This window comes from Clostridium sp. D33t1_170424_F3 (assembly GCF_015667585.1).
Taxonomy (GTDB): Bacteria; Bacillota; Clostridia; order Oscillospirales; family Acutalibacteraceae; genus Anaeromassilibacillus.
Map to the genome: position 1 here is coordinate 1 of NZ_JADPEG010000012.1, position 115,343 is coordinate 115,343.

Here is a 115,343-nt window from a genome sequence, read left to right on the forward strand (position 1 = left end):
GCTTGTGCGCCGCCTCCTTCTGTTAACTCTGCTAAATGTTTTTTCTCGGTATATTAAGAAATCTTGAAAACAGTATTTTATGTGCGTCTCCCCGCGCGATTTACATACCATAAAACGCCGGGAATCCGCATGAACACTAGGTTTGCGGACTCCCATTTCGTTTCCGGCGGCTAGTGTAAAATCCGAATTGGTGACAAAATGGTGACCGAACTCCACGGGGAGATATCAGAAGCGGAAACAGGCTATACAAAAATTCAGAACAAATCGCTATGAGAGCCAGTGCGGGTTAGCGTCAAGACTAGAATGTCATTTTCCACTTTGTAGATGAGCACCCAATCGGGGGTAACGTGACATTCCCTGTAGTTGATCCAGTTTCCTGTAAGAGCATGGTCTTTGTACTTTTCCGCCAATGGCGTGCCAGCGCATAGTAGATCAATGACTGTTTGAAGCAATGCCATATTATATCCACGCTTTATTGCCAGTTTCAAATCCCTTTTAAAGCGTCCGGTTGTCTCAAGTGCATACTTCATTCTCAACCTCCTCTAAGAGTTCAGAGAAGTTGCTATAGCGTTTTGTAGAGGGGTCGCGGCTGATGCGGTCTGCTTCTTCCATTGCAGCTATTGTTTCAGCATTGGGTACGGGCTGGACAACATCAAAGGGTAAGCCGTTTCGCTTAATCGCCTGTTTCAAAAAGATACGGATAGCTGTTGGAGTATCAAAGCCCAGATCGGAAAATAAAGCGTCAGCGTCTTTTTTTATGGAATCGTCGACACGCACCTGAATAAGCGCATTTTGAGCCATTACTAAGCCTCCTTGCATTTGATTGTAATATAATTATATTACAATCAAATGCATTTGTCAACAAAAAGCAATAAGACGATTTGTTTCAGTGATAAACACAAATGCCAGACAGGCTGATCCCTCCCATTCAATGATGACCAAGAGCAAAAACAAAGGTGTCACTGTACTAAAAGGGATTATTGTGTCTATTTTACTTATCTAATAATAAAGGAAATACCCTTACATCCGCTTTTGCAACTACTTTACCACTATCATTTAATTGCATCAGACTTTAATAAAGAGGATTAAAAAAATGAAGCATTTTTCCCTGCGTATTGAGGAGGAGCCATTAAAAAAGCTGCGCTGTATTGCCAAATACAATAAGCGGTCTGCAACACAAGAACTGCAATGGCTTATTAACATGTACATAAAACAATTTGAAAAAGAGCATGGCGCGATTGAAGCTAAAAACGCTTAATCAGGAAAAGGGCGCCGCCCCTTTCCTGTTCCCATTTAATTGGCCGCCGGAGCCATAGCGCGCTCCGTGATACGGTTCCCGGCGTGCGCGCGGCGCACCTCGGCCCGGCACTTTTTGAGCAGGCCGGCAAGCCCCTCCCAATTGGCGTCCTTCGCATTCTGGCAGAGCTTCTCTTCCAGCAGATAGGTCTGGATCACCAGACTGTAATAGATCTGCGGGTCCGCGTTTTCCTGCCGGCAAACCTCAGTGAGCAGTTCCGTTGTGCGGGCGTATTTGGTCCAGAGCTGGCGCGTGGCAAGCCTGCGGCTAAACGGAAAGACCAGGCAGTTGAAGACCATGGCCACGACAACGCCGAGCAGGATATAGCCCAGCCGAACGGCAAGCATGGACCCAACCTCCGCCCAGCCAAAGCTGTTCATCAGAACCGCGCCGCCCAGCGCGCCGACAGTGGAACAGGCGTAGGTACCCGTGTAGTCCGAAAAATAGAAGGACAGGTATCCGGAAAGCATCATGACCGCCGTCCGGCCCGCCATGGAGGGGATCAGCGCATAGAGCGCCACAGACGCAACGCCGCCAACCGCCGTCGCGATCAATCGCTTTTTTGCCTTCCGCCCCACGTCGTCCGCATAGGGCAGGGAAACGGAAGCGATGGTGAACAGCAGCCACTTGCCGTGCGGAAGGGAAAACGCCTGCACCAACAGGGTTGCCGCCGCCAGAAGGACCGCCACGCGCAGCGCATAGATCAGACGCACCGGGCTGACGTCCAGCGCGGCCTTGATCCGCACGGAAAGGGAAAGGGCGGTCGGGCGGTAAAAAGTCCTTTTCTCCGGGTCCGTCATGTGCAGCAGGCGGGAACGGATATATTCCACGCTGTCGCAGAGTCCGTCCGCCGCCGGATCGTCTTCCGGGATTGCAAACGGCTCCAGCGCCTTTTGCTTCTTCTGCACAAACGCTTCAAACGCGTTTAATTGTTCCAGAACCCAGTGCAACAGCTTCGCGCGCTCCGGCGTGACGGGTCCTTCCAGATCGTAGAGCTGTAAAATCAGATATTCCAGGCCGCGCCCGGAATCGATCATTGCAAAGCTCGCGTCCGAGACGCAGAGCGGCTTTCTCCGGCGCTCGTATACCATGCGGCTGAGCTTGTAGAGGTTTTCACGCACCGTCTGCGGATCGTCGGGGTTTCCCTTCCCGTCCAACAGACATTCGATACATTGCCTGGCCTCCGCAAGGATGGCGGAAAGTGCGTCCCGTGTGGTCTCCACCACCCGCTTCCGGCCCATCACAAATTGGTACAGAATGATGCAGACCGCGCCAACCAGCATGCCCAGCACGCGTTTGGGAAGCTGTTCCGGCGTGATGGGAGAAATAAATACCAGGAACAGATAGGACAGGATATACGGGAAATACATATGGCTGGCATGTTCATAGGTAAATACATACAGGATCACAAAGACGGCGGCAAAATTAACCAGCAATGCGGGAACCGGGCTGAGCGTCGCCACAAAACAGGCCGCCACCGCCATCAGCACCAACACCAGCGCCTGCATGCACAGATGCCGCAGCGGCGCCGCCGTCATGTCGCGCACCATGGAAGACGCCATCATAATGGTAAAAATCACGCCGACAATGGAGTTCTCCGCGCCGAATACGGCCTGAAACACATTGACAAACGCAATAATAAAAAGAAAGTCCAAGGTAGCAAAGCGGAAGTTCTTTTTCACGCTCGCCCGGACTTTTTCAAAGAGGCTGTTAACTTTTTCCATGAACCGATTGCTCCTTTCTGGATCTATCATACCACTTTGCCGGACATCGGTTCAATAACGTCTCTGCCGCACAGATTTTGTAAACTTTTTATGAACAGCCGGATTTCATAGAAAATGCTTTCAGCGCTGGTAAAAGAACCGGAATGATAATTGGCAGAATAAAAGAGATTCCCTCACCGCAGACGGGGGAATCTCTTTTATTCTGCTATCCTTAAAAATGCGTCGTGACACAGGTTCCTGATTTCCGGTCAATAGGGAATTGCAAAGCTGTCAAACCGCCAGCCGTTTTCCGTTTTCACCATTTTGACGGCAAACGGCACTGTGGTATCGTTAGCCGGGTCGCCGCTGCTTTTCGGCAGGGCGTCGTTATAATGGCCGATCAGATTGAATTCAATCTCGTTTTCATTCTGTTTGACAAGCTCAAACGTCGTTCCCTTATAGGTGATGTTTGCGCCGCGGTCGCCGGGTGCGGTCAGCAGGCCGCCTGTCCCGTCGTCAATGTAGCATTCCGATTCATTCAGAAAATCGGTGTACTCCACCGTAAAAACGCTTTCCATCGCTTTGCGGTAATCGGCATAACTGTCAAAGCCCCGGTCCGGATAATAGGTTCGACCGTTTCCGTCCTCTATGCCCTCGACCTCCATATCCGGCTCAAAACCGCTGGTCATGGAGAAGTGGCAATACATGCGGTACGCCGCCTTGTACAGAAGCTGCTGGTCGCCGTTCAAAAAATCCGGCAAGGTCAGGCCCTCGCTGAGCTCCGGTTCGGGAATCAGCCGGTCGGCGGCGGCGCCCTCCGCGGCGGCCTCCTCCGGAGAAGAAGACGTTTCCTCCGGGACGGCGCTTTCTTCTGAAGAAGCGGGCGCTTCTTCAGAGCTGGAGCTCTCCACATCCTGGCTGGGCGGCGGCCCTTTGGGAACCTGATTGACCGTCCATACGCATCCCGCCAGAAGTCCCGCCATACAGGCGGCCATGATCCATGCCAATACGATCTTTTTCACTTTTTTCGCCCCTTTCTGCTGTACTGAGAAGGGGTTGCATCACCATGGACGGAAGTCACAAAACCGGCTGAATCCAACAATTCCCCCCGCCTGCGGCGGGGGGAATCACGCTTATCCTGCTCTCATTTTGCGCAAACCGTGCAAAGTGACACAGCCACGACTTTCTATTATTTTCTGCCCAGCAGCTTGACCAGAACGGCCTTCTGCGCGTGCAGGCGGTTTTCCGCCTCGTCAAAGATTTCCGCCGAATGCTTTTCAAAAACCTCCGCGGTGATCTCTTCGCCGCGGTGCGCGGGCAGGCAGTGTTGCACCATCGCGTCCGGCTTTGCAACGGACATGATTTCGTCGTTGATCTGGAAGCCCTGGAAGGCTGCGCGGCGCTTCTGCGCCTCTTCCTCCTGGCCCATGGAAGCCCACACGTCCGTGATCACGACGTCCGCGCCGCGCGCCGCTTCCTTCGGGTCGTTCGTAATGCTGAACGCCGGATGCTGCACCGCAAAGTCGAGGACCGCCGCGCTGGGCTTGTAGTCGTTCGGGCAGGCGACCGCGACTTCCATCTTCATCTTGAGGCAGCCGACGATCAGGGAGTTCATCATATTGTTTCCGTCGCCGATGAAGCACATCTTGAGTCCGTCCAAACTGCCCTTCTTCTCACGGATGGTCATCAGGTCCGCCAGCACCTGGCAGGGATGGGCAAAATCGGTCAGGCCGTTGATGATCGGGATGGTGCCGTTCTGCGCCAGCGCATCCACCTCGGACTGCTTGAAGGTGCGGATCATGATGCCGTCCAGATAGCGGGACAGCACGCGCGCGGTGTCTTCCACCGGCTCGCCGCGGCCGATCTGCAGGTCGTTTGAGGAGAGGAACAGCGGCAGTCCGCCCAACTGGTACATGCCGACTTCAAACGAAACGCGGGTACGCGTGGAAGCCTTTTCAAAAATCATGCCCAGGGTCTTGCCCGCGAGATGGCGGTGCTCAATGCCGTGCTTCTGCTCGTATTTGAGCTGGTCCGCGAGGTTCAGGATGCTGGTGATGTCCTCCGTGGTAAGGTCGAGCATTTTTAACAGGTGTTTCATTGGTGATGTCCTCCCATTTTCGCCGTTTGGCTTTCTATTACAGGTTTTTTATAGTTCAGAAATGGTCCTCTGCAAAATTGCAAGGCCCTGATCGATTTCCTCTTTGGTGATGGTCAGCGGCGGCAGGAACCGCAGCAGCGTCTTCGCGGTGAGCACCAGCAGGCCGTTCGGCACGCAGGCCGCCGCGACCGCCCTGGCGTTATCTTTTTTCAAAACGGCGCCCAGCATCAGGCCCATGCCGCGCACCTCTTCAATCGCGTCCATTGCTTCCAGTTTCCCGCGCAGGTACGCGCCCTTTTCCGCCACGTCCTCCAGAAAACCTGGTTGCAGCACTTTGTCCAGCACCGCCAGCGCGCCGGCGCACACCACCGGGTTGCCGCCGAAGGTGGAACCGTGCATGCCCGCGTCCATCACATTGCCCAGCCGCTCCGTGCACAGGCACGCGCCGATCGGCAGCCCGCCGCCCAGACCTTTCGCGCTGGTGACGACGTCCGGCTGGATATTGTAATGCGCAAAGCAGAACAGTTTGCCCGTGCGGCCGATGCCCGTCTGTACCTCGTCGACCATCAGCAGAACATCGCGTTCCCTGCAAAACGCCGCCAGCTCCTGCACAAACGCCGGTTCCAGCGGGCAGACGCCGCCTTCGCCCTGAACCAGCTCGATCAGCACCGCGCAGGTGTTTGCATCCGCCTTTGCGCGGACGCTCTCCATATTGGCGTCCGCGTAGGAGAAACCCTCCGTGAACGGGGTAAAATGCTGATGGAACGCGTCCTGCCCCGTCGCCGCCAGCGTGGTTACGGTGCGCCCGTGAAACGAATTGTTCAGGGTAACGATCTGGTTGCAAGTTTCCCCATGCGCCTGCGTGCCGTATTTGCGCGCCAGCTTGATGGCGCACTCGTTGGCCTCCGCGCCGGAATTGCCAAAGAACACCTTGGAAAACCCGGACGCCGTGCAGAGCCGTTCCGCAAGCTGCGTCATCACCGGGCTGTAATACAGGTTGGAGATATGCTGGAGCGCCGCCGCCTGCTCCGCCACCGCTTTTGTCCAATCCGGGTCGCAGTAGCCGAGCGCGTTGACGCCGATGCCCGCGGTAAAGTCAATATAGGTTTTTCCTTCCGTGTCCACCGCCGTGGCCCCTTTGCCGCTGACCAGCGCCGCCGGAAACCTGCCGTAGGTGGGCATGACATAGGTTTGCTCCTGCTGTTTGACCGTATCAAAATGCATGTCGATTCCTTCTATCTGCTTAAAATTTGACGCCATATCGCTTCATATCGACGCAGCCGTCGTCGCCGACCTCCACGCCTTCGCCTTCCAGCAGCCTGCGCTGCTCTTCCGGCCCGCCAAATGCGAATTCCGGCGCCAGCCGCCCCTCCCGGTTCACCACGCGGTGGCATGGGACAGGGTTTTCCCCGCCCATGACCCACGGGTAAGGATTATGGTGCAGCGCCCAGCCGACAGCCCTCGCGCCCCTGGGGCTGCCGGCCAGGAAGGCAACCTGCCCGTAGGAGATTACCTGCCCCCGAGGGACACGCCGCACAATTTCGTATACGCGTTGATTAAAGTTCATTTGCCAGTCCTATCTATTTCAAAAGTCATTTGTTATCAGTACAGCATCGTTCCGACGCCCTCATCGGAGAACAGCTCGATCAGAATGGAATGCGGGATGCGCCCATCCAGAATGTGCGCGCGGCTTACACCGCGCCGGACGGCCTCCACACAGCAGTCGATCTTCGGGATCATGCCGCCGCCGATGATGCCCTGGTTTTTCAGGCTGGGCACCTCGCTGACATTGACCACGGGAATCAGGGTGTCTTCGTCGTCCTTGTCGCGCAGCAGGCCGCGGATGTCCGTCATCAGGATCAGCTTGATCGCGTCGAGCTTTGCCGCGATGCGCGCCGCCGCAATGTCGGCGTTGATGTTGAATACTTCGCCGTTTTCGCCCGCCGCCACGGTGGAGATGATCGGCACGTAGCCGTTTTTCGCCGCGTTCATGATGATATCGGTGTTGACCTCCGTGATGCGGCCCACATAGCCGAGATCGCCCTCGCTGGAGCGGAGTTTTTCCGCCGTCAGCATGCCGCCGTCCAAGCCGCACAGGCCGACCGCCTGGCCGCCGTGCCGCTCCAGGAGCTGCACCAGGTCTTTATTCACCTTGCCCGCCAGCACCATCTGCACGATGTCGATGGTCTCTTCGTCCGTCACGCGCATGCCGCCGACAAACTCGCTGACCTTGCCGACCTTTTTCAGCATAGCGCTGATTTCCGGCCCGCCGCCGTGCACCAGCACCACATTGATGCCGACCAGCTGCATCAGCACAATGTCGCTCATCACGGCGTCCTTCAGGTCTTTGTTAATCATCGCGTTGCCGCCGTATTTGACAACGACGGTCTTTCCCGCGTATTTTTGTATGTACGGCAGCGCCTGTACCAGCACTCTGGCCCTGTCGGCATTTGAAATCTTCATGTTCGGCACTCCTTTAAGGATGGTACTTGATCTATCTGCATTCATAAACCCGCCAAAACAGGTATTTGCCCTTTTCGTCCCGCCCCTGCACGCTTTATCATCGAAGTAAATAAAGGGCGGGCCGTGTGTGCAGGCTCAGCCTGACCAGGTATTTGCTCTTTCCGTCCCGCCTCTGCGCATTTCATCACTGAATAAGAGTAAAGGGCGGGCCGTGCATGCAGGCTCAGCCTGCTCAAGTGCGGTAGTCGCCATTGATTTTGACGTAGTCGTAGGTGAGATCGCAGCCAAAAGCGGACGCCTGTTCCGCACCGTCGTGCAGGGTGACGTTGATATTGATTTCATCTGCGCTGAGGATTTTTTTCGCTTCTTCCTCGCTGAACGGAATTCCCGCGCCGTTTTTACAGACCTCAATGCTGCCCGCCTCGGAAGCGAATCCGACGTCGACCGCATGAATATCTGTATCCGTACCGGCATAGCCGATGGCGCAGAGCACGCGGCCCCAGTTGGCGTCCGCGCCGAACATCGCCGCCTTGAGCAGGCTGGAGCAGATCACGCTTTTGCCGATTTTACGTGCCGCGTCCTCACTGGCTGCGCCGGTCACATTGCAAACCAGCAGCTTCGTCGCGCCTTCGCCATCCTTCGCCACCATGCGGGCCAGCCGGATGCAAAGCGCTTTCAGCGCGCCGGTAAAGGCTTCGTACGCTTCCGTGTTTTCTTCGATCGGCTCGTTGCCCGCCGCGCCGTTCGCCAGAATCGCCGTCATATCGTTGGTGGAGGTGTCCCCGTCAATGCTGACCATGTTAAAGCTGTCCTTTACCGCTTCGCGCAGCGCCTTGTCAAGTACCGCCGGAGCGATCTTTGCATCCGTTGTCAGAAAACAGAGCATCGTCGCCATATTGGGGTGAATCATCCCGGAACCCTTTGCGATGCCGCCCATGCGGACCGTTTTTCCACCGATTTCGACCTCGACCGCCACTTCCTTCCGAACGGTATCCGTGGTCATGATCGCCTGCGCCGCATCGGAGGAACCGGTCTCGGAAAGCGCCCGCGCCAGCGCGGGGGCCGCTTCCTGAATCGGTTCGATCGGCAGGATCTGCCCGATGACGCCCGTGGATGCGACCACGACGTCGCCGGGCTGCAGGTTCAATTCCTTTGCCGCAGCTTCGCACATCAGCTGCGCCTTTTCCTCGCCGTCCGCGTTGCAGGTGTTGGCGTTGCCGGAATTGCAGATGACCGCCTGCGCCATGCCGTCCGCAATGTTGCGGCGTGTCACCTGGATCGGCGCGCCCTTGACCAGATTCTGTGTATAAACCGCCGCCGCAGAACACGGGAAGCGGGAATAAATCAGCGCCAGATCCGGCTTGCTTTTATTCTTGCGGATGCCGCAATACAGGCCGGAGGCCAGAAACCCCTGTGCGGCGGTCACACCGCCTTCTATGGAAACATAGCTCATATCAATCGCTCCTAAAAATGGATTGCCGCTCTTTAAAAGGCCGGCGGCGTCAGCAGCAGCCCGGCGGTCTCCTCCAGCCCGAACGCAAGGTTCATGTTCTGGATGGCCTGCCCGGCCGCGCCCTTGACCATGTTGTCAATGGCCGAAATGGCAATGAAGGTATGGGTGCGCGGATCCATGTGCAGGGAAATATCGCAGTAGTTGGAGTACCGCACATTTTTGATGTCCGCCACGCGGCCCTCCGGCAGCAGGCGGATAAACGGTTCGTTTTGATACTGCGCCTCATATACCCGCCGGATTTCTTCCAGCGGCGCATCGCAACACAGTTTTGCATAGCAGGTTGCCAGAATGCCCCGGTTGACCGGCAGCAGATGCGGCACAAAGGTCAGATGCACCGGCTGGCCCGCCACATGGGAAAGGCTCTGCTCCATCTCCGGCGTATGGCGGTGCGCCGCCACTTTATACGCGGAGAAACCCTCGTTCAGCTCGGGATAATGCGTGTTCTGCGTGGGCTTGCGGCCCGCGCCCGTCACGCCGGATTTGCAGTCCGCAATGATTCCCTCCGGCTCAATCAAACCGTTTTTCAGCGCCGGGGCCAGCGCCAGCGGCACCGCCGTGGTGTAGCAGCCAGGATTGGCAATCAGCTTCTTCCCCCGTATGTTTTCCCGGAACAGCTCCGGCAGGGCATAGACCGCCATGTCGTGCAGCTCCTTGTGGACATATTCCCCGCCGTACCAGGCCTTGTAATCGTCCTCGCTCTCCAGGCGGAAATCCGCGCCCAGGTCGATAAACACCTTTCCCGCGTCGTAACAGGTCTTCGCCATCTCCTGCGAAAGGCCGTGGGGCAGCGCCGCAAAAACCACGTCGCTTTGTTCCACAACCTCTTCCTGTGTGCCGCACGCCTTATCACAGATGTGATAATAGGCGGGATACACCTCGCTGAGCTTCTGCCCGGTAAAGCTGACCGAGCTGATCGCAGCTAGCTCCGCCTGCGGATGGCCGGCCAGCAGCCGCACCAGCTCCGCGCCCGCATATCCTGTGGCGCCTACAACGCCCGCTTTGACTGTCATATCATTCACCCTCATTTTTGATCCTGCTTCGGCGGCACGGAAGGGACGCCGCCCTTCGCTGTAAACCGCTTCATACGCACTTTATAAACGCCCTCGTCGATCAGCACGCCCACGCACAGACCGACGACCGGGCCCATAATATACTGTTCGATCAGCGCGCCCACCACAAAGCCGAGAAGGATACAGACCACCATCCAGAAGTATCCCTTCTGCGGCTCCACGGGTTTCATGTCGCGCAATTTGTTCATCTTTTTCAGGCCGATTTCTTTCTTTTGGCTCATGATCGCTCACGCTCCTCCGCGTACGGCCACCTTGCCGCCTGCATCAGGCCCAGAACGCGTTCCGCCTCGCGCTTCACGTTCTCCGGCGCCGGTCCGCCCGCCACCTTGCGTCCGTTGACGCAGACATCCAACGAGATCGCCTGATACACATCCTCGCCGAACAGCTCGTGGAATTCCCGGTAAACTTCCAGCGGGAGCGTCTCCAGCGTCTGATCGTTCTTGATGCAGTGGGCAACGATAGCGCCCGTCGCTTTATAGGCGTCGCGGAACGGCAGACCCTTGCCCACCAGATAATCCGCGCAGTCCGTCGCATTGATAAAGCCCTTCGCCGCGGCCCGCCGCATGTTGTCCGGCAGAACCTTCATGGTGTCCACCATCGGCACAAAGGCCGTCAGGCACATATGTAACGTATCCACCGCGTCGAACACGGCTTCCTTGTCCTCCTGCATATCCTTGTTGTACGCAAGGGGCAGGCTTTTCATCATCGCCAGCAGCGTGGTCAGGTCGCCGATCACACGTCCGGTCTTGCCGCGCACCAGCTCCGCAATATCCGGGTTCTTCTTCTGCGGCATGATGCTGGAGCCGGTGGAAAACGCGTCGTCCAGCTCAATAAACTTGAATTCCCAGGAGCACCAGAGGATGATTTCCTCCGAAAAACGGGAGAGGTGCACCATCGCGATGGCGATCGCGGAGGCGATTTCCATACAGAAATCGCGGTCGGATACGCCGTCCAGGCTGTTGTGCGTATAGTCGTCAAAGCCCAGCAGCTTTGCCGTCATGGAGCGGTCCAGCGGATACGTGGTTCCCGCCAGCGCGCCGGAACCCAGCGGACAAATATTCATGCGCCTGACCGCGTCCGTCAGGCGGGCCAGGTCGCGCTGGAACATCTCTGCGTACGCCATCAGGTGGTGGCCAAAGGTAATCGGCTGCGCGCGCTGCAAATGGGTGTATCCCGGCATGACCGCGCCCGCATATTCCAGCGCCTTGTTGCAGAGAACCACCACCAGCTCATGCAGCTGCTCATACAACATCCCGCACTGTCCCCGCAGGTACAGGCGGTCGTCCAGCGCCACCTGGTCGTTGCGGCTGCGGGCCGTGTGCAGCCGCTTGCCCGCGTCGCCGACGCGCGCGGTCAGCTCGCCCTCCACAAAGGTGTGGATGTCTTCGGCCTCCATGTCGATGGGAAGCGCCCCCGACTCAATGTCCGCCAGAATCTTATCCAGTTCCGCGCAGATGCAGTCCGCCTCGCTCTGCGCGATCACGCCGCATGCGCCCAGCATGGTGGCGTGGGCAATGCTGCCCTCGATGTCCTCCCGCGCCATGCGGCTGTCGAACGGAATGGAGGAATTAAAATCATTTGTCTTTTTGTCAAGCTCCTTGTGGAACCGTCCTGTCCAAAGCTTCATGCGTCCATACACTCCCGATTCTTATGTAGTGGGGCCGCCGCCCTCAAAAAATGGTATACTCAGTATAGCACGATTCCCACCGACAAAAAAGCGGCATATCCGCCGTTTTGGCCGCTGTTCTCCAAAAATAAACACAGAGCCAGAATTTATGCCAAGAGCCAATGGCAGAAATTCTGGCATCTATCACTTTTACCGAGGTGAAACAAATGCGTTATGAACGAATCCGCGTGCTGCGGGAAGACCATGACTGGACCCAGCAGCAGGTCGCCGACCTGCTGTTTATCAACCGGCGCACCTACGGCGCCTATGAAAACGGGGTCAACGCCATGTCTCCGGAAATCCTGATCCATCTGGCGAAGCTATACAACACCAGTGTCGATTATCTGCTCGGCCTGACAGACGATCCTAGGCCGTACAGACGCAAATAAATTACTTGCCGGCCGGCCAGTTCTTCTTCGCCATTGCGCGCACCTTGATCGGCAGGCCAAACAGGTTGATGAATCCGGCGGAATCGGTCTGGTCATAGCAGTCGTCTTCGTCAAACGTCGCCATGTCCGGGTTGTACAGGGTGTACGGGGAAGTAACGCCCGCGTCGATGATATTGCCCTTGTAGAGCTTCAATTTGACTTCGCCCGTCACGGTCTCCTGCGTGCTGTCCACAAATGCGGAGAGCGCCTCGCGCAGGGGGGTGAACCACTCGCCGTCGTATACCAGATCGGCAAACTTGATCGCAATGCTCTGCTTGTAATGGTAGGTCGCCTTATCCAGGCAGATTTCCTCCAGCTTGTTGTGGGCGTGGTAGAGGATCGCGCCGCCGGGGGTTTCGTACACGCCGCGGGACTTCATGCCCACCAGACGGTTTTCCACGATATCCGCGAGGCCGATGCCGTTTTCGCCGCCGAGCTGGTTCAGCTTGGCAACCAGATCCACCGCGCAGAGCTTCTGGCCGTCCACAGTGACCGGAACGCCCTTTTCAAAGCCGATGGTGACATAGGTGGGCTGGTCGGGCGCCTGCTCCGGGGATACGCCCAGCTCCAGGAAGCCTTCTTTATTGTACTGCGGCTCGTTCGCCGGATCCTCCAGATCGAGGCCCTCATGGGACAGATGCCACAGGTTCTTATCCTTGGAATAGTTGGTCTCTCTGGTGATTTTCAGCGGGATATTGTGCGCCTCCGCGTACTCAATCTCCTCTTCACGGGACTTGATGTCCCAGATTCTCCACGGCGCGATGATCTTCATCTCCGGCGCAAACGCCTTGATGGTCAGTTCAAAACGCACCTGATCGTTGCCCTTGCCGGTGCAGCCGTGGCAGATCGCATCCGCGCCCTCGGCCTCCGCAATCTCCACCAGTCTCTTCGCGATGATCGGACGCGCGAAGGAGGTGCCCAGCAGGTATTTATTTTCATACACCGCGCCCGCCTTGATGGTCGGGAAGATGTAATCTTCGACAAACTGTTTTTTCAGGTCTGCGATATACAGCTTGGAAGCGCCCGTCTTCTTGGCCTTCTCTTCCAGGCCGGTCAGCTCGCTGCCCTGCCCAACATCTGCGGCAACCGCAATGACTTCACAGTTGTTGTAATTTTCCTTCAGCCACGGAATGATGATGGAGGTATCCAACCCGCCGGAATATGCCAGAACCACTTTTTTAATGTTGTCTTTATTTGCAGTCTGATTTGTCATTTTCATTGCCCCCGTTATTGTTGTTGTGTTTTATTATACGCTGTTTATGCAAAAAATCAAGTATTTTATGTATAAATATTCACGTTATCCCTATTCCATAAATTGACAGCCTTCGCGCTCCCGAACCTTGTATGATGTTCACAGTTTTTCCAAAAGACGGCAGGCAGGCGGATTTACAGCCCCATTCCCTCATTGTAGCTGCCCGGTATATTCAGGGTAAGTTCCGCGCTGCCGTTTAAGGCTTCGTCCCCAACCAGCAGCAGGCGGTATTCGCCTTCTTCCAGAGAAAGGTCAATTGTTTCCTCTGCTTCGTCCCCTGCTTCAATCTCGGCAATCGTCTGCAGCTCATCGGCGCCATGCACCAGCACCAGCTTGAGCCTGCCTTCTTCAATCTGCATATCATACCCGATTTGGGTTTCCTGTTCCTCCGTCAAATCCATATAGAAATACTGCTGCTTCCCATGGAACTTGTCAAAGCTGATCTCTACCGCAGTCGAATCCGATTCTTCTTTCGGCTGTGCCTTCATCTCTTTGACGGATACGCTTTCAAACCAGCTGCATATTTTTTCATCGTCGTCGTATACGCCTTTTCCCGCGCCTCCCGCCATACGGAAGTTGGCATAGCTGCCGTGAAAATCCGGGCCCAGGTCGCTGAACGCAGTTTCCCACACGCTGTCCAACGCGGAAACGGCGCATCCGCTCAGAAGCAGGCAGACCGCTAATGCGGCCGCGGCAATTCGTTTCATATTTCTTCCTCCGGCCTGTTTAAGACATTTCTACCGCCAGGCTGTTCCCGCGGTCGATGGAGATTTCCGCCTCGCCGTTCTTCGCCTGGTCGCACACCAGGAGCAGGCGGCTTGTCCCCTCGCCGAACGCACAGGGAATCTCGCTGTTGAGCTCCTCCGTCCCCTCCGTCTCCGCGATCGGGAATGCCTGGCCCTCCAGCACCAGCATCAGCTTCATGCTGCCCTCGCCCGCCTTCATGCGGTAGGATACCGTATGGTCCTCCCACTCGGCGACTTCCATTTCAAAAAGCTGCTGCTTGCCATTAAACGCATCGAAGCTCATCGTCACCTTGCTGGTATCCTTGTCCGCCTTGCCGTCCATTTTGAGCTTTGTCGCGCTGAAATCGTCCTGATCCGAAGCGATTTTGGCGTCGTCGTTGTAGACGCCCTCTCCGCCGCTGCCGATCTTATAGGAATCCGAAGTGGAATTGAACGACTGTCCTCCGGCGCAGCCTGTGAGGACCAGACACAGCGCCAAACCCATGGCGATCATTTTTTTCATAAAGACAACTCCTCGTATCATATTTTAATAAATCTGCATTGTCCACCGGCTGCATGCCGGCAGATGTTCTTCTTGCATTATAACAACCGCGCAAAACAAAAACAAGCCGCAATCCCCAAAATTCCGGTTCCTACGGCTTGTCACGCGTGCTATAATGGGGATATATCCCAATCTTTTACAATCGGAGGCGGTTTTATGAACGGTTTTCAACCGGTAGAAATCAAAGACCTGCAATTTAATCCCTTTACCCTGATCGACAAGGAATGGATGCTCGTCACCGCGGGCAGCGCGCAAGCATATAACACCATGACGGCCAGCTGGGGCGGTCTGGGCGAGCTTTGGAAGAAATACGTATCCTTCGTCTTTATCCGCCCGCAGCGCTACACAATGGAATTTGTCGACCGGGAGGACTGCTATTCTCTCTGTTTCTTCGATGAAAGCTACCGCAAGGCGCTCTCCTTCTGCGGCAGCCATTCCGGGCGCGACTGCGACAAGGCCAGCGAAACCGGCCTGACGCCCGTCTTTGACGAGGCGGCGCCGTATTTCGCAGAGGCAAAAATGGTTTTCATCTGCCGCAAGATGCACAAACAGGCCATTGACCCCGCGGGCTTTATCGACCCAACTGTGGACACGGACTGCTATCCCGGCAAAGACTACCACCAGATGTTTATCGGGGACATCGTCAAGGTGCTGGTCAAAGAATAAACGCACGGCAAAAGGCTCTATCGTATGGAAATCCATACGATAGAGCCTTTTCTTTTAAAACACCACGTATTCTTTCACCAGGTCGAGCAGCACCGGATTGACCTGCGCGGTCAGACGCAACCCTTCTCCCGTGTACTCCTCTTCCAACACGCTGCCGTCCTTGCGCAGCCGCGCCGCCAGCCCGCTCTGGGCGAACGGAAGCAGCAAATGGACCGTCGTCGTCTTGACCGGCAGGTTCTCCTCGATGGCGTCCAGCAGCGCGTTCAATCCCCGTCCGGTCTTCGCGCTGATACGCACCGCGTTGCCGATCATCGGCAGGTCGTGCAGCGAAGGCACCAGATCGCATTTGTTCAGCACCGGGATGACCGGCCTGCCACCGCAGCCGAGCTCCACCAGCAGGCTGCGCGTGACGTCCAGATGCACCTGTGCTTCCTGGCTGGACGCATCGCACACGTTCAGGATGATGTCGGCCAGAGCCGCCTGTTCCAGCGTGGAGCGGAACGCGTCCACCAGATGGTGGGGAAGCCGCCGCACCAGTCCGACGGTATCAATCAGCATCACGGTGGTCCCGTTCGGCAGTTTCAGCGCGCGGGCGGTCGGGTCCAGCGTGGCAAACAGCATGTCCTTTGCCAGCACGCCCGCCTGTGTCAGCGCGTTCATCAGCGTGCTTTTTCCCGCGTTGGTGTAACCCACCAGCGCCACCGTGATCACACCGTCCTTCTGCCTGCGGCGGGTGATCTGCCCGCGCCGTTTCTCCACTTCTTCCAGCTGCGCCTTCAGGTTGGAAATCTTCCGGCGGATGTGCCGGCGGTCGGTTTCCAGCTTGCTTTCTCCCGGGCCGCGCGTGCCGATGCCGCCGCCCAAACGGGAAAGCGCCACGCCCTTGCCGCTCAGACGCGGCAGCATATATTTCAGCTGCGCCAGCTCCACCTGCAGCTTGCCTTCACTGCTTTTGGCCCGCGCGGCGAATATATCCAAAATCAACATCGTGCGGTCGATGGTCCGCACGTCGCTGATGTTCTCAATGTTCCGGATCTGCGTCGGCGAAAGCTCGCAGTCAAACACCAGCAGATCCATTTCATAGTTTTTGCAGAAGGAGGCGATCTCCTCCATCATACCGGACCCCACACAGGTCGCTGTATCCGGCGAGGGGCGCTTCTGCGTCATCGCGCCCACGGGCTCGGCGCCCGCACTGCGCACCAGCTCATAGAGCTCCGCCAAAGAAGCCTCCGCGTCATATTCCCCGGTATCCACCGCCACCAGTAAGGCGCGTTCCGGCCTCTTTTCGTTATCTGTCAGTTCCAACCATGCAACCCCTTCCCAGAATCTCCCTGCTATTTCTCCTATTCTACAACAAGCGGCAAAAGAATGTCAATTCTTCTGTTTAACGGAACGCCAAATAGAGGTACCGCGCCGCCGTACGGTTCAGATTTTCCGCCGTCCCGTCCGCCGCGGGCGTTCCCTGCGCCTGGCGGACGGTCATCGCCGCCCCTTCCAGCGCCAGCGTCCGCGTGCCGCCTTCCTGTGTGGCAAAGCCCACGTTTTCCAGCCGGCACTGCCGGCTGCTGTCGTATCCCTGCACCGGCGCGTCCGCCATGAAAACCAGCACGGCCTTCGGAGGAAACGCGAGCGTCACGGTCCTGCTTGCGGCGCCGTTGCCCGCATACGTTCCCACGACCGGCCCATCCAGGATCAGGCGGTCGGCGCCGGTCAAATGCTTCTCCGCGTCGGCAAAATGCTCGGTCAGCAGCGCGTCCAGCGTGTCGTTATCCGCAACAAAGTCGCTGCGCATCGGCTTGTCCGTCCCCTGCCAGCGGTTCAGGCCCAGGCTTGTCTTTTGATTGGTAGGCATATTGATTCCTTTCCACCGTCCATCAGAACTTTAACAGCAGGCCTTGATACCGGTCGACTGCATCCCAGTCCATCCCGGCCGCGTCCATCTCCTGAAAAGTCCGTTCGGCTCGGTCAATAGTATTCCAAAAAATTGTTCGAAAATCCAAAATGGCGGGCAGATGCGCGGGCAAAAAATTTTGTATGCGCCGCGCACGCGCCATCCGCTCCGCCGGTTCGCCCTGTTCCGAGCGGTCGTTCCAATAAATGCGCGGTTCCGCATCCTCCACCAGTTCCATGGACAACCCAAGCGACGTAAAAAACGCGTCATAAAAAGCGGGCGTATTGCTGTTGGAGGTGACCGCGCCGTACAGCAGTAGAGCGTCCCGCCGCTCCTGCACCGTTTTTCCCGCCGGAGAAAGGCCGAACTGCGCTTCCCGCTGCATCAGTCCCTCCCGGTCCGCCGTCGGGACAAAGCTTTCCGCCCGCAGCGCTTCAATCTGCTCCGCCAGTACATCGAGCCCGGCGGCGTAGGCGTCCAGTTCCCGGTCCGCCAGCGTCTCCCCGGTCAGCGCATAGAGGCCGGTGGCGCGTAGCGCTTTTTTCATGCTGTTCAGCGTATTCATGCGCCGGACCCTCCCCAGGCCTGCACGCTGACCGTCCCCAATACCGCAAGCTGGTCGTTCTTCATCGGTCGGTCCAACGTAGAGTTACTCAAAAAAAGATAGTTTCTCAGCACGCCTGTGTCAAAGAGATGCGCGCCCAGCGCCGCCGTCAGCACGCCGTCCCCAACGCCCAGGCCGTTAAAATAGTCTTTTGCCGCCTCTTTTACCGCGGCCTCCGCTGTTTCATAGGCGACGCCCTCCTTCTGCAAAATCCGGACGGAAACGTTGCAGGAGACCGTCTGCGCCGCAGCGACGCGGACTTTCACGCCAATTTCCCGCAGCGCGTCGATCCGCTCCTGTACCAGCCGCACCGTCTCCGCATCCGCCGCCGCGCCCTGCGCGCCCAGATAGACGCTCACCGTTCCCGCTCCGTTTTCCTGAGGGACCACGCCTGCGGAAAAGACGCCGTCCGTTTTCATCGCCTGTTCCCGGTAAAAAGCGGCGTTCGTCCCATTGGGAAGATCCGCGTAACAGCGCAGCAGGCGTTTCCGCAATTCCGTGTCGGTCTCCGCGTCCTGTCCCCCTGTAAAGGCCTGCAAATTCGTTACAGATTCCAGGCTCGGCGGCGGCGTAACCAGCACCGTTACCATTCCTGCCGCCGCGTTGCCGCTTCTGCCGCCTGTCTCCGCACGGGCCGGAACGGTTATCTCCGTCTGTCCGGTTTTCAGCACAGCCTGTTCCGTCGTCACAAACCGCACCTGCCCCGCTGTCGCGCACACGGTTCCCTGTTCAATCGTCGCGTTGTACCAGAGCGGTTTTTCCCGCCGGAATGTCAGGCTTCCGGACGCAATCTGCGCGGGCTTGCGGGTCAAGCCGCGCTCCGCCGCCCGCAGGTCCAGTTCTTCCCCCTGCGCGGTCTGCGCAAAGGTCTGGCGTTTGAGCCATTCCACCGCCGCCGTCAGGGAATACACCTCCCCTGCCAAAACCCGCATGCGGATTCCAATATCCGAGGCGTCGTCCGCCGAATAGCCCGCCAGCGCTGAAAACCGGTCCTGCATGCGGGATAAAATTGTCTCGTATGTATCCATTAAAGCTGCACCTCCACCACTGATTCGCCGCCCGGCCACGCGAGCGCAACGGACACCGCCAGCGGCTCCTCCGCACTGCACACGGCCTGTTCCACACGCAATTGCGGCAATCGTTTCAGCGCCTCCTGCGCCATGGTCAGCGCCAGCGCGTCGTTGCCATCGTCTCCCGCACGGAGGGTATGCAGACGGCTCCCCAGCTCCGGCAGGTACGGGAACTGCCCCAGCGGCACGCGCAGGCAAATTTTCGCCCGCTGCAAAAGCTCGTCCACCCCGTCAATCCGCTTCGGGAACCCATTCGCGCCCACTGCAAAATCGCCGTTTTCCAATGCCGTATCCATTATTCCGCCCCCTTCGCCGCAAAGGTCTGACCGTTAATGACCACCTCGCCGCTGTTTTTCAGATAGATACACGCGCCGCCCTCGGAGAACAGCAGCAGTTCCCCCGGCTCCAGCTCCGTATCGTCCACGACCGCGCCCGCGCAGACCATCCCCTTTGTACTCTCCACCAGTACCGCCCGTGCCGCGTCCGGCGGCCGGTACGCAACGCCCCACGGCGCGATCAATGAAAAGTCCCGGTATTCGCTGCGGCCCTGGGCGGCGGAACCGCCTGTCACCGTGGCCAAATCCGCCGCAGGCTGCTTTTGCGTCTGCTCCGCCATTTTTTCAGATAACCACATCCGCTGTTCCCCTTTCCCGTAACGTCATGCCCGTTGTTTCTCCCGACGCCGTCAACCGGTACGTCCACGCGGCGACCTGTAAACCCGCATGCCGGTCGACGTCCAACTCAACAGATGCTTCCGTTCCAAGCGGAACTTCCACCAGGCCCGGACAGACAACACGTACCGCAAACGCTTTCCGACGCGCCCGATCCAAAAGCCGGCGCGCCTGTTCCGCATCTGCCGCACTCAAAAAACGCCTGCGCTGCACACCGCGCGCAACCGCCTCGCCGTCCCGCAGCACCATATTATAATCGCCGGATTCGCCCGCGCGCAGACGCGCTTCGGAAATCCGCTCGTAATCGTTCCATCGCAGTTCCAGCTCCGTAAACGGCACGCCGTCTCGATTGGAAAACCGCACCGATCCGGCCTGTCCCTCTCCAGAGGCATCCAGCCGGTCCCCGCGGAGCACCGGCTCCACATGCAGGAACTGCCGGCAGAACCCCCGCAGCGCCTGCCATTCGCTGACGCCTTTTTCCACCGTGTACGCGCCGCCGAACACCTCGTCCCGGCCCACATAGCCGGAAAATCCATAAGGAGCGGCATGACGTTCGAACAGTAATTTCAGCGACGGCATATAATACGTCTGCGGCAGCGCTTCGTTATCCAGCAGCAGCGCCGCACGGCTGCGGGCGATGACCTGCCGGGTCGCGCCGGCGCCCGCAACCTTCCAAATTTGTTCGTCGACGATTCCGTCGAACACCATCTGGTTTTGTCCATCGTAACAGCGGACCCCCGCCAACGTCTCCCATTCCCCCTCCGCAGGGAAAAACACCTCCAAGCCGTCGGCCGGAGCCTCTTCCTCCCGCTGCAGGCGGAGAGAAACCGGCGCGGGAAGCGGCAGCGCCACACCGTCCGGCGTGATTCCCACACAGTTCAGCACAGCGCCACCTCCATTCCCTCCGGCAGCCCGTTTGGCCACATCACCTGCGGATTGCGCGCCAGCAGATCTTCCACCGTGGTAGAAAACCGGTTTGCCAGCTCCCACAGCGTCTCCCCGCCCGCGCACACATAGCTTTTTTCCTGCAAAACGCCGTCCGCCTGCGCTTCCCTCTCATCCTCCACAAACAGGAAGCTATAGGAAACCGCGTTTGGCCGCGCTTCTCCCAGCATCTGCAGGGAAGCAAACACCGCGCGGAACGGCGCAGTTCCGGGAACGCACAGCATTCCGCCGCCCTCCCGGAACACGGCCGCCAGACGGTCGAACGATGCCGTGCAGTCCTTTCCCCAAAAGACGCCCTTGCCGGTTACCGTGCGCCTGCGACTCCCATAGTCCTGTAAGCTCTCGCCCGCGTACGGCATCGGCAGCCGTTTGATATTCCGCTCGTATTCCAGCCGAAGGGTCTCCGGATTGCTCTTCCAAATATAGTCCTTAAAGCGCAAAGCCTGCCCGCTGACGCTCATGTTTTTTCTTCCTCCAGTTCCCTCGGATACCGCCGCACATCGCGTTCCAATTGTTCGGAAAGCTGCTCCGCGCGGTCCATTTGTTCCTCCTGCATTTTACTCCTCCGTGCAAAGGGCCGTTTCTCCCTCCCCGCGCAGGACTGCCCAGACATAAAGCTCCTCGCCCGCAACATTCTCCACGCCGCTGCGGGCCGTCACATAAGAGCCTTCCGCCGTGGCGATCACATCGCCCGCCGCGGGTTTTGAGTCGGGCGTCCCGGTGTACAGGTATTCCATCGGCGCCTTGTCGTTTTTCAGGCCGATCGGGCGGATCAGCGCATGTGCCGTTTCCCCGTTGACCCGCGCCTCCTGGCCGTATTTTTCCAGCAAAAGCCGGATCAGTTCGCGCCTTGTCACTGCGTCATCCCTCTCTCAAATGCGTTCAAATATAAACCCCTCATCCCGCAGGTACGGCGCGGCACCGGCTTCCGCTTCTCTCCAAAGCTGCCGGGCCATCGCCACATCCGTCCCGCTTTTGGTCACGCGCACCTCTCCCGCGGCAAACCCTGTCTCCACACCCACTGCGGTACGGAACAGGGACCAGCGGTAAAAAGCGAGCGCCGCTGCCGCGGCTTCCAGCGCCCGTGCCGCCGCATAGCTTTCGCCCGGCTTCGCCAGCGCCCCAAGCTGCTCCTTCGCATTGTCGCAGAAGGAACGGTATTTGTCCGCCTGCCTCTCGTCAAGCTCCGCCATCAGCGCAAATTGTTCCAAAATCTTTTCCGTCTCCATCGCACGCCCCGTCCGTCACACTCAGGAGGCTTGATAGTGGAGCGTCTTCACAGCTCCGTCAAAGATTTTGGCAAACCCGGCGATCGTACTGATCGCCGTGCGCTCCAGCTGGCGGTCGATCAGCCGGTCGGAATCGGTCGTCACGCCGCCCGCTTGTACCATTTCGAGCGCGCAGGTTTTGTCCAGACCGATCACGCCCTTTGCCGCAAGGGCCGGCACATGCAGCAGGTTTGCGCCCAGCGGCGTCACCATTTTGCCCGTGCCCTGAAAATTCAGCCCGGCCTGCGCGTCGCGCATCTCCGTCAGATTCAGCACCTGCTGCATTGTCTCCGTGGACGCCAGCATGGTGTTGAGCTGATACGGGGCCAGCTTGCCCCACAGGGAGACAAGCGCCGCGTAATCCACCGCATCGCCCGCGGTTCCCACGTTCTCCGCCGCAGAGGAACCGCCGCCGTCCCCATTGACCAGCACGTCCACCGCATCGTTGAGCTGCGCTCTTGCAATATATGCGCCGATCTGCCGGAGTGTGACAGTGAACAGGTCCAGCTTCTGGAAGCGAAGCGCCTCGTAGGAAGCCACCAGCATCCTTCCGCGCTTGTTCAGGCGGACCAGATGGTCCTTGGTGGTCACCACCGTCTGCGGGATGGCCGCGCCCTCCGCCACGGGCTTAAGCTTTTTGTCGTCTTCCATCGGCTCGGAAGCCAGCGTGCGGTAATCCATCCCATTGATGTTCGTCACCGTCGCCAAGATGTTCGGCAGCAGGTCCGCCTGTTCCATGCCCTGACGCACCGCGCGCGTCACATATTCCGGAAACAGCGCCGCGGAGTCCCCCGTCTGAAAGAACTTCTCCACCAGATCAGAGGCCGGGCCGCTCACATGGATATCAAAGCGTTTCAGCTGGCGCTGATACGCATCCAGCCCCTCCAGCGGCGTACCGGTATAGTTTTCCGAGCGGTCCAGTTCCTCCAGCGCCTGGGCAAAACTCTTTCCCGGCGCGTTGTACATGCCCTTTTCCAGCTTCAGCTGTTCAAAACGTTCCATCATTACCCCTCCTTATGCCAACAGGATGCCGCAGGTGCCCGCGGGATCGTCCACATCCGTCACCAGCAGCAGCCTGCCGCTGGCCTCCGCCTGCACCTTGCCCGTGCCGTCCGCGTTCATTGTCTGGTAGCCCACCGCGGGTTTTGTCCCGGCATACGGCGCCTGAATATACCCCGCCGTCTGGACTGCCGCATAGCCGCCGCGCACGGAAAGCGCCACGCCGCAAAATTTATCCTTCGCCGCACACGGGGACACCGTCCCGTTCGCACTGATTTTGACCGGCGTTCCCGCCGTCACATTGCCGGAGACCTGAAACGTCGCGACGCTTTCTCCGTACCCTCTCAAAGAAATATCCATATGTACCCCCTGTTAAATTTGAAATGCCCGGTTTTCCGCCGGGGATTCTTTTTTCTGCGCACCCGCCAGCTGCGGCGCAAGCGGCAGCGACTGTTCCGCCTTTCTGCGGAATGCCTTTTCAAACGCTTTCAAGTCTTCCAGACTCATGGACTCCGCCGCGCGCTGCATTGCCTGCACAGGGAATCCCGGTTCCGCGACACTGCACATCCGCACCACGCTTTTTTCCAGATCCTCGCGGTATTGTTTTCCGCAGGCGGCCTCCTCCCGGAGCCGCTGTACTTCCCGGCGGAGCGCGGAGCGCTCCTCAAAGTCCAGCACCAGTTCCCCTTCTCCGTCCAGACTCTTTAAAATATCTTCCAAATCCCGTTTCCTCCTCTCGCCGTACTGTTTGATCACGCCCGCTTCCCGCTGGGCGGGCACCGCCACAAACGACCACTCATAGGCGTCCGTCGGCTCGTCCAGTACCGTACAGCATACGGCCTCTCCATACAATTCGCCCTTTTTGTGGCCGCAATCCTTTTTTCCGCGGTCCGCGCCGCAGACGGAACATTCCATCTTCGCCACCGCACAGCCCACGCTGACCTCTTTTTTAATCCCGCTCTCCAGCTCCAGAATCAGGTCCGCGTTCTTCTCGCTGCGCGGCAGGTATGCCTTCGCCACTAGGCGATGGTAAGCTTCCCCCGCGCGTGTTTTGCGTTCCGGTATCGATTCCACGCGGCAGTCGTAAATGCGCGCCGCCTGGTTCTGCGTCTGCGGATTGTGGTTAAAGATGCCTGTTTTTCCCAAAAACAAACTGCTCAGCCGCCGCAGCGCGTCCACCGTGAACCGCTCCCAGTCCCGGTCGATTTCGTTGTCGCAGAGCGCCACGGAAAAGGTGTACAGCTCCTCTTCCCGGAACGGCCTGCGGGTGTACCGGTTGATCTGTTCCAGTTCAGCCGCCGCCAGCGCTCCGCCTTTCAAAATGACGCCGCCCGTCTCTTTCATGCGCCGTCCTCCTTCTGCAATTGTTCTTCGATCTGCATGGCGCGCGCATTCATCAGGCGCGCGTTCGCCATGTCCACCTCATCCTGCAGGGTGATGGTGTTCCAGTCGATCGTATACCGCGGCTCCAGCCCGCGCAGACGCATCCACAGGGAACAGATTTTTCCGATCACCGGATTGAGCACCCTGCGGTATGCTTCCAGTTCGCTGGTCAGGATGTCCGCCTGCTGGCTGGACATGCGCTCTGTCGAGGACCAGGACAGACCCAGCAGGAACGGCGGCAGCCCTAGCTTCGCCACAATCTCCTCCAGCATCTGGCGCACCGGGACGTTGCTGTCAAGAATCTGCACGTCGGACCCGATCGCCCGGATATTGACGTCTCCCACCGCCACAAAGTCGCGGACGCTGTTCTTCTGCATGGCGCCGCTCCATTCCTGCGCGATCTGTTTGGCGCGGTCCTTTGCAAAGGCGCGGTCCGCCGCGTCGCCCGTCGGTTTATAAGTCACGGCAAACCGCACGTTGCCCACGCGCTCCCAGTTTGTCCCGATGGTCTGATAAATCTGCATCAGAATCCCGCTGACAAACGGCAGCCCGTGCAGCAGGGATACGCCCCGCGCGCAGCCGGGCGGCGGATCCAGTGCAGAGGCCAATACCAGTTCCGGGTAGGCCACCGGCACGCAGCCGCCCGCTTCCCGCCGGCAGATGCACAGCTCCAGCGGCGTAGCTTCCCGCAGCTCCACGTCGTCCAGCGACGCGTTGTACAGCGCGCCGATCTCCCCGCCCGCCGTGAGCACAACTTCCCCCACCGCGTTCCCATACGTCAGCAGCTGGGAAAGATAGGTATTCAGGAAACACTGCACGCCGTTTTCCAGCGCATTGACCTTTACTGTCTGTAAAAATTGATTAATTTCATACTCTACGTTTTTATCATCGCATGCAATCGTAAAGCTTCCCACCAAACGCAGAATTTTACCAATCGCCGCGTCAATGATGGGGATGGACTCCCGCAGCGCGGTATACAGCCGCCGTTCCCCCGCCCCGGCGGGAGCGCTGCACGCATATGGTGCCAGCGGGTCCCGGGGCGCCGTTTGCACCGCCAACCGTTCCGCCTGCCCCGGCCGCCTTCGGAACAACCCGTTTTCCTTTTTAAAAATCATCTTTGTTTCCTTTCATCTCTTGACGCTGATTGCGCAGAACGCATCCGCCTCCCGCGGCAGGGAGGCGACAAAATAGCGGATATCGTCCATTGCGTGGTCGTTCTCCTTGACCGGCGCGTCCTTCCCGGCCGCATCCATCCAGCGGTACAGGCCGAATTCCCGTATCGCGTCGGCGCAGTTGGCGCAGATCCGTACCTCTCCCTGCTTGAGCGCCACGCTGACGCGCCGGATGCCGTCCAGCACGTCGTTCTCTGCCGGAATCACCCGGAACTTATGATGCCGGCGGATGGTCTCCATAAAGCTCGCCGCGGAGGGGTCTACCACTACGCACGAGACCGTCCGCCCTTCACAAAGCGCTTCCAACCCCGTATAGTGCTCCTCGTCCGTGCGCTGAGCGCCCTCCCTGCGGGAGTCGTAGTAATACTCGTCCACACGGTACCAGATTCCGCTTTTGCGTCCCCAAAGCCCAAATGAAGCGGGATTCACCGTGCCGTAGTCGCAGGACACGCGGTATTCCTCCAGCCCTGTGGGCACGGGGCAAAGCATCGCCTCTGTCAGGAACGGATACACCAACCCCTGCGCCGCCGTCCACTTTCCCAGCACAAACCGCTCGTAGAACGCACCCGCGTACAGCGTCTCGTAGCGCCGCCGCATTTCCCGGCTCAGGGACGGATTATCTTCCATTGTAAAATGGAGGTACAACGCATTTTTCCGCCCCGCCTGCAAAATCCATTCCCGGTAAAACCAGTGCTGCGGATGCTCCGGGTTACAGTTAAACCAAAACCTGGACCCCTCCACCGAACACCTTGCCAGCGCCTGCTCGACAAACGACCGCGGCATCAGCGCCACCTCGTCGAACAACACGCCCGCCAGCGTCACGCCCTGGATCAGCGCGGACGAACCCTCGTCCTTTCCGCCAAACAGGTAGAACCGGTTCCGATGCCCGCCGCATGAAAGCTCCAGACAGTTTTCGCTTTGCCGCATGGCGCAGGCAAAGCCGGCCTGCTGTAAAACCGGCAGAAGCGTCGTAATCAAATTGCGCTTGAGCGACCGAATCGTTCTGCCGCAAAAGGCAAACGACCGCCCGTCAAACCGCGCGCAAGCCCACGCGGCAAAGCCGATGCCCATGCAGAGCGTTTTTCCACTGCGCACCGCCCCGTCGCAGATGATCGCGTCGCAGTGGGTATGTGACCCGCCCGGCATCCACCAGCACATGGCCTGCAGCTGTTTTTCCGAAAACGCCTCAAGCATGGTCTCCGTCCTTTTTCAGCGCTTCCGCGCCGGCCTGCAAGGCGTCGTACAGAGCAAACTGACCTGCCTCTGACTCCATGCGTTCCAGGCATTCCAGTGCTTTAATACGGTCGTAGAATTTGATCTCCATACCGCCCGACGGCGGCCTGCGGATTTCCGCGATGTTAAACAGGTTCATGTGTTCCAGCTCCGTCTGGTCCGGCTGATCGAGAAACAGCAGCCGCACCGCGTCCTCGATGCCGCCGAACGCCAGCAGCTCGTATCCGCCCTTTACCCGGCGTGTGGATTTTTTCTTCCTGACGCCGCTTTTTTGAACGTCCAAATAATCCCTCCTTTCAGATTTCCGGTACACAGCCGCCGTTTTTTGCTCAGAATGGCAAATATCATAAAAAACAGCCCTTGCTTTTCAACTTCAAGTCCACGCCGCCGTACAATGCCTCTTGACCGTCTTTCTGTTTCGTTCTATCATTAAGCAAAAGAAAGTGGAAAACCGACAGAAATTTTTGTTCGGCAGTTAGCGGAGACGTAAAACCATATGACAGACGCCGTCAGTTTCACCAGCGGAGCCTCAACAGACAATCCCTGCATACGCCGGATACGATACAGCAGTCAGATGTTTAAACTTGTCTGCGGCATCGGCAGACGGCGCGGTTCAAGCGGGATTTTTCGGGTTTTTGCCGCTTTTCAGCCATTAATGTAATATTCAAAACTATTTCTCATAATCTAAAGACCAATTATTCTTTATATTTCTTTCCGGTTATTTACTTATTTCTTTTCCCTGTGGTAAACTAGGACCATCAAGCTGAAATCATTTCCATCAAGGAGATTTGACAATGAAATCATTTGCAATTGTTACGGATTCCTCCTGTGATCTTCCCGTGCATTTGGCAAAGGAAATTGAACTCACCGTTTTGCCGCTCGCTTTCTTAATGAAGGGGAAGGAATATTACAATTATCTGGACGAGCACGAGCTCTCTTTTCAGGAGTTCTACGCCAATTTGCGCGCAGGCGAGCTCTGCACCACCTCCGCCGTCAACGTAGACGCCTTCACCACCGCTATGGAGCCGCTGCTCCGGATGGGACAGGACGTGCTGTGCATTGCGTTTTCCTCCGGGTTGAGCAACACCTGCAACGCCGCGCTTCTCGCGGTCGAGGAACTTTCCAAAAAATATCCGGAACGTAAAATCTACGCGGTCGATTCCCTCTGCGCCTCCCTCGGGCAGGGACTGCTGGTGTACCTCGCCGCGCAGGAGCGCGAGGCGGGCAAAAACATCGACGAAGTCCGCGCCTGGCTGGAATCCAATAAACTGCGCCTTTGCCACTGGTTCACAGTGGAGGACCTGCATTTTCTCAAGCGCGGCGGGCGCATCTCCGCCACCACCGCGCTGGTGGGCAGCATGCTCAGCATCAAACCCGTCATGCACATGGACAACGCGGGCCATCTGGTCAATGTCAGCAAGGCGCGCGGACGGCGCGCATCCCTGAACGCGCTGGTCGACCGCATGGAAGCACTGGCGATTGATCCGCAGAATCAGACGGTTTTTATCAGCCACGGCGATTCTCTGGAGGACGCGCAGTACGTGGCGGAGCAGGTGCGGCAGCGCCTTGGCGTGCAAAAACCCGTCACGATCAATTACGTCGGTCCCGTCATCGGCGCGCACTCCGGCCCCGGCACCATCGCCCTGTTCTTCCTTGGCAAAGAACGGTAAAAATTGAAACGGCGCATCCCATGTGTATTCATGGGATGCGCCTCTTTTACTTTAATATCAATTTTTATTAAATAAACAGTCGTTTGATAATACTACGATCAAACGACTGTTTATTTATTGATCCTGAATTTTAAAATCTTCTAACGCTTCATCTTTCAATTTCTCCTCCATTTCATCCGGTATATTAAGAATACAATTTCTGCACAACCCCATCCTGTCTAATTCAATTTCCTCCAACATGCAATCATGTTCTTCATTATAAATACACCAATGATTTTCACAGCTAAGCAACTTTATTCCCTCCTTTCATTCATATCCTAACAAACTTTAAGAATATTTACAATAGAAAAATCTAATATATTAATAAATTGTAATTTTCTAATGTATTTTAACTGTTTCATTTAAGCTAGAATAGATTTAAAGAGAGGAGGGGTTCTTATGCCATTTATTCCGAAAGAAACAAAGAAAAAAGTGAAGGCTGGTTATAAGACACTCTATCTTTCTCAAGAGCTAATTGATAAATTAGAAAAAATTGCAACGGAGCATGAAACCAGCTTTAATAATGTGGTCGTGAGTATGATCGAGCACTGCTTAGAAGAACCGTAAAAACGGGCTGAACAAATTGTTCAGCCTGTTTTTTTATAAGAATTAAGGTTTTTGGAAATTAACTAAAGAACAAGGGTGCTCCGGTTTTTACCGGAGCACCCTTGTTTCGTTCAATTTAATTTTCCGGCTGGCTCACCGTCTTCTGCGTCTCTCCCTTGTCCTCCAGAAGCCGGATCGTCACATCACGCTCGCCGCCGTTGCCGTTGTTCGCCCTGGGCGAATACAGCGTCACTGTAATTTCCTCCCCAGCCGAATGGCGGTTCAGCACCACATACAGGTCGTTCATCGTGCTGATGGTATCCCCGTCAGCCTTGATGATAATATCTCCCTCCGCCGCGTCGGTGCCGCCAAAGCTGCTTTCCTCATCAAACGCGATAATCCGCACACCGGCGGGCAACCTCGAAAGGGCCATTTCCTCCGCGGTCACATTCTTCGCCGTAATACCCAGGCGGCTGCGGCCGCTCACATAGCCGTTTTTAATCAGGTCATCGATGATCGCCTTCGCATGGCTCACCGGAATGGCAAAGCCCATCCCCTCGTAGCCCTGCGCGATGATCTTGTTGGAGTTGATGCCCACAACCTGCCCGTACATGTTCACCAGCGGACCGCCGGAGTTGCCGGGGTTGATCGCCGCGTCGGTCTGAATATAGGTCATCGTATCGCTGGCGCTGGAACTCAGCTTGCGGTCCAGTGCGGAGACATAGCCGCCGGTCAGTGTGCTGGCAAAATTCAGGCCTCCGGGATTGCCAATCGCCAACACCTGGTCGCCGATCTCCAGCGCGTCTGCGTCGCCGAACACCGCCGGGTGCAGTCCGCGCGCTTCGATCTTCAAAATCGCCAAATCCGAACTTTTATCATAGCCCACCACGATGGCGTCATATTTTGTTTCGTCGTTATGGAGGATCACAGACACCTTGCTGTCCCTCGAATACTCCACCACATGCGCATTGGTGATAATATATCCGCTGCGCGTCGCTACGATGCCGGAACCCTGGCTGACCAGCCCGGTCCCGTCGTCCTGCGTCGTTTCCACGCCGACCACGCTCGCCACCACGTCCTGATAGACCTCTTTCGCCGTCAGCTCCGCCCCATCCGGGCGCGGCTCAATGATCATGCCGGAATTGTTCGGATCGGTGGCGTCAACCTGCGGCTGCTCTTCCTGCGCGCCGTTATCCGGAGACTGACTTCCTTCGGGCGCCGGTTCGCTCGCGGATGGGCGGCTGCTCTGCGTCTGTCCCGGATTTTCAATCTGCCGGATCGCCGTGTTGATGCTCACCACGCAGAACGAAAGCAGGAACAGCCCTGCCAAAATCCCCAGAATCCACAAAAACACCTTGAGCCCGCCGCTCATCCTGCGCGGCTCCTCCGGCTGCTGCGGCGTCTGCGGCGGCTGGGGCGGAACGCCGCCAGGCTGCGGCCCCGTCTGCTGGTAGTTCCAGTACTGATACGGCTGCTGCGGCTGATATTGGTACGGGGTCTGCGGATTCTGATACGGCTGTCCGCTGTATGGCGGCTGCTGTGGTTGCTCCGGCTGGTATGGCTGTCCATACGGATTGTATTGACTGTACTGCTGATAGGGATTCCCGACAGGCGAGGGCGGCTCTTCCTGCTGCTGCGGTTCCTCCGGAATCGGATTCCCGCTGGAAATATCGTGGTACGCGTCCGCTTGCGGAACCGGTTCCTTTTCCAGATTGATCCCCGGTACGCTGCCCGCCAGATTCTCCTGTCCCTCCTGCTTCTCCTGTTCCACCGGCGGAACGGCAGACGCTTCCGTCCAATGATACGGCTCCGGTATACCTGTCTGTTCCTGCGCCTGTGAGTTGTTATCCTCCAGAGCCGCGGGCTCTTCCGGTTTCTCCGGCTCAGGCGGCTGTATATCCTCTGGTACCGGCGGTTCCCCACCCGGTATTTCCTGATTCCAATCGCTGTCTGTCATGGTGCTCCTCCTCTTTATTCCTTCGCCAGTTCTTTGTCTTTTTTGCCAGCCTTCGGCTTCGGCGGCTCCTCCCGCTTGGGAATCCAGAACTCAAACTGGCAGTATTCGTTCTCCACACTCTGCACGGTGATTTCGCCGCCGTGCAGCTTAATGATGGTCCTCACGATGTACAGTCCCAGCCCCATGCCGTTTTTGTCCTGGCTGCGGGATTTGTCAGTTTTATAGAACCGGTCAAAAATCAGCGCGATTTCGTCCGCCGGAATCCCTGCGCCGCTGTTTTTCACAGCGACGGAGACGCAGCCCGGCTGGTCGCGGATGATCAACTGGATGTAGCCGCCCTCGTTTGTAAACTTGACGGCGTTTTCAATCAGGTTGTAAACCACCTGGTGGATCATGTCCGGGTCGCCGTCCACGTACAGGCTCTCGGCGTTTTCCAGGCCGAGCACCTGAATATTTTTGTCTTCAATGCTCTTTTCAAACGAGAGCAGCGCCACCAGGATGGTATTCGTCAGGTCGAAACGCGCCGGATGGAGCCGCAGCTCGCCGCTGTCGATGCGGGACAAATCCAGCATCGTGCGCACCAGCCGGGACAGGCGTTTGATCTCCTGCGAAACAATTTTTAAATAGTAGCTCTGTTTTTCCGGCGGGATGGTCCCATCCAGAATGCCGTCGATAAACCCGGCGATGGTGGTCATCGGCGTCTTCAGCTCGTGGGAAACATTGGCGATAAAATTGCGGCGCACGCTTTCGCCGCTCGCAAGGGACGTCGCCATATTGTTGAACGCCGCCGCCAGCTGGCCGATCTCGTCCTGGCTGGTCACCGGCACGCGGATTGAGAAATTCCCCTGCCCAAAGCTGCGCGCGGCAATGGCCATGTCGCGCAGCGGGCGCACCAGCTTGTAGGAAAACAGCCAGCTGATGCAGAATGCCACCAGGAACGCCGCCACCGCCGCCAGGGCGAACATTTTGACCAGCTCGTCGCGGTACGCATTAAACGACCGGGCGCTGAACGCCGTGAAGACCGCGCCGATGGTCGACTTTGTTCCGTCCCCGTTTACCACGCGGACCGGCACACCCACGATATAATTGGGGGTGTCATAAATTCCATCCCCGTCCCCCATACTGCTGTACGGGCCAAGCAGCGCCTTTTCCATCATATTTTCACTGAAATTGGTGCGGTTCACCGCGCCCCCGCTGCCATAGGCAGTCAGAACGCTGTCCCCCTGGCGGTTTGTCACAAAGATGTCTGCCTCGATGTTGGCGGAGAACGCGTTCATGAACGCCTGCATCTTTTCGCCGTCCAACAAAATATAATTGTCTTCTTTTACAGAGGTTGCGCTGCCCGCGGCAATTTCCGCAATGCTTGTCGCGTTGCGCTTGAGCAGATCCAGCTTTTCGTCCTGCCAGTACGATTTGACAAACACCAGCATGACCAGCCCCAGCAGGAAAAAGCTGATCAGGATAATCAGGGACGTCACCCGGAGATATTTTTTAAACAGCGTTTTTTGCATGCAGCATTACTCCAGCCTTAATTTGTGTCTTTTACCTCGAATTTATAACCGACGCCCCAAACGGTTTTCAGGGCCCACTGGTCGGAAACGCCCTCCAGCTTTTCACGCAGGCGCTTGACGTGCACGTCTACGGTGCGGCTGTCGCCATAGTAGTCAAAGCCCCATACTTCGTCCAACAGCTGATCGCGCGTGAAGACGCGGTTCGGATTGCTTGCCAGATGGTAAATCAGCTCCATCTCCTTCGGCGGCGTATCCACTACCTTGCCGTTGACCTTCAATTCATAGTTGGTCAGATTGATGCTCAGCTTATCGTATTTGACCTCCTTGACGAGGTTCTCATCGCTCTTGCCAAAGCGGCGCAGCACCGCCTTAATGCGCGCGATCACTTCCTTCGCCTCAAACGGCTTAACCACATAATCGTCCGCGCCCAGCTCCAGGCCCAACACCTTATCAAACACTTCACCCTTCGCGGTCAGCATGATGATCGGGCACTGCGATTTCTTGCGGATCTCGCGGCAGACCTGCCAGCCGTCCAGCTCCGGCAGCATGATGTCCAGCATGATGAGGTCGGGGTTCTCCGCCTCAAACATTTCCAGCGCCTTGCGGCCGTCGTTGGCAATGACCACGTCAAAGCCTTCCTTTTCAATATACAAACGCAGCAGCTCGCAGATATTTTGATCGTCGTCCACTACCAGAATTTTGCCAGACGCCATTTTATTTCCTCCTTCATCTGTCCGCGCGGCGCGCGGCTCCCTGTATCACACGGGCATACAAACACCCAAATTTTTCAGAATTATTCTTTTTCCTTATACCACAATTGACTTATCTTTTATTATAAGATACTTGCCGCCAAAAGTCATGAATATTCTATAAATTCCGGGTTTCCACCGCGCGCATAATACAATTGGTATAAATCATAAATAAATATACAAAAAACTCTGTATCATCAGGAGTGTGTGCATAAAAGAATGGGCTAAACCGACGATTCCCCCCGCCAACGGCGGGGGGAATCACGCTTATCCTGCCAAAATGCAAGCAAAACATGCATTGCAGCACAGGACCTTTTCTCTTTATCGAACAGCCCGTTTACAGAATGCTCTTGAGCAGGCCGCCCTTTTCAATAATATTTTGAATAAACGGCGGGAACGGCTGGGCTTTAAAGCTTTTTCCCGTGGTCACGTCGGTAATCACGCCGGTATCAAAGTCTACTTCCACCTCGTCGCCCGCCTGGATCGCCTTCGCGGCTTCCTCGCACTCCAGAATCGGCAGGCCGATGTTGATGGAGTTGCGGTAGAATATCCGCGCAAAGGTGGAGGCAATCACGCAGGAAACGCCGCTCGCCTTGATCGCGATGGGCGCGTGCTCGCGGGATGAGCCGCAGCCAAAGTTTTTATCCGCCACGATAATATCGCCCATCTTGACGTTCTTTACAAATTCCTTGTCGATGTCCTCCATGCAGTGGGCGGCCAGCTCCGCATGGGAAGCCGTATTCAGGTAGCGCGCAGGGATAATGACGTCCGTATCGACGTTGTCTCCGTATTTATGAACAAAACCGTGTGCATTCATGTCCGTTTCCTCCTCAGTCAAGTTGATCCGGGTCCGCAATATAACCGGCTACCGCGCTCGCCGCCGCAACCGCGGGGCTTGCCAGATAGACTTCGGATTCCACGTGGCCCATACGGCCCACAAAATTGCGGTTCGTGGTGGAAATCGCGCGCTCGCCCTTTGCCAGGACGCCCATGTGCCCGCCCAGGCACGGGCCGCAGGTCGGCGTGCTGAACACCGCGCCGGCCTTAATAAAGACCTCCGCGATCCCCTCTTTGATCGCCTGCAGATAGATATTCTGCGTACCGGGGATCACGATACAGCGCACGCCCTTCGCGACCTTGCGGCCCGCGAGGATTTTTGCCGCGGCGCGCAGGTCCTCGATACGGCCGTTCGTGCAGGAACCGATCACGCACTGCTGGATCTGCACCGGCTCCATCGCCGCGATCTCGTCAATTGTTTTGGTGTTCTCCGGCAAATGCGGGAATGAAACCGTCGGACGCAGGTTGGAGAGGTCGATCTCTACGGTCGACTCGTATTCGGCGTCCACGTCCGCGCTGAAGACCACCGGATCGCGCTGGAAGCGTCCGTCGCAATATTCGAGCGTAATGCCGTCCACCGGGAAAATGCCGTTTTTCGCGCCGGCCTCAATCGCCATGTTCGCAATGCAGAGGCGATCGTCCATGCTGAGATGCTCCACGCCGGTCCCGGTGAACTCCAGAGACTTGTAGAGCGCGCCGTCCACGCCGATTCTGCCGATCAGGTGCAGGATCACATCCTTGCCGCTCACCCAGCGCCCCGGTTTGCCCGTCAAAACCACCTTGATGGCGGACGGCACCTTGAACCACGCCTTACCGGTAATCATGCCCGCCGCCATATCCGTGGAGCCAACGCCTGTGGAAAACGCGCCCAGCGCGCCGTACGTGCAGGTGTGAGAGTCCGCGCCAATCACGCAGTCGCCGGGGCCGACGATGCCCTTTTCCGGCAGCAGCGCGTGCTCGATACCCATCTCTCCCACGTCAAAGAAATTCTTAATATCATATTTATTTGCAAAATTGCGGGTCTGCAAACACTGTTCCGCCGCTTTGATGTCCTTGTTCGGCGTAAAGTGGTCCAGCACCAGTGCGATGCGCGTGTTGTCAAACACCGCGCTTGCGCCGCATTTTTCAAACTCGTTGATTGCCACCGGGGCGGTGATGTCGTTTGCGAGCACGACGTCCAGCTTTGCCTCGATCAGCTGGCCCGCCACCACGCTGTCCAATCCGGCGTGCGCCGCCAGGATCTTCTGCGTCATTGTCATTCCCATGGGAAATTCCTCCTTTATCTTTGGTTCCCTGCCTTTGTCTTTTATCTTAGCATACTGCCGGGCGGCAGAATGTAAACTATGCTACAATTCAAACCTTTTTCTTCCGTTCCCCTCTTCGGGAAAAGAACTTATACCAAACTGTACGTTCAGAACAAAACACCAGCAGGATAAGCGCGAATTCCCCCCGCCTGCGGCAGGGGGAATCGCCAGATTCAGCCGATTTTTACGTTTTCCGCCAATGTAAGACCGCCCCGTTCACTCAATCGCTTCTTAAAATGCGGCAATCTTATTTCTCAAATACAGCGCCGCGGGAACCGGAGGTCACGAGGTTCGCATAGCGCTTGATGTAGCCGGAAAGCTCCTGCTTTGGCGCCGTCCATTCGGCGCGGCGTTTTTCCAGCTCCTCGTCGCTGACCTGCACGTTTAGCTGGCGATCCGTAATATTGACGTCCACAATGTCGCCGTCGCGGATCAACGCAATGTTTCCGCCCACCGCAGCCTCCGGAGAAACATGGCCGATCGCCGCGCCCTGCGTCGCGCCGGAGAACCGTCCGTCCGTCAGCAGCGCCACGCTGGAGCCAAGCCCCATGCCGGTCAACGCGGAGGTCGGAGCCAGCATCTCGCGCATGCCGGGGCCGCCCTTCGGGCCTTCATAGCGGATGACCACCACGTCGCCCTCCTTAATTTCGCCGCCCAGGATCGCCGCGGAGGCGTCCTCTTCACAGTCAAAGCAGCGCGCCGGGCCGATATGATGCATCATCTCCGGCACAACCGCACCCTGCTTGACCACCGCGCCGTCCGGGCAGATATTGCCCCTGAGCACCGCAATGCCGCCGTCCACACGGAACGGGTTTTCCACCGTGCGAATGACGGTTCCGTCCGCATCGGGCGCACACTCGACGCGCTCACGCACCGTACCGCACACCGTGGGAATATCCAGATGCACCAACCCCTTGCGCGCAAGCTCTTTCAACACGGCGGGAATGCCGCCAACTTTGTTCAGATCGGTAATGAACACCTGGCTTGCCGGATTCAGCTTGCAGAGCTGCGGAGTGGAGCGGCTCATCTGGTCGATGGTGTCGATGTCCAGCTTCACGTCCGCCTCATAGGCGATCGCCGTCAGATGCAATACGGAGTTGGTCGAGCAGCCCAGCGCCATTTCGCTGCGCAGGGCGTTTTCAAACGCCTGCTCCGTCAGGATGTCGGACGGGCGCAGATTTTGCTTGTACAGCTCCATCACCTGCGCGCCCGCACGCTTTGCCAGCGCGATGCGCTCGGAGTAAACCGCCGGGATGCTGCCGTTGCCGGGCAGCGCCATACCGATGGCCTCCGTCAGACAGTTCATGGAATTCGCCGTGTACATGCCAGAACAGGAACCGCAGGTCGGGCACGCGGATTTTTCCAGCGCCAACAGCTCATCCGCATCGATTTTACCGGATGCATGGCTGCCCACGGCCTCAAACATCTCCGAGAGGCCAAAGCGGACGCCGTTGTGCTCGCCGGGCAGCATCGGACCGCCGCTGACAAAAATGCTGGGCAAATTCATACGGCACGCCGCCAGCAGCATACCGGGAACAATTTTATCACAGTTCGGGATAAAGACCACCGCGTCCAGCGGATGCGCGGTCAGCATCACTTCAATGGAGTCCGCGATCAGCTCGCGGGAACACAGGGAGTATTTCATCCCTTTGTGGTTCATCGAAAGGCCGTCGCACACGCCGATGGTCTCAAACTCAAACGGGACGCCGCCCGCGTTGCGGATGCCGGCCTTGACCGCCTCCGCAATATCCTTCAAATGCCTGTGGCCCGGGATATAGTCGCTTGCAGAACACACTACCGCCACAAAGGGCCGCTTCATCTCGTCGTCCGTCAATCCCAGCGCACGCAGAAGGGAGCGGTGCGGCGCACGCGTCGCGCCTTCCTTCATCAGATCGCTTCTCATAGGTAATCTCTCCTTTAATTGTAAATCAGGCGCGGGTCCGCCCTGCAATGGGGAATCCGCGCGCTTCATTTTGCTCATCGCCCGCCGATCCGCCGGAAGCATTTTTCAAAAGGATTAAACGCTTCCGAGCCGGCTGCTCCGCCCTGCCAGGCGCTTTTCCGCCTTCCAAAACCGGGAAACGCCACCCATGCTCCGCGGATCTATGTAACTGATTTCTATTTTACCACATCCGGCAACTGTCGAAAAGCCTGAATATCATACATTTTCTTTCCGCGGCCTCTGCGCATCCCAATCATGCGGGCCATTTCTACTGAATTTTATTATAAACCTTAATCAACAGCTGTCAATGCCGGCCTGTATATAAATCTATACCGGATTGCCGCAGACCAAAAACAGCCTGCCATTCATTGGAATCATTAATTGGCCGCCGGGATTCGTCCTGCCCCGCGCCAAAGAACAGCGCATGGATGCAAAAAAGCGGCCCTGCCGCTGCAGGACCGCCTTTTCCTCATCCTCGCCCAATGGCTTACGCAATATAAATCACGCAATGACGCCAAATGCAAGGGATTCCATATTTATTTATCCAACGGCTTCATCGTCGGGAACAGCAGCACGTCGCGGATAGAGGCCGCGTTCGTCAGCAGCATGACCAGACGGTCCACGCCGATACCCAGTCCGCCGGTGGGCGGCATGCCGTACTCCAGCGCGGTGAGGAAATCCTCATCCACGTCGCACGCCTCGTCGTCGCCCGCCGCCTTCAACGCGGCCTGCGCTTCAAAGCGCTGGCGCTGATCGATCGGGTCGTTCAGCTCGGAGAACGCGTTCGCATGCTCGCGGCCCACGATGAACAGTTCAAAGCGCTCCGTATACGCGGGATTGCCGGGCATCTTCTTCGCCAGCGGAGAAATGTCCACCGGATGGTTCATCAGGAAGGTCGGCTGAATCAGCTTGTCCTCGCAGAATTCATCGAAGAACAGGTTGAGAATGTCGCCCTTCTTGTGGCGTTCCTCGTACTGCACATGACGCTCTTTGGCAATTGCGCGGGCCTCTTCCAGCGTTTCGATCGCATCAAAATCCACGCCCGCGTACTTCTTGACCGCATCCACCATGGAAATGCGCTCAAACGGCTTGCCCAAATCGATTTCCACGTCGCCGTAGGTGATCACCGTGGTGCCCAAAACCTTCTGCGCGACGGTGCGGATCAGCCGCTCGGTGATGTCCATCATGCCATTGTAATCGGTAAACGCCTGATACAGCTCCAGCATGGTAAATTCCGGGTTGTGGCGGGTGTCCATACCCTCGTTGCGGAAGGTGCGGCCCAGCTCGTAAACCTTATCAAAGCCGCCCACGATCAGCCGCTTGAGGTACAGTTCCAGCGCAATACGCAGGTACATGTCCATATCCAGCGTGTTGTGGTGCGTGATAAACGGCCTTGCAGACGCGCCGCCCGCAATGGGGTGCAGCACCGGCGTCTCAACCTCCAAAAAGCCCTCGCCGTTCAGGAAATTGCGGATTTCCGTGACAATCTGGGAGCGGCGCACAAAGGTGTCCTTGACCTCCGGGTTGACAATCAGGTCCACATAGCGCTGACGGTACCGCAGGTCGGTGTCCTTCAGGCCGTGGAACTTCTCCGGCAGCGGCAGCAGAGACTTGCTCAGCAGCTCAATTTTGGTCGCATGAACAGAAATTTCCCCGCGGCGGGTTTTAAACACATAGCCGTAGACCGCGGCGATGTCGCCCAGATCCCAGCTCTTTTTCATCTCTGTGTAAGCGTCCTCGCCCACCTGATCGATCTTGATATACACCTGCATGCGGCCCGTCTTGTCGTGCAAGTCGATAAAGCTCGCCTTGCCCATATCACGCCAGCTCATCACGCGGCCCGCGATGCAGACGTCCTGGTTTTCCAGCGCCTCAAAATTGTCGCGGATCTCCTGCGCATAGTGGTCGCGCGGACAGGTGGTAATGGTAAACGGGTCCCTGCCCTCCGCCTGCAGTCTGGCCAGCTTGTCGCGGCGGATTTGCAGCAGCTCGCTGAGGTCCTGTTCCGGCTGCGCATCCTGCACCGGCTGTTCGTTCTTGTTTTCGCTCATGTTCAGCTCTCCCTGTCTCAGAGGCGCTTGCGCGCTCCCTTATTTTCATTCCTGTTTCCATAAAGAAAAGGCGGACGGAGCGCCGTCTCCGCCGCCCGCGTTCCGCCTGCACGATTTATTTCGAGATGGCCAGCACCTCATATTCCATCACGCCCGCGGGAACCTCCACTTCGACTTTATCGCCGATTTTGCGGTCCAACAGCGCCTTTCCCACGGCAGACTCATCAGAGATGTTGCCGTTCAGCGGATCGGCTTCGTTTGAACCGACGATTTTATAGTTCATAATGCTGGCTTTTCCGGTGCGCGGATTATTGACGCGCACTTCCACCTTGGAGCCAACATGAATATCTTCGTTGCTCAGTTCGCTTTCATCGATAACCTTCACGTTTTTCAGTGTGACTTCGATGTCGGCAATGCGGGCCTCCATGATGGCCTGCTCATTTTTCGCCTCGTCGTATTCGCTGTTTTCAGACAAGTCGCCAAAAGAAAGCGCCACCTTGATTTTTTCCGCAATCTCTTTGCGCTTGACGCTCTTGAGCTCTTCCAGCTCGTTCTCCAGTTTTTCCAGGCCTTCCTGTGTCAAAACTACCGGTTTACCCGCCATATTCTCTTTACCACCTTTGTCGTCGCCGCATCGGATCGCGCGGCATTTTGATAAATGCGTACATTTCTATTTATTATAATCAAACCTTCCCCGCCTGTCAACAGGAACCGTGTGTGCCAAAACGCGGAAAGATGCCGCTTTATCCCTGTTCCTCCGAGGAAACCGCATCGCTTTCCGCCGGGACGTCAAGTTTGTCTGCCGCCTTGTCCTGCTCCGCGCTCTCCGGGATCGCATCCGTTCCCATCGCATTGGCCGTTCCCGGAGGTTCCGCCACCGCAGCGCCCTGCTGCAGCAAAGCGCTGACCGCCGCCTGCAATTGCGCGTCGTCCTTCTGCGCCAGCTGGTTGCGGGAAAGCAGCGTCTTCTGCTCGTCCGTCAGCGACGCGGAAATATCGGCCGGAACACCCGCCCGGTTGAACACGCTGCCGCTGGGCGTCAGATAGTACGCCACGGAAAGCTTTATCGCGGACCCGTCGGAAAGCGGCACTACCTCGTCCTTTGTGCCGTACCCCGCCGTTGTGCCGCCGATCACCTGCCCCTTTTTGAATTCCTTGACGTCCGCGGCAAAAATTTCCGCCGCGCCGAAGGTGGTCTCATTGGCGATCACGCTGATGGGCAGTACGATCTCATTCGCACGGGATGTGTACTCCACGGTCGTCTTTCCAGACCGGTCCTGTATTGTCACCAGGTTGCCCGCCGGCAGAAGCGTGTCCAGCATGGAGGCCATCGCTTCAATGCTGCCGCCGGAATTGTTCCGCAGGTCGATCACCAGCCCCGCCACGCCCTGCTTGGTCAGGGAAGTCAGCGCCGCGTTGAACTGCTCCACACTGCTGTCGTTGAACTCCGAGATTTTCAGATAGCCCACGTTGCCGTTGATGACGGTGGAGACGATGCTCTGCTTGGTATACTCCGCGCGCGTCACGGTGATTTCCAGCTTTTCGCCCTGCGGCTCCGACGCGGCGCTCTCCGCATTCTCCGCCTGGCCTGTCCGGAGGATTCCCAGCTTGACGGTGGTGCCCGCCGTGCCGTCCAGCTTGTTCCACGCGTCGCCGTACGTCATCCGCACGATTTCCTTGTCGTCCATCGTGATGATGGTATCGCCCTTGCGGATGCCGCTCTGCTCGGCGGGTGAGTTCGGCATCACCTGAATGACCTCCATATTGCCGTCCTCGTCCTGCATCGTCTTGATACCGACGCCCACGTTTTTTCCCGCCGTACCGTTCTGGTACGCCTTGTAGCTCTCCGCGGACATATATTGCGCCTGCAGGTCGCCCAGTCCGGCAACATAACCCGCGCAGATGCCGTCGGTCAGCTTCGCTTCGTCGATCTGGCCCACGTACGCCTGCCGCGCCTTCTGGTCGATCTCGCTCAGCTTGGTATACATCGCCTGCCGTTCGTTGACGTCCGCAACCTTGGTGTTGAAATTATTCATGGCGTACACATAGGTCAGGGAAACCGTCACCGCCGCCGTGATGCCCGCGACCGCAACCGCCGCTCCCAGCGATATTTTTTTACCCATTTTATCATTCCTAACCTTGGCGGGGCGACCCCGCGCTGTCATTTTGCTCTTGTTTTATCATACCGGAAATCCGCACGGATTTATACCGGAAATTGTAAATTTCAGCTTACGGCGGAAAACCAGTTGAACGGGTTCTGCCGCACGCCGTCCACGCGCACCTCAAAATGCAGGTGCGGACCGGAGGAATTTCCGGTGCTGCCCACATAGGCGATGGTCTGGCCCTTTTTGACCTGCTGGCCCGCGCTGACCGCCAGACGGCTGGCATGCGCGTAGAGAGTGGAATACCCGCCGCCGTGATCGATCATCACATAGTTGCCGTAGCTGTAATGATTTTCCGCCTTGACCACTACGCCGTCGTTCGCCGCCACAATCGGCGTGCCGTCGATGCTGACGCCATTGGTGCGGTTGATGTCGATCGCCTTATGGTCGCTGCTGTAGCCGTCGGAGATATGGGTAAAGCCCGGCACCGGCCATGCAAACGCGCCGCCCACATATTCCAGCGGGGCGTCGTCCGGCACGTTCGGCGCCTCCGGCTGGCTCTGTTCCGGTTCCTGCGGAGGCTCCGGCGTCGGTTCAAATTCCGGCTCCTGATTCTGGTTCTGTTGCTGCTGTTCCTCCTGACGGCGCTGTTCCTCTTCCTGCCGCCTGCGCTCTTCTTCCTCCTGCTGGCGTTTGAGCTCCTCCTGGCGGCGCTTCTGCTCCGCATAGTAGTTTGCCCACCAGCGGTCGATTTCTTCCGCGGCCTGGTTTTCCTTCTGCCGCAAAATGCGCTGCTGCTCCGCAAGGTCGCCGCTTTCAAACTCAAAGCCCATCTCTTCGGCGGTCAGGCCGTTCAGTACCTGCTGCGCTTCGGTCTGCAAAACGCTCAGCTCCGCGCGCTTGCGGTCCAGCTCCACCTTTGCAGCCGCCACGTCCTTGCGGTTTTCTTCAATCTCCGCCTTTTCCCCCGCGATGCCCTGCATTTCCTCTTTCAGCCCTTCAATCAGGCCGGTGTCATGCTCGGTGATGATCCGAAGCAAATACGATTTATTTGCCAGATCCATCGCGTTGTCCGCGTTCAGCAGGATTTGCAGCGTGCTGGCCTCGCCTGTCTTATAGATCGCGCAAAGGCGCTTTTTAAGCTGCTCAAAATGTTCGTCGATGCTTTTCTGTTTATCAGCTATCTGCGCGGTCTTTTCCTGAATATTGGCGTCGAGCGTCTCGACCTGCCGGTTTAATACGCTGATCTGGCTTTGAACGTTTTCAATCTGCCCGTCGAGCGTATTTTTGTATTCCAATTTTTTAGCCTTATCAGCGCGCAGTCCTTCCAGCTTGGCATTGGTCTCCTGCTGCTGCCGGGCAAGCTGCTCCCGCTCCCGCTGCAGCTCCTCCTGCTGTTGCTGCAAAGAGGTCAGGTCGTCCTCCCCCTCAACCGCATATGCGCGCTGCAAATGCCCCGACGAAGCGGACGTACAGAGCATCAGCACCGCGAGCAGGAACGCCGCCGCTTTCCGGGCTTTTCGTTTCTTTTCCATGGACCGGTCTCCTTTACCCCATATTTTGCAAAGGGACTGTCGCATCCGGTATCACTGCAACAGTCCCTTTTGTATTTGTCTGTTCCCTGGCGCCGGCTCAGCCCGCGGAGAACCAGTTAAACGGGTTTTTCCGCACGCCGTTGACACGCACTTCAAAGTGCAGGTGCGGACCGGTGGAATTACCGGTGCTGCCCACATAGGCGATGGTTTGGCCCTTGTTCACCTTCTGGCCCTTGCTCACCGCCAGACTGCTGGCATGCGCATACAGCGTGGAATACCCGCCGCCATGGTCGATCATCACATAGTTGCCGTAGCTGTAGTGGTACTCCGCCTTGACGACGGTGCCGCCGTTCGCCGCCACGATGGAAGCGCCGGAGATGCTGCGCCCGTTGGTGCGGTTGATGTCGATCGCCTTGTGCCCGCTGCTGTAATTACAGGAAATGTGCGTGTACCCCGGCACCGGCCAGGTGAACGTACCGCCCACATAGGAGAGCGGTGCGGATGAACCGCCGCCGCTGCCGCTTTTCTGCGACGCATAGTAATCGGCCCACCACTTATCAATTTCCGCGGCCGCCTTGGCCTCTTCCTGCTGCACTTTTTTCTGCTGCGCGGCGAGCGCGTTGCTTTCCGACTGCGCATCCTGTTCGTTTGCACTGATCTCACTGAGCACCTTCTGCGCTTCGCTCTCCAGCACGCCCAATTCGTTGCGCTTTCCGTCCAGCTCGGTCTTCGCCGCCGCAACCTCCTTGCGGTTTTCTTCGATCTCCGCCTTCTCGTCCGCAATTGCCTGCATCTCCGCCTTGAGCGTATTGATCAGCTCCGTGTCGTGCTCGGTGATGATCTTGAGCAAATGCGTTTTATTTGCCAAATCCATGACATTTTCAGAATTGAGCAAAATTTGCAAACTGCTCGCCTCGCCCGTCTTGTACAGGGCGCAGAGGCGCTCTTTCAACTGCTCGTAATTGTAGTCAATGTCCTTCTGCTTGTCCGCGATCTGCGCGGTCTTTTCCGTTATATTCTGATCCAGCGTGGAAATCTGCTGGTTCAGCACGCTGATCTGGCTTTGCAGATTGTTCATCTGCTCGTCCAGCGCGTTTTTATATTCCAGCTGCTTGGCTTTGTCCGCCTTTAAATTGGCCAGCTTCTGATTGGTAGCCGACTGCTGCTTCGCCAACTCGTCCTTCTGCTTCTTAAGGTCCTTCTGCTTCTGCTGCAGGGAAGAGAGTTTGTCAGAGGAGGCCGCGTCCACATGGAGCTGCAGCGTATCCGGCATACAGAACACACTGAACGCCAGCACCAGGGCAACCAGGCCCTTCACCCATCTCTTTTTAGAAGCCAACGACGTCTCCTCCTTCTTTCTTCAGATACTTACCCAGAGAAATCAGACCGCCGATCGCGCCGAACAGCGTACCGGTCAGGACAAACGCCAGGGTGATTTCCCAGGAGATCGGGCCGATATCCACCGGGGAAAACACAGGGATAGAAGTCAGCGATTCGATCAGCTTGCTGTAGACCAGGTTGAGCAGCAAACTGGCAACGCCGCCGGAGAACAAGCCGATGATCACGCCCTCCACGATAAACGGCACGCGCACAAACCAGTTCGTCGCACCCACGGATTTCATAATGCTGATCTCCAGCCGCCGCGAGAACATCGTCACACGGATCGTATTGGAGATGATAAACAGCGAAACAAGGCTCAGCATCAGGATGACCCAGAAGCCCGCCGTGGTCACCAGGTTGTCCATGCTCATCAGCTTTTCCGCGATATCGGAATAGTCGATGATCTCATCGACGCCGTTGATCGCCTTGATCTCCGCCGCCGTCTCGTCATACAGCGCAAGGTCCTTTACCGAGATGCGGAACGCGTCCGGCAGGAAGTTTTCATCCCCCAGCAGTCCGGAAAGCACCGTTCCGTCGTCCCCCAGCATATCCAGCATGTTCTGGACCGCGTCCTCCTTGGAAACAAACTCGCAATCCTCTATATTGTCCAGCTTCTTGATCTCCTGCCCCACCTGCAAACTGGTCAGGGTGGGAAGCCCCTCCTGCAGATAGACCGTGGTGGAGTTGTTGCCCTCCAGCGATTTCATCGCCACATCCACGTTCATGGAAAACAGGATTGCCGCGCCCGTCAGCACCAGGCATGAAACCAGCACGCCGATGGAGGCAAAGCTCATGGTCCGGTTGCTCCAGATGTTCCGGACGCCCTCTTTCAGGAGATATTGCAGGCTCGCCACGCGGGAGCCGGAGGCCTTTCCCCGTCCGCCGCTTGTCCGTGCGGGACTGCCCGCCTCTTTTTTAATCGATTTATTCCGCATCCTGCTGCACCTCCATCGCGGCGGTATCCGCCACTATCTGTCCGTCGTGGATTTCCACCACGCGCCTGTGGAAGTGTTTGACCAGCGAGTGCTCGTGGGTCACCATCAGGATGGTGGTTCCTCTGCGGTTAATCTCGCTGAGCAGGTCGACAATTTCAAACGAGAGCGCCGGATCAATATTGCCCGTCGGCTCGTCGGCAATGATCAGCTTCGGGTTGTTGACCAGCGCGCGGGCAAGACCCACACGCTGCTGCTCGCCGCCGGAGAGCTCCGTCGGCCGGCATTTCACCTTGTCCTGCAGGTTCAGCAGGCTCAATATGTACGGTACGCGTTTTTTAATTTCGCTCTGCGTCGCGCCGATGACGTGCATGGCGAACGCCACATTGTCGTAAACGCTCATATTATCGATCAGCCGGAAATCCTGGAATACGATGCCCATTTTGCGCCGCAGATACGGGATCTGCCGCCGTTTCAGGCTGGAAAGCCGCGTCTGGTTGACGATGATCTCCCCTTCGTTCGGCGTTTCCTCACACATAATCAGCTTCAAAAACGTACTTTTACCCGCGCCGGAAGAACCGACGATGAAAACAAACTCTCCGTCGGGAATCTCCAAACTTACATTGCGCAGCGCGTGCGTTCCATTGCTGTAAGTTTTACTTACATTTTTAAATTCTATCATCAAATCTCTCCCAAGACCTTTTCTCAGTCACATCGCGCTTACGGCGCAGCTCTTCCGCACCGGCGCTTATTCTTCTCCGGACCGTTCCCGGATACACACGAAAGCGTTATCTATAACGCCAATCATTCCTGTTCAGAATTCCCAATGAAAACCAAAACTGTGAATCAACCTCTCGGCGCTCTTCAAAATGCATGCAAAAATAGCGCCCATTGGGACGTTTACATAATACCAATGGGCGCTATTTTTATTGTTCCTAATTGGAAATAATTTGTAATATTTTTGTAATTTTTACAAATTATTGCCGAATTCGGATATTTCTTAGAATTTGACCGGATTGGAGGACAGATACTTCTTGACCATCAGCGCCACCTTAAAGACAATGGCGTCTTCAAACTCGCGAAGGTCAAGACCCGTAATCTTTTTAATCTTCTCCAGACGATAAACCAGCGTATTGCGGTGGACAAACAGCTTGCGGGACGTCTCGGAAACGTTCAGGTTATTCTCAAAGAAGCGCTGGATCGTAAACAGCGTCTCATGGTCCAGGGATTCAATGGAACCGCGCTTGAAGACTTCCTTCAGGAACATCTCACAGAGGGTCGTCGGCAGCTGATAGATCAGGCGCGCGATGCCCAGGTTGTCGTAGCTGACGATGGAACGCTCCGTGTCGAATACCTTGCCGACCTCCAGCGCGACCTGCGCTTCCTTAAAGGAGCGCGCCAGGTCCTTGATCCCGGTCACCGTGGTGCCGATGCCCACGACGCAGTGGGTGTAAAACTCGCTGGACAGGGTGTCCACAATGGAACCCGCCAGCTTTTCCAGATCCTTCGGCTCAATGCCGGTGCGGATTTCCTTGACCAGCGCAATGTCCGTCTCGTTGATGTTGATGATAAAGTCCTTGTTCTTGTCGGGGAACAGGTTCTGCACCACATCGTATGCGGAGATGTCGGACTTGTTGGTGATCTTGATGAGCATGCAGACGCGGCTTACATCGGAATTGAAACGGAGCTCCCGCGCCTTGAGGTAGATGTCTCCCGGCAGAATATTGTCTAGGATGACATTCTTAATGAAGTTGCTGCGGTCATACTTCTCATCATAATACTGCTTGATGCTGCTCAGAGAGACCGAAAGCAATGTCGCATAGCGGCCTGCCTCCGGGTCGGAGCCGGATACAAAGACGGCATATTCCGGTCTGGGCCGGCTGCCAAAGGATTTGTACGTGTATCCGTTTACCACGAACGTTCCAGGCGCTGCCAGAACGTCTGCGGTAATGCTTTCATTAACTTCCCCGATGCGCCCCAGCTCGCTGCAGGCGATGATGACGGACGTTTCGTCGATCACACCAATGGTTCTGTCGATGGCGTCGCGCATCTGATGGATAACCCCTTGAAATAGCCTGTTTGACATGCTTTTCCCTCACTTTATCTATATTTGCTAATCTTTGTTTTCCTATTTCACAATGGCTACATATATTTTACATAAAGTTGAGGAACATTTCAACTATATATCACAAAATAAAAAAAAATTTTGTGAAAAATGCCGCTGGATTTCCAACTTAATCCTATTTTGGTCCTGAAAAATTCGATTTATTCATCAAAGAAGCCGCGTCCTGGGTATTTTTACCCAAATCACGCGGCTTATTCTTTATTCAGTTCAGGATTGCCTGTTCCGTATCGTTGTCAAACAGGTGCATTTTGCGCATATCGAACGCTACGCGGAGCTTTTCGCCGCCCACGGCGTTTGTTTCCGGGCGCACGCGCGCGGTAATGGGATTCCCCTCGCAGGAAAGGTAGAGATAGGTTTCCGCGCCCATCAGCTCCGTCATGTCCACATCGGCCTCCACCGTGCAGTCCGGCACGTCCTCCAGAAAGGCCGGCTCATCGTGGACGTCCTCCGGACGGATCCCAAAGGTTACCGTCCTGCCCACATACGCCGCCAACGCGTCCTTTTCATTTTTTTCCGCGGGGACCGGCAGCGTATAGGCGCCGAACCGCAATGCGTAGCCCGCGCCGCTCTTTTCCACCTGCACCGGCAGGAAGTTCATACGCGGCGAACCCATAAAGCCCGCCACAAACAGGTTGACCGGACGATGGTACAGGTTCTGCGGGGTATCCACCTGCTGGACAAAGCCGTCCTTCATCACCACGATGCGGTCGCCCATGGTCATGGCTTCCGTCTGGTCGTGCGTCACATAGACAAAGGTGGTGCCAAGCTGTTTGTGCAGCCGGCTGATTTCCGTACGCATCTGCGCGCGCAGCTTTGCGTCCAGGTTGGAAAGCGGCTCGTCCAGAAGAAAGACCTTCGGGTTGCGCACAATTGCGCGCCCCAGCGCCACGCGCTGCCGCTGCCCGCCGGAGAGCGCCTTCGGCTTGCGGTCCAGCAGCTCGGACAGCCCCAGGCTTTCCGCGGCCTCCTCCACACGGCGTTTGATCTCGTCCTTCGGCATTTTGTGCATCTTCAGGCCGAACGCCATGTTTTCATAAACCGTCATATGCGGATACAGGGCGTAGTTCTGGAACACCATGGCAATATCGCGGTCCTTAGGCGAAATATCGTTTGCCAGCGTGTCTCCGATATAGAGCTCGCCTTTGCTGATCTCTTCCAGACCGGCGATCATCCGCAGCGTCGTGGATTTTCCGCATCCGGACGGACCGACCAGAACGATGAATTCCCGGTCCTCGATCTCCAGGTTAAAGTCGGAAACCGCCGTGACGCCGCCTTCGTATACTTTATAGATGTGTTTCAATGATAAGCCCGCCATATATAAACCTCCTACATCGCGTTTGGTGTCCCATCCCGCGGATTCCCCTGGGAATGCCGGTTGGGCGTGCAGCTTTCTGAGCATTCTCTGCCCGTTTTTGATTGATAGTCCCTATCATAACAGAAGCCCTATTCTTTTAACAGACGTTTTTTACCCAAAAATGCAACAAACACTTTATGTAAATCCGCTAAAAGACAAATCCCAATGCATTTTTTCATGAAAGATGTTCAGAAAAGATGCTGGCAAGCTCTTCTTTGCCCAACAGGCGGGCCTGTCCCGGCTCCAGAGCGGGATCCAGCGCCAGGCCGCCGATCTGCAGCCGCTTGAGATACACCACCGTCTTGCCCACCGCACGGAACATGCGCTTCACCTGATGAAATTTGCCTTCCCGGATCCGCACCCGCACCCGTGTGCCGTTTTCCGGCAGGAACAGTTCCGCCGGAAGGCAGGTCATATCATCCAGTTTCAGTCCCTGTGCAAACGCTTTAACGTCTTCCGGCACGGCGGGCAGGTCCAGCTCCGCCTCATATAATTTAAAAACATGGCTTTTGGGGGCCAGCATCCGGTGGGCAAAATCGCCGTCGTCCGTGATGATGAGCAAACCCTCCGTATCCCGGTCCAGCCGTCCCGCCGGGAACAGGCCCCGCCGCAGCAGCTCCGGCGGCAGCAGGTCCACCACGGTTTTTTGCCGCCCGTCCCGCGCGGCGGAAAGTACGCCCGCGGGCTTATTCATCATAATGTATACATATTTTTGAACACACAGGCGCTGTCCGTTCACTTCGATTGCATCGCGGTCCGCGTCCACTTTATGATCCGCCTTTTTGACCACGGCGCCGTTGACCGTCACCGCGCCGCGCCGTACCAGAGCGCCCACTTCTTTCCGGCTCCCCACATTCTGGGACGCCAGCACTTTATCCAGACGTTCGATTGTGATCACTTCCATTCCTCGATTGTCCCCTATTATATCGGTTCTCCCCTGAAAAAACAATCTCATTCTGTAAGTAAAAATAATTTTAAAAATACTTTTAAAATTATTTTTCAAAATGTATTGCATTTATGATTTTTCTGTGTTACGATAGGGTCAACAAAGAAACCATCCGCTTATATACAGGAAAGGGGATTTACAGCTATGGAAGGAATCCGCGCAACTGACATCCGCGAAAGCAATGAAAAACTCGTCAAGCGTTTTCTGATGGAATACGGGGAATGCACCAAGATGGACATCGCCAACGGCTCCGGACTGAGCCATCCAACCGTCGCAAAGGTACTGGCCGAAATGGTGGAAACCGGTCAGGCCGTAAAAGTCGGAAAGGAGGCTTCCTACGGCGGCCGCTGTTCCGACAAATACCGTCTGGAATACGACTACCATCACGTGCTGGTCCTGATTTTCACCACAGACAGCCTGTACTATCAGGTCAATAACCTGGCGCAGAAGAAAAAGGAATCCGGCGCCATCTCCATCCAGGGAGAAACGCATATTCTGGAGGCGGCGGACCTGATCAGCGACGTCCGCACCCGGTTCCCCAATCTCCGCCTGGTTGAGATCGGCCTTCCCGGCAATATTCTGGACGGCCGCCTGGTTTACATGGCCACGCCGTTCTATCTGGTAGGATGCAATGTTGTGGAGGAATTGGAAAAACGCTGCCACCTGCCAATTCAAATCTGCAACGATGTCAACGCCATGGCGTATGGGTTTTACAAGAGGCATATCGAAGTCTCCCTCAAACAGGAAAGCATGGCCTACCTGTTCCGCAACCACAGCGGCCCCGGCGCGGGCATCATCATCAACGGAAAAATCATCAACGGCTTCTCCGGCTTTGCCGGCGAGGTATGCAACGTCTGGCCGCCGCAGGATAACCTGATGGACGAGGTCAAAAGCCAGATCGCGGCGATTCTCTCCGTCATCAACCCGCGGTATCTGGTTTTAAGCCACGACCGCACCATTGAGCTGGACACCAACGCCCTGCGCCGTTTTGTGGAAGAGCTCTTCCCCAGGCACACCATTCCGCAGTTCCACATCACACAGGAGATTCCCGCGGGCAATACGCCCGAACTCCACTTTACGACGGAATTTGAAGAGAACTGCGCCGACGGTCTGGTGGAGCTTGCCATCGAATCGATTTTCCCGTAATGACCAAAAAGAGAACAGGACCGGCGGGGCGCATGTCGCCCCGCCGGTCCTGTTTTTTGTGAAAGGTTTTTCCGCTCAGTCGGTCGGCCAGGCATTGGCCGGAATTTCCGAGGAGACCGCCGCTTCCGTCTGCTGCGCCTCTTCCGGCTCTGCAGCCGTCGCCGCGCTGCTTTCCTCCGGGGCGGTACTCTCCGCCGGCATGCTGGCGCTGTCCTTCACCGGCTCGGAGGAATTGGCCTCCGGCTTCGTATCAAATGCACACATAAAGCCGTCCAGCGCGGTGGAGCTGATGTCTCCGCCGATCACCAAGTTATCGCAGATCAGCAGGTTGGCATGCACCGGGTTCGCGTCCGGGTAATTGGTCACCTCGTACGTCCACAGGCGGCAGACTTTCCCCGCAAACGGCAGCAGGTCAAACCCCTGCTGCTTTTGCAGCTCGTTGTAGCTGCTGTACACCTCGTCAAACTCCTGCGGCAGCGTAACCTCCTTGATCTCCAACGGTTCCGGCCCGACCTGCCAGCCGAACTGCGAAAGGAACGCGATGCGCTCCTCGTTGGTCGCAGCCTGACAGCTATAGGGCTGCGCGTTTCCCCCGCCGGAATTCGCCTGCAGCTTTCCCGCCGCGAAAAAGATGGTCACCACCGCCAGCACCACGGCAAGCACCACGATAAAAACCTTTTTCTTACCCGCTTTTACAGAACAGACAAACAAAATGATCCCTCCCCGCGGCGCCTGCCGCTTTCTCGTCTTTAATAGGTATGCCCCGCACTGTAAAAACATGCCGTCTGCCGCAAAAAGACCTGCCAATTTCTGGTATGTGAAACAAATACACCAATTTCATTCTTCCGATTGCTGAATAAAAGGATTTTAACAGAATATCGTATAAATCTGTTAAATTTTTGTAAATACAAGAGGAAAACCGGCAGTTTATACTGAACACAACAGCAGCATATCGCCTACTGGGAAAGGATGAAAAAGAGGACCAGACGAAAAGGGAGGAAGCATTTATGACCAAACGATTGACCGCAATCATTCTGGCACTGACGATGGTGCTGAGCACCCTGACATTGCCCGCCGCCGCCCGCACAGAATCGCGCCGGGTTGGCAGCCAGAATTACTATTCCAATCAGGGCGATCTGGAACCGTCCCCGTTCGTGCAGCTGCCGATGAGCGCCGTACAGGCCAAGGACTGGCTGAAAGAACAGCTTTTACTGCAAAAACACGGTATGACGGGGGAAATGCACGACCTGTACGAGATGTACCAGAGCACCAACGGCTGGCGCGGCGGCTCCGGGGACGGCTGGGAACGCGGACCGTATTACGCGCGCGGCCTGGTCTCTCTGGCCTTCGTTCTGGACGACGCGGAGCTTCAGGAAAAAGCGATGGAATGGATCGATTTCAGCCTGGACCACCAGCGTGAAAACGGCTTTTTCGGTCCCCTTGCCGATGGGGATGGCATGGCTGCCGGCTGGGACTGGTGGCCCCGCATGATTATGATCGAAGCGATCCGCGACTACTACGAGTACACCGAATATACCGGCGCGCCGGACGAGCGGGTACTTCCCTTCTTTGAAAAATACTTCCGATTCCAGCACGACCGCCTGCCCGGTTACCCGGTGACCAGCTGGGCAGCCGCCCGCGCGGGGGACAACGCCGAAGTGGTTCTGTGGTACTACAACCGCGTTTGCGATCCGGAGGACCCGGCGTCCAGCGCATGGCTGATTGAGGTCGCGCAGGAGCTGATGAAAAATTCGCACGGCATCTTTGGAAATTACAACGACTGGACCACCATTTTCCACGACAGCACGGTGCGCAACCATGTGGTCAACACCACGCAGGCGATGAAATCCCCGCCGGTCCAGTACCAGTTTACCGGTTCGGAGCGCGACCGCACCGCCATCCGCGAAGGCATATTCAACATGGGCATCGACCACGCGCGCGTGGACGGGCTGGCAAATTCGGACGAGTGGGCACGCGACAACCTGCCCTATGTGGGCGCGGAGCTCTGTTCCGTGGTGGAAAGCCTGCAGTCCTACGGCGTCGCCATGCGCATCCTGGGCGACAGCTGGATCGGCGACGATATGGAACGGGTTGCCTACAACAACCTGCCCGCCGGCTATACGCCCGACTTCACCGCGCACAACTATTTCCAGGCGCAGAGCCAGATGATGGCGACGAACGGCGCGCACGAATTCATCCATGACCACGGGAACAGCAGCGCCTTTGCCGCGCCGGCGGGCGACGCCTGCTGCATCTCCAACATGCATATGGGCTGGCCCAAATTCATTCAGAACATGTGGATGGCGACGGTGGACGACGGCCTGGCGGTCGTATCCTACGGTCCCAACCGCGTGCGGGCAAACGTCGCGGACGGTAAAACCGCGGTGTTTGACCAGGAGACCAAATACCCCTTTGACGGCGCGATTGCATTGCACTACGAGGGGGAAACCGCGCGGTTCCCGCTGCTGCTGCGCGTCCCGGACTGGTGCGAATCGCCGTCCTTTACCGTCAACGGCGAACCGGCGGAGGGAGTCCTCTCCAACGGCTATTTCACCATCGACCGCGAGTGGACCGCCGGCGACGTGGTAACCGTCGACTTCCCGATGGAGATCCGCACCAGCACCTGGTACAACAACGCCACCGCCGTGGAGCGCGGCCCGCTGATCTATACCATCAACGTTAAAGAAGACTGGCACACGCCGGACCCCGAAATGGACGACCCGCGCGTGCTGAAAACGAGTCCCGGCGGCGTGGCTCCCACAAAGGCGTTCCCCTCCCGCGAGGTGACTCCGGCCAGCCGGTGGAACTACGCGCTGGTTTACGACCCGGGCGATCCATCCGCTTCTTTCGACGTGACGGTTGCGGATGAGATCGCACTGCAGCCTTTCCATACCGCCAACTCCCCCGTCACCATCCGGGCCACGGGGCAGATTGTGCCGGAATGGCAGCTGCTCAACAACGTGGTTCCGGAACCGCCCTACTCCCCCATTCAGGCCGACCCGGCTCTGCAGGAGGAAATTGAGCTGATCCCCTACGGCTGCAGCCGCCTGCGCATCGTACAGATGCCCAGTGTGGGGGACGCGGAAGAAACGGTCATACGGAAGGCCGGGGACGCCGTTTCCAAAACGCTGGACGGCGAACCGGTTTTGGAATTTGACAACGTGATGGTTCCCAACGCGGAAAACTATCAGCTTAAAATATACTACCGCGGCGCGGGCAGGCTGCGCCTGAATCTCAATGCAAAATACAATCAGGAAATCGATTTTGCCGAGGGCGGCGAACCGGTTGTCATCGACGATCTGGTCGACCTGCTGCCCGCGCAGGAGGACTCCATGCTGGGCGCCACCGTCAAAGCGTTCCAGTTCGGCTATGGGCAGTACAACAACATCCGTTTCTTTGGAGAAAGCGGCGTCACCATCGAACAGATTGAAATCACCCCCACCGGCCGCCTGGTTCAGCCGAAAATCACGGAAACAGCGTCCGACGATGCCTCCATCCGCCTGACAACCAACGTCAGCCGCGCGGACGGGTTCTACCGCGTGCTGTACGGCACCGAAAGCGGCGAATACACCACGACCGCCTCCGGCTTCCGCACCAATGTCGCCAACCTCACCGGACTGCGGGAAAACACAACCTATTATTGCAAGCTCTCCATGCTGTTGAACGGCAGGACGGTCGAGTCGGAGGAAGTCTCCGTCACGACCGGCGGAACCGGTGCCGAAGAGGACGCGCCAAAAGCCGACTTTTACGATGATTTCAGCGATTCGGAAGCCAGCGCCAAATGGTGGAGCCCCTCCGGCACCCCGGGCGCCGTTACCTTCACAACAGGCAAAATACAGGTTGCTTCCGACGGAAACGTCAAGGCGGTCGCGGGCAACGAAGCCTGGACCGACTACGCGGTCGAGGCGGATCTGCGGACGGACAGCGCCGGCGGCGCAGACTTTGGCATTATGTTCCGCGTCACCGACGTCGACGAAAGCGCGAGCACCACAACCGATTCCTACCGCGGCTACTATGTCGGCCTGATGAGCGGCGCAATCCGCTTCGGATACAGCGCATACGGTTGGAACCTGGTCAAAGACACCCCTTACGACATCCAGGCCGGGGAAACCTACTCAGTCAAAGTCGTGGCCTGCGGCGCACGGATTCTCATCTACATCGACGGTGAAATAGCCTGTCAGTTCACCGATTCCCGCTATGGGAACGGCAGGGTCGGCGTGCGTTCCTGGAACAAGGCGTTTGAAGTTTCTTCCTTCCGCGTGCGGAACCTGACGGAGGCGGAGCGCAAAGAGGCGACCGAAACGCCGGCGGAACCCACCGACATGATCTACGACGACCTCGTCTACAGCGTATACGAAGGCGTACAGCTTGCCTATAAACGGCCCTCCAGCGAGATGAAAATCGAGTATGGAACCGCTCCGGGCGTGTATGACCACGTCACATATGGCGTCAACAGCAAATTTGCCAGTGACAAAGCCAGCGTCACCGGGCTGGAAAACGGCATTCCCTGTTACCTGCGCCTGAGCGACGCGTTTGGAACCATTCATTCCCCCGAATATGTGTTTACCCCGGGCGTGCGCCCCGATCTGACCGGCTATGCAAATCCCCTGCTTGACATACGCGATGAAGCGCTTTCCGCTTCACAGGCCGATTACACGGACGAGGCCTGGACGCGCCTGCAAAAATCCATTGCCGAAGCCGATCGGGTCCTTGCGATGGACGAGCCCAACGAGATGGACTACGACCTTGCCAGAAACTGCCTGAAAGCCGGCCTGGCGGAAACCGGCAGAGAAACCCGGCCAACACTGACCGGCGTCGCACCGGTCGAAGGCATCCGGGTTGGAAAATATCTGTCTCTGAACGACGTCGCCGCCAAGCTGCCGCAGGAGGTGGAAATCACTTACGGGGAACCCGCCGTGTCCATGCGCGCAAAAATCTCCGCCTGGAGATGCGCATCCTATGACCCATCTGTGCCGGGCGTCTATACCTTCATCGGAACGCCCGCCCCCTCCGCGCTTTATGTAAACAGCAACCGTCTGACCGCATCCGCGCAGGTCACGGTGCTTGACAATGTGGTCCGTTACGAGGCGGAGGATGCGATTGTCACCGCACCCGCGTTTGTGGGAAGCCATCCGGCTTCGTCGGGCGGCAAACACGTTCAGTCCATCGACAACGGGGACGCAACCGTAACCTTTACCGTTGAGGCTCCCGCCGCCGGCGAATATGAACTGATGATCACCGCGGACGGCCATCCCTCCTTCCCGAACGCATCCCACAAATTCTTTGTAAACGGCGACATGGAAAACGCGCAGGTCGTCCGTTACCCCGGCGGAACCGGCTGGTTCAACTGGCGGCAGTTCCCGGTCAACGTCGCCCTTAACAAGGGAGAAAACACCATTACCTTTACCCATTCCGGGCTGGAAAACAGTTTTGCCCAGCTCGACTGCATCGATCTGGTTCTCCCCGTTGAGGAGGAAAACCCGACGGTGCGGTATGAAGCGGAGCAGGGCGTTGTCACAGCGCCCGCATCAGTCGCAGGCGGCGCGGCGTCCTCCGGCGGCCAGCACGTGGCCTCCATCGACAATGAAAACGCCACCGTTACCTTCACGGTAGAAGCCCCCGTGGCAGGCGCGTATAAAATGGCAGTCACGGCGGACGGCCACACAGCCTTCCCGAACGCATCCCATAAATTCTTTATAAACGGCGACGCAGAGCATGCACAGATTGTATCGTATCCCAACGCGACCACCTGGGGCGACTGGCACACCTATGAGGTGACCATCCGGCTGAATGAAGGAACCAATACCATCACCTTCACCCACTCCGGGCTGGAAAACAGCTTTGCCCAGCTCGACTGCATCGACCTGACGCCGCTCACCGTCCCGCGCGCGGACGTTATCGTAACCTATTCCGGCAGGGACGTCGCACTGGTGGTCAACGGAGAGCCACAGAAGCTGGCGGACCTGACCGGAACATTCACCGCAGAAAAAGTGGAGAGCGGAACCGCCCTCGCCATGACCTTCACACCGCGTCTGGAAGACCGCACGCTCCGCGCTGTGACGGTAAACGGCCAGACGGAGCTGGTCGGCAAACCCTCGTACACCTACGACTTTACCGCCGCGGGCGAGCCCGTCCAGCTGCACTTCCTGTTTGAGCTGACAAGCAAAACCATTCTGATACAGACCTATCATTACGCCAAAACCTATATGGATGATGGCACAGTGGACCAACTGATCCCTGAGGTTCAAAAAGCTTTCCTGCACGCCTATCAGGCCGCCGGAGACACAATCGACGACCCGCTCGCCACGCAGGCGGAAATTGATCTGGCCTGGGCAGACCTGTTGCACGCCATCCATTACCTGGAGTTCAAGCCCGGCGACAAGCGTGCGCTGAAGGACCTGCTTGCCGTTCTGGAACAGCTGAACGAAGAGGACTTTACCGGCGCGTCCTGGACCGTATTCGCCGGCGCATTGCAGGAAGCGCTGGCGGTCATGGACGATTCCGAGGCGCTGGCGGGCGACATCGACGCAGCCTGTCAGGCGCTTCTGGACGCGGCGCATGCGCTGAAACGCCTTGCCGACCGGACGGCGCTCGACGCTCTCATCGCCGCCGCGGAGCAGACTGCGGCGGAAATCGAGGCGGGCAAATTCCTTCCGGACGGACAGGAAGCTTTCTTTGCGGCACTGTATGAAGCCGCCGCCCTGGAGCAGAACGCTTCACAGAGCGCAATCGACGCGACGGCGCAGGCGCTTACAAATGCAATGGCCGCGCTCCGCAAACGAGCGGACAAGACCGAATTAAAAGCCGTATTGGACGCGCTGAAAGCGCTTCATCCGGCGGACTATACCGAACAAAGCTACGCGCGTGTGGCCGCCGCGATGGCGGATCTGGAACGCATCCTGGCCGATGATACCTTGGACGAAAGCCGGCAGGCCGCCGTTGACAGAGCAGTGGAACGCGCGCGTGCCGCACAGAACAGCCTGGTTCCCGCGGGCCGTCCAGCCCCCTCCGGGAAAAAGAGCGGCCAACCGGTTCCGCCGCGTGGCAACATTTACGGCGCTTCCGGTATTGTCTCCGCGCAGGGCGGCGCACCGGAAAACGGTTCCGTGCGCTGCGACACGACTGCCGATCTCACCTTGACGCGCGGACAGGCCTACTGCTTTAAAATAACGGCTTCCGGTCATTCCGCGCCGAACTTTACCGTCGGCAATGGGCAGGTTCTGAAAACGCAGTTTATAGCGCGCATCGGCAGCGACTATTATTTCCGGATCTATGCAACCGGCATCCCGGGCCAGAGCACCGGTGTGTACACCACTACAGCCCACGAAGAACCACAGCGGCATTGCGTTGTAACAATCGGCTGAGAAACGGTTTTCAGGCTGCTTGAGAGAGACGCCTCTTTTTAAAACAGCACTTAAAACGGTCCTGTTTTGAAAGGAACCTCTTTTCTGTACCCTTCCCATTTGCAGGACAACGGCCCCCGCGCAAGTGCGCGGGGGCCGTTGTCCGTTGTGAAAATCAACGCGCGCAAAAAAGCTGTTCCGGCCCAATCGCCGCAACAGCTCCCTGCAAAGTAGGATTATGGAATAGGATCGTTCAGGTATTTGAATATCAGACAATATCAAACTGGAAGGTCAGGTTGCCCCAGTAGGTGCCGGTCTCCGGAATGACCGAGGCGGGAATCACGCGGTATTTGTATTCTCCGTCTTTATTAAAGGAGAGAACCTCTTTGTTCAGCTCCCGGACCATTCTGGAGCTGCCGTCTTCATAAAAGCCCTGCACTTCATAGGGAACGTAGTTGTGCCCGCGATAGAGCGCAAAATCCGGACAAGCCGCCGGCATACCGGACTTGCGGGTGCTGACGATCGTCATCACGACCTTGCCTCCATCCAGGTTGGAAATATCCTCCGCCTTAAAGGTGGAGGTCGCTCCGCCCTTAACCAGCTCAAGTCCCATCGGAATGGTGATGGTGTATGTCGGCTCCGCAACCGCCTCGTACTCCAGCTCGACGCCGACCTCTCCCCCTGTAAAGGAATCCTGATTAAATTCCACAGACCCGGGATTGACCGCCTTTGTCGCGGCAAACGATGTGGTGGACATCGCCGCAGCCAGAACCGCCGCCATACAGAAGCTTACCATTTTTTTCATTTTGACTTCCTCCATTTATTTGAAATGATTTATCAAAACATTCTGTCCGGAAGGACAGGATGAGGATTGGCTCAAACCACCATCAGCTTGGTCTTTACGTTCGCCCCATTCATCTGCACCTGATCCTTTAACGAAAAGGTAGAAATCTTAATCGTCGCCCCATACTCGCCCGCGTCCAGCGAACGGGAAAGCGTCTGTTCCTGGATTGCCTTGCCCGGCTCCACCAGCTTGGAGGAATAGAGCGTCTCGCCCGTGTCGTCCAGCACCAGTTCAAAGGTAAAATAGCAGGGGTTTTCCTCCGGGTTCAGCAGGGAAATCCTGACGTCCTGCTCGTTGGCCGGAATGGAGATAGAGGCATAACCGGGAATCTTGATGCCCGGCTGGCTTTCGCCGCCCTGCTCCGGCGGCACAGTTCCGGCCCAGTCCCTGGCCGTCTCGTCCAGTTCCTGCTCCATCGGAGCGACCGCCGGCGGAGCCGTCCAGTTCTGGTATTGTATGCCTACAAAAATTCCGCCGCCCAGCAGCACCAGCATGCAGAAGGCCAGCAACGCTGTTTTAATAAACTTGTGATTGGATGATTCCTGCATAGTAATGAATCGTTCCTTCCTGTCTTTCTCATTTTTTCTGACAAAGGAAGGATACCGCTTTCTCATTAAAGCAAGATGTTGCTTTGGTTAAATTCTGATTAAAACGAAAAGCGCTGTACCACCATGCGCGTTTTGCACAAGAGATTGGCAGTAAAAAACGGCTCTCCCGCTTTTAGCGGGAGAGCCGTCAAATTTAACTAACTCTTATATATCATAACAATTGTGATACAGCGCCTGATCTGTTTTTTTAATGCACTTCTTATATGGATTGTATTACTCCGCGTCGGCCTTGGCCTGCTCGATGACCTTCTGTGCGACCTGCGCGGGCGCCTCCTCATAGCGTGTAAAGTCAAATGTAAAGCTGCCGCGTCCCTGCGTCACCTGGCGCACATAGGTGCAGAAGTCGTGCATCTCCGCCATCGGCACTTCCGCCTCTACGGTCTGCTGGCCCTCACCCGCGGGCTCCATACCCAAAACGCGGCCGCGGCGCTTGTTGACCTCACCCATAATGTCGCCCATGTTCGCATCCGGAACGGTCGCGCGCAGCGTGCCGATCGGCTCCAGCAGCGCGGGACTGGCAATCGGCATACCGGCCTTATAGGCCAGTGTTGCCGCCATTTTAAACGCCATTTCGGAAGAATCCACCGGATGGTAAGAGCCGTCGTACAGCGTCGCGCGCAGGCCGACCACCGGATATCCCGCCAGCGGTCCGTGTACGATACAGTCCTGCAAGCCCTTTTCCACCGCCGGGAAATACCCCTTCGGTACGGAACCGCCGACGACGCGCTCGCCGAACTCGAGGCCCTCGCTGTCGCACGGCTCAAATTCGATCCAAACATCGCCAAACTGGCCGTGTCCGCCGGTCTGTTTCTTATGGCGTCCCTGTACCTGTACCTTCTTGCGGATGGTTTCACGGTACGCCACGCGCGGCTCCTCCAGCGTGATGTCCACGCCGAATTTATTCTTGAGCTTGGAGACAATCACGTCCAGATGCTGCTCGCCGAGGCCGGAAAGAACCATCTGATGCGTCTCCGCATTGTTGACAAATTTAATGACCGGGTCTTCCTCCATCAGACGGAAGACGCCCTGCGCCACTTTATCCTCGTCGCCCTTGTTCTTCGGGACAATCGCCAGGGAGAGCGTGGGAACGGGATAGGTGATGCCCTCCAGCGTGACCTTGCGGGTCGGGGAACAGAGGGTATCGCCCGTGGCGACGCCGCCCAGTTTTAATACAACGCCGATATCGCCCGCCGTGATGCAGCTCATTTCCTCCTGCTTTTTGCCGCGCAGCATGACCACCTTGCCGATGCGCTCGGTGTTGCCGGTGCGCATATCCACCAGCTGGGAATCCGTCGCCACCTTGCCGGAAATCACTTTCAGGAAGGACATCTTGCCGACGAACGGGTCCGCAATGGTCTTAAAGACGATCGCCGCCGTCGCGCCGTCCGGATTGACGGAGAGCTCCACCGGATTGCCGTCGATGTCCGCGCCGATCTCCGCGCTCTTCTCCTGCGCGGAGGGGGCCAGCCAGGTCAGGCCGTCCAGGAACTGCTCCATGCCGCGCATCAGGAGCGCGTCGCCGCAGAACACCGGGCTGATCGCGCCGGACTTGACGCCCTTGCTGATGCCGACGATGACTTCTTCCGGCGTAAAGGCTTCGCCGGAGAAATATTTTTCAAACATCTCGTCGCTTGTCTCCGCAACCGCTTCATAAATCGCGGTGCGCAAGCCCTCCAGACGGTCGCCCATCGGGGGCATCGCGACCTCCACGGGCTTGCCGTTGGAGTAATCGTACGCTTTATATTCCAGAATATTGACATAGATATTCGCCTTGCCGTCCTCTATGTAGGGAACGACGACCGGGCACACGGACGGGCCGAAACTGCCCTTCAGATCCTCAAACACGCGGTAAAAACGCGCGCTCTCGTCGCACAGTCCGTTGACAAAGAAAATCTTTGCCAGGCCGCGCGCATCCGCCGCCGCAACCGCCTTTTCCGTACCGACCGCCACGCCGTCCTTGCCGGAAACCGCGATCAGAACAGAATCCGCCGCGCGGACCGCTTCGCACATCGCGCCTTCAAAATCGAACAGGCCCGGTGCGTCCAGCAGGTTGATTTTATGATTCTTCCACTCCAGCGGGGCCACTGCCGCGCTGATGGTTGCTTTTCTCTTGATCTCCTCCGCATCATAATCGCATACGGTATTGCCCTCTCCAACCTTCCCGAAACGGTCCGTCGCACCGGAGAGGTAAAGCATGGCCTCCGCAATAGAGGTCTTTCCGGAGCCGCTGTGCCCCGCGATTGCAATGTTCAAAATATCTTTCGCATTGTACAGTTTCACTTAAAAAACTCCTTTCAGGGGGTGATTGGTACAACTTTACAATTGTTCAATCAAATTAATAACAATTATATCGCATTCTCACAACCATTACAAGCAAAAAGTGAAATTTAACAGAATCAAACAGAAAGTTTTTGCAAATACTGGGCAGAATGCGCGTCAATTACAGATAAATTTGCTTATTTCCTTTCTATTCTGCCCTTTTCCATTTTCCCCAATATGCCTTTGATCAGATTTATTTTCTAACGTGAAGTATTAAAAATGCGTATTTTTCTTATTTTATATATCAATTCAGCAAAAAGCAATAGACGAAAGCTGTCTATTAATACGAAAAAATAATATTTTTAAAGTATTATTGACAGGGATATTTAAAAGTGCTAAATTATAATTACAGAATAAATTTTTTCAGTTGGATTAATTGCCTCGGTGCACAGGGGCGATTAAAAATAGCAAATGAAATCTTAAAAGGAGGTACAAAAATGAAACGGAATATCAAAAAAGCAATCTCAATTCTTTGTCTTTCATTGTTGTTGATGCTAAGCGTGGTTCCTGCCTTCGCTTCCACAACAAGGGGAGTTGCATGTCCATTCTGTGGTAAGAACTGTACAAGCCGTACTCAGTATGGCTCTTGGGAACCCACCTCAAACAGACGCGACTGTATAGACTACGTAAATGGTTATGACCTCCAAGAAGAAAGGGACGTTTATCAGGTTTATTCATGCGGAAACTGTGGTGCAAACGGAAAAGTCTTAATTAGAACAGAGACTCAATGGGTATGTCATGGATATCGTTAATTTCGTCTTTTGACAAAGCCATACAGTCATTCTCAGGAATGGCTGTATGGCTTTTATTTTCAGGAGGTAACGAAAATCATGTCACACAAACGTATTTATTCCCTGCTGTGCGCCGTGCTCCTGCTTTTCTCATTCCCATCCTGCAAAGCAAAAGAAAACGCTATTTTTAATGATATGACCTTTTTGACATCGGAGCAGGCAAACGGCCGCCTGACGGGGACAGAAGGAAATGAAGCTGCCAGAGATTACATAGCGGAACAGTTTCAATCAGCTGGATTGGATTTTTACGGCGCAGCGCAAAACTACTTTTTTGATTACGAACAAACGACGCATGATCCGGCCCGGCAGACGCAAATCCTGGAAATATCCTTCTCCGACGGCACAAAAAAGGAATACCGCGCGGGGCAGGACATCCCCTGCCTGCTGGATGACAGCGCGCAGGGACTTTCCGGGCCGTTAACATCCGATCGCAACGACCCCGATTTAAACAATAGAATTTTTCTGCAACCAATGGGAGAAACCCAAAACAGCCCGGAAGCCTGTCTCGGAATCATACAGGAGAACAACCGATTAAACGCCCTTGCGGTATCCGGCAGTGTGCCGCTGATTCCAGTTCCCTCCCCTGTTTTTTCAGAGCTGCAACAGAACGGTGTTTCCGCGGAAGCAAAAGGGGCGTTGATTTCTGAAAAGCAAACCGTGCAGAATGTCGTTGGCGTTAAAAAGGGCAAAACAGGGAAGCGGGCTATTGTCATCGGCGCGCATTTTGACCATGTGGGAAGTTACGGAGACTCAATCTACCGGGGCGCTCTGGATAACGCCTCCGGAACCAGCGTTCTGTTGGAACTGATCCGGTTGACCGCTCAGCCGGACTTTCCCGCTCTGGAAAGCGATCTAATCTTCTGCGCGTTCAACGGGGAAGAAAGTTTGATGCAGGGCAGCAACGCTTTCGCCCAGTCGCTCGCCGGTTCCGCATATCAAACAATCAACATGATCAATGTCGACTGTGTCGGCGCTCCCTCCGTCGGCCAATTAATCGTTGAGGAAGACGGAAACAAAGAGCTGACGGAAAAATTACAAATCTTCCTCAATCAGGAAGGAATCTCCTGTACGCTGGGCGCCGCCGGAGCGAGCGACTACACAAGTTTTACCGCTTATCAAATTCCTTCCGCCGGCCTGGCCACGGAAAACGAGTCGCAGGCAACCCATATTCTGGACGATACCATGGGGCAAATTGACCTTGACCTGCTGCGCCAGCTTGCGGAAAAACTCTGCGGGTTCCTTCCTCAACTGGATCAGGAACCGGTCCAGCCGCTGGAAACACAGGCTGGGAAATACCATATTGAATGGAAAGACATTCCCCGGGACGTATATCTGGAAGCCGTGGTGGAAGGCCGCCGTCTGGTAAAAGAGTATTCGGTTGATTACGACGAAATAATTTATTATCCCTTTAAGGGCTTCTATTTTTATACCTCCGGAAACTACCCGCTCACCACTCCGCAGGAGGTTGCAGAAAAGTATCCGGAACTTTCGATCCCCAACGACCTGAACGGCTTGCCCTTCCGGCATTATAGAGATAACCATGCGGACGGACAACCCCTGTACGACGCGGATTCTATGGAAGACCTGCCAAAAGAGCCTACGGTTGCAGACGCCAAAAAAACAGCTGGTGCAACGCCAAGTTCTTTTGCTCTGGTTTATGGAGCCGACCATTCCGCTTTCCTTCTCGTTTGCAATCGTAAAGTCAAGCGTACCCTGATTGGGGAACCGGAGCCGGAATTCCCCGCATGGGACGCCCATCCGGAATGCACCGTGCAAAAAGCAGACGAAACAGACAAAAAATACGACAACCTGACCATTCCAGCAGCAAAAGACGGCTTGAGCTATGATTTTTTTGTTCGCAGGATCACGCCGGAGGAAGCGAACGGTGCATACGGCGACACCTTTGAATCCATTGCCATGACAGAAGCAGAAGCAGAGACCATCTACCAGGCAATCCGCGAAGTCCTGGAACCGGCGCTAAACCACCAAACCTAAAAAATCCTCCACAGGCGCGGGCATCCGCAACTCTGTGGAGGATTTCATTTCTATTTTTTACTCCTGAATGCCCGGAATCTTCGGCAGGGAATCGAATCCCGGCTGCAAATCCGCGTCGGTGGGGATATAATCCGTCATGGTCTTTTCCATATAAGAGGTATACGCGGTCATGTCGAAATATCCGGTGCCGGTCAGGCCGAACAGGATGGTCTTCTCCTCGCCGGTCTCCTTGCACTTGAGCGCCTCGTCGATGGCGACGCGGATGGCGTGTGCGGACTCCGGCGCGGGCAGGATGGTCTCCACACGGGCGAACAGCGTCGCCGCGTCAAATACCTTCGTCTGCTCCACAGAGCGGGCCTCGTCGATCCAGCCGTCGTGATAGAGCTTGGAGACGATCGGGGACATGCCGTGGTAGCGCAGGCCGCCCGCGTGGTTGGCGGACGGGATAAAGCCGCTGCCCAGCGTGTACATGCGGGCCAGAGGCGTGACCTTGCCGGTGTCGCAGAAATCGTACGCATAGCGGCCGCGGGTCAGGGACGGGCAGGAGGCCGGTTCCACCGCGATGAAATACGGGTTCTTTCTGCCCAGCAGTTTATCCTGCATGAACGGCGCAATCAGGCCGCCGATGTTGGAGCCGCCGCCCGCGCAGCCGATCACAATATCCGGGTATTCGCCCAGAATATCCATCGCCTTCTTGGCCTCCAGGCCGATGATGGACTGATGCAGCAGCACCTGGTTCAGCACGGAACCGAGCACATAGCGGTAGCCGTCGTGCGTGGTAGCGACTTCAATCGCCTCGGAGATTGCACAGCCCAGGCTGCCCGTGGTATCCGGGTCGCCCGCCAGGATGGCGCGGCCCACCTGCGTGGTGTCGCTGGGGCTGGGAATCACGTTCGCGCCGAAGGTCTGGATGATCGCCTTGCGGTACGGCTTCTGGTTATAGGAACCCTTGACCATGAACACCGTCAGCGGCAATCCGAAATACGCGCACGCCTCGGCAAGAGCGGTACCCCACTGGCCCGCGCCGGTTTCCGTCGTCAGACCCTTCAGGCCCTGCTTCTTGGCGTAATACGCCTGCGCCACGGCGGAATTCAGCTTGTGGCTGCCGGAGGTGTTGTTGCCCTCGAATTTAAAATAAATCTTTGCGGGCGTATCCAGATACTTTTCCAGATCGTACGCGCGGTTGAGCGGGGACGGGCGGTACGCCTTATAGATGTCCAGAATTTCGTTTGGAATATCATAGTATGCGGTTTTGCCGTCCATCTCCTGCTTAGCAAGCTCCTCGCAGAAAATCGGGTACAGCTCCTCCGTTTTGATGGGTTCGAACGTCGCCGGGTTGAGCAGCGGGTCCGGCTGCTCCTTCATATCCGCGCGCATGTTATACCACTGCGTCGGCATCTGCTCCTCGGTCAAATTAAATCTGTGCGGAATGTGCGCCATCGTTATTGCCTCCTTCTGTTTTCACTCAGATAAAAAATCGTCGTGCTTTCTAATATCCTGAGCGCTTTCCCGGTTAGCCTGATAGAAAAGGATTTTTTGTTACGTTTAGAAGTGGAAAATCTGATGATTTTCTTAATGTAATAAAAAAATAAACCCTTGCCCCTTGATTCAGGGACAAGAGCCTTCACTCCTGCGGTACCACCCGGATTGCGCTTGCGCGCCGCTTATTCCGTACACTTCTATGTACGCTCCCTTGGTAACGGGCGGAGCTCCCGTCAACGGCTACTCAACTTTTTCACCGTGCCCTCCGAAGTCCATTCCACCGGCTGCACCCGCCGCGCTTCCACCGTCCGCGGCTCTCTTTTGAGCGTCTTGCCTATGTACTACTCTTCATCATCGGTTTATTTTGTTGATTTCATTATAGGAATCCCGAACGGATTTGTCAAGCGGAAGTGTAAAATATTTTTGTTATTTCCTGTTCTCCGGCAGATTTCTGTAAATAATACGGAATATGGATGGCCGTTTGACTTGCAAATTTCCAACAGGCAGTATATAATCATACAAATACTATTTTTTCAGGAGGAACCGATTTATGCAGCTTAACCAACCCGTAAAAAATCCGGCGTTTATTAGCAAGCTGAAACAGTTTGATGAAGATAAAACGAGGAAAAACGAACTGGAACTGATTCAGGAACTGCGCCAGATGCAGTACCTGACCCCTGTGACTCTGGTGGGCAAAGATGAAAACGGCCGGCCGGCGGAAAAAGTACAGGTAAAATTCCGTGCCGCCACCAGCACCCAGGGCGAAAGCTTCTTCGCGATGTTCTCCGACATGGACGAGCTGTCCAAATGGGCGGGCGATTCCAACGACACCATGACTCTGACCTATGAGGAGCTGGAGCGTCTGGTCAACTCCCAGGCGGAGGAAATCGCGGGCTTTGTGGTCAATCCCAGCCATCAGAATCTGATCATCCGCAAGGCGACCATGAACAAAATCTCCCATCCGTTCCAGCAGACGCAGATCAGCCCGGATATGGTCGTGCTGAGCAAACCCGAGCCGTCCCCGAAAAAGCTGATTAAGGCGATGAACACCTTCTTTAAGGACTGCAATGAGGTTCTGAGCGCATGGCTGTTCCAGGCCAACTACAAGGCCAACCCGGACGAGCCGCATTTCCTGGTCGTTATCAGCCTGACCAACGGCGCGGATCAGGAGAAGGTCTTCCGCAGCACGGTGGACGCGGTGCGCGGCGATTTGGAAGCGGGCCAGTACCTCGACCTGATGCCGTCCAGCGGCAAGTTCGGCAAGGAAGCCATTGAGGACAAAACGCCCTTCTACCGCAAAGGTCTTGAGACGGAATAATCCGATGGATCTGCGTGAATTTGACTTACATGCAACGCTGGAATGCGGGCAATGCTTCCGCTGGGACCGGCAGCCCGACGGCTCTTATCAGGGCGTCGCGGGCGGCCGCGTCCTGCGGGTTTCCAACGACAATCTGGAAACCGCTTTGCAGGACCCGTTCTGGCGTACATACTTTGATGCGGCGCGCGACTATGCGGGCATCCGGCAGGAGCTTTCCTCCCTGGATGCGGCATTGGCGCGCGCCGCCGCATATGCGCCCGGGATCCGCATCCTGAACCAGGACCCGTGGGAGGCGCTCTGTTCCTTCATCATCTCACAGAACAACAATATCCCGCGCATCAGGGGGATTATCTCCCGGCTCTGCGCGTCGTTTGGGGAACCGCTGGAAGAAGGCGTATTTGACTTTCCCACCCCGGAACGCCTCGCTTCGCTCGACGCAGAAGCGCTCGCGCCCCTGCGCTGCGGTTTTCGCGCGCGGTATATTTTGGACGCGGCGCGTAAAATCGCCTCCGGCGCAGTTGATCTGGAGCAGGCGCGCCGTTTGCCGTTCGACGAAGCGCGCGCCAGCCTGATGACCATTGTGGGCGTGGGACCGAAGGTGGCGGACTGCGCCCTCTTATACGGCCTGCACCGGCTGGACGCGTTCCCGATGGACGTATGGATGAAGCGCGCCATGAAGGAGCTGTTCCCCGGCAAAACGCCCGCGGATTTCGGCCCCAACGCCGGAATCGCCCAGCAGTACATCTTCCACTTTATCAGGACCTCCGGTCAGGACGGCCGGCCCGTAGCTGTATAGAAAGAAATTTCCCAGGTGTCGCCGGACGGAAAGAACCCGCTCCCGTAGAGTGATGACCCAATTTCATGTATCCTAATATATCTAATAAAGGGGGAACCTTTGTGAAAAACGAGCTGGAAAAGTGCATGGCGGGCGAATGGTACGACTGCCACGACTCCATTTTCCTGGAGTTTAAGCGCAAGACGCGGGAGCTGCTCCCCAGATACAACGCCCTGCCCTATGAGCAGAAGGCGGAGAAACGCGCTGTTTTGGAGGAACTGCTCGGCGGGATTGGGACAAACGTCTCCATCGGCAGCCATTTTACCTGCGATTACGGCTGCAATATCTATTTTGGAAACAACGTCTCCGTCAACATGAACTGCACCTTTGTGGACTGCAACAGGATTACGGTGGGAAGCAACGTGCTAATTGCCTCCAACGTGCAGATTTACACCGCGTCCCATCCCGTGGAGCTGGCGGACCGTCTTACCCCGGACTGGTCGCCGGAAAGCGGCGAATACTTCTGCCGCACCTACGCCCTACCCGTCTCCATCGGGGACGGCTGCTGGATCGGCGGCGGCGTAATCATCCTGCCGGGCGTCTCCATCGGCGCGGGCAGTGTGATCGGCGCGGGAAGCGTGGTAACAAAGGACATCCCGGCAAACTGCGTGGCGGTGGGCAGTCCCTGCCGGCCGGTCCGCTTCATCAACGGCGCGGAGCCGCCGGAGAATCGCTGAGGCGGCGCGCTAAAAACAAACTTCCGATTCCATCAAAAAGTATTCCCTTTTTGTAGAATATGCGTTATAATAAAGGCATCTAAAAGATTAGGAGTGTGATTCCAATGGCATTGGTAAATACCAAGGAAATGTTCCAGAAAGCATACGACGGCGGCTATGCAATCGGCGCGTTCAATATTAACGATATGGAAATCATCCAGGGCATCATGGGCGCCTGCGCAGACCTGAAAGCACCTGTGATCCTGCAGGTTTCCTCCAGCGCCCGCAAATACGCCCATCCGGCCTATCTGGTCAAGATGGTCGAGGCTGCGTGCAAAGAGAACCCGGAAATCCCGGTCGCCCTGCACCTGGATCACGGCTCTTCCTATGAGCTGTGCAAGGCCTGCATCGACGACGGCTTTACTTCCGTTATGTTCGACGGCTCCTCCAAGCCGTACGAAGAGAACGTGGAAGAAGCCCGCAAAGTCGTAGAGTATGCGCATAAATACAACGTTACCGTTGAAGCGGAACTGGGCCAGTTGGCTGGCGTAGAGGACGAAGTCGAGGTCGCGGACGACAACGCACAGTTCACCGATCCGAACGAAGTCCAGGATTTTGTAACACGGACAGGCGTGGACTCCCTTGCCATCGCAATCGGCACGAGCCACGGTGCTTACAAATTCAAGCCCGGCCAGAACCCGAAGCTGCGTCTCGATATTCTTCAGGAAGTCGCAAACCGTCTCCCGGGCTTCCCGATCGTCCTGCACGGCGCCTCCTCTGTCCTCCCGGAGTACGTGCAGATGGTCAACCAGTTCGGCGGCAAAATGCCCGACGCAATCGGCATTCCGGAAGAAATGCTTCGTGAAGCGGCGAAGATGGCAGTCTGCAAGATCAACGTCGACTCCGACCTGCGTCTTGCCATGACCGCAACCGTCCGCAAGTATTTTGCGGAGAATCCGTCCCACTTTGATCCCCGTCAGTATCTGGGTGTCGCGCGCGACGCGATCCAGGGTCTGGTGGCTCACAAGATCAAGACGGTTCTCGGCTGCGAAGGCAAAGCTTAATCGGAACACTTTCTTGAAACGATCAACCCCCGCTTGTTCAAATGGACAAGCGGGGGTTTTATTTTGGACCGCATTCATGGCAAGCAATGCAGAATATGATTCAGACGCTTCACATCCTGCGGCTTTATCTCCAATATAACCAAGGGGTCACCCGTTCCGCCGTAGATACAATCGTATTGCAGGAGCCTGTCATCGAACAGGCAGGGCAGACCGTATCCGACCAGCGGTACAGCGCCCGCCGGATACCCGGTTGCTTTTTCCACCTTCTTTCGATCCGCCAATTTTAGTTTTGTATAGCCGAAGTCTTGTTTCATCGCTTCAAAATCCAAACGGCCGCGGTTGGCCGACACAATACAGGCCAGCAACCCGTTCTCCGTTTGAAGAATCAGAGTTGGGGCCAGCTTTTCAACGTCATAATATTCCTGCGCATCCTGTGCTGACAAAATCGGCTTGTCCTGCCGGATCAGTCGAAAGTTCGCCTGCGCTTCGGTCAGAAGCCGTTCCAAATCGAATACCATCAAACAAACCTGCCTTTCTGCAATACATCTTCTACTTTGCTTCGGATGTCTCAATTGTTCTTCTCCGGCATGACCTCCTCTTTTCCGGTGAACACATCGGTCATCAGCAGGGCCCCCAGCTTAAACCCGTACTGGAAGGACTGCGCACCGTACATCGTTATAGACTGGTAATATAAATCGTCCAGTTTTTCAAAGCGGGCTTTATCCTCCTGCGTGAGCTTTTCTTCAAAGTATTTTTTCTCATCCGAAATCGCATAGTTGACGGGCCAATATGCGGGGTCGTCCGGTACAATCCGTTCTTCCGGCAAAATCTCGCCCCGGAACAGCGCTTTTATCATTGAATCCATCGATCTCATTTCCTTTCTCAGGTGACAAGCTCTCTTGAAAGATCAAACGGTACAGTGTATAATAATTTGTACCGTGCGAGCTGAAAAGAGCGTGTCGGTGTTTGGGGAGTGGCGTTCTTCTTTAGGCGGAGCGCGCCACTTCCTTTTTTATTTGCTATTTAGCTGCTCATTCTAACCCCCTTTTTGTTTTGTGTTACATATATGTATTATATAATTGTGTTATATAAAAGTCAAGCAAAAACCGTTATACTTTATAATATAGGAGGTGACACATTGGAAAAGAAGTTTATTGTACGTCCAAAAAGTGCAGATAAAAAAGACGATACATCCGTAACCATGACAATTCGTATTAATAAAGAATTACAGAAAGAATACGATAAACTGGCTGAAAAAAGTCACCGTTCTCGAAATGAATTGATTTCCATGGCACTGTGTTACGCATTGGAAAATTTAGAGTTTATTCCAGAAGAAGAGAATCAATAAAAATAACCCTTTTTTGAGTATTTAATATCGTAAACTTGAACTTTTATACGATCAGATCATTTAAATAAATTTCATATTCTTATCAGAAATCAAAGTATAAAAAACCGTCAGAGAAATTTCTCTGACGGTTTTTTATACTTCACCCAGTTCTTCCAGCACAACACACCCCTGCGCGCGTGTTCGGTTCATATCAATGACCCGCTGGTTGCGGCTGCCGCGGAACAGCAGCGTCAAATCCTTCTGCGCTTCTTCAAAACGGCCGTCGATCAGCACGTCGGCCTGCGCCAGCAGCGCGTCGATTCCCGCGTCGTGCCTGCTTTGCAATTGTTCATAGGTAAAGCCGGTGTAAACGGTCACGTCCTTGCCCAGCGCGTGCACCTGCTCCGCCAGCAACGCGAGCGGTCCGGGCTGGCAGAACGGCTCTCCGCCGCTGAAAGTCACACCCTTCAGGAGCGGGTTTTCCCGGATCTCCGCCAGAAGCGCGTCCGTGTCCGCCTCCCTGCCCCCCGCAAAGTCGTGCGTCTGCGGGTTGTGGCAGCCGGGGCAATGATGCGGGCATCCCTGTGTGAAAATCACGTAGCGGATGCCCTTGCCGTCCACGATGGATTCCGGCTCAATCCCACTAATTTTGAGACAGGCCATGCTTCACGCGGTCGCCCTCTTCCGCACGCTTGGCGTCGTTAAAACGGTCGATGGTACCCACAAGATACCCAGTGATTCTGCGGATGCGCTCAAAATCGACGCCCTCGCCGACCATTCCGTTGTTCTGATTCAGTGTAATCATGTGTCTCTTCTCCTTTATCAATGTATCATCGGGTTGAATCTTTATTTTCCGTAGCAGCACTCATAGTGCGGCACCCCGGGATATTTCTTGCGCAGTTCATCCAGCCGTTCTTTGCTCACCGGTTCGCCCGCGCGGCGTCCGCAGCGGGGGCATACCTCGTCGATCACGCCGGTATAGCCGCAGACGGGGTCGCGGTCCACCGGATGGTTGACGGAGCCGTAGCCGATGCCGGCCTCCTTCATGCAGCGCACGATGGATTCAAACGCCTCCAGATTCTTCGCTGTGTCGCCGTCCAGCTCCACATAGCTGATGTGGCCCGCGTTGGTCATCGCGTGGTAGGGGGCCTCCAGCTGAATCTTTTTATAGGCGCTGATCGGATAATACACCGGCACATGGAAGCTGTTGGTGTAATATTCGCGGTCGGTAATGCCGGGGATTTTGCCGTATTTCTTTTGATCGATCCGGACGAAACGGCCGGAAAGGCCCTCCGCCGGGGTCGCCAGCAGGGTAAAGTTCAAACCGCGCTTCTGGCTTTCGTCGTCCATGCGCTTGCGCATATAAGTGATAATCTCCAGGCCGAGCTTCTGGCTCTCCTCGCTCTCCCCGTGGTGCTTGCCGACCAGCGCCTTCAGCGTCTCCGCCAGGCCGATAAAGCCGATGCTCAGCGTGCCGTGCTTGAGCACCTCCGCGATGCTGTCGTCCGGGCCGAGGTTGTCGGAATCGATCCAGACGCCCTGTCCCATCAGGAACGGATAGTTGCGCACCTTCTTGCCGCACTGGATCTGGAAGCGGTGCAGCAGCTGGCCGATCACCAGATCGATCCGCTTGTCGAGCAGCTCGTAAAACCGCTTGATATCGCCCTTCGCCTCGATGCCGATGCGGGGCAGGTTGATCGAGGTAAAGCTGAGGTTGCCGCGCCCGCAGGTCGTCTCGCGGGTGCGGTCGTGCACGTTGCCCATCACGCGGGTGCGGCATCCCATATAGGATACCTCCGTGTCGTAGTCGCCCTCTTTGTAGTACTGCAAATTGAACGGCGCGTCGATGAAGCTGAAGTTCGGGAACAGGCGCTTCGCGCTCACCTTGCAGGAGAGTTTAAACAGGTCGTAGTTCGGGTCGCCCTCGTTGTAATTGACGCCCTCCTTGACCTTGAAAATCTGTACCGGGAAGATCGGCGTCTCGCCGTCTCCCAGGCCGCGCTCCGTGGCCAGCAGCAGGTTTTTCATGACCATGCGCGCCTCCGGAGAGGTGTCCGTGCCATAGTTCAGAGAAGAGAACGGCACCTGCGCGCCCGCGCGGGAATGCATGGTGTTCAGGTTGTGGATCAGCGCTTCCATCGCCTGATACGTCGCGTCGTTCGTACTGTTTGTCGCCGCTTCCACCGCGTACTCATGCGCCCTGCGCGCTTCCGGCTCCGTGATCTCTTCATAGCCGTTTGCGCGCTGGTGCTCCGGCAGGAACGCCGCCAGCGCCTCTCCGTATTCCGGCGCATTGCCCAGCGTAACGTCCCATTCGATCCCCGCCTTCACCGCGTCCGCCAATGCTTTCGCGTCGTCCATCTTCATGGCCTTGGTGATATGCAGGTATTTTGCCAGTTCGCGGAAATACGCCTTGCGGAAGGTCTTTGCCACGCCCGGCGCCAGGGAATAATCAAAGTTCGGGATGCTCTGTCCGCCGTGCATTTCGTTCTGGTTCGCCTGAATCGCGATGCAGGCCAGCGCGGCATAGCTGCGGATATCGTTCGGCTCCCGCAGGAACCCGTGGCCCGTACAGAAGCCATTGTGGAACAGCTTGATCAGATCGATCTGACAGCAGGTCTCCGTCAGCATATAAAAATCCTCGTCGTGGATGTGGATGTCGCCGTGGATGTGCGCCGCCGCATAATCTTTTGGAAGCACATAGTTGTTGATAAAATACTTGGAGCCTTCGGAGCCGTACTTCAGCATGGTACCCATCGCGGTGTCGGTGTCGATATTGGCATTTTCCCGCTTGATATCCGCGTCGCGCGCATCCTCAAACGTCAGCTCCTTGTAGATGTCCATCAGGTCGCCCTCTGCCTGGCGGATCTTTGCGTGCTCCGCGCGGTACAGGATATAGGCCTTGGCGGTCTTGGCAAAGCCCGCCTCGATCAGCTTCTCCTCCACTTTATCCTGTACTTCCTCCACGGTGGGAACCGCCGGGTCCGGAAACGCCCTGGAAACTTTGTCCGTCAGGCGGTCCAGCGCAGCGCCGGTCATCTTCTCTTCCGTCACCGCCGTATTGGCTTTAAAAACCGCATTGCGGATCTTCTGCGCATCAAACGGTACCACTACGCCGTTGCGTTTTTTAATTTGTGTTGCCACTGATCTACCATCCCTTTCAGGCGCGCCGCGCCTTATGTAATCGCTGCGCCGGGCAGCGTCGTCCGCTCTTCCATTCAAAACTTACCGTCAAATACCTTTTCAATTCCGGGCGGCAGGCATTCCCCGCCGCACTCCTGGGCCCCGCTGAGCAGAGCTTGAATCCGGTTTGCATTTTACTACATCTTGGGGTTGTTGTCAACAATCGCTGTAACCGCCACTATATGTCGTATTGTCTCCATAGAGAACTACCAAAACATACCAAAACGTCGGAAACGCACGGACAAAGCCGTTTGCGCGTCCTCCGTGCAGATGGACAAACCGTTTTTTGTCTCTTTACGGGGAATAAAAAAATATTTTTACTCCAAAACGCAGCCCATGCTCTCCGCAAAACGGACCGCCTGTTCCAGATCGATTTTTGTGCGGTCAAATCGCACCTGCCGCACGTCCACGCCGTCCAGCCTTGCGCCGCGCAGGTCGGCGTTTTTGAGGACCGCGCCGCCAAGCACCGCATGGGAAAAATCGCAGCCGCGCAGGTCGGCCTTTTCCAGATTGGCCCGCTGTAAAAACGCATGGGTAAAGCACACGCCGTGCAGGTCCATGCGGCGCAAATCACAGCCGTCCAGCACCGTATCGGAAAAATTGCCGCCCCGGATCACCAGCCCCGTCAGGTTTGCGCCGGCAAAGCTGCTGCCGGTGCATTTGCAGTTCTCCAGCTCCGCGCCGAACAGGCTTGCGCCGTCAAAGGTGCAGTTGAGAAACGCGGTCCCCACATGCAGGCTGTCCTGCAAGGAGGCAAAGGAAAAAGTGCAGTTGGAAAACATACACTTCTTTGTCACCAACCCGCCCAGCGCCGCGCCGTAAAACCGGCAATCGACAAAATGAAAGCCGCAGAGCTCCCGTTCCGACAGCTCTGCGTCCTCCATATCCTGCTTTTCATATTGCTTCTGTGTAAAATCAAACGCCATAGGCCTCTCCTTTACGGTTTCCGCAGACGCGGCACCAGCAGCACCGCGACGATCCAGAACAGCTCAAACAGCAGCAGCGCCACCGTGCTGAGCTGTTTCAGCCCGGAATAGCAGGCCAGGAAAGCCACCAGCAGGAAGCCCAGCACCACCGCAACGGTCTGCAGCGCCACCGCCACAGAGATATTGCTCCGCTGGCGCACGCATGCGGTCAGCATGCGCATCATCGCCGTCGGGCGGCCCTTGGTTGCCATCAGGGCGTCTGTGCGCTCTTCCGGCTCCTTGACCAGATTCTCATAGACCTTACCCAACCGCTCCGGCAATACGCGGACAGAATGCTCGTCCAGGTCAAACACCTGCGCAATCAGCCGCGGCGTGACGTTCGGGTCGCAGGTCCGCACAATCAGGCTGATGCCGTTGTCCTCCATCCGGCGCAGTTCCGCGGCGCGGCGGCGGTCGGAATTGTAGGAGACAATGAACATCGCCACCAGATCCCCGCCGGAGGCCAGATACACCACCTGCTTGCCGCCCAGCAGGTATTTTTCCTCATAGTCCTTGGACGGCGGCTCAATGCTGTGGGTCTTCATCAGCTCCCGGTTGCCGACCAGAATACGCCGGCCGGACACCCAGCCCACGACGCCCCGGTCGTCCTCGTAGGCGATGTTGTCGATCTTCGGCAGCATATCCTGATGGCTCTTGATAATCTGGTCAAACAGGTCGCTCAGCGGCCCGCCGGTGGCGCACATCAGCGCCGTCGCGTCCACAATCGCGTCGTCGATGCGCTGGCCGCCAAACGTCTTGATGCCGTTCAAAATCACCGTGCCCTTGGGGAACAGGTCCTTGGCGTCCACCATCACCGCGTTTGCGGTGGAGAACTGGTCCACGGCGGGGTACCCCACCACCATGGCCCCGCAGCGCGTCGCCACTTTGTTCAGGCGCGCCAGCGGCAGGTTGACGCACAGCATGTTCGTCATCGGCACGCTGATGCACGTCGCCGCCGCAAAAACCGTGATCGCGCCGATCACATCCTTTTGCAGGAAATAGCACACGATGCACAGCACCAACGAAAGGATAAAACCGAGCGGTGCAATAATCTGGGAACTGTTGTCGCTCGGGTCGTTTTCATAACTGAGGCTCAGGAAATGTTTCAAAAAGCCCGTCTTGCCCTGATACGCGATGGCGGGCGTATCCGCCACGCAGCCCTTTGCCATCTGCAAGGCGGTATTGTGATCGTCAAAATACTGAACCGCGTATTTCTGATCCGGCGATGCGACAAACCGGAAATTGTGACGCACGCGCTTGACAAGCGAGAATTTGCCCGCTGTATTCAGGAACAGCGCCACCGCCGCAAGCACCGCGTATACGTGCATATTGGATGAGGACACGCTCTCCGGCGCAAACAGCAGCGCCGCCCCCTGGATCAGCGAGGCAAGCACCGCGACCGCTACGCCGCTGTCCGAGTTCGCCTGCAATTTGAACAGGGCTTTTATCCCGTTAAAGATGGTCACGGAACAGGTCAGCGCCGTGATTCCCAAAAACACCAGATTTAAAATCAGATACGTTTGCGTCGGAACCAGACCGCGGAGCATCTCCGGCAAAAAGCCGTTCATCTCCCCCAGTACGCCGAAAACCAGCAGCAAAACGGTGCATATCCCCGTTACGGTCAACCGGAGCGTCAGCTCGCGGAGGCTGGACCCCAGCTCGTGGGAAACCGACGGCGCGTCGGACGGGCTTTGATAATCGTCCAGCTCGTCCGGTTCCTCTTCCGTGTACGTTTCCTGCGGATCGTTGTCCGGCTCCTCTTCCCCCATGATGGAGAATTTTTTCTTTTTCTTCTGCTGGGGCGCGGGAAGCTCCTCTTCCGGTTCCCGGTAAGATGGTTCCGGCGGCGTTTCCTCCTCCGGTTCCGCCGCAAAGTCTTCCCAGAGCTTGACCGGCGCTTCCTCTTCCTGCGGTTTGGTCTGCACCGGGCGCGCTTGCGCCTTTTCCGGCTCCTCCTGCTTTTCCTCCGGTTTGACCACCGGGCGCAGCTTGGCCGGCTTGGGATAGGTCTTCGCCTCTTTCAAGATCACTTCCGCATAGTCATGCAGCTGCACCACATGAATCGGCGTCACGCCCGCCGGACGGTATTCCGCCTTTTTGACGCGCCCGCCGGACACGGGGCGGAGCGGCACTTCCAGCTCCGCGTATGTATCCGCCGGAGCGTTTTGCTCCGGCTCCTGCGCGCTGATCGGCGTAACGGAAGGCTGTACCTCCGGCCGCGCGGGAATCTCCGGCAGAGAGCTCGGCGCGGCGGGTTCCTTCGGCTGCGCAGGCGCTTCCGGCGCGGGCTCTGCGGCGGGGATTTCCTTTTGCGGGGCCGTGGGCTTCGACGGCGTTTTGGGCTGTGCAGGCTGCTTCGGCTGAACGGGCTGAATGGGTTCTTCTTCCCGCACCGGCTCAAACGGATTGGTGTCTTCGATCTGCGGGGGCATCGCGTAACCGCCCACCGCAGGGAATTCAAAGGTTTCCCCCTCCGCGGTCAGGTCCATCACCTTTCCGCCGCTTTTGGGATCCTTTTTGGCTTTTGCAGGACCTGTAAAGCTTCCCATTGCGGGGAACTCAAAGGTTTCATCGCCCACCGGAAAATCATTCCATATGGAAGGCGGCGTCTGCTGTTTGGGCGCCTCCCTGGGCTTTGGTTCCGCCGCCTTTTTCTGTGCCATCGGCAGCTCCACTGTCTCGGACGGCGCAGCCTCCGAAGCTTTTTGAACAGGCTCCGGGGTCCGCTGCGGGAACTTGATCTCAATGGTATTGGAATTCAGTTTAAACGCGCCGGTTTTGCGGGACACCGCCTCCATGCGCTGCTGACGCTCCTGATGCAGGTCTTCAAACCGCCTGGCGATCTCCTCGTCCATCTCTTCATCCGTCGAGTCAAATAAATAGGAGAAAATGGAGCCGGTTTTATCCGCCGGCTTCGCGCTTTGCACCGGCTTGGCCTGCGTCTTTTGCGGGTCCGCAGCGGACGCGCCCGCCGGTTTATCCGGCTGCAGCGTCCGCTCATACTGTGCTTTGTACTCCTCCAGGGGCTTGAGCTGCAGGCCGTAATAAATGTCGTCTTCCTCTTCAAAGCCCTTTTCCTGGCGTTTCAGACGGCGGCGTTCCTCTTTCATGCGCTTTTTTTCCGCACGGCGCTCCGTCCAGGACAACTTTACCGGTTCATCTTCCTCCGGTTCCCAGTCCTGCGGTTCTTCCGCTTCCATCCGCTCCCTCTGGGGCGCGGGCGTCCCCGGCTCTTCCATCTTTCGGACGGGTTCCGCTTCCTTGCGCGGCGGCGCCTGGCGCTCCGGTTCCCGAACCGGGCTTGGCGCGGGTATATCCGTACGCAGCACCGGCACAGCCTGTGCGCGTTCCGGCGCGGGCTGTGCGTCGGCTTCCGTCGCAGGGACCGCCTCTTCCCCCTGCTGCTCACGCAGGCGGCGGGCTTCCTGCAAAATCTCTTCTACAGAAAAATCATCGTGGGGATGATTGCTTTTTTTGTCCATTCTGTTCCCCCCTGTCTTACTTCATCGGAATTCCGCCGCGCTGGCGCGCCACCTCGTAACAGACTACGCCGCACGCAACGGAGGCATTCAACGAGTTTATCTTGCCCTTCATCGGCAGGGATATGACAAAATCACATTTCTCTTTTACCAGACGGCCCACACCGAAGCCCTCAGACCCCACCACTATGGCGGTCGGCCCCTTGTAATCGACGGAACACCAGTCCTGCCCGTCCATATCGGCGGCAAACGTCCATACGCCGCGCTTCTTCAACTCTTCCAGCGTCGCGGCAATGTTGGTTACCCGGGCCACCGGCACGTACTCCACCGCACCCGCGGAAGCCTTACCCACGGCGTACGTCAAACCAACCGAGTGCCGCTTGGGTACAATGATCCCATGCGCACCCGCGCACTCCGCTGTCCGGAGCACCGCGCCCAGATTGTGCGGGTCCTCCAGGCCGTCCGCCACAATGAAGAAGGGCGGCTCCCCGCGCTCCTGTGCCAGTACAAACAAATCGTCCACCGTCGCATATTCCTTGACGGCCGCGACGGCCACAACGCCCTGATGCGCGGCGTTTCCGCACATATAATCCAGCTTCTTGCTGTCCGCTTCCTTGACGGCGACGCCCAACTCCTTCGCCTTGGCAATCAGCGCGCCGATGCTGCCCGTGCGCTGCCCTCTGGCAACATACAGGCTGTCGATGGTCCTGCCGCTGCGCAGCGCTTCCAGAACGGCGTTTCTCCCTGCAATAATATCGTCCCCGCGGCGGTTCTGTTCTTCTTTTTTCATGTACTGCGTTCCCCTGCTTCCTGTCAATCGTCAAATCGTTGTTCTTCCGTGGGTCCGCCAGCCAGACCCGTATCATACAAAATGGCGCGAAGCCGCGCCAACCGAATGATCTCCATTTTTTCCGCCTGCGAATCCTGATCGAGCGGACATAAAATTTTTCACCATATTGAATACAATTGATCCAGGCAAAGCCGTGCAACCAATTAAAACATTCTTATACGATCGTTATAATCAGCCCGCTTTTACGCTGTTAAAAGTATTTTTTCACTCACAGCGTGAGGTTATTCTATCATACCCGGACTTTCAGATCCCCGTTCTGGGGCTGAATTACGTCTTTCTTTCACCCGCCGGTTATGATTTCATATTCTTTCAGCCGTCGGAAGCTCTGCTTCCGCTAACGGCGTGAGGTTATTATACCACAAAACACTCCCCTTGAGGATACCCAATCTGACGATATCCGAGGTGTTTTGCGTTTTCCACGGCGGTGTGGAAAACCTTCCTATGGTATTCCACATTACAGCGCCGCTTTTCTGAAAATTTTACTCGGCGTTGTGAAGATTCGGACGTGCAGTTAACATAACTTCACTATTTTCACCGGGTTTTCCACTTTTCAGAGGCTTGTACCCGTGGGTTCTCCACCCTTTCCACCGAGTTATCCACAATTCCTGAGCGGTTTTCCACTCGGTTTATGTAAACCTGTGGAAATACAAGCCGTATAAAAGCCCGGCCCGGTGCGGTTTTTCCGCAATAACTTGCGTAATCAGAATCATTTCGCCGTGATTTTCGGTGGAAAACACTGTGGAAACTGGTGAAAACTCGTTGAATCACACAAACAGGGCAGCGGTTTTCAGCCGCTGCCCTGTTTGTGATTTGTCTGTTTTCCACTGCTTTTTCAGATTATTTACACCAAAGATTTTCCTACGACAAAATCCTGAATCCCCATGGAGCCCGGTCCGACTTCGTACTTTTCAAAGCTGACGACCACATTTCCGTCCGGATCGATATAAAATTTCTGCTGGTCGGAAATCCCCTGGAAGCCCTCGACCGGCACGTCGGCGCTCGGCATAAAGTACGGCCACGCCTCCGGATCTTCCGCCACACGCTTATCAATGGTTTCTTTGATTGTTTTGTCCGCAATGCTTTTGTAATCCGGTCCCAAAACCTCCCGCAGGGTCAGATTTTTTCCTGTGGACAGGTCTAGGTTGTAGAAAAGCTGCTCCGTATAAGCGCTGGCCGCCGTCTCCGTCTTATAAATGACAAAGGAAAGCGTTTTTTCACTGGAGCTCTTCACCTCATACTGGATGTCCAGGATCACCGGCATCATTTCATTGGTATCGTAGCCGTCCGCAATTGCCTGCTCCCGGCGTTCCTTCGCCTCTTTGCGCGCCTGCTCCACAATCGCGTCAATCTTTGTCTGGATCTCATTATTAACGCGCTTTTCCATCTCCGTGTTGCCCGTTCCGGCGATAGATGGCTGGTTGACGGTAATCAGCTCTGTATCGCTTTCAATGGTATACGCGCGGAACGTCAGAACCCGCGCCACACTGCCCAGCACAGGCACCTCCGCCATTGCATGGGCAAAGGTTGGGCTGACGTTCAGCAGCGCCACAAACAGGATGCACACCGCCGCCGCTGCGGACAACACCGGCTTATACCAGGCGATGCGTTTGCGCGCCGCCGCACGGTCAAACGCCGCGTTTACCACGCTGTCCAGCTGTTCCGGAATTTCCATGGACTCGTATTGTTTTCTGGCCTCTTCAAGGTTTCTCATGATAGTTCCTCCCTGTCGTCTTTTAAAATACGGTTACGCTCCCTCTTGCAGATCCAGCTTCAAAAGCCGCAGCGCCTTGTACAGGCGCGATTTAACGGTACTGAGGTTTTCTCCGGTTACTGCTGCAATGTCCTCCAGCTTCATGTCTTCAAAAAATCGCAGAATGACGATGGTTTTGAGCTTTGGTTCCAGCTTCTGCACCGCGTTGTACAGGTCCACATTCTGTGCAACGTCCTTGTCCTCCCCAACGGGAAGCGCCGTCTCCCCGTACTCTTCCAGAGAAATGACGTTATTGCGCCGCAGGTATGTCAGCCCCTCGTTGACCATAATCCGATAGAACCACGTTTTCATAAAATCCGGATTGCGCAGCGTGTGGAGCTTTTCAATCCCTTTGACAATGGCGTTCTGCACCACGTCCAGCGCGGCGTCGCTGTTTTTCGTGTAACTGTACGCCAAGCGGTAAAAAGATTGCTGATTCTGGGTGATGTACTCCCGAAACGTTTGCATTGTTGTCAAAACCATTCCCCGCCCATCTATTTGAATTTGAAACCCTGTTTCTCATCTTCTGTTTATTAGATACCCGGCACAGCCGAAAAGTTGATATAGCAAAATGATATTCTCATTCAAAAACTCAAGATCTGGATAAAACTAGAAAAACGACGCATAACCGGCTCAAGCGAAAAGGGACCGATGCAGATTTTCTGTATCGATCCCTTTCATTCATTTTTTAAAGATTCTCTTCACTCTATCAATAAACACCTTATGACTGTAAATCAAAGCCATTTCTACATATCCTATTATACTGCAAACACCTACTACTACAATCAAACTCTCCCAGGAATGAATGGCTATAAAATGTTTTATAATTCCCATTGTCAGAATAAGAATCGGGATTGCACCCCACGTTTTAACTGCTGTCCAAAAGAATGTCAGTTTCGGTTGTTTTAAAACATGCGCAGCGAATAGGGAGTTAAAAACAATATATCTTAGAATCATGATAATGGGCCCAGATATCGCAATTGAAAACAAGCCTAAGTTTGCAAATCTGATTAACAAATATATAAATATGATATTTAAAATTCCGCATAGAAAATCCATTAATACCGTTAACTTTAATTTGTTTGTTACGATTGCAAGCTGCGACATGGTCGAAGTAGTAGCATTAAAAAACGACTGCAGTATCGTTAAGACGGATAGAATTGTAACCATTGTCAATTCATCCCCTGACAAAGATTTTTGCCACAACGCATAAAAATCATATGAGAAAACCAGAAACGCACTGATAGGAACAAATAAAATCAAAGCCATTGTTGTGATGGATTTCTTAACATACTCAACTAAATTTGATATTTGTCCTTTTGAATACAATATAACAAACATTGGCGTAAATAAGGGAGCAATGACCCCAATAACACTCGTTATATTATTTGGCATAGTACGCGCAATGGACAACAATCCCATTTCATGCTCACCAAGCATCTTATTGGCAATGATCAAGTCAAGACCCCGCATAAGGATCACACTCATGCTCGTAAACGCCATCCAGCATCCTGACTTAGCCAGATCAAAAGCATATTTACTCTTGGCGTATCGTAAATTGACATGAATTTCTGGGGTAAGTTTTTTTGTCAGTCCAATATTGAGCACCGCAACCACTGTACTGGCAATTAATGAAGCTAACGATATCCAATAGATCTTTACGGATACAAAATTCAAAAATACTATTATAATTGCAAAGCGAATGAGATGACTGACAATGTTCCTGACTCCTTGAATATCTGTTCTATTGGTAACAAAAGTTGATGTAGTAAATACCATTGTCAGCAAAGTTATAATATAAGAAACAAAAATTAATGCGAAAGTCAATTTCACATCAAACATGATTTCTGCTGGTATCGCCAAATAATTATTTATATTGGGTACAAAAACAAAGCTTACTAATCCAAGCAGTCCGGCAAGTACCGTATTCGCAACAATAAGACTATTAAAATAATGGTTAGCTAATTCAAATTCCTTTTTGTAAAAAGCGTCCGCAATAAATCTTGCTGCCACAGAGTTAAAAACAGAAGCCAATATAGACGCATAGGAAACAAAATCATTGGCAAGTCCTATAAAACCATAAGCCGAAGCGCCTACTTTTCCAACAATAATAGGAGATATGTAGAAGCTGATAACAAACTGAATCATAAAGGCCAATATATTAATCGCTATATTCTTATAAGTCTGTTTACTGTTTGACTTCATTTCCATTATACTAATTCCTCATTATTACTAAAACATTTTAGAATCTGATATTAAATGATTTCATATCATTCTCTTATTGATAAAGGCTGCTTGCTATCCTTTTTGCTTATCTAAAAAAGTATTTTGAACGGACTGTACTTGTATTTCAATAGAAGCTATAGCGATAGAAAAACAGATAATCATATCCGGAGCAAAATAACCAATAGAAACAGAAGAGATTAAATAATAGATAATCAGGCCTAAAATCCAGACATTTTCATACAATTTTTTATTCTGACGTAACTTTAAAATAGATCTCCACCATCTTTTCCAGACCAGAAAAATCATTAAATTTCCAAAAATTCCAAACGATGCAATGGTATCAAAAATCCCCACATCATCCGCATAATAAAGACCCGACGGACCTCTGGCAATATGGACTAACGGCGATGTAATCGGCCTTATAATCCCCATCCCAAATATCGGATTCTTTTCAAAAAAAGAAAGCCTGTAAAAGATATTTTCTATTCTAATATTTACATTATGTGCTTCCGCCGCATATTTACTGTTATCTGATAAAATAGAATTAAAAATATACTGAAACTGAGGTATGTTCATAACTACTACGATCGACAAAGCCAATGCGATCAGCGTAAAAATTCTCTTTTTATTACCTCTGTTTTTAAACAGAAGCATTCCAAAAACAGCGCACAATACTGCGATCGTTGTACCCCTTGTTTGATTCACAAAAACAATGCAGTATATCGATAAAAACAAAAAAATGAGTCTGACCGTTTTGGGGATAAACTCGGTTGCTTTTTTATAATCCCCAATTAGAAAAATTGCTAATAAGGGAGCATATGAAGCTGCATTTCCATATCTTAGAAGATTATTTCTTAATACGGTTCTCTCGATCCCCTGTAAAAAAATGATGCCAAAATTATTATACAATACGGACTGTAAGCATGATATAAAAACGTTTACCATTGCAAAAACAACGATTACTTTCAGGATTTTTTCAAAAAGCGGTTCATTATTTGTAAATATAGGAATGATAAACAGGAGCAACATGCAATTTTCCATTACATATATATCAAAGAAAGACTGATTATAAGCAACCACGCTGTACAGCCCACATACCAAAATAGATACTAAAACAAAAACAATAAATTTAGTCCAGTAATCCAACTTAATAACAGTAGACTTGAATAAAAGCAATAGAATGACCAAACCAACTATAATGACTTCGCCTGTACGATTCACGCTATCCGCAATTCCATTTAAACTTTCCGCCGGTAAGAAACCGAAAAATTTCATATTTATAAATAATAAGACCACAAATAGCGATGTAATTAAAAAACTTAATTGTGGGACTTTATATTTCACCATTAATTAATCCTGCTCTCTTTAACATCAATTTACATACTTTTAACGATTTCTTGGATTGCTTAAGTACAAATAAATCTTTTCTAAAATTGCTCTTCACCGATGAGGCCGTACTTTTTCCTTCCAGATGTAAAATCCCTATCTGTGGATCAAAAAGCATTTTATAATCATGCAATACACATTGCAGTTTTAATAAATCTTCTTCAAAATACATAAAAGTACCGTTAACAAAGGCATTGTTCTCGTTTTGAATGTAACCCGGTCCATATATAACACACGCACCATGTATTACAACATCAGAGGAAGGGCTTAATTGCTTTTGTGTGTTCAAATTATCTTTTTGATTTGTATAAGAACGCAAATGCAGCATAGAAAGAAATTGTTTGGCATAAATAACAACTTGCACTTTTCTAAGGTTGCGCAGAATGAACTTTAAATCTGCTTCTGTCATGCAATGCCCTCTGATCGGGCTTTGATGGACTTGTGATATTGGATTAAACACATCCGGGCCAAGCACATCAAATTTACTGTTTTGGTATATCGTATAAATCTTCTCTATGAAACTTTCATCGTCAATAATCGTATCATTATTGATACAAACAATAAAATTCGCACCTAACTTTTGCTTTGCATAACGATAACCAATATTATTTCCCTCCGCAAATCCGCTGTTTTCACGATTTAAAATAATATGAACCTTTTGATCTTTGATAAACTCCGTTTGAAGCGCTTTCCCGGACCCGTTAGGAGAAGCATTATCTACAACTACAATGTCCTCAACTGATGTACACTTTTTTAAGGACGCTATACAATCTCTCGTTTCTTCAATATTTAAATAATGAAGAATAACAAATACACATTTATACATTTATTTCTTTTCCTTCAGTTTACAATATATTGTCATCAAAAAGGCCAACGCTTGAAATCCAAACAATCTATACAGTAAAACAAATAGTTTGGCCCCCCCTGTACAGCTCTGCAAAATATAGTCTTTTTCTTTATACTTTGCTTTCATAAGCTTCTTTTCACTTTTTTCTAACGGATGTATTCTGACAATCATTGAAAGATACCCATTAGCAAAACGGGACCTGATTTGATCTTTATCAATCCCCTCATATTTCAAACTGAAGAAATCGTACCATTTACTCTGATAGCTCCAACTGCTAAACGCATATTTATAGCCTACCTTAGCAAAGTTACTCGCTTCTTCATCTCTCCTATAAAAGTAAACACACTCGTTTATGTAATCAAAAGAGTGTGAAGATAACAAAAATTGATATAACCAATCCCCGTCTTCCCCCATGGACAAAGCCCTATCAAACCGTATGTTTTGCTGTTTTACGATTTCTCCCTTATAAACATTTCCCCAAACAGTATTCACGATACAGCGTTTCGTCCATAAAAACATTAAATTGGGATTGTTGTCTTTGATAAGACCTTCTGGAAATTTTGAAGTATTAAAACGATACTCTTGAACCGTCTTTGTAAACGTCGCTGTTCTTCCAAATATCACGTCCTTGGGTTCATTACTAAGCAAATCGTTAAATTTTTGCAACGCATGATCCGCTAAAATATCATCCGCATCCATAAAAAGAATATATTCTCCAACAGCGCTTTCAATCCCCATATTTCGAGCCGAGCTGACGCCGCCATTTTCTTTTTGAATTAAAATAAATCGGGGATCACTCGTATACTCTTTACAAATTTCAACACTATTATCTTCTGATCCGTCATCAATTAATAAAACTTCATAGTCCGCATAACTTTGATGACAGATACTCTCTAAGCATTCTCGCAAAAACTCTTTTGCGTTATAAACAGGTACTATAATCGAAAACCTCATGATATCTCCTCAAATCTTCATGCTATTATTTTCCGCAATCTATTTTAAAACAGCTTGTTCAGGCTATTTCATTCGTTCCGACCAAATGCAAGCAGATTAACGCCTGTCAGCCTCCAAATTAAATGGTATATTTATCCATATAAAAAGAAAAGAGTGACGCTCCCGGCATCACTCTTTATAATTTATTTAATCCTATCCTGAAACCTAACACTTATGTCACTCCTCAATCTTCCCTATCCCTTACTGTGGTCAAAATCAATTTTATCATACCAATATTTTTGACGCTCTGTCAACATCCAATTTATGCGAATTCTCAATCCTTACAGGATTCGTTTATCCTATCCGTAAACCAGTATAGACAGATTTTTCGTATAAGTCAAGTTCGATCGAAAAAGCGGCACAATCTCCAGATTGCTCTTTCTCTTAGATAAGAGAAATTACAATCCATAAAATGGCATCAGTCAAAGATCTATCTGCCTATGAAAAATGAAAGAAGCCGATGCGGCATGCCGCATCGGCTTCTGATCGTTTTAAACCAGGGATTACTTGCTCGCTTCGTAAACCGCAACCGCGCAGGCAACGGTGGCGCCGACCATGGGGTTGTTGCCCATGCCGATCAGGCCCATCATTTCCACGTGCGCCGGCACGGAGGAAGAACCCGCGAACTGCGCGTCGCCGTGCATACGGCCCATGGAGTCGGTCAGGCCATAGGAAGCCGGGCCAGCGCCCATGTTGTCCGGGTGCAGGGTACGGCCGGTGCCGCCGCCGGAAGCAACGGAGAAGTAGCGCTTGTCGTTCTCGATCGCCCACTTCTTGTAGGTGCCCGCGACCAGGTGCTGGAAGCGGGTCGGGTTGGTGGAGTTACCGGTGATGGAGACGTCCACGCCCTCCTTCTTCATGATCGCAACGCCTTCCAGAACGTCGTTCGCGCCGTAGCATTTGACAGCCGCGCGCTCGCCGTCGGAGAACGCCTTCTCTTCCACAACGGTCAGCTCGTCGTTGAAGAAATCATAATCGGTCTTCACATAGGTAAAGCCGTTGATTCTGGAGATGATGTAGGCGGCGTCCTTGCCCAGGCCGTTCAGGATGATGCGGAGCGGCTCTTTGCGGGCGCGGTTTGCCGTCTTGGCAATGCCGATAGCGCCTTCTGCGGCGGCAAAGGACTCGTGGCCCGCGAGGAACGCGAAGCACTTGGTCTCATCGCGGAGCAGTCTTGCGCCGAGGTTGCCGTGGCCGAGGCCCACCTTGCGGTTTTCCGCAACGGAGCCCGGGATGCAGAACGCCTGCAGGCCGATACCGATCGCCTCAGCGGCGTCGGCAGCGGAAGAGCAGCCCTTCTTGATCGCAACCGCGCAGCCCAGGGTATATGCCCAGCTGGCGTTTTCAAACGCGATGGGCTGAACGCCCTTTACAATAGTATCCACATCGATTCCTTTGCTGAGGCAAAGGTCGCGCGCTTCTTCGAGGCTGGCAAGGCCATACTCGGCAAGACACGCTTCGATTTTGGCAATTCTTCTTTCTTTACCTTCAAACTTGACATCGTTAGCCATGTAAGTTGTCCTCCTTTATTCTGCTTTCTCCGGCGATTCCCCAAAACAGGAACCCGCCGTGTTCGGAAAGTTCGGTATGTTCCCTGCCGGATTATTCTTCGCGCGGGTCGATGTACTTTGCCGCGCCGTCAAAGCGGCCATACTGGCCGATGTTCTTTTCGTAAGCGGTCTTCGGGTCCACACCGTGGCGGATATCTTCCATCATCTTGCCAAGCTTGACAAACTGATAGCCGATGACTTCATTATTTTCATCCAGAGCGGTCTTCAGAACGTAGCCCTCAGCCATTTCCATGTAGCGGACGCCCTTTGCGCCGGTGCTGAACATGGTGCCGACCTGGGAACGCAGGCCCTTGCCGAGGTCTTCAAGGCTGGCGCCGATCGGCAGGCCGCCCTCGGAGAACGCGGTCTGGCTGCGGCCGTAAGCGAGCTGCTTGAAGATTTCGCGCATGGCGACGTTGATCGCGTCGCAGACGAGGTCGGTATTCAGGCACTCCAGCAGGGTTTTACCCGGCAGGATTTCAGCGGCCATCGCGGCGGAATGCGTCATGCCGGAGCATCCCAGCGTCTCAACCAGCGCCTCCTGTACAATACCGTCTTTTACGTTCAGGGTCAGTTTGCAGGCGCCCTGCTGCGGCGCACACCAGCCCACACCGTGGGACAGGCCGGAGATGTCTTTGATTTCATAGGATTTTACCCATTTGCCCTCTTCCGGGATCGGCGCGGGGCCGTGGTTCGGGCCTTTGGCAACAGGACACATTCTTTCCACTTCATGGGAATAATTCATATCGGTACTCCTTTCGGTTTCAAGTTTCCTTGGTTTAACCAACATACATACTGATTATAAGCTTTTTTGCAAAGTTCTGCAACACCTTTTTCGCGCCTGCGGCGGTTTTCCCGGCAGGCCGCTTCGATTAGAAAACCAGAACCAACACGCCGGAGGACCTCTTTTAATCATCCCTACCGGCGTAATCCAGTATTACCTTTTGGCAGTCCCTGCAAATCCATGCGGGAAATAAAAAGGAACCGAACGCTTTATTCTCCAACAGCACTTCGTCCTCCTGCGGCAAAACGGACACGCTGTGCCTGCGTTTCACCCATGCGATCCGTTGGTTGCCCTGCAGAAAGCCCTGCTCCATTTCCCTGCCGCATACGGGGCACTTCATATATACGCCTCCCTGTCGCTCAGCATGATTTATATCCTTTTCATCCGGAACCGCTCAACGGCCCCCGGGAACAGCCGGTTCAGCAGCGCAAAGGTCAGCCAGCCCAGGCAGGCCCCCAGCGTGTTCAGGATGAGGTCGTCCACATCTGTGGTGCGGAAGCTGAACAGCTGCAAAAACTCGATCAGGAACGACACGCCAAACCCGCACAGCAGCGCCCAGCGGAACGCCTCCCGTTTTTTCCACAGAAGCGGCACACAGAAGCCAATGGGCACAAACATGCCGATGTTGCCCCAGATATTGATGAGCAGCTCGCTCGCCGTTCCTCTGCTCCAATAGATCAGAATGGTCCGCAGGGGAATCAGATTCACTTCGCCGCGAACCGTAAAATCCCCGCGGAACAGGAAGTCCAGCGAAACAGTCACCGACGCCAGTCCCGCCAAAAACAGCACGAGCAAAATTACGCCGGTTTCGTGCAGGGCCGTCGTTTTGTGTCCCTTCTTCCGGTGATAAAAACAGACGCCCAACCGCAAAAGCAAAACCACCGGGATCACCGGCAGCAGGTCAAGCAGCATGGATTGTAAATAAAGCAGGATCAGTTTCATAAAGTCCCTCCGTGTATTTTCTTCAGCATACCACAAACGGCGGGAGACTTCCTGCCAAAACTGTTGCCGATTTCTTAATTTTTCCAAACGATTGGAAACGCCAAATACCCGTTACCGGCCGATATGTCAAATATATTCACCTATTTTTACATTTAAAAGAACATAAAAACCCATTCTTTCTTTTCTCCGCGGTTTTCAGTCCGATTCATAAATATCCCTACGATGTCCGATTGTCAAGATAAGGATGACGACCTTGCCGTCCTGTATCTCGGCGATCAGGCGGTAATCGCCTACGCGATACCGCCATTGGCCGCTCCGGTTCGCCGTCAGCCCTTTTCCATGCAGGCGCGGGTCGGTGCATCCCTCCAAATTTTTTCTGATCCACGCCGTGATAAAAAGCGCCGTGTGCGGATCAAGCTTTTTCAGCGCCTTTAACGCTTCCCTGGTAAATTCCACACGATACGTCACCTGAGCCCCAGCTCCTTTTCGACTTCTTCCAGAGAATAGGTCACAGGATCTTTGCGGAATGACTGCATCGCCTTTTCATATACTTTCAGGTCGTACTCCTCTTCCATGCGTTCCAACACGGACTGGCGCACAAGCTCCGAAACCGACATGCCCTTCAGCTCCGCATATTTCTTGATCAGCAGGAAATCCTCGTCGTTCAGTCTTAAAGATATGGTCATATACATGCCCTCCTTGTGTAATACATTGTATTACACAACACTTTGTTTTTCAACCGCTTTTTTCAAAAGGAACATCAGGGACGGCAGGCATTATTCAGAAGCTTCTTTCGATTCCTGTTCCAGCACTTCAAGGCCCATTTCGATCAACTTAATAACTGCTACCGTTCTATTTGGCATTCGGTTATTAAAACGATAGTCGTCAATTCTTTTAAGAAGATCATTATCCACGGTTATTGTAAATCTTGTTTTATTGTTTTCCATACTTTTCACCTCAGTATCATTATACATAAGTTCACCTAATATGTAAAGGTGAACTTGCGCAAGTGAACTTTATTCTCCTTTTGTTGACTAATCACCTAATCATCTTTATAATATAATCATACTATCATCTTTTCATCTTGCATATAAAGGAGGATACCTTATCATGAAATCAAACATAAAGTTTACTATGTCATTATCGCAGGACTTGGTGAAAAAAATTGACGAACTGAAACAAAAAGAATTTTGCAGCCAAACAAACAATGAAGTATTTCTTCAACTGATAAACCTTGGTCTTGAAACGGCGGAAAAAACACAGAAATAGGCCTGATTTTCTCTGAGCTGTGCGCGCGGCTGACCTTTGTACAGGCATTTTATTTTTTCCATATCTTACCTTTCCGCACGGGTTACCCGACCATACAATTACTTCGTTTTTTCTTCCTATTATGATATTCTTCTATACAAGAGGTGAGAACAATGTTGGATGAAGGTGCATTGAGAGCGATTGGCCAGAGGCTTAAAAAGTACCGTTTGCAGGCGGGGATGACACAGAAACAGCTGTCGGAAATACTGGACATTGATGAACAATATTACGGGCAGGCTGAGCGCGGCGTAAAAAAGCTGAGCCTTGAAAAGCTGATGCTTTTTTGCACTTATTTCCAGATTCCCCTCGACGATATCATTAAGATTGATGCGAAGGATGAGGACGACCCCATAAAGCGCGCTTACATATCAGAACTCTCCCAATTGTTGATTGATTGCACAAGAGAAGAGCTGGCCATGATCATTTCGATGGTGAAAAATATTGACCTTCTCAAAAGGGGTATTTAATGGAACTCAAAGACGTCCTTCGCAAACTCCGCCTGCATTACCGGTACTATCAAAGGGAACTTGCCGAATATCTGGAAATCGACCGCTCCACCTACGCCTATTATGAAAGCGGAAAAGCCACTCCGCCTCTGGATACGCTGCTTCAACTCAGCGACCTGTACGGTGTGACGCTCGATTTCCTTGTCGGCAGGGAATGGGCTGTATTGGGTTCTTGCACAAAGAGAGAGAAGCAGGAAGGTGAATAAACTTCACCTTCCTGCTTCTCTCTTTTATTTGTTTTAACCACACAAAAAACGACGTACCCTGCTCCGCTGTCCAAAGGGCTGAAGCGTGGTACGTCTTCTGTATCTGTTATAATCGATTTGTTGGCATTTGTAAACCTTTTTATTTTTTTCTTTCTTTTACCGTCACATGCACGGTGTCCCCCGGCTGTTTGCCGATTTGGACGCGGATGTCCTTGCGCAGGCCCAGGATATGCCCCGGCGTGCCCATCCGCACCAGCGAGCCCCGGTATTCCACCCCGTCAAACGTCGCCGTGACCGGCACGCGCCCCCTGCCGAATTCCTGCTTAACGTCAAACGGGATTTCCACATACGCCCCGTCGATGTCCGGCACCTTTTGGATCACCGCGTCAAATGTATAGACTGTTTCGTTCATACTGTCCCTCCCTTGTGCAACCTCTGCAAGTATTTTTACAGATAACGCGGGCTAAATTCATGAAGCGCCAAAATATTTGCCATGGTATTGTCAAATTACATATGTTAAGATACAATGGAGAAAATTTGATTCTTTGTGAGGTACAACAAATGAACGCAACCTGTCAGAAAGCAAGAGGCTTTATATACCGCAACGCCAGGCCGCTGGACCTGGCCCGCTGGCAATACCACTTTGAGGACGGGAGCAGGGAAGCGGTACTCCGCGCCCTGTCCTTCTATCAGAACGAGGACGGCGGTTTTGGGCACGCTCTGGAGGCGGACGCATGGAACCCGCACTCCTCGCCCATCCAAACCTGGGTCGCCACGGAGATTCTGCGCGAAATCGATTTTACAGACCCGGCGCACCCCATCGTCAAAGGGATTTTGCGCTATCTGGAAAGCGGAAAGGATTTTAACGGTTCCTTCTGGTATAAAATTGTGGAAAGCAACAACGCGTACCCGCACGCGCCCTGGTGGTATACCGACGCGGACACGACCGACCACAGCGATTACAACGCCACCGCCTGTCTGGCCGGGTTCATCCTCCGGTTTGCCGAAGCGGACAGCGCGCTGTTCCAAACCGCCCGGCGCGTTGCGCGGGAAGCTTTTGCACAGCTTGCCGACGGGCAAAGGGAAAACGGCCTGCACACCCTCACCTGTTACTGCCGGCTTTTGGAGTATCTGGAAAGCGCCCGCCGGTATGATGTGATCGATCTGCCCGCCTTAAAGGAATTGCTGCGGAAGCAGGTGCACGACTGCATCACACAGGACACCGCCGAGTGGGAAACCTCCTATGTCTGCAAGCCGTCGCAGTTCCTGAACCGCCCGGACAGCCCCTTTTATGCGGACAACCGGGCGATTGCCGACTATGAATGCGACTTTATTGTCAAAACGCAGCTTGCAGACGGCGCCTGGAACATCCCCTGGGACTGGGGCGGCGCATATGAGGAATGGGCCGTCAGCAAAAACTGGTGGAAATCCGACCGCATCCTTTTGAACCTGCTCTACCTGAAAGGCTTTGGAAAACTATAACGCCATGGAAAAGGAACCGCGGAACGGTACATGTTCCCGCGGTTCCTTTGTTTCTTTCTATGGGTCAAAGCAGCCGGCACGGCTGTAAGTCGTTCCGTTTTACCGCACGGGTCGCCACGTAAGTGGGAACGTTGTGCTCCTTCAGGTTGCCTTCTTCGTTTGTATCTTCCTGAATATGCGTCAGGATGAACCCCGCCTCCAGCTGGCCCCCGATCTGCTCGTCCAGCGTATGGGAGAACTGTACGCCGCTGTTCGTTTCCATCAGCTGTTTCATCTGCTCCGCATGTTGCAGCGGATTGAACGGCAGAGTATTCAAAAGCATCTTTTCGTCGTTATCGAACAGGTAGTTCACCCCGTTGTCAAAGCCCGCCAGCAAAACGCCGCCGTCCTTTAAAACGCGGTAGCATTCCCTGAAAATCGGTTTCACCTGTTCCACATAACAATTGGAGACCGGGTGAAAAATCAGGTCGAAGCTCTCATCCGCAAACGGCAGCGGTTTCGTCATGTCCGCGCGGATAATCTGAATGTCATAGCCTTCCCGGTCCGCAACCATGCGCTCGGACTCCAGCTGCTTTTCGGAATAGTCGAACACGGTACAATTCGCGCCCGCCGCCGCAAAAAGAGGCATCTGCTGCCCCCCGCCGCTCGCAAGCCCCAGCACCTTTTTTCCTTTCAGGCTGCCAAACCAGTCCATCGGCACGGCCTTGTTGGGCGTCAGCACAACGCTCCAATCGCCGCGCGCCGCGCGTTCGCATTCCTCATGCGAAACAGGGATGCCCCAGGTCCAGCCGTCTTTTACCCATTGGTCGATGGTTTCTGCATTGATATTTTGGTAATCCATTGGTTTCTCCTTTTTTACTCTCTTCCAAATGCTTCATATGACATTTGAAACGCCTCTTTTCATAAAGCGACCCGCGCGCCGAATGCGCGCATACGGTCGTGTTCCAGTGTAAAGCATTCCATTTCAATTGTCAACAAAAGCCAAAACGGGCAGGACGCAAACGCATCCTGCCCGTTTCTGTTTATTTTTTGTCGTCAAACATTTCCTTGAGCTTATCAAAGAAGCCCTTGCGCTTCTGGTAATTCTTTTCCTCCGCGCTGTCGTCGAACTCCTTCAAAATGTCCTTCTGCTTCTGGGAGAGGTTCTTCGGCACCTCGATGGTCATGCGCACAAACTGGTCGCCGCGCCCTCTGCCGTTGATGTGCGGGATGCCCTTGCCCTTGAGCTTGAACACGTCGCCGGGCTGGGTTCCCTCGCGCACCTGATAACTGACCTTGCCGTCGATGGTGGGAACCACCACCTCCGCGCCCAAAGCCGCCTGCGTGAAGGTGATCGGCATTTCGCACCAGATGTCGTCGCCCCGGCGCTCAAAGATCGGGTGGGGCCGCACGTTGACATAGACGTGCAGGTCGCCGTTCGGGCCGCCGTTGCTTCCGGCGTTGCCCTGCCCGCTCACGTTGAGCATCTGATCGTTGTCGATACCCGCGGGAATGTTGATCTCAATGGTCTTCTGGCGGCGGACTCTGCCGCTGCCCTTACAGGTATCGCAGGGCGTCTCGATGACCTTACCTGTACCGCCGCAGCGGTCGCAGGTGCGGGCCGTCTGCACCATGCCGAACGGCGTGCGCTGGTTGATGCGCACCTGCCCGCTGCCGCCGCACTGGGAACACGTCTTCGCGGAGGTGCCCTTCTTTGCGCCGCTGCCGCCGCAGTCCGCGCAGGCGTCCACCTTATTAAAGGAAACCGTTTTGTGGCAGCCCTTCGCCGCCTCTTCAAAGCTTATGTTGACAACCGCTTCCGTATCGCTGCCGCGGCGCGGCGCGTTCGGATTGGCCTGGCGCTGCCCGCCGAAGCCTCCGAAGAAGCTGTTAAATATATCCCCCAGATCGATGTCGCCGCTGAACGGGCTTCCGCCCCCCGCGCCGCCGCCGAAGTTGGGGTCTACGCCCGCATGGCCGAACTGGTCATACCGGGCTTTTTTATCTTTATCGGAGAGTACCTCGTACGCCTCGTTGACTTCCTTGAATTTGGCCTCCGCTTCCTTGTCGCCCGGGTTGAGGTCCGGGTGGTATTGCTTGGCAAGCTTGCGGTAGGCTTTTTTAATTTCGTCATCGGTGGCGTTCTTCGGCACGCCCATCACTTCATAAAAATCCCTTTTATCAGCCACACCTATCACTCCTAAAAGGCGCAGCTTCCTTTTCAAGGCCCGGTTCCCGTGGGCCCTGACGTTCTACGCCAACACAAATTTCAGCCGCGGCAAAAGGCCGCGTTCTCTATCATAGCAGGTTTTTGGCCCGCCGACAATCGTTTTCGACAGAATTTTCCCATATCCCTGTTACGGCTGAAAGCTGCTGCGGGCGCGTTCCCGTGCCCGCAACAGCCTGTCGAACCATTTAAATACTCAAACCGGGAGCAGCCTCCGGCGCGAAACGCCTTATCCCTCCTGCGGGGGAAAGGGCCGGCCGTGCATACAAACTCAGTTTGCGTCGTCTACGTCTTTGTACTCCGCGTCATACACCGGATTGCCGTTCGCATCCTGCGCCGGTGCGCCCGCGTCGCCCGCCGGGGCAGCGCCCTCCTGCGGGGCGGCCGCTTTATACATCTTCTCAGAAGCTGCATACAGGGCCTTCTGCAATTCCTCGGTGCGGTTCTTGATGTCGTCGATGTTGTTCGCGGAAATCGCTTCCTTCACGGAAGCCGCTTTCGCCTCCAGATCGGTCTTGTCGGCAGCGTCCATCTTGTCGCCGCTGTCCTTGATCAGCTTTTCAACGGAATAGCAGAGGTTCTCCGCCTCGTTCTTCGCGTCGACTTCCTCACGGCGCTTCTTGTCTTCCGCCGCAAATTTCTCCGCATCCTGCACCGCCTTATTGATATCGTCCTTGCTCATGTTGGAGCTGGAGGAAATCGTGATGTGCTGCTCCTTGCCGGTCGCAAGGTCCTTTGCAGAAACGTTTACGATGCCGTTCGCATCGATGTCAAACGTAACCTCAATCTGGGGGATGCCGCGCGGCGCGGGCGCGATGCCGTCCAGCTTGAACAGGCCAAGCTGCTTGTTGTCGCGGGCAAACTCACGCTCGCCCTGCAGGACGTTGACCTCAACCTGGGTCTGGCCGTCCGCTGCGGTGGAGAAAATCTGGCTCTTCTTGGTCGGGATCGTGGTGTTGCGCTCGATGACCTTGGTCATGACGCCGCCCATCGTCTCCACGCCCAGGGACAGCGGAGTGACGTCGAGCAGCAGCAGGCCCTCGACCTCGCCGCCCAGAACGCCGGCCTGCAGGGCCGCGCCGATGGCGACGCACTCATCCGGGTTGATGCCCTTGAACGGGTCCTTGCCAGTAAAGCTCTTGACCGCATCCTGCACCGCCGGGATTCTGGAGGAACCGCCGACCAGCAGCACCTTGTTGATCTGGCCGATCTGCAGGCCGGAATCCTTCAGCGCCTGGCGCACCGGACCCATGGTCTTTTCCACCAGATCAGCGGTCAGCTCGTTGAACTTTGCGCGGCTCAGGGTCATATCCAGATGCTTCGGGCCGGTCGCGTCCGCTGTGATAAACGGCAGGTTGATCGAAGCGGAGGTCATGCCGGAAAGCTCGATCTTTGCCTTCTCTGCGGCTTCCTTGAGGCGCTGCATGGCCATCTTGTCGCCGGTGAGGTCGATGCCGGATTCCTGCTTGAAGGTCATGACCATCCAGTCCATCACGCGCTTGTCGAAGTCGTCGCCGCCCAGGCGGTTGTTACCGGCAGTCGCCAGAACCTCCTGCACGCCGTCGCCCATCTCGATGATGGAGACGTCGAAGGTGCCGCCGCCCAGGTCGTACACCATGATCTTCTGCTCGTCGCCCTTGTCGATGCCATAGGACAGCGCCGCCGCCGTCGGCTCATTGATGATGCGCTTGACGTCGAGGCCCGCGATCTTGCCCGCGTCCTTGGTCGCCTGGCGCTGTGCGTCGGTGAAATACGCCGGAACGGTGATGACCGCGGAGGTCACCTTCTCGCCCAGATAGGCTTCCGCGTCCGCCTTCAGCTTCTGCAGGATCATTGCGGAAATTTCCTGCGGGGTGTAGCTCTTATCGTCAACGCTCACTTTATAGTTGGAACCCATTTCCCTTTTGATCGAGGAAATGGTGCGGTCCGGGTTGGTGATCGCCTGGCGCTTTGCCACCTGGCCGACCATTCTCTCGCCGGTTTTGGAAAACGCCACGACGGACGGCGTGGTTCTCGCGCCTTCCGCATTGGCGATCACGACGGGCTCGCCGCCTTCAATAACTGCTACGCAGGAGTTTGTTGTACCAAGGTCAATACCAATTGTTTTACTCATAATACGTTTCCTCCAATATCATTCGGTTGTATTTTTATCATCTATCTGTCGATGGGGTCCGGGAGCGAATCAGTTGGCGACAACGACAACCGCGTGCCGCACGACCTTGTCTCCCATCTTGTATCCCTTCTGGAACACCTGCGCGATGACGTTTTCGTCCGCGCTTTCGTCGTCAATATGGGATACCGCATTGTGAATATCCGGATTGAACGCTTCCCCTACCGCGCCCATCTCCGCGACGCCGAGTTTTTCCAGCGCCTTCAACAGCTGCGCCTGGACCATTTCCACGCCCTTGCGCAGGTCCTCCACACTGCATTCCTGCTGGGCCAGCGCACGCTCCAGGTTATCCGCCACCGGCAGGAATTCCTGAACGGCCGCCGCCGTCGCATCGGTATAAATTGAAGCCTTTTCGCGCTCCGTCCGCTTGCGGAAATTGTCGTATTCCGCGGCGGTGCGCAATAACTGGTCTTTCTGCTTTTTCAGGGCCGCCTCCGCTTCGTCCAGCTTTTTCTGCATCTCTTCTTTCTCCGCCTTGGCTTTCTTGCCGCCAAAGCCTCCTTTGTCCTTCTTTGCTTTTTCCGCCTGAACCTCGGGCTGTTCTGTCTCCGGCTCCGCGACGGTTTCTTCCTCCGCCTGCGGGTTCTTTTCCTCCGTGTTCACTTTTGCCCGGACCCTCCTTTATTTCGTCATTTGCACCCTGGGGCGCTCTCTATATTAAAAATCGTAATCCATCAACTCTGTCAGCATTTTCCCCACGGAATCGGAAAGATATTCCATATGGGCAATCACTTTTGCGTAGTTCATGCGCATCGGGCCGATGATCGCCAGCGCGCCCGCGTCCCGCCCGCCGATGGCGTACCGGGAAATCACCACGCTGGAATCCTTCAGCTCCGGCCGCTGGATTTCGTCACCGATCAGCACCTTGACCGTTTTGGTCCGCTGCTCCAGCAGACGGTTCAAATCGTCCTCGCGCGCCAGAAAATCCATCACGCGCCGCGCCGTCAGCGCCAGGTCGGGGTAAAACAACAGGTTGGTCTGACCCTCCATGCGGATTTCCGCCTGCATGGAGTCCCGCGCCACATCCAGCACCGCCATAAACGCGGACGACATCAGAATCGCCATCTCGCCCATGGAGGCCGCCAGCGTCTGCATGAACGCCGGCGTCACCGCCGACACCGGAAGCCCCGCCAGCTTTTCATTGAACACGCGGAAGAACACCCGCAGGATTTCCTGCGACAGATCAAAGTCGCAGTGGAATACGCGCGTCTTCATCGTGCCCGCGGAGGTCATCAGGATGACCATCGCCGTGCGGCGGCTCGTCTGCACGAACTGCACCGCCCGGATGTCCGCCGAACGCCCGCTGGGCGTCGTGGAAATTGCCGCGAAACGGGTCGTGGCCGCCAGCGCGCGGGAAACGCCGTCCAGCAGCTTTTCCGGATCGTACGCGCTGGAGAGCAGCAAGCTGTCCAGATACCGTTTTTCCTCGCGCGTCACCGGCTTGCGCTTCATCAGGCTGTCAATGTACACGCGGTAGCCCTTCTGCGAGGGCACGCGCCCCGCCGACGTATGCGGCTGCTCCAGCAGCCCCATTTCCGCCAGGTCGCTCATCTCATTGCGGACCGTCGCTGAGGAAACGGCAAAATCGAGGTTGTCACAAAGCGCCTTTGAACCGACCGGCTCCCCCGTGGCGACATACAGTTCCACCACAGCCGCCAAAATCTTTTTCTTTCTCTCGCTGAGTTCCAAGCCTCTCACCTCTTTTGCGTTTAGCACTCTATTTGTTTGAGTGCTAACTCTAGATACTAATTTATCATTACTTTGCCCGATTGTCAATAAGATAAATGTAAATTAATTATGAATCTAAAGACAGGATTTCCCAAAACCTGCATAAAAAACGGGAAAGCCGCGGTATTTTCCGCACCTTTCCCGTATATTTGATTGAACATATTACGAATTGTATAGAATTTCCGATAAAAGCGCGTTGGAGACCAGGAATCCGCGCGGGGTAAACCGGAAGCCGCCGCCGTCGCACTCCGTCAGCCCCGCCTGCTCATACCGCTTTGCGGCGCGCTTCCAGGGATCGGGGACCGGCGTTCCGTAACGGGCGCCATAGGCGTCGTCCCGCAGGCCCTCCGTCAGGCGCAGCGCCAGCATGGCGAATTCCTCCGGACAGCCCGCGGGCATCTCCGGGTCGCCGTCCTCCACCGGCGCAGCGCCCGCCAAAAACGCGCGCAGATCCCGTTCATAATAGAAGCGCTTTCCGTTCAGAAACGAATGCGCCGCCGGACCGAGTCCCAGATATTCCTCGCAGTGCCAGTATTTCAGATTGTGGCGGCTCTCGCGGCCCGGCCTGGCAAAGTTCGAGATTTCGTACTGTTTCAACCCGGCCTTTTCGAGTTCCTCACATGATAGCAGGTACAACGCACAGGATTCGTCCTCGTCCGGCAGCAGCAGGCTGTCCCGCTGTTTGTCATAGACCGTGCGCGGCTCGATCTTTAATAGATAAGCGGAGACATGCTCCGCCCCCATGTCCGCACAGAAGGCGATGGACCGCCGCAGGCTTTCCCGGTCCTGTCCCTGAATACTGAGCATCAAATCCAGCGAAATATTTTGAACGCCCGCCCGCCTGGCGTCACGCACCGTCTTCGCCGCCTGCGCCGCTGTGTGCCGCCGACCCAGCAGGCGCAGCTCTTCGTCATTGGCAGACTGCAACCCGATAGAAAGCCGGTTCCCACCGGCGGAAACAAAGCCCTGCAAAAAATCTTCCAGATGGTCTCCGGGGTTGACCTCCGCTGTAATCTCCGCGTTGTCCAGCCCAAAGCAGGCCCTTGCCTGCTCGATCAGCCGGGCAATGCGCGCCCCACCGAGCAGTCCGGGCGTGCCGCCGCCAAAATAGAGCGTATCGGCGGGCCTGCCGATACGCTCCTGTTCGTATTTTATCCGTTCCACTATACAATTTGTATAATCATCCAACATTTCTTCCGATCCGTGCACGGAATAAAAGTCGCAGTAAGGGCATTTTTTCTCACAGAACGGCACATGGATATAGCATCCGATCTTATTCATCCAGCTTCAACACGCTCATGAAGGCTTCCTGCGGCACCTCGACCGTACCGAGCTGGCGCATGCGCTTCTTGCCTTCCTTCTGCTTTTCCAACAGCTTCTTCTTTCGGGTGATGTCGCCGCCGTAGCACTTGGCCAGAACGTCCTTGCGCAGCGCCTTGACCGTCTCGCGCGCGATGATGCGCCCGCCGACGCACGCCTGAATCGGCACCTCAAAGAGCTGGCGCGGAATTTTTTCCCGCAGCTTTTCCGCCATCTTGCGGGCGCGGGGATACGCCTTCTCCGCGTGGATGATGAACGACAGCGCGTCGACCACCTCGCCGTTCAGCATGATGTCCAGCTTGACCAGGTCGCTCTTTTGATAGCCCGCCAGCTCGTAGTCAAAGCTGGCGTAACCGCGCGTACGGGATTTCAACGCGTCAAAAAAGTCATAGATGATTTCATTCAGCGGCAGTTCGTAGTGAATGTCCACGCGGTCGGTGTCGATGTAGCTCATATCCTTGAACACGCCGCGGCGCTCCTGGCACAGGTCCATGATATTGCCAACGTATTCCTTGGGCGTGTAGATGTGCGCGTTGGTAATCGGTTCATCCGCCTGCGCAATCAGCGACGGGTCCGGATAGTTGGTCGGGTTGTCGATGGAAATCATCTCTCCGTCCGTCTTGGTGATGTGATAAACCACGCTCGGCGCGGTTGTGATGATGTCCAGATTGTATTCCCGCTCCAGCCGTTCCTGGATAATCTCCATGTGAAGCAGGCCCAGGAAGCCGCAGCGGAACCCAAACCCCAGCGCAATGGAGGTCTCCGGCTCAAAGGAAAGCGCCGCGTCGTTCAATTGCAGCTTTTCCAGCGCGTCGCGCAGGTCGGGATACTTCGCCCCGTCCGCGGGGTAGATGCCGCAGAAAACCATCGGCTGCACCGCGCGGTAGCCGGGCAGCGGCTCCGTGGCAGGGTTGTCCGCGCGCGTGATGGTGTCGCCCACATTGGCGTCCTTGACTGCCTTGATCGACGCGGTGATGTAGCCAACCTCTCCGGCCTCCAGATAGCCGGTCGGCTCAAAGCAGGTAGCGCGCATATAGCCGCACTCCACCACCGTGAATTCACTTCCGACGCTCATCATGCGGATGGTGTCCCCGGCGTGGACGCAGCCGTCCTTTACCCGCACATGCGCGATGACGCCCTTGTACGCATCGTAATAGGAGTCAAAAATCAACGCGCGCAGCGGATCGTTTTCATTCCCCTCCGGCGCGGGCACATGCTTGACAATCTGCTCCATGACCGCGCCGATATTGGTCCCCATCTTTGCGGAGATACACGGCGCTTCGTCCGCCGGGATACCGATCACGTCCTCGATTTCCTGGCGCACGTGCTCCGGCTGCGCGCTGGGCAGGTCGATCTTGTTGATAACCGGCACAATTTCCAGCCCGGCGTCCACCGCCAGATAGGTGTTGGCCAGCGTCTGCGCCTCGATCCCCTGGGAGGCGTCCACCACCAGCACCGCGCCCTCGCACGCGGCCAGCGAGCGGGAAACCTCATAGTTGAAGTCGACGTGGCCGGGCGTGTCAATCAGATTGAACACGTAGTCCTGCCCGTCCTCGGCGTTGTACACCAGCGTGACGGCATGCGCCTTGATGGTGATGCCGCGCTCCCGCTCCAGGTCCATGTCGTCCAGGATCTGGTCCTCCATGTCGCGCAGGGAAACCGACCTGGTCTGCTCCAAAATGCGGTCTGCGAGCGTGCTTTTCCCGTGATCAATATGTGCAATGATACTGAAATTGCGGATTCGTTCGCGTGGTACTGACAAATGAATCACCCGTTCTGTTTAAAAATCAAATCGTTCCCGTCCATATTCCTTGATCGTCTTCGGGAAACTTTGTTGCTCTCATAATAGAGTATTATACCACAGAAATTCGCGCACTTCCAGCATTCTATCATTGGATCGCCTTCCGCCTGTCCGATCATGACACCGGCTGACCATACTTGGACGGCTTCGGCTTGCTGGGCGGGTCGTCCGGTCCTTTTTTCTGCAAACCGTCCAATTCGTTTGTAAGCGCCTGCCCGGCAGTTTCCGCATCGCTGTCATGGATCGATTCATCGCCGGGTTCCACAAAGTCAAATTCCACGTAAAGCGTCTCCCCGTCAAATTGATTCCCGTAGCGGTAATGGCCCGGCTGCAGCGCGTCTTTCCCGTAGAAATAGACGGGTGCAATTTCATGCTTCCCGGTGGAATGCGGCTGAATTACAAAGGCGATATCGTGCCATGCGGCGTCCGGCAGGTAGGCGAGCTTTTCCCAGCTTCCGTCCTCATTCTGTCTTTCCAGCCAGTAATCTTCGCCAAAAGTCATCTCCTCATCCGTCGGGTTGCTGATTAGAATTGTGATCGTCTCTGCATCCAAAGGAACCGGGTCTTCCTGAACGGACAACGCCCTTATGGCGCGCGCCTGCATCAATGCAGGCGGCTGTGCCGCAGGCGGGCTGCTCTGCGAGGGCGCAGGTCCGCAGACTATCACGTCTGGTGTGCGCGATTGCATAGGTCCTATACTGTTTGCCGCACAGCCAGATGCCGCCAAACACGCCAAAACCAAAACACCTGCAACAATTTTCCTTTTCATCGCACTTCCTCCTTTACAGATATCATTCTATAGAGAATACAAGTCAGAGATGGAAATTTTTTCAGCGCGCCCCGGCTGTTGGCAGGGATTCCTGCATAAAATGCCAGCGATTTCCTCATACTAAAGCCGAGGTGAAACATATGGAATATCTCTGGGCATTTCTGATCGGCGGCGCGATCTGTGTCGTCGGCCAACTACTGATCGACTATACAAAACTGACCCCCGCCAGAATCCTGGTTCTGTTTGTCACGCTGGGCGTCGTGCTGGGCGGACTGGGCCTGTATCAGCCGCTGGTGGACTTTGCCGGCGCGGGCGCGACGGTACCGCTGACCGGCTTCGGCTATGCGATGGCAAAGGGCACGCTGGAAGCCGTGCAGCAGCAGGGGTTTCTGGGCGTCTTTACCGGAGGCATCACGGCAGGCGCGGCGGGCATCGCGGCGGCGGTGTTCTTTGGCTATTTAGCCGCCTTGTTTTCAAAACCCAAGGATAAAGGATAACCGCTACCTTCGCTATGGCAAATACGCGTACAAAGGCCTGCGTATTCTGCAGGGGCGCATTTTCTGGACGCTCCTGATGGAGTACGGAAAACTGGTCTGGCGCAAAACACGCGACGACTTCAACAAAATGCGGGAGCGCCGCAAAAACAGGAAAAAGAAAACGGGCAGGTAATCACCTGCCCGTATCATTTCCCGCCTGTTTCCGGATTAACCCGTCTCCCCAAACCGTTCCTTACTGGATGGAACAATCCAGGTAGTGCTCAAGCTCTTCTTCGTCCTTCTTTTTCTTTTCAAAGAAAAGGACGACTGCCACTGCTGCAGCGGCGACTGCGGCCATTGCGGAGAGTATGGTAATAAAAACAGCAAAGTTGTTTCCCTTTTTCAAATCGAGCACCTCCATTTTTTATGAGCGCTGATACAAGCTCCGATTGGTTGAACCCATTTTGCAGGGCTTGTATACCCTCTTATCATTTATATAATATGATAACCGCTTCCCATAAAAAAGTCAAATGAATTTCCGGTTGGAAACCATTCCCGCCGAAAAGCAACAAAAATTAGAAAAAGCAGAGCATGCGCTCTGCTTTCAGCTTTCCATCGCGTATTCAATTACGCCTGTGCGGCATTCAGCTTGCGGGCAAGCGCAGCCTTCTTTCTGGCGGCGTTATTCTTGTGCAGGATGCCCTTAGCGGCAGCCTGATCAATCTTCTTCACCGCAACGCGAACGGCTTCCGCCTTGTTCTCCGCGTTCGTATCCAGAGCGAGGTCCGCCTTCTTGATCTCAGACTTCAAGCTGGACTTGAAGGATTTATTGATCAGCGTCTTTGTCGCAGTTACCTTAACGCGCTTCTTTGCAGATTTAATATTCGGCATGGTTCCACCTCCTTTGGTGCTGTCATATGAAGTTTATTTTATCACCATATATACGAAAAATCAAGCTTTTTCAAAATAAAAGTACAAGGAGAGATTGAAATGGAATTTCGCACCGACCTTGCCCTGGAATACACGGAACCGGGCAGCCAGAAGGTAGAGCAGAAAAAGAACTGCACGATCACCCGCATTAAGGAAAACGGCGCGGACTACGTCACGCTGGAGGTGCCCGCCATCTCCGACCATCTCGACAGCAACAACGCGCTGCTGCACATGCTGAGCGACGAACTGACCACCCTGCTGCCGGAAGAGGGCCTTGTTCTGGTGGCAGGTCTGGGCAACCGGGCCATTACACCGGACGCGCTTGGGCCGCAGACCGCGGAGCAGGTGCTTGCCACACGCCATATCAAAGGAGAAATCGCGCGTGTAACCGGGCTGGACGGCCTGCGCCCCGTCGCGGTGGTCAGCACCGGCGTATTGGGCTGCACCGGCGTGGAGACGCGCGAACTTCTCTCCGCGCTTGTAAAAGAGTTCCAGCCCGCCGCGCTGATTGCGGTCGACGCGCTGGCTGCCCGGAGCCTGAAACGATTGGGCTGCACCATTCAGCTCAGCACGGGCGGCATTTCCCCCGGCTCCGGCGTGGACAATGCGCGGCCCCAGCTCAGCCGTGAAACACTGGGCATACCGGTCATCGGCCTGGGCGTGCCGACCGTCGTGGACGCCGGCACCCTCGCCGCGGACCTGCTGGGGCGCGAAGCGCCGCGTGAGAAAGTCGCGCCGCGCGGCGCGACGATGGTCGTCACTCCCCGTGAAATCGACCTGCTGATCCACCGCGCCGCGCGCACGGTCGCAATGGCAATCAACACCGCGCTGAACCCTTCCCTCTCCGTCGAAGAATTTACCATGCTCGCCGGTTGAGCAGGCTGAGCCTGCATGCACGGCGCGGGCGGACGTTCATTTATGACAACAGCCACGGATGTCCGCGACGGAAAGAATACGCTCCCGTGTGCACGGCACAGCCGGCAATCCGCTGAAAATCCGAAGAGAAAGTGAAAAACAAAGCTTCACCGGCAATATAACGCACACAAGACATTGCACGTCCTGACCAGAGGTCCGGAGGTCTGTCAAAGGGACCTCCCGCATACACATAGATGATAGGCGCGGTCTTTCCGCGCAGAATTGTGAATGGCGGGGGATCGTAAAAATGAAAAATTGGCAACAATACGGACTGATGCTGTGTTCCGCCGCGCTGGCTGTGGTAGCGGTTTTCTGTACGGCGTGCCGTCTTCCGGAACTCCATATGCAGGACGCCGCGCTGGCCGCGGCCGGCTTCATCCTGCCGGGCGGCGCAAAGGAAGCGATCGAACACGGCTTCGCCAGCGAAGAAACCACCGCGTCCCCTGCGCCGGCGCCCTCTTCTTCTTTGCCTCCGCCGTCAAGCGCCGCTCCTTCTTCCTCAACGCCGCCCAGCGCAGTATCGTCCGCACCGGCGGGCGCTCTGCCCACCAAAACGCTGGATGAAACGGTGACAGGCAGTATAAAGGAGATGAGCATCGGGAATTCCGGCATTCAATATGAAAACATGTGGGTGAAAAACACCAACAAAAACCATACCATTGACATTCCGGCCGTATTAAGCGAACAACCGGCGGTCAAAATAAAAAAAGACGGTTCCATACAGGTATTGATCTACCACACGCATACCACGGAAGCATACGCCGGTTCCAGCCGCACACAGGACAATTCCCTGAACGTGGTCTCGGTTGGCGAAGAGATCACGAAAAAGCTGGAGGCCGCCGGAATCGGCGTGGTGCACGACACCACCTGCCACGACTATCCCAGCTACAACGGTTCTTACGACCGTTCCGGCGAAACCATACAAAGGAATCTGGAAAAATATCCGGGGATTCAGGTGACGCTCGACATCCATCGCGACGCCATGGGCACACAGGATGGTACACGCATCAAACCAACCGTTCTGGTGGACGGCAAAAAGGCCGCACAGGTCATGATTATCTCCGGCTGCGACGACGACGGCACGCTTGGGTTCCCCAATTGGGAGTACAACCTGCGCCTGGCAACACGATTGCAGAAGTCGATGTCCGACCTGTACCCCAGCCTGGCGCGCCCGCTCAATTTCTGCCCCCGTAAATACAACGAGCATATGACCAAAGGCTCCCTCCTGGTGGAATTCGGCACGGAGGTCAACACGCTGGAAGAGGCCAAATATGCCGGCCAGCTGTTTGGAGACGCGCTGGTGAAAGCGCTCAACCAGCTCACCTGATCCAGAGTTCTGGAAAGGACGTTTGAAATGAAAAGGAAAGGCAATTTCCGCATCTTTCTCGTTTCGTTTTATTGTACGCTATGTCTGCTGATTCTCGCTGCCGGAATTTTGCAGGTGGATTATTATTCGCGCCAAACCGGTTTTGGAGATCATAAGACGTTAATTTACGCATTGACCGGAAAAGACCTTCATCTTTGACAACATACAGCCTGTCTGTTCACAAAAAATTAACCGGTCCCGCTTCCTGGCAGTCCCCGGCTCCGGTTGCTTTCTTATCGGAATATGGTATAATAACCTCACGGCGTTACCAAAATCAGAGATTTTGACGCCTGAGAGAACATTGTTCCGTTGTGATGGAGGCTCCGCCTCTTCATGGAATAATAACTTCAAAGCGTTACCAAAAACAGAGATTTTGTCTTCTTATAGAACACAGTGTCGTTATGACGGAGACTGCGTCTCTTTAGGGAATCATAACGAAGTTATCGTAAGAGTCTTGTCAAAATCTGCGTATGTTCAAATCTGCCAGACCCCAGCCCCGTTTTAAAATGTACTACCGGGCGGTCTTTCACGTCCCGGAACGCCCAGGAGGTTTGAAATTGAAGAAACATAATCGGGCATTTATGCTCTTTTTCTTATTTCTCTGCATAATCCCCGTCATCGGCACAGCGGCTTTTGCCACAGAGGACCCCGGCCAGCAGCAACAGGTCATCGGCCGCACGCCGGAATCCTCTTTTCCGCCGCCTGTGGAACCGACGCCGGACCCCACCGCTCCCGTTGTGGACCCCACGCCGGAGACGCCGCCCGCAAACACGCCCACAGATCCGCCTGTGGAAACGCCGCCGGAGGAACCAAGCGAACCACCGGTTACGCCGCCGGTCTCAGAACCGCCCGCTTCCGTTGCGCCGCCCCCCTCTTCCACGCCGAGCAGTTCCCGCCGGCCAACTTCCCGTCCGGAATCCTCCAGCGAGCCGGAATCCTCTTCTTCCTCTGCGGTTTCCTCTGAGGAAAGCTCCTCCAGCACGAGCTCTATCGTGCTGCCAACCGTCAGCGTACCGGATGAAAGCACGCCGCTTCCCTCCTCAAGCATGGCGCCCGTTGATAATCAGAAGACCAATTGGATCGGCATCCTCGCATGGGTGTGCATCGGGCTGGGCGTCGCAGTGGTTGTCATTGTCATTCTGAGCAACCGCCGGCCCCCCAGAGGCGGCAGCGGCCGGAAACGGTACCGCCGTCCCAAGCGCCGGAAAAAGCACTTACTAAACGATAAATATTATCGAAATTTAAGATATTAAAGCCAACGGACTCCTGTGTGACGCCTTTTGCCGCACAGGAGTCCCTATTTACTTTTTTGAGTGCTACAAATTTTACGACTTTATTTATTTTTTCGTTGTGCCACCGTATGGTAGTAATTTAACCTTTCTTCTCTCACATAATAGTAGCATAGAATCAGAGGTGGAAACATGTATTTTCATCGGATCGAGGATCTGCGGATTGACAGCGACAAAACACAGCAGGAAATTGCGGATATGCTCAACTGCAAACGCGAGGTTTACCGGCGCTATGAAAAAGGGCTCCGGGAAATTCCCGTCTGGGCGCTGATTAAGCTTGCGCGGTATTATCATGTTTCTACAGACTATCTTCTGGGACTGAGCGAACAGAAAGGAGGTATTCATGGATAAAAAAGCCATCTTTTTTGATATAGACGGCACGCTTCTCTCCTCAGAGAACGAACGGAATTTCTGCATCATGCCCGGTGTGACAGAGGCTCTGGAGGAATTGAAGCGGCGCGGGCATATCATCGCCATTGCGTCCGGCCGTCCGGAACTTTTTATCCACAAGTATTTTCCAGGCCTGTTCAATAACTACGTTGCAATGAACGGCGCACATGTCGTTGTGGAAGGAACAACTGTATTTGAAGAGTTTTTCCGCACCGAGCAGGTTCGCGCGCTGATGAAATATTTTGACCGGTACGGCTGCTGGTACAATTTCGTTGGCAATGCGCACGGCTGGGCCTGCCATGTGCCGCAGGAAGTCATCGAGCCGCTGAACGACAGCTATGGACTGCCCGGATACTTGTTTACCGAATGGGAGCCGCAGGACGTTCACGCCAGTATTTTGGATTTTGTCTTCCGGGACGAGGCGCATTATGAGCAGTGCAAACCCGCCTTCCGGGGACCCATGGTGCTCAATAAGCACCCCGGCACCCTTGCCGCGGACCTGTCCTTTAAGGGGCGCGACAAATCCCGGGGCGTTCGGATTTTCCTGGAAAAAGCCGGTATCAATCCTTCAGACGCCATCGCCATCGGGGACGGATTTAACGACATCACGATGATGGACGCGGTCGGCTGCGGTATCGCCATGGGCAACGCGGTCGATGAATTGAAAGCCGCCGCGGATTATGTGACGGCGGCCATCTGGGACAACGGAGTGGAAAAGGCCCTGGTACATTTTAATCTACTGTGATTTAAAACTGGCAGAACCCCCTTTGAACGCGGCGGCAGGCCCCGTTCAAAGGGGGTTCTGCCTTGTGGGGAAGAAACCGGTCAAAGGAATGGCAGGCTTTTGCGCCGCAGACAAACGTCCCCCGTGAAAGACAGTTTTCCTTTTCACTGTCTCTCACAGGGGACGCCTATCAGATACTCATTAAATTTTCAGATTCCGTCAATGCACCGCTGCCGGCGCCGCCGCCGTACGGCCCGCAGGGCAGATATTATATATGATTCCATCCTTCGCCACCATCGAAATCGGGATGCGCGGCAAAAGTTTATGAATGACTTGTACAAATCCGTTGACAGGCGCTTCCGCCATTCCTGTCACAATGTGAGTCGCTCCGATTTGCTTTGCAAAGCCGACTGCCATAAGCGGGGCGTCGTCGTAAAAATAAACCGACATTTCAGCCCCCACGTCGCGGGATGTCTGCCGGAGATATTCCAGTTCCTCGCAATCCGCATCAAATCCCGCCGAGGTGGGCTGTACGCACAGTACATGGATCGGTATGGAACGCTCTTCCGAGATCTTTTTCCCTGCTTGAATCAATCGGTCGCAGTCGCGCTGGCCTGTTACGCAAACCAGGACCGCTCCTCCAGTCTTCACCAAATAGACCTCCTTTCCCCAGGTTCATGCCGGGGAGAAAAACGCCCCGGCGCAATGTGTGTCATCTGTTTTCCTTGCCCTTTAAGTATAGTAAAAATCTGGGCGGGTATGGTAACAGATGGTGTATAATTTGTGAATAATCCGTAAATTGACTCGTCAATTTTCTACAAAGTGCACATTTCCATCCCCACCCTGCCTGTTTTCTTCCGAATTGCCCCGCTTCAAATCCGATTTCCTTTTACAAGTTTATTGTACCACAATTTATATGAAAAATCTAATTACAAGTTTTAAATTTTATGTAACTTTTATAAATGCTTGCAAGCAAAAACGGAGCCGAAACCGGCTCCGTTGCCTGCGCCCCTAAGCGGTTTGCGAGGGCGTTTATTTCAGGATTGTAAGAGGATCCACCCATTTTCCGGAATTTTTGACCGCAAAATGCAAATGTGCTTCATCTGCGCTTTCGCAGGGGGTCACGCCGACGGTCCCGATCTCCTGGCCGGCTTTGACGGTATCGCCCGCTTTGACGTTCATGTCCTGCAGGCCGCAGTAACAGCTTCCTACATTGCCGTGCTCAATATAGACCACGTTTCCGAACAGGTCGTCGTGATAGGCGTCTTTGACGGTGCCGTCCGCGATCGCCTTGACCGGATCGCCTTCCTTGGCGGCAAAATCAACGCCCGCGTGAACGCGCCAGTCCTGCATGGTTTCGGAGTAAATCAGATTCTCCCCGCTGAACTCGCGCAAAACGGTTTCCCCTGCCGGATAAGAAAAGCTCTGCGGCGTCACCGCAGTCTGTTTGGCCGGCTCCGCAGAAGAAGCCGGCTGCCTGGGCGGCTGGCTGCTGGGAACGGCGCTTTCTGTCTTTTTGGGCTCCTCCGAGGAAACCGGCGCGGTACTGCTGGCCTTTGGAACCTCCAAAATACCGCTGACTGCTTCGTTTGCCGGATGCGCCGCCTGGCTGCTGACGATTTCTTCCTGCGGATTGGTGTAGTTGACTACACTGTCGTACGTAGTCCAGGCTGCCACGCCGATCGCGATCAGGCAGACGCCCAACGCAATGTAAAAGCCCTTTGGTGAAAAGCTGCTGGATTTATTGTTCTTCTGAAAATGTTTATTGCTCATTCGTTGCACCTCCGAGTTTATTTTTGCCACTGAAAACGGGGAATATTCGGAAGGAACGAAAATACGGGCACTCTTTTTCCAAATCTTTGCAACAATTTGATCCGGACATGAAAAAAGGCCGAATCCTTGCGGATTCGGTCCTTTTTCTTTTAGCTTGAGGGGTATATTGAGGAGGGTAGAACATGTATCAAGTTCTGGTGCGGCTCCATTCCTTGATTACGACTTTATTATAATCGTTTTATCCGTTTCAGTTGTTAATATGCTATGAATATTCTTTTAACGTTTTCTGCGGAATTTTTGAACGTTTTTTGTACCGAATCGTAGAAAAGAATCCAACTGGAAAGAATTTGATAAAAAACTTTTCAAACAAACGTTTACAGTCTTCTCCCCTGTATGCTATAATACTAATCAATAGAACATACAAGATATTGCGGTTTCCGCCGCATTTTTTCCCATCCGTACCGATTGAAAGAGAGGGCCTGACCATGCTGACAGAAAGCCAGAAAAAAGTATACGATTACCTGAAAAGCAGGGCGCAGGGGGGCTTGCCGCCCACCGTGCGGGAAATCTGTAAGGCGACCGGCCTGAAGTCCACCTCCAGCGTACATGCGCATTTGAAGACTTTGGAGCGCGAAGGTTATATCAGCCGGGACGCCGGTCTGAACCGCGCGATCCATCTTGCAGGGGAACAACCCACCGTACAGGTTCCGATTGTAGGCCGCGTGGCGGCAGGCCAGCCGATCCTGGCGGTCGAGGAAGTGGAAGGCTATGTCCCGTTCTGCCCGCCCAGCCTTAACGGGGACGAGTATTTCGCGCTGAATGTCCGTGGGGAAAGCATGAAATGCGCGGGGATTCTCGACGGCGACGTTGTTGTCGCGCACAAAACCGCTGTAGCGGAGGAAGGGGATATGGTTGTCGCCCTGATTGAAGACGAAGCGACCGTCAAGTATTTCCACCGCGAACCGGACCGCATCCGCCTGCAGCCGGACAACCCGGAGTATGAGCCAATCTATGCTACGGATGTGACGATTCTCGGGAAAGTAGCCGCCGTATTGCGCTATTATAAATAAGTTATACATAAGAGAAGCAGCCTTCCAGACGTGGAGGCTGCTTCTTTTTGTGCTTTATCGACAGCGGCTTGCCTGCCGCCCATTTCCTGCCTTAACGGAAAGCGGAACCGGTGCATAACCCCCGCAAATCCCTCATTGCCTGCGCAAGATCGGCCCGGATGGAAATGGACCGTTTCCGAATGGTCTGCGGTACATCTGCATACACATCGTTGATCCGGATCAGCCGCGCGGATGGAAAATTGCTCACCAGCATTTCAAAGGGATAACGTATGATCATCGGGGTGTTGAAACCGACGCCCAATTCCAAAAACACCGTGTTCTGCACCACCCCTTCCCGGATAAACCGCTCGTATTGCTCCCAGTTGACCAGATGCGGCCGTTCCACAAACGCGTTATCACAACGCAGATTGGGTATCAGCGGCGCGCCGCAATTGGGGCAGTATAGAATGTCCTGCGGGCGGACGGCAAAGGAATCCGGCATATTGCGCACCATTTGCTCTACCCATTCCTCGTTTGGATACACCTCCTGCGTGCAGGGTTTGGAACATTGGAAATAGCCGTAATTGCCCTGCGGCGCAAAAATATCCGCCTTGAAAAATCCGGCTTTGTCCACCTGGCTGTCGCAGTTGGTGGTAATGATGAAATGCGGCTTTTTCTGAACCAGGGCAAACAAATCCCTGTAAGGCTGCGTGCAGGCCGCTTCATAGCGAATATGCCAGATATGCCTTGCCCAAAAGCCCCAGTATTTTTCCCGGTTTGCCGGGGATAACCGCCAATAGAGGCTCTGGATGTCCACAATCGTGTGTATTCCCATTTGGCTGTACTCCGGATACCATTTCCGGACAAGTGCCGGATCGGTGTAGCAGAGGCCCCCTGCCGCTGACAGTCCGCTGCCGATCCCGATGACCAGGCGATCCGCATCCAGAATCCATGCGGCAGCCTGCTCCATCCATGCGGTCCCTTCCTTTTGCGTTTCCCGTTCACCCATATCGTCGCCCTCTCATCCCTGCAGCAATTTCTGATAAATTTGCCGGTCCTCATCCTGAAATACATTAAAAATAACCCTGTGGACCGCATCCGACGATGCAAGGAATTCTATCACGGTCCGAACCGCAATTTCTGCGGCCTCCTGTCTGGGAAAGTGAAATTCGCCCGTGGAGATACAGCAGAAGGCCACGCTCTCCAGCCGGTTTTTCTCCGCCAATTCCAAGCAGGAACGGTAGCAGCCCGTCAGCTGGTTACAATCCGCTGTGGTCAGCGGCCCCCGGATAACCGGGCCCACCGTATGCAGGACATATCTGGCTGGCAGGTTAAAGCCGGGAGTGATTTTTGCACAGCCGGGTTTTTCCGCTTTCTCCTGGTCCCGCATCAATTTCCAGCATGCCAGCCGGAGCTGAACGCCCGCAAAGGTATGGATGGCATTATCTATACAGCCGTGGCAGGGTAAAAAACACCCCAGCAACTGATCGTTCGCCGCATTGACAATGGCGTCCGTCCGCAGAGTCGTAATATCCCCCTGCCAAAGACAAATTTTCGGACGGATAAACGGCGGTGTTTCCGCATCGGTCACACCCTTTTCTTCCGTTACCGCCTGCAAATAGGCGTCCTGTACCTGCTGGAAAGCGGCGCTGACGGGAGCAGGCGGCCGGACGTTGAACAGAGCGCGCAGCAGCATCTGCCGTTCTTCCGGCCTGCGTGGAATCTCTGTCCCCCAGTAATGAGGCTGTTCCTTCATCAGCTCCCGGAGCAAATACACTTCCTGTTCCGCGCGTGTCATATCGCTTCTCCTTCTACCGGCGTATCACGGCCTGTTTTGGGCAAATCTCCGCGCATTTTCCGCAGTGCAGGCAATGCTCCTGCTGGATGACTGCGGGGGCAACGGAAAAATCGATGCATTTCTGCGGGCATACAGGCCCGCACAATTTACATCCCATACAATCGTCTGTGATGCAGTATCCGCCGCCCTGTAGCATCATATTGCCGATGGCAAAGGCTTCCCGAAATACCGGCCTTTGCGAAAGGTCGAAATACTCGCCCTGCCCTTCATAAAACTGGAACACTTCCAGTACGCCCCGGGTACTGCCCGGATAAATCGTACACATATATGGGTTTTCCCGGAATACCTGCTCCAAAAGCGCTGCGGGAGCCCGGCGGATCCGGCCTCTAAGCGAAACCGCTTTTCCATCCTTTTGTCCGGTCACCGCCACATATTGCTGTTCCAGCAGCTGACGGTAAAACGCCTTGCCTTTGGCTGTGATGAAATAAAGGCTGTTATCGTCCGCCAGCATCATATCAATGATGCGCACCTGCGGGTGGCCGTCCTCGCCGATGGTGGCAACGGCGGTAGAATGAATTTCCTTTTGCAAAAAGTGCAGGTATTCCTTTGCACCCATATGTATCGCTCCTTTGTATCCCAGCATTTCAGCCGCACCGTAAATTAGAATGCTGAGGTCCGTTCACAAAAGCTCCCGATTTTACAGATTTGGAATCTTCTCCACATTCTTACAGCTCGTATTCCCTCGGGGGATTTCCGGAAAAGTCTGCGATTACCGCATGTGCCTCCGTCAAATAG

115 protein-coding genes and 1 other annotated feature (1 of these 116 running past the window's edge) are annotated in these 115,343 nt (G+C 55.1%); of the genes, 23 read left to right on the plus strand and 92 right to left on the minus strand.

Annotated features, from left to right (window positions below; genetic code table 11):
• Positions 1-254 precede the first annotated feature (254 nt).
• Both I4V53_RS09330 and I4V53_RS09335 read right to left on the minus strand, forming a co-directional pair.
• Positions 255-530 (minus strand): type II toxin-antitoxin system YafQ family toxin, encoded by a 276-nt coding sequence (locus I4V53_RS09330; protein WP_195985427.1) that lies wholly within the window; start codon positions 528-530, stop codon positions 255-257.
• On the minus strand, positions 514-801 hold the full coding sequence (locus I4V53_RS09335; protein WP_195985428.1) for a type II toxin-antitoxin system RelB/DinJ family antitoxin: 288 nt from the start codon (positions 799-801) through the stop codon (positions 514-516). Before I4V53_RS09335 ends, I4V53_RS09330 begins: the two co-directional genes overlap by 17 nt.
• Before the next feature lie 292 nt (positions 802-1,093).
• Here I4V53_RS09335 and I4V53_RS09340 point away from each other — a divergent pair, with 292 nt between their 5' ends.
• Positions 1,094-1,258, plus strand: a complete 165-nt coding sequence (locus tag I4V53_RS09340; protein ID WP_195985429.1) for a hypothetical protein — start codon at positions 1,094-1,096, stop codon at positions 1,256-1,258.
• A 35-nt stretch (positions 1,259-1,293) separates the two neighbouring features.
• Here I4V53_RS09340 and I4V53_RS09345 read toward each other — a convergent pair whose 3' ends face one another.
• From I4V53_RS09345 to argH, 10 genes are all read right to left on the minus strand, one after another.
• Complete coding sequence (locus I4V53_RS09345) at positions 1,294-3,021, minus strand: FUSC family protein (RefSeq protein WP_195985430.1); 1,728 nt, start codon at positions 3,019-3,021, stop codon at positions 1,294-1,296.
• 248 nt (positions 3,022-3,269) lie between these two features.
• On the minus strand, positions 3,270-4,022 hold the full coding sequence (locus I4V53_RS09350) for a hypothetical protein (protein ID WP_195985431.1): 753 nt from the start codon (positions 4,020-4,022) through the stop codon (positions 3,270-3,272).
• A 167-nt stretch (positions 4,023-4,189) separates the two neighbouring features.
• Positions 4,190-5,098, minus strand: a complete 909-nt coding sequence (gene argF / locus I4V53_RS09355; RefSeq protein ID WP_195985432.1) for an ornithine carbamoyltransferase — start codon at positions 5,096-5,098, stop codon at positions 4,190-4,192.
• A 48-nt stretch (positions 5,099-5,146) separates the two neighbouring features.
• Positions 5,147-6,322 carry an aspartate aminotransferase family protein gene (locus I4V53_RS09360; RefSeq protein ID WP_195985433.1) on the minus strand — a complete coding sequence of 392 codons (1,176 nt, stop codon included), beginning with the start codon at positions 6,320-6,322 and terminating at the stop codon, positions 5,147-5,149.
• Positions 6,323-6,341: 19 nt separating this feature from the next.
• Positions 6,342-6,665 carry an MGMT family protein gene (locus I4V53_RS09365; RefSeq protein WP_195985434.1) on the minus strand — a complete coding sequence of 108 codons (324 nt, stop codon included), beginning with the start codon at positions 6,663-6,665 and terminating at the stop codon, positions 6,342-6,344.
• A 35-nt stretch (positions 6,666-6,700) separates the two neighbouring features.
• Positions 6,701-7,561: an acetylglutamate kinase gene (argB, locus tag I4V53_RS09370; RefSeq protein WP_195985435.1), complete on the minus strand. Its 861-nt coding sequence runs from the start codon at positions 7,559-7,561 to the stop codon at positions 6,701-6,703.
• Between the two features lie 232 nt (positions 7,562-7,793).
• Positions 7,794-9,014 carry a bifunctional glutamate N-acetyltransferase/amino-acid acetyltransferase ArgJ gene (gene argJ / locus I4V53_RS09375; protein ID WP_195985436.1) on the minus strand — a complete coding sequence of 407 codons (1,221 nt, stop codon included), beginning with the start codon at positions 9,012-9,014 and terminating at the stop codon, positions 7,794-7,796.
• A gap of 32 nt (positions 9,015-9,046) precedes the next feature.
• Positions 9,047-10,084, minus strand: a complete 1,038-nt coding sequence (argC, locus tag I4V53_RS09380; protein ID WP_195985437.1) for an N-acetyl-gamma-glutamyl-phosphate reductase — start codon at positions 10,082-10,084, stop codon at positions 9,047-9,049.
• A gap of 11 nt (positions 10,085-10,095) precedes the next feature.
• Positions 10,096-10,365: a YoaK family protein gene (locus tag I4V53_RS09385; RefSeq protein WP_195985438.1), complete on the minus strand. Its 270-nt coding sequence runs from the start codon at positions 10,363-10,365 to the stop codon at positions 10,096-10,098.
• Complete coding sequence (gene argH, locus I4V53_RS09390; RefSeq protein ID WP_195985439.1) at positions 10,362-11,771, minus strand: argininosuccinate lyase; 1,410 nt, start codon at positions 11,769-11,771, stop codon at positions 10,362-10,364. Before argH ends, I4V53_RS09385 begins: the two co-directional genes overlap by 4 nt.
• Before the next feature lie 206 nt (positions 11,772-11,977).
• On the opposite strand from argH, the gene I4V53_RS09395 reads away from it, so the two are divergent.
• Positions 11,978-12,199, plus strand: coding sequence for a helix-turn-helix domain-containing protein (locus tag I4V53_RS09395; protein WP_195985440.1), 222 nt, complete (start codon positions 11,978-11,980; stop codon positions 12,197-12,199).
• Between the two features lies 1 nt (position 12,200).
• Here the strand turns inward: I4V53_RS09395 and I4V53_RS09400 are convergent, their stop codons facing one another.
• From I4V53_RS09400 to I4V53_RS09410, 3 genes are all read right to left on the minus strand, one after another.
• The gene (locus I4V53_RS09400; protein ID WP_195985441.1) at positions 12,201-13,451 is read right to left on the minus strand and encodes an argininosuccinate synthase; all 1,251 of its coding nucleotides are present in this window, start codon (positions 13,449-13,451) and stop codon (positions 12,201-12,203) included.
• A 173-nt stretch (positions 13,452-13,624) separates the two neighbouring features.
• A complete protein-coding gene (locus tag I4V53_RS09405; RefSeq protein ID WP_195985442.1) occupies positions 13,625-14,197 on the minus strand; it encodes a hypothetical protein in 573 nt (190 codons plus the stop codon).
• A 19-nt stretch (positions 14,198-14,216) separates the two neighbouring features.
• Positions 14,217-14,738, minus strand: a complete 522-nt coding sequence (locus I4V53_RS09410) for a hypothetical protein (RefSeq protein ID WP_195985443.1) — start codon at positions 14,736-14,738, stop codon at positions 14,217-14,219.
• Between the two features lie 195 nt (positions 14,739-14,933).
• Between I4V53_RS09410 and I4V53_RS09415 the strand changes: the two genes are divergently transcribed.
• Positions 14,934-15,443: a flavin reductase family protein gene (locus I4V53_RS09415; protein ID WP_195985444.1), complete on the plus strand. Its 510-nt coding sequence runs from the start codon at positions 14,934-14,936 to the stop codon at positions 15,441-15,443.
• Positions 15,444-15,497: 54 nt separating this feature from the next.
• On the opposite strand, the gene hflX is transcribed toward I4V53_RS09415, so the two are convergent.
• From hflX to I4V53_RS09495, 16 genes are all read right to left on the minus strand, one after another.
• Entirely contained in the window at positions 15,498-16,748 is a 1,251-nt protein-coding gene (gene hflX / locus I4V53_RS09420; RefSeq protein ID WP_195985445.1) for a GTPase HflX, read from the minus strand.
• Positions 16,749-16,827: 79 nt separating this feature from the next.
• Entirely contained in the window at positions 16,828-17,295 is a 468-nt protein-coding gene (locus I4V53_RS09425) for a hypothetical protein (protein ID WP_195985446.1), read from the minus strand.
• A 22-nt stretch (positions 17,296-17,317) separates the two neighbouring features.
• A complete protein-coding gene (locus I4V53_RS09430; RefSeq protein ID WP_195985447.1) occupies positions 17,318-17,899 on the minus strand; it encodes a hypothetical protein in 582 nt (193 codons plus the stop codon).
• Positions 17,896-18,966: a baseplate J/gp47 family protein gene (locus tag I4V53_RS09435; protein ID WP_195985448.1), complete on the minus strand. Its 1,071-nt coding sequence runs from the start codon at positions 18,964-18,966 to the stop codon at positions 17,896-17,898. Before I4V53_RS09435 ends, I4V53_RS09430 begins: the two co-directional genes overlap by 4 nt.
• Positions 18,966-19,304 carry a GPW/gp25 family protein gene (locus I4V53_RS09440; protein ID WP_195985449.1) on the minus strand — a complete coding sequence of 113 codons (339 nt, stop codon included), beginning with the start codon at positions 19,302-19,304 and terminating at the stop codon, positions 18,966-18,968. Before I4V53_RS09440 ends, I4V53_RS09435 begins: the two co-directional genes overlap by 1 nt.
• Positions 19,304-19,642, minus strand: coding sequence for a hypothetical protein (locus I4V53_RS09445; RefSeq protein WP_195985450.1), 339 nt, complete (start codon positions 19,640-19,642; stop codon positions 19,304-19,306). Before I4V53_RS09445 ends, I4V53_RS09440 begins: the two co-directional genes overlap by 1 nt.
• Positions 19,629-20,564 (minus strand): hypothetical protein, encoded by a 936-nt coding sequence (locus I4V53_RS09450; protein WP_195985451.1) that lies wholly within the window; start codon positions 20,562-20,564, stop codon positions 19,629-19,631. The genes I4V53_RS09445 and I4V53_RS09450 overlap by 14 nt, the downstream gene beginning before the upstream one ends.
• A complete protein-coding gene (locus I4V53_RS09455; RefSeq protein ID WP_195985452.1) occupies positions 20,558-21,085 on the minus strand; it encodes a LysM peptidoglycan-binding domain-containing protein in 528 nt (175 codons plus the stop codon). The genes I4V53_RS09450 and I4V53_RS09455 overlap by 7 nt, the downstream gene beginning before the upstream one ends.
• Before the next feature lie 96 nt (positions 21,086-21,181).
• Positions 21,182-21,481, minus strand: coding sequence for a hypothetical protein (locus I4V53_RS09460; protein ID WP_195985453.1), 300 nt, complete (start codon positions 21,479-21,481; stop codon positions 21,182-21,184).
• A 15-nt stretch (positions 21,482-21,496) separates the two neighbouring features.
• Positions 21,497-21,853 carry a hypothetical protein gene (locus I4V53_RS09465; protein WP_195985454.1) on the minus strand — a complete coding sequence of 119 codons (357 nt, stop codon included), beginning with the start codon at positions 21,851-21,853 and terminating at the stop codon, positions 21,497-21,499.
• A gap of 21 nt (positions 21,854-21,874) precedes the next feature.
• Complete coding sequence (locus tag I4V53_RS09470; RefSeq protein WP_195985455.1) at positions 21,875-22,894, minus strand: phage major capsid protein; 1,020 nt, start codon at positions 22,892-22,894, stop codon at positions 21,875-21,877.
• 12 nt (positions 22,895-22,906) lie between these two features.
• Positions 22,907-23,251 (minus strand): hypothetical protein, encoded by a 345-nt coding sequence (locus I4V53_RS09475; protein ID WP_195985456.1) that lies wholly within the window; start codon positions 23,249-23,251, stop codon positions 22,907-22,909.
• 12 nt (positions 23,252-23,263) lie between these two features.
• On the minus strand, positions 23,264-24,235 hold the full coding sequence (locus I4V53_RS09480) for a hypothetical protein (RefSeq protein ID WP_195985457.1): 972 nt from the start codon (positions 24,233-24,235) through the stop codon (positions 23,264-23,266).
• Entirely contained in the window at positions 24,232-25,389 is a 1,158-nt protein-coding gene (locus I4V53_RS09485) for a serine/threonine protein phosphatase (protein WP_195985458.1), read from the minus strand. Before I4V53_RS09485 ends, I4V53_RS09480 begins: the two co-directional genes overlap by 4 nt.
• A gap of 12 nt (positions 25,390-25,401) precedes the next feature.
• A complete protein-coding gene (locus I4V53_RS09490) occupies positions 25,402-26,640 on the minus strand; it encodes a PBSX family phage terminase large subunit (protein ID WP_195985459.1) in 1,239 nt (412 codons plus the stop codon).
• Complete coding sequence (locus I4V53_RS09495; RefSeq protein ID WP_195985460.1) at positions 26,633-26,962, minus strand: hypothetical protein; 330 nt, start codon at positions 26,960-26,962, stop codon at positions 26,633-26,635. Before I4V53_RS09495 ends, I4V53_RS09490 begins: the two co-directional genes overlap by 8 nt.
• A 511-nt stretch (positions 26,963-27,473) precedes the next feature.
• On the opposite strand from I4V53_RS09495, the gene I4V53_RS09500 reads away from it, so the two are divergent.
• Entirely contained in the window at positions 27,474-28,349 is an 876-nt protein-coding gene (locus I4V53_RS09500) for a DegV family protein (RefSeq protein ID WP_195985461.1), read from the plus strand.
• Between the two features lie 114 nt (positions 28,350-28,463).
• Here the strand turns inward: I4V53_RS09500 and I4V53_RS09505 are convergent, their stop codons facing one another.
• Positions 28,464-28,640, minus strand: coding sequence for a hypothetical protein (locus I4V53_RS09505; protein ID WP_195985462.1), 177 nt, complete (start codon positions 28,638-28,640; stop codon positions 28,464-28,466).
• A 147-nt stretch (positions 28,641-28,787) separates the two neighbouring features.
• Between I4V53_RS09505 and I4V53_RS09510 the strand changes: the two genes are divergently transcribed.
• Complete coding sequence (locus I4V53_RS09510; protein WP_195985463.1) at positions 28,788-28,955, plus strand: hypothetical protein; 168 nt, start codon at positions 28,788-28,790, stop codon at positions 28,953-28,955.
• A gap of 115 nt (positions 28,956-29,070) precedes the next feature.
• On the opposite strand, the gene I4V53_RS09515 is transcribed toward I4V53_RS09510, so the two are convergent.
• The 16 genes from I4V53_RS09515 to I4V53_RS09590 form a co-directional block, all read right to left on the minus strand.
• Positions 29,071-30,891, minus strand: a complete 1,821-nt coding sequence (locus I4V53_RS09515; protein WP_195985464.1) for a S1C family serine protease — start codon at positions 30,889-30,891, stop codon at positions 29,071-29,073.
• Positions 30,892-30,905: 14 nt separating this feature from the next.
• Positions 30,906-32,402, minus strand: a complete 1,497-nt coding sequence (locus I4V53_RS09520) for a sensor histidine kinase (RefSeq protein WP_195985465.1) — start codon at positions 32,400-32,402, stop codon at positions 30,906-30,908.
• A 17-nt stretch (positions 32,403-32,419) separates the two neighbouring features.
• Positions 32,420-33,115 (minus strand): response regulator transcription factor, encoded by a 696-nt coding sequence (locus tag I4V53_RS09525; protein ID WP_195985466.1) that lies wholly within the window; start codon positions 33,113-33,115, stop codon positions 32,420-32,422.
• Positions 33,116-33,488: 373 nt separating this feature from the next.
• A complete protein-coding gene (gene leuD, locus I4V53_RS09530; protein WP_050697078.1) occupies positions 33,489-33,968 on the minus strand; it encodes a 3-isopropylmalate dehydratase small subunit in 480 nt (159 codons plus the stop codon).
• Between the two features lie 13 nt (positions 33,969-33,981).
• Complete coding sequence (gene leuC / locus I4V53_RS09535) at positions 33,982-35,253, minus strand: 3-isopropylmalate dehydratase large subunit (protein ID WP_195985467.1); 1,272 nt, start codon at positions 35,251-35,253, stop codon at positions 33,982-33,984.
• Positions 35,254-35,539: 286 nt separating this feature from the next.
• On the minus strand, positions 35,540-37,195 hold the full coding sequence (ilvD, locus tag I4V53_RS09540; RefSeq protein ID WP_195985468.1) for a dihydroxy-acid dehydratase: 1,656 nt from the start codon (positions 37,193-37,195) through the stop codon (positions 35,540-35,542).
• Positions 37,196-37,770: 575 nt separating this feature from the next.
• Positions 37,771-39,285 (minus strand): lysine--tRNA ligase, encoded by a 1,515-nt coding sequence (lysS, locus tag I4V53_RS09545; protein WP_195985469.1) that lies wholly within the window; start codon positions 39,283-39,285, stop codon positions 37,771-37,773.
• A 115-nt stretch (positions 39,286-39,400) separates the two neighbouring features.
• Complete coding sequence (greA, locus tag I4V53_RS09550) at positions 39,401-39,889, minus strand: transcription elongation factor GreA (protein WP_195985470.1); 489 nt, start codon at positions 39,887-39,889, stop codon at positions 39,401-39,403.
• 139 nt (positions 39,890-40,028) lie between these two features.
• On the minus strand, positions 40,029-41,408 hold the full coding sequence (locus I4V53_RS09555) for a S41 family peptidase (protein ID WP_195985471.1): 1,380 nt from the start codon (positions 41,406-41,408) through the stop codon (positions 40,029-40,031).
• Between the two features lie 101 nt (positions 41,409-41,509).
• The gene (locus I4V53_RS09560; protein ID WP_286167099.1) at positions 41,510-42,922 is read right to left on the minus strand and encodes a murein hydrolase activator EnvC family protein; all 1,413 of its coding nucleotides are present in this window, start codon (positions 42,920-42,922) and stop codon (positions 41,510-41,512) included.
• Between the two features lie 97 nt (positions 42,923-43,019).
• The gene (locus tag I4V53_RS09565) at positions 43,020-44,261 is read right to left on the minus strand and encodes a murein hydrolase activator EnvC family protein (RefSeq protein WP_195985472.1); all 1,242 of its coding nucleotides are present in this window, start codon (positions 44,259-44,261) and stop codon (positions 43,020-43,022) included.
• On the minus strand, positions 44,251-45,237 hold the full coding sequence (gene ftsX, locus I4V53_RS09570) for a permease-like cell division protein FtsX (protein ID WP_195985473.1): 987 nt from the start codon (positions 45,235-45,237) through the stop codon (positions 44,251-44,253). Before ftsX ends, I4V53_RS09565 begins: the two co-directional genes overlap by 11 nt.
• Positions 45,227-45,916 carry a cell division ATP-binding protein FtsE gene (ftsE, locus tag I4V53_RS09575; RefSeq protein WP_195985474.1) on the minus strand — a complete coding sequence of 230 codons (690 nt, stop codon included), beginning with the start codon at positions 45,914-45,916 and terminating at the stop codon, positions 45,227-45,229. Before ftsE ends, ftsX begins: the two co-directional genes overlap by 11 nt.
• Positions 45,917-46,234: 318 nt before the next feature.
• Positions 46,235-47,320, minus strand: a complete 1,086-nt coding sequence (locus I4V53_RS09580; protein ID WP_050697070.1) for a PucR family transcriptional regulator — start codon at positions 47,318-47,320, stop codon at positions 46,235-46,237.
• A 241-nt stretch (positions 47,321-47,561) separates the two neighbouring features.
• Positions 47,562-48,674: an ABC transporter ATP-binding protein gene (locus tag I4V53_RS09585; protein ID WP_195985475.1), complete on the minus strand. Its 1,113-nt coding sequence runs from the start codon at positions 48,672-48,674 to the stop codon at positions 47,562-47,564.
• A 214-nt stretch (positions 48,675-48,888) separates the two neighbouring features.
• Entirely contained in the window at positions 48,889-49,617 is a 729-nt protein-coding gene (locus I4V53_RS09590) for a pseudouridine synthase (protein ID WP_195985476.1), read from the minus strand.
• 186 nt (positions 49,618-49,803) lie between these two features.
• Here I4V53_RS09590 and I4V53_RS09595 point away from each other — a divergent pair, with 186 nt between their 5' ends.
• The gene (locus I4V53_RS09595; protein WP_195985477.1) at positions 49,804-50,805 is read left to right on the plus strand and encodes an ROK family protein; all 1,002 of its coding nucleotides are present in this window, start codon (positions 49,804-49,806) and stop codon (positions 50,803-50,805) included.
• A 75-nt stretch (positions 50,806-50,880) separates the two neighbouring features.
• Here I4V53_RS09595 and I4V53_RS09600 read toward each other — a convergent pair whose 3' ends face one another.
• On the minus strand, positions 50,881-51,516 hold the full coding sequence (locus I4V53_RS09600; RefSeq protein ID WP_195985478.1) for a DUF4830 domain-containing protein: 636 nt from the start codon (positions 51,514-51,516) through the stop codon (positions 50,881-50,883).
• Positions 51,517-51,812: 296 nt separating this feature from the next.
• Between I4V53_RS09600 and I4V53_RS09605 the strand changes: the two genes are divergently transcribed.
• The gene (locus I4V53_RS09605) at positions 51,813-58,169 is read left to right on the plus strand and encodes a CBM35 domain-containing protein (protein ID WP_195985479.1); all 6,357 of its coding nucleotides are present in this window, start codon (positions 51,813-51,815) and stop codon (positions 58,167-58,169) included.
• Between the two features lie 247 nt (positions 58,170-58,416).
• Here I4V53_RS09605 and I4V53_RS09610 read toward each other — a convergent pair whose 3' ends face one another.
• From I4V53_RS09610 to I4V53_RS09620, 3 genes are all read right to left on the minus strand, one after another.
• Positions 58,417-58,953, minus strand: a complete 537-nt coding sequence (locus tag I4V53_RS09610; RefSeq protein WP_195985480.1) for a hypothetical protein — start codon at positions 58,951-58,953, stop codon at positions 58,417-58,419.
• A 71-nt stretch (positions 58,954-59,024) separates the two neighbouring features.
• Entirely contained in the window at positions 59,025-59,540 is a 516-nt protein-coding gene (locus I4V53_RS09615; protein ID WP_195985481.1) for a hypothetical protein, read from the minus strand.
• A 273-nt stretch (positions 59,541-59,813) separates the two neighbouring features.
• The gene (locus I4V53_RS09620) at positions 59,814-61,880 is read right to left on the minus strand and encodes an elongation factor G (RefSeq protein ID WP_195985482.1); all 2,067 of its coding nucleotides are present in this window, start codon (positions 61,878-61,880) and stop codon (positions 59,814-59,816) included.
• Positions 61,881-62,749: 869 nt separating this feature from the next.
• Between I4V53_RS09620 and I4V53_RS09625 the strand changes: the two genes are divergently transcribed.
• A complete protein-coding gene (locus I4V53_RS09625) occupies positions 62,750-64,705 on the plus strand; it encodes a M28 family metallopeptidase (RefSeq protein ID WP_195985483.1) in 1,956 nt (651 codons plus the stop codon).
• A 57-nt stretch (positions 64,706-64,762) separates the two neighbouring features.
• Here the strand turns inward: I4V53_RS09625 and I4V53_RS09630 are convergent, their stop codons facing one another.
• Positions 64,763-66,145, minus strand: coding sequence for a TrpB-like pyridoxal phosphate-dependent enzyme (locus I4V53_RS09630; RefSeq protein ID WP_195985484.1), 1,383 nt, complete (start codon positions 66,143-66,145; stop codon positions 64,763-64,765).
• 167 nt (positions 66,146-66,312) lie between these two features.
• Positions 66,313-66,551, minus strand: a binding site (T-box leader).
• Positions 66,552-66,737: 186 nt separating this feature from the next.
• Between I4V53_RS09630 and I4V53_RS09635 the strand changes: the two genes are divergently transcribed.
• The 4 genes from I4V53_RS09635 to fba all read left to right on the plus strand — a co-directional run bounded on the left by I4V53_RS09635 (position 66,738) and on the right by fba (position 70,060).
• Positions 66,738-67,505: an enhanced serine sensitivity protein SseB C-terminal domain-containing protein gene (locus I4V53_RS09635; protein ID WP_195985485.1), complete on the plus strand. Its 768-nt coding sequence runs from the start codon at positions 66,738-66,740 to the stop codon at positions 67,503-67,505.
• A gap of 4 nt (positions 67,506-67,509) precedes the next feature.
• Positions 67,510-68,301: a DNA-3-methyladenine glycosylase family protein gene (locus I4V53_RS09640; RefSeq protein WP_195985486.1), complete on the plus strand. Its 792-nt coding sequence runs from the start codon at positions 67,510-67,512 to the stop codon at positions 68,299-68,301.
• A 101-nt stretch (positions 68,302-68,402) separates the two neighbouring features.
• A complete protein-coding gene (locus I4V53_RS09645; RefSeq protein WP_353616504.1) occupies positions 68,403-69,017 on the plus strand; it encodes a sugar O-acetyltransferase in 615 nt (204 codons plus the stop codon).
• Positions 69,018-69,121: 104 nt separating this feature from the next.
• The gene (fba, locus tag I4V53_RS09650) at positions 69,122-70,060 is read left to right on the plus strand and encodes a class II fructose-1,6-bisphosphate aldolase (protein ID WP_195985488.1); all 939 of its coding nucleotides are present in this window, start codon (positions 69,122-69,124) and stop codon (positions 70,058-70,060) included.
• Between the two features lie 74 nt (positions 70,061-70,134).
• Here fba and I4V53_RS09655 read toward each other — a convergent pair whose 3' ends face one another.
• Both I4V53_RS09655 and I4V53_RS09660 read right to left on the minus strand, forming a co-directional pair.
• Positions 70,135-70,578 (minus strand): aminoacyl-tRNA deacylase, encoded by a 444-nt coding sequence (locus tag I4V53_RS09655; RefSeq protein WP_195985489.1) that lies wholly within the window; start codon positions 70,576-70,578, stop codon positions 70,135-70,137.
• Between the two features lie 50 nt (positions 70,579-70,628).
• On the minus strand, positions 70,629-70,925 hold the full coding sequence (locus I4V53_RS09660) for a DUF6809 family protein (RefSeq protein WP_195985490.1): 297 nt from the start codon (positions 70,923-70,925) through the stop codon (positions 70,629-70,631).
• A gap of 273 nt (positions 70,926-71,198) precedes the next feature.
• Between I4V53_RS09660 and I4V53_RS09665 the strand changes: the two genes are divergently transcribed.
• Complete coding sequence (locus I4V53_RS09665; RefSeq protein WP_195985491.1) at positions 71,199-71,408, plus strand: YlcI/YnfO family protein; 210 nt, start codon at positions 71,199-71,201, stop codon at positions 71,406-71,408.
• 132 nt (positions 71,409-71,540) lie between these two features.
• On the opposite strand, the gene nrdG is transcribed toward I4V53_RS09665, so the two are convergent.
• The 19 genes from nrdG to I4V53_RS09760 all read right to left on the minus strand — a co-directional run bounded on the left by nrdG (position 71,541) and on the right by I4V53_RS09760 (position 91,289).
• A complete protein-coding gene (gene nrdG, locus I4V53_RS09670; RefSeq protein ID WP_195985492.1) occupies positions 71,541-72,050 on the minus strand; it encodes an anaerobic ribonucleoside-triphosphate reductase activating protein in 510 nt (169 codons plus the stop codon).
• The gene (gene nrdD / locus I4V53_RS09675) at positions 72,031-72,192 is read right to left on the minus strand and encodes an anaerobic ribonucleoside-triphosphate reductase (protein WP_074017386.1); all 162 of its coding nucleotides are present in this window, start codon (positions 72,190-72,192) and stop codon (positions 72,031-72,033) included. Before nrdD ends, nrdG begins: the two co-directional genes overlap by 20 nt.
• A 41-nt stretch (positions 72,193-72,233) precedes the next feature.
• Complete coding sequence (locus tag I4V53_RS09680) at positions 72,234-74,531, minus strand: anaerobic ribonucleoside triphosphate reductase (RefSeq protein WP_195985493.1); 2,298 nt, start codon at positions 74,529-74,531, stop codon at positions 72,234-72,236.
• Positions 74,532-74,887: 356 nt separating this feature from the next.
• Positions 74,888-75,496 carry a pentapeptide repeat-containing protein gene (locus tag I4V53_RS09685; protein ID WP_195985494.1) on the minus strand — a complete coding sequence of 203 codons (609 nt, stop codon included), beginning with the start codon at positions 75,494-75,496 and terminating at the stop codon, positions 74,888-74,890.
• Positions 75,497-75,507: 11 nt separating this feature from the next.
• Positions 75,508-79,017: a hypothetical protein gene (locus tag I4V53_RS09690; RefSeq protein ID WP_195985495.1), complete on the minus strand. Its 3,510-nt coding sequence runs from the start codon at positions 79,015-79,017 to the stop codon at positions 75,508-75,510.
• Positions 79,018-79,033: 16 nt separating this feature from the next.
• Positions 79,034-79,804 carry a 23S rRNA (guanosine(2251)-2'-O)-methyltransferase RlmB gene (rlmB, locus tag I4V53_RS09695; protein WP_195985496.1) on the minus strand — a complete coding sequence of 257 codons (771 nt, stop codon included), beginning with the start codon at positions 79,802-79,804 and terminating at the stop codon, positions 79,034-79,036.
• A 901-nt stretch (positions 79,805-80,705) separates the two neighbouring features.
• Positions 80,706-81,575 carry an anti-sigma-V factor rsiV gene (locus I4V53_RS09700; protein ID WP_195985497.1) on the minus strand — a complete coding sequence of 290 codons (870 nt, stop codon included), beginning with the start codon at positions 81,573-81,575 and terminating at the stop codon, positions 80,706-80,708.
• 33 nt (positions 81,576-81,608) lie between these two features.
• Positions 81,609-82,082: an RNA polymerase sigma factor gene (locus I4V53_RS09705; protein WP_286167100.1), complete on the minus strand. Its 474-nt coding sequence runs from the start codon at positions 82,080-82,082 to the stop codon at positions 81,609-81,611.
• A 213-nt stretch (positions 82,083-82,295) separates the two neighbouring features.
• Positions 82,296-83,825: an oligosaccharide flippase family protein gene (locus I4V53_RS09710; RefSeq protein WP_195985499.1), complete on the minus strand. Its 1,530-nt coding sequence runs from the start codon at positions 83,823-83,825 to the stop codon at positions 82,296-82,298.
• Between the two features lie 87 nt (positions 83,826-83,912).
• The gene (locus tag I4V53_RS09715) at positions 83,913-85,187 is read right to left on the minus strand and encodes an O-antigen ligase family protein (protein ID WP_195985500.1); all 1,275 of its coding nucleotides are present in this window, start codon (positions 85,185-85,187) and stop codon (positions 83,913-83,915) included.
• Positions 85,174-86,052 carry a glycosyltransferase family 2 protein gene (locus I4V53_RS09720; protein WP_195985501.1) on the minus strand — a complete coding sequence of 293 codons (879 nt, stop codon included), beginning with the start codon at positions 86,050-86,052 and terminating at the stop codon, positions 85,174-85,176. Before I4V53_RS09720 ends, I4V53_RS09715 begins: the two co-directional genes overlap by 14 nt.
• On the minus strand, positions 86,053-87,027 hold the full coding sequence (locus tag I4V53_RS09725) for a glycosyltransferase family 2 protein (protein ID WP_195985502.1): 975 nt from the start codon (positions 87,025-87,027) through the stop codon (positions 86,053-86,055).
• A gap of 542 nt (positions 87,028-87,569) precedes the next feature.
• On the minus strand, positions 87,570-88,577 hold the full coding sequence (locus I4V53_RS09730; RefSeq protein WP_195985503.1) for a GGGtGRT protein: 1,008 nt from the start codon (positions 88,575-88,577) through the stop codon (positions 87,570-87,572).
• Positions 88,578-88,668: 91 nt separating this feature from the next.
• Complete coding sequence (locus tag I4V53_RS09735; protein WP_050697044.1) at positions 88,669-89,361, minus strand: iron-sulfur cluster assembly scaffold protein; 693 nt, start codon at positions 89,359-89,361, stop codon at positions 88,669-88,671.
• Positions 89,362-89,524: 163 nt separating this feature from the next.
• Positions 89,525-89,740, minus strand: coding sequence for a PF20097 family protein (locus I4V53_RS09740; RefSeq protein WP_195985504.1), 216 nt, complete (start codon positions 89,738-89,740; stop codon positions 89,525-89,527).
• A gap of 29 nt (positions 89,741-89,769) precedes the next feature.
• A complete protein-coding gene (locus I4V53_RS09745; RefSeq protein WP_195985505.1) occupies positions 89,770-90,342 on the minus strand; it encodes a VanZ family protein in 573 nt (190 codons plus the stop codon).
• Positions 90,343-90,537: 195 nt separating this feature from the next.
• The gene (locus I4V53_RS09750; protein ID WP_195985506.1) at positions 90,538-90,810 is read right to left on the minus strand and encodes a type II toxin-antitoxin system RelE family toxin; all 273 of its coding nucleotides are present in this window, start codon (positions 90,808-90,810) and stop codon (positions 90,538-90,540) included.
• The gene (gene relB / locus I4V53_RS09755; protein ID WP_195985507.1) at positions 90,807-91,028 is read right to left on the minus strand and encodes a type II toxin-antitoxin system RelB family antitoxin; all 222 of its coding nucleotides are present in this window, start codon (positions 91,026-91,028) and stop codon (positions 90,807-90,809) included. The genes I4V53_RS09750 and relB overlap by 4 nt, the downstream gene beginning before the upstream one ends.
• 90 nt (positions 91,029-91,118) lie before the next feature.
• Entirely contained in the window at positions 91,119-91,289 is a 171-nt protein-coding gene (locus I4V53_RS09760; protein WP_195985508.1) for a hypothetical protein, read from the minus strand.
• Between the two features lie 163 nt (positions 91,290-91,452).
• On the opposite strand from I4V53_RS09760, the gene I4V53_RS09765 reads away from it, so the two are divergent.
• The 3 genes from I4V53_RS09765 to I4V53_RS09775 all read left to right on the plus strand — a co-directional run bounded on the left by I4V53_RS09765 (position 91,453) and on the right by I4V53_RS09775 (position 92,362).
• Positions 91,453-91,611 carry a hypothetical protein gene (locus I4V53_RS09765; protein ID WP_195985509.1) on the plus strand — a complete coding sequence of 53 codons (159 nt, stop codon included), beginning with the start codon at positions 91,453-91,455 and terminating at the stop codon, positions 91,609-91,611.
• Between the two features lie 152 nt (positions 91,612-91,763).
• Positions 91,764-92,117 carry a helix-turn-helix domain-containing protein gene (locus tag I4V53_RS09770; RefSeq protein ID WP_195985510.1) on the plus strand — a complete coding sequence of 118 codons (354 nt, stop codon included), beginning with the start codon at positions 91,764-91,766 and terminating at the stop codon, positions 92,115-92,117.
• Positions 92,117-92,362 carry a helix-turn-helix transcriptional regulator gene (locus I4V53_RS09775; protein WP_195985511.1) on the plus strand — a complete coding sequence of 82 codons (246 nt, stop codon included), beginning with the start codon at positions 92,117-92,119 and terminating at the stop codon, positions 92,360-92,362. Before I4V53_RS09770 ends, I4V53_RS09775 begins: the two co-directional genes overlap by 1 nt.
• Before the next feature lie 139 nt (positions 92,363-92,501).
• On the opposite strand, the gene I4V53_RS09780 is transcribed toward I4V53_RS09775, so the two are convergent.
• Complete coding sequence (locus I4V53_RS09780) at positions 92,502-92,774, minus strand: DUF1905 domain-containing protein (RefSeq protein ID WP_195985512.1); 273 nt, start codon at positions 92,772-92,774, stop codon at positions 92,502-92,504.
• Between the two features lie 149 nt (positions 92,775-92,923).
• On the opposite strand from I4V53_RS09780, the gene I4V53_RS09785 reads away from it, so the two are divergent.
• Complete coding sequence (locus tag I4V53_RS09785; RefSeq protein ID WP_195985513.1) at positions 92,924-93,844, plus strand: hypothetical protein; 921 nt, start codon at positions 92,924-92,926, stop codon at positions 93,842-93,844.
• 64 nt (positions 93,845-93,908) lie between these two features.
• Here the strand turns inward: I4V53_RS09785 and I4V53_RS09790 are convergent, their stop codons facing one another.
• From I4V53_RS09790 to I4V53_RS09825, 8 genes are all read right to left on the minus strand, one after another.
• Positions 93,909-94,685 carry a class I SAM-dependent methyltransferase gene (locus I4V53_RS09790; RefSeq protein ID WP_195985514.1) on the minus strand — a complete coding sequence of 259 codons (777 nt, stop codon included), beginning with the start codon at positions 94,683-94,685 and terminating at the stop codon, positions 93,909-93,911.
• Between the two features lie 181 nt (positions 94,686-94,866).
• Positions 94,867-96,012: a molecular chaperone DnaJ gene (gene dnaJ / locus I4V53_RS09795; RefSeq protein WP_195985515.1), complete on the minus strand. Its 1,146-nt coding sequence runs from the start codon at positions 96,010-96,012 to the stop codon at positions 94,867-94,869.
• A gap of 309 nt (positions 96,013-96,321) precedes the next feature.
• Positions 96,322-98,163, minus strand: a complete 1,842-nt coding sequence (gene dnaK / locus I4V53_RS09800; RefSeq protein ID WP_195985516.1) for a molecular chaperone DnaK — start codon at positions 98,161-98,163, stop codon at positions 96,322-96,324.
• Positions 98,164-98,232: 69 nt separating this feature from the next.
• Complete coding sequence (grpE, locus tag I4V53_RS09805) at positions 98,233-98,823, minus strand: nucleotide exchange factor GrpE (RefSeq protein WP_195985517.1); 591 nt, start codon at positions 98,821-98,823, stop codon at positions 98,233-98,235.
• A 54-nt stretch (positions 98,824-98,877) separates the two neighbouring features.
• Positions 98,878-99,909: a heat-inducible transcriptional repressor HrcA gene (gene hrcA / locus I4V53_RS09810; protein WP_195985518.1), complete on the minus strand. Its 1,032-nt coding sequence runs from the start codon at positions 99,907-99,909 to the stop codon at positions 98,878-98,880.
• Positions 99,910-100,110: 201 nt separating this feature from the next.
• Positions 100,111-101,229, minus strand: coding sequence for a radical SAM family heme chaperone HemW (hemW, locus tag I4V53_RS09815; protein ID WP_195985519.1), 1,119 nt, complete (start codon positions 101,227-101,229; stop codon positions 100,111-100,113).
• Positions 101,222-103,030, minus strand: a complete 1,809-nt coding sequence (gene lepA / locus I4V53_RS09820; RefSeq protein ID WP_195985520.1) for a translation elongation factor 4 — start codon at positions 103,028-103,030, stop codon at positions 101,222-101,224. Before lepA ends, hemW begins: the two co-directional genes overlap by 8 nt.
• A 154-nt stretch (positions 103,031-103,184) precedes the next feature.
• Positions 103,185-103,838, minus strand: coding sequence for an immunoglobulin-like domain-containing protein (locus I4V53_RS09825; RefSeq protein ID WP_195985521.1), 654 nt, complete (start codon positions 103,836-103,838; stop codon positions 103,185-103,187).
• 140 nt (positions 103,839-103,978) lie between these two features.
• Between I4V53_RS09825 and spoVAE the strand changes: the two genes are divergently transcribed.
• Positions 103,979-104,335 carry a stage V sporulation protein AE gene (gene spoVAE / locus I4V53_RS09830; RefSeq protein WP_050697026.1) on the plus strand — a complete coding sequence of 119 codons (357 nt, stop codon included), beginning with the start codon at positions 103,979-103,981 and terminating at the stop codon, positions 104,333-104,335.
• 232 nt (positions 104,336-104,567) lie between these two features.
• Here spoVAE and I4V53_RS09835 read toward each other — a convergent pair whose 3' ends face one another.
• Positions 104,568-104,720, minus strand: a complete 153-nt coding sequence (locus I4V53_RS09835; RefSeq protein ID WP_195891764.1) for a hypothetical protein — start codon at positions 104,718-104,720, stop codon at positions 104,568-104,570.
• A gap of 221 nt (positions 104,721-104,941) precedes the next feature.
• A complete protein-coding gene (gene rpsT / locus I4V53_RS09840) occupies positions 104,942-105,205 on the minus strand; it encodes a 30S ribosomal protein S20 (RefSeq protein WP_050697025.1) in 264 nt (87 codons plus the stop codon).
• A gap of 99 nt (positions 105,206-105,304) precedes the next feature.
• Between rpsT and gpr the strand changes: the two genes are divergently transcribed.
• A complete protein-coding gene (gene gpr, locus I4V53_RS09845) occupies positions 105,305-106,120 on the plus strand; it encodes a GPR endopeptidase (protein ID WP_195985522.1) in 816 nt (271 codons plus the stop codon).
• A 286-nt stretch (positions 106,121-106,406) separates the two neighbouring features.
• Positions 106,407-107,486: a stage II sporulation protein P gene (gene spoIIP, locus I4V53_RS09850; RefSeq protein WP_195985523.1), complete on the plus strand. Its 1,080-nt coding sequence runs from the start codon at positions 106,407-106,409 to the stop codon at positions 107,484-107,486.
• Between the two features lie 565 nt (positions 107,487-108,051).
• On the opposite strand, the gene I4V53_RS09855 is transcribed toward spoIIP, so the two are convergent.
• Positions 108,052-108,552, minus strand: a complete 501-nt coding sequence (locus I4V53_RS09855; protein ID WP_195985524.1) for a hypothetical protein — start codon at positions 108,550-108,552, stop codon at positions 108,052-108,054.
• A 394-nt stretch (positions 108,553-108,946) separates the two neighbouring features.
• On the opposite strand from I4V53_RS09855, the gene I4V53_RS09860 reads away from it, so the two are divergent.
• Together I4V53_RS09860 and I4V53_RS09865 are read left to right on the plus strand one after the other, a co-directional pair.
• Positions 108,947-109,165, plus strand: a complete 219-nt coding sequence (locus tag I4V53_RS09860; protein ID WP_050697021.1) for a helix-turn-helix domain-containing protein — start codon at positions 108,947-108,949, stop codon at positions 109,163-109,165.
• Positions 109,158-109,949, plus strand: coding sequence for an HAD hydrolase family protein (locus I4V53_RS09865; protein ID WP_195985525.1), 792 nt, complete (start codon positions 109,158-109,160; stop codon positions 109,947-109,949). Before I4V53_RS09860 ends, I4V53_RS09865 begins: the two co-directional genes overlap by 8 nt.
• Before the next feature lie 198 nt (positions 109,950-110,147).
• Here I4V53_RS09865 and I4V53_RS09870 read toward each other — a convergent pair whose 3' ends face one another.
• Both I4V53_RS09870 and I4V53_RS09875 read right to left on the minus strand, forming a co-directional pair.
• Positions 110,148-110,579 (minus strand): adenine nucleotide alpha hydrolase family protein, encoded by a 432-nt coding sequence (locus tag I4V53_RS09870; protein WP_242846236.1) that lies wholly within the window; start codon positions 110,577-110,579, stop codon positions 110,148-110,150.
• A gap of 381 nt (positions 110,580-110,960) precedes the next feature.
• Positions 110,961-111,701, minus strand: coding sequence for a M23 family metallopeptidase (locus I4V53_RS09875; protein ID WP_195985527.1), 741 nt, complete (start codon positions 111,699-111,701; stop codon positions 110,961-110,963).
• Between the two features lie 485 nt (positions 111,702-112,186).
• On the opposite strand from I4V53_RS09875, the gene lexA reads away from it, so the two are divergent.
• Positions 112,187-112,771 (plus strand): transcriptional repressor LexA, encoded by a 585-nt coding sequence (lexA, locus tag I4V53_RS09880; protein ID WP_353616505.1) that lies wholly within the window; start codon positions 112,187-112,189, stop codon positions 112,769-112,771.
• Positions 112,772-112,862: 91 nt separating this feature from the next.
• Here the strand turns inward: lexA and I4V53_RS09885 are convergent, their stop codons facing one another.
• From I4V53_RS09885 to I4V53_RS09900, 4 genes are all read right to left on the minus strand, one after another.
• On the minus strand, positions 112,863-113,759 hold the full coding sequence (locus tag I4V53_RS09885) for an SIR2 family NAD-dependent protein deacylase (protein WP_195985528.1): 897 nt from the start codon (positions 113,757-113,759) through the stop codon (positions 112,863-112,865).
• Positions 113,760-113,771: 12 nt separating this feature from the next.
• Complete coding sequence (locus I4V53_RS09890) at positions 113,772-114,548, minus strand: protein-ADP-ribose hydrolase (protein WP_195985529.1); 777 nt, start codon at positions 114,546-114,548, stop codon at positions 113,772-113,774.
• Positions 114,549-114,561: 13 nt separating this feature from the next.
• Entirely contained in the window at positions 114,562-115,164 is a 603-nt protein-coding gene (locus tag I4V53_RS09895) for a pyridoxamine 5'-phosphate oxidase family protein (protein WP_195985530.1), read from the minus strand.
• A 109-nt stretch (positions 115,165-115,273) separates the two neighbouring features.
• A protein-coding gene (locus I4V53_RS09900) for a pyridoxamine 5'-phosphate oxidase family protein (protein WP_195985531.1) crosses the window boundary here: on the minus strand, positions 115,274-115,343 show its end. The gene runs 332 nt beyond the window's last position; only the last 70 of its 402 coding nucleotides appear in the window; its start codon lies off the right edge, out of view — the gene reads right to left on this strand; its stop codon occupies positions 115,274-115,276.

Coding starts and splice junctions, on each gene's coding strand:
- I4V53_RS09330 (WP_195985427.1), bottom strand. CDS start 530: ATGAAGTATGCACTTGAGACAACCGGACGCTTTAAAAGGGATTTGAAA.
- I4V53_RS09335 (WP_195985428.1), bottom strand. CDS start 801: ATGGCTCAAAATGCGCTTATTCAGGTGCGTGTCGACGATTCCATAAAA.
- I4V53_RS09340 (WP_195985429.1), top strand. CDS start 1,094: ATGAAGCATTTTTCCCTGCGTATTGAGGAGGAGCCATTAAAAAAGCTG.
- I4V53_RS09345 (WP_195985430.1), bottom strand. CDS start 3,021: ATGGAAAAAGTTAACAGCCTCTTTGAAAAAGTCCGGGCGAGCGTGAAA.
- argF (WP_195985432.1), bottom strand. CDS start 5,098: ATGAAACACCTGTTAAAAATGCTCGACCTTACCACGGAGGACATCACC.
- I4V53_RS09360 (WP_195985433.1), bottom strand. CDS start 6,322: ATGCATTTTGATACGGTCAAACAGCAGGAGCAAACCTATGTCATGCCC.
- I4V53_RS09365 (WP_195985434.1), bottom strand. CDS start 6,665: ATGAACTTTAATCAACGCGTATACGAAATTGTGCGGCGTGTCCCTCGG.
- argB (WP_195985435.1), bottom strand. CDS start 7,561: ATGAAGATTTCAAATGCCGACAGGGCCAGAGTGCTGGTACAGGCGCTG.
- argJ (WP_195985436.1), bottom strand. CDS start 9,014: ATGAGCTATGTTTCCATAGAAGGCGGTGTGACCGCCGCACAGGGGTTT.
- argC (WP_195985437.1), bottom strand. CDS start 10,084: ATGACAGTCAAAGCGGGCGTTGTAGGCGCCACAGGATATGCGGGCGCG.
- I4V53_RS09385 (WP_195985438.1), bottom strand. CDS start 10,365: ATGAGCCAAAAGAAAGAAATCGGCCTGAAAAAGATGAACAAATTGCGC.
- argH (WP_195985439.1), bottom strand. CDS start 11,771: ATGAAGCTTTGGACAGGACGGTTCCACAAGGAGCTTGACAAAAAGACA.
- I4V53_RS09395 (WP_195985440.1), top strand. CDS start 11,978: ATGCGTTATGAACGAATCCGCGTGCTGCGGGAAGACCATGACTGGACC.
- I4V53_RS09400 (WP_195985441.1), bottom strand. CDS start 13,451: ATGACAAATCAGACTGCAAATAAAGACAACATTAAAAAAGTGGTTCTG.
- I4V53_RS09405 (WP_195985442.1), bottom strand. CDS start 14,197: ATGAAACGAATTGCCGCGGCCGCATTAGCGGTCTGCCTGCTTCTGAGC.
- I4V53_RS09410 (WP_195985443.1), bottom strand. CDS start 14,738: ATGAAAAAAATGATCGCCATGGGTTTGGCGCTGTGTCTGGTCCTCACA.
- I4V53_RS09415 (WP_195985444.1), top strand. CDS start 14,934: ATGAACGGTTTTCAACCGGTAGAAATCAAAGACCTGCAATTTAATCCC.
- I4V53_RS09425 (WP_195985446.1), bottom strand. CDS start 17,295: ATGCCTACCAATCAAAAGACAAGCCTGGGCCTGAACCGCTGGCAGGGG.
- I4V53_RS09430 (WP_195985447.1), bottom strand. CDS start 17,899: ATGAATACGCTGAACAGCATGAAAAAAGCGCTACGCGCCACCGGCCTC.
- I4V53_RS09435 (WP_195985448.1), bottom strand. CDS start 18,966: ATGGATACATACGAGACAATTTTATCCCGCATGCAGGACCGGTTTTCA.
- I4V53_RS09440 (WP_195985449.1), bottom strand. CDS start 19,304: ATGGATACGGCATTGGAAAACGGCGATTTTGCAGTGGGCGCGAATGGG.
- I4V53_RS09445 (WP_195985450.1), bottom strand. CDS start 19,642: ATGTGGTTATCTGAAAAAATGGCGGAGCAGACGCAAAAGCAGCCTGCG.
- I4V53_RS09455 (WP_195985452.1), bottom strand. CDS start 21,085: ATGAGCGTCAGCGGGCAGGCTTTGCGCTTTAAGGACTATATTTGGAAG.
- I4V53_RS09465 (WP_195985454.1), bottom strand. CDS start 21,853: ATGGAGACGGAAAAGATTTTGGAACAATTTGCGCTGATGGCGGAGCTT.
- I4V53_RS09470 (WP_195985455.1), bottom strand. CDS start 22,894: ATGGAACGTTTTGAACAGCTGAAGCTGGAAAAGGGCATGTACAACGCG.
- I4V53_RS09475 (WP_195985456.1), bottom strand. CDS start 23,251: ATGGATATTTCTTTGAGAGGGTACGGAGAAAGCGTCGCGACGTTTCAG.
- I4V53_RS09480 (WP_195985457.1), bottom strand. CDS start 24,235: ATGAAAGAGACGGGCGGCGTCATTTTGAAAGGCGGAGCGCTGGCGGCG.
- I4V53_RS09485 (WP_195985458.1), bottom strand. CDS start 25,389: ATGATTTTTAAAAAGGAAAACGGGTTGTTCCGAAGGCGGCCGGGGCAG.
- I4V53_RS09490 (WP_195985459.1), bottom strand. CDS start 26,640: ATGCTTGAGGCGTTTTCGGAAAAACAGCTGCAGGCCATGTGCTGGTGG.
- I4V53_RS09500 (WP_195985461.1), top strand. CDS start 27,474: ATGAAATCATTTGCAATTGTTACGGATTCCTCCTGTGATCTTCCCGTG.
- I4V53_RS09510 (WP_195985463.1), top strand. CDS start 28,788: ATGCCATTTATTCCGAAAGAAACAAAGAAAAAAGTGAAGGCTGGTTAT.
- I4V53_RS09515 (WP_195985464.1), bottom strand. CDS start 30,891: ATGACAGACAGCGATTGGAATCAGGAAATACCGGGTGGGGAACCGCCG.
- I4V53_RS09520 (WP_195985465.1), bottom strand. CDS start 32,402: ATGCAAAAAACGCTGTTTAAAAAATATCTCCGGGTGACGTCCCTGATT.
- I4V53_RS09525 (WP_195985466.1), bottom strand. CDS start 33,115: ATGGCGTCTGGCAAAATTCTGGTAGTGGACGACGATCAAAATATCTGC.
- leuD (WP_050697078.1), bottom strand. CDS start 33,968: ATGAATGCACACGGTTTTGTTCATAAATACGGAGACAACGTCGATACG.
- leuC (WP_195985467.1), bottom strand. CDS start 35,253: ATGGGAATGACAATGACGCAGAAGATCCTGGCGGCGCACGCCGGATTG.
- ilvD (WP_195985468.1), bottom strand. CDS start 37,195: ATGAGAAGCGATCTGATGAAGGAAGGCGCGACGCGTGCGCCGCACCGC.
- lysS (WP_195985469.1), bottom strand. CDS start 39,285: ATGAGCGAAAACAAGAACGAACAGCCGGTGCAGGATGCGCAGCCGGAA.
- greA (WP_195985470.1), bottom strand. CDS start 39,889: ATGGCGGGTAAACCGGTAGTTTTGACACAGGAAGGCCTGGAAAAACTG.
- I4V53_RS09555 (WP_195985471.1), bottom strand. CDS start 41,408: ATGGGTAAAAAAATATCGCTGGGAGCGGCGGTTGCGGTCGCGGGCATC.
- I4V53_RS09560 (WP_286167099.1), bottom strand. CDS start 42,922: ATGGAAAAGAAACGAAAAGCCCGGAAAGCGGCGGCGTTCCTGCTCGCG.
- ftsX (WP_195985473.1), bottom strand. CDS start 45,237: ATGCGGAATAAATCGATTAAAAAAGAGGCGGGCAGTCCCGCACGGACA.
- ftsE (WP_195985474.1), bottom strand. CDS start 45,916: ATGATAGAATTTAAAAATGTAAGTAAAACTTACAGCAATGGAACGCAC.
- I4V53_RS09580 (WP_050697070.1), bottom strand. CDS start 47,320: ATGTCAAACAGGCTATTTCAAGGGGTTATCCATCAGATGCGCGACGCC.
- I4V53_RS09585 (WP_195985475.1), bottom strand. CDS start 48,674: ATGGCGGGCTTATCATTGAAACACATCTATAAAGTATACGAAGGCGGC.
- I4V53_RS09590 (WP_195985476.1), bottom strand. CDS start 49,617: ATGGAAGTGATCACAATCGAACGTCTGGATAAAGTGCTGGCGTCCCAG.
- I4V53_RS09595 (WP_195985477.1), top strand. CDS start 49,804: ATGGAAGGAATCCGCGCAACTGACATCCGCGAAAGCAATGAAAAACTC.
- I4V53_RS09605 (WP_195985479.1), top strand. CDS start 51,813: ATGACCAAACGATTGACCGCAATCATTCTGGCACTGACGATGGTGCTG.
- I4V53_RS09610 (WP_195985480.1), bottom strand. CDS start 58,953: ATGAAAAAAATGGTAAGCTTCTGTATGGCGGCGGTTCTGGCTGCGGCG.
- I4V53_RS09615 (WP_195985481.1), bottom strand. CDS start 59,540: ATGCAGGAATCATCCAATCACAAGTTTATTAAAACAGCGTTGCTGGCC.
- I4V53_RS09625 (WP_195985483.1), top strand. CDS start 62,750: ATGTCACACAAACGTATTTATTCCCTGCTGTGCGCCGTGCTCCTGCTT.
- I4V53_RS09630 (WP_195985484.1), bottom strand. CDS start 66,145: ATGGCGCACATTCCGCACAGATTTAATTTGACCGAGGAGCAGATGCCG.
- I4V53_RS09635 (WP_195985485.1), top strand. CDS start 66,738: ATGCAGCTTAACCAACCCGTAAAAAATCCGGCGTTTATTAGCAAGCTG.
- I4V53_RS09640 (WP_195985486.1), top strand. CDS start 67,510: ATGGATCTGCGTGAATTTGACTTACATGCAACGCTGGAATGCGGGCAA.
- fba (WP_195985488.1), top strand. CDS start 69,122: ATGGCATTGGTAAATACCAAGGAAATGTTCCAGAAAGCATACGACGGC.
- I4V53_RS09655 (WP_195985489.1), bottom strand. CDS start 70,578: ATGGTATTCGATTTGGAACGGCTTCTGACCGAAGCGCAGGCGAACTTT.
- I4V53_RS09660 (WP_195985490.1), bottom strand. CDS start 70,925: ATGGATTCAATGATAAAAGCGCTGTTCCGGGGCGAGATTTTGCCGGAA.
- nrdG (WP_195985492.1), bottom strand. CDS start 72,050: ATGGCCTGTCTCAAAATTAGTGGGATTGAGCCGGAATCCATCGTGGAC.
- nrdD (WP_074017386.1), bottom strand. CDS start 72,192: ATGATTACACTGAATCAGAACAACGGAATGGTCGGCGAGGGCGTCGAT.
- I4V53_RS09685 (WP_195985494.1), bottom strand. CDS start 75,496: ATGGCGTTTGATTTTACACAGAAGCAATATGAAAAGCAGGATATGGAG.
- I4V53_RS09690 (WP_195985495.1), bottom strand. CDS start 79,017: ATGGACAAAAAAAGCAATCATCCCCACGATGATTTTTCTGTAGAAGAG.
- rlmB (WP_195985496.1), bottom strand. CDS start 79,804: ATGAAAAAAGAAGAACAGAACCGCCGCGGGGACGATATTATTGCAGGG.
- I4V53_RS09700 (WP_195985497.1), bottom strand. CDS start 81,575: ATGAGAAACCTTGAAGAGGCCAGAAAACAATACGAGTCCATGGAAATT.
- I4V53_RS09705 (WP_286167100.1), bottom strand. CDS start 82,082: ATGCAAACGTTTCGGGAGTACATCACCCAGAATCAGCAATCTTTTTAC.
- I4V53_RS09710 (WP_195985499.1), bottom strand. CDS start 83,825: ATGGAAATGAAGTCAAACAGTAAACAGACTTATAAGAATATAGCGATT.
- I4V53_RS09715 (WP_195985500.1), bottom strand. CDS start 85,187: ATGGTGAAATATAAAGTCCCACAATTAAGTTTTTTAATTACATCGCTA.
- I4V53_RS09720 (WP_195985501.1), bottom strand. CDS start 86,052: ATGTATAAATGTGTATTTGTTATTCTTCATTATTTAAATATTGAAGAA.
- I4V53_RS09725 (WP_195985502.1), bottom strand. CDS start 87,027: ATGAGGTTTTCGATTATAGTACCTGTTTATAACGCAAAAGAGTTTTTG.
- I4V53_RS09730 (WP_195985503.1), bottom strand. CDS start 88,577: ATGGCTAACGATGTCAAGTTTGAAGGTAAAGAAAGAAGAATTGCCAAA.
- I4V53_RS09735 (WP_050697044.1), bottom strand. CDS start 89,361: ATGAATTATTCCCATGAAGTGGAAAGAATGTGTCCTGTTGCCAAAGGC.
- I4V53_RS09740 (WP_195985504.1), bottom strand. CDS start 89,740: ATGAAGTGCCCCGTATGCGGCAGGGAAATGGAGCAGGGCTTTCTGCAG.
- I4V53_RS09745 (WP_195985505.1), bottom strand. CDS start 90,342: ATGAAACTGATCCTGCTTTATTTACAATCCATGCTGCTTGACCTGCTG.
- relB (WP_195985507.1), bottom strand. CDS start 91,028: ATGACCATATCTTTAAGACTGAACGACGAGGATTTCCTGCTGATCAAG.
- I4V53_RS09760 (WP_195985508.1), bottom strand. CDS start 91,289: ATGGAAAACAATAAAACAAGATTTACAATAACCGTGGATAATGATCTT.
- I4V53_RS09765 (WP_195985509.1), top strand. CDS start 91,453: ATGAAATCAAACATAAAGTTTACTATGTCATTATCGCAGGACTTGGTG.
- I4V53_RS09770 (WP_195985510.1), top strand. CDS start 91,764: ATGTTGGATGAAGGTGCATTGAGAGCGATTGGCCAGAGGCTTAAAAAG.
- I4V53_RS09775 (WP_195985511.1), top strand. CDS start 92,117: ATGGAACTCAAAGACGTCCTTCGCAAACTCCGCCTGCATTACCGGTAC.
- I4V53_RS09780 (WP_195985512.1), bottom strand. CDS start 92,774: ATGAACGAAACAGTCTATACATTTGACGCGGTGATCCAAAAGGTGCCG.
- I4V53_RS09785 (WP_195985513.1), top strand. CDS start 92,924: ATGAACGCAACCTGTCAGAAAGCAAGAGGCTTTATATACCGCAACGCC.
- I4V53_RS09790 (WP_195985514.1), bottom strand. CDS start 94,685: ATGGATTACCAAAATATCAATGCAGAAACCATCGACCAATGGGTAAAA.
- dnaK (WP_195985516.1), bottom strand. CDS start 98,163: ATGAGTAAAACAATTGGTATTGACCTTGGTACAACAAACTCCTGCGTA.
- hemW (WP_195985519.1), bottom strand. CDS start 101,229: ATGAATAAGATCGGATGCTATATCCATGTGCCGTTCTGTGAGAAAAAA.
- I4V53_RS09825 (WP_195985521.1), bottom strand. CDS start 103,838: ATGAAAAGGAAAATTGTTGCAGGTGTTTTGGTTTTGGCGTGTTTGGCG.
- spoVAE (WP_050697026.1), top strand. CDS start 103,979: ATGGAATATCTCTGGGCATTTCTGATCGGCGGCGCGATCTGTGTCGTC.
- rpsT (WP_050697025.1), bottom strand. CDS start 105,205: ATGCCGAATATTAAATCTGCAAAGAAGCGCGTTAAGGTAACTGCGACA.
- gpr (WP_195985522.1), top strand. CDS start 105,305: ATGGAATTTCGCACCGACCTTGCCCTGGAATACACGGAACCGGGCAGC.
- spoIIP (WP_195985523.1), top strand. CDS start 106,407: ATGAAAAATTGGCAACAATACGGACTGATGCTGTGTTCCGCCGCGCTG.
- I4V53_RS09860 (WP_050697021.1), top strand. CDS start 108,947: ATGTATTTTCATCGGATCGAGGATCTGCGGATTGACAGCGACAAAACA.
- I4V53_RS09865 (WP_195985525.1), top strand. CDS start 109,158: ATGGATAAAAAAGCCATCTTTTTTGATATAGACGGCACGCTTCTCTCC.
- I4V53_RS09875 (WP_195985527.1), bottom strand. CDS start 111,701: ATGAGCAATAAACATTTTCAGAAGAACAATAAATCCAGCAGCTTTTCA.
- lexA (WP_353616505.1), top strand. CDS start 112,187: ATGCTGACAGAAAGCCAGAAAAAAGTATACGATTACCTGAAAAGCAGG.
- I4V53_RS09885 (WP_195985528.1), bottom strand. CDS start 113,759: ATGGGTGAACGGGAAACGCAAAAGGAAGGGACCGCATGGATGGAGCAG.
- I4V53_RS09890 (WP_195985529.1), bottom strand. CDS start 114,548: ATGACACGCGCGGAACAGGAAGTGTATTTGCTCCGGGAGCTGATGAAG.
- I4V53_RS09895 (WP_195985530.1), bottom strand. CDS start 115,164: ATGGGTGCAAAGGAATACCTGCACTTTTTGCAAAAGGAAATTCATTCT.